General features: G+C 44.5%; 113 protein-coding genes, 3 tRNA genes, 1 other RNA gene and 1 pseudogene (1 of these 118 cut by a window edge). 55 read left to right on the forward strand and 63 right to left on the reverse strand.

Translation table 11 applies throughout. The annotated features are described in order from the left end of the window. From ACQY3H_RS01420 to ACQY3H_RS01435, 4 genes are all read right to left on the reverse strand, one after another. On the reverse strand, nt 1–147 hold a 147-nt coding region (locus ACQY3H_RS01420), incomplete at its 3' end, for a prepilin-type N-terminal cleavage/methylation domain-containing protein (RefSeq protein WP_428074809.1). A 202-nt stretch (nt 148–349) separates the two neighbouring features. After that, nucleotides 350–850 carry a type IV pilin protein gene (locus ACQY3H_RS01425; protein ID WP_428074110.1) on the reverse strand — a complete coding sequence of 167 codons (501 nt, stop codon included), beginning with the start codon at nt 848–850 and terminating at the stop codon, nt 350–352. 10 nt (nt 851–860) lie between these two features. Then, nucleotides 861–1,394 carry a type IV pilin protein gene (locus ACQY3H_RS01430; protein WP_428074112.1) on the reverse strand — a complete coding sequence of 178 codons (534 nt, stop codon included), beginning with the start codon at nt 1,392–1,394 and terminating at the stop codon, nt 861–863. Nucleotides 1,395–1,403: 9 nt separating this feature from the next. After that, the gene (locus ACQY3H_RS01435) at nt 1,404–1,892 is read right to left on the reverse strand and encodes a type IV pilin protein (RefSeq protein WP_428074114.1); all 489 of its coding nucleotides are present in this window, start codon (nt 1,890–1,892) and stop codon (nt 1,404–1,406) included. Nucleotides 1,893–2,056: 164 nt separating this feature from the next. Here ACQY3H_RS01435 and ACQY3H_RS01440 point away from each other — a divergent pair, with 164 nt between their 5' ends. Further along, a complete protein-coding gene (locus ACQY3H_RS01440) occupies nt 2,057–2,473 on the forward strand; it encodes an FKBP-type peptidyl-prolyl cis-trans isomerase (RefSeq protein ID WP_428074116.1) in 417 nt (138 codons plus the stop codon). 45 nt (nt 2,474–2,518) lie between these two features. Here the strand turns inward: ACQY3H_RS01440 and ACQY3H_RS01445 are convergent, their stop codons facing one another. Both ACQY3H_RS01445 and ACQY3H_RS01450 read right to left on the reverse strand, forming a co-directional pair. After that, entirely contained in the window at nt 2,519–3,718 is a 1,200-nt protein-coding gene (locus ACQY3H_RS01445; protein ID WP_428074118.1) for a glycosyltransferase family 9 protein, read from the reverse strand. Nucleotides 3,719–3,761: 43 nt separating this feature from the next. Next, the gene (locus ACQY3H_RS01450) at nt 3,762–4,265 is read right to left on the reverse strand and encodes a type IV pilin protein (RefSeq protein ID WP_428074120.1); all 504 of its coding nucleotides are present in this window, start codon (nt 4,263–4,265) and stop codon (nt 3,762–3,764) included. A gap of 213 nt (nt 4,266–4,478) precedes the next feature. On the opposite strand from ACQY3H_RS01450, the gene nifJ reads away from it, so the two are divergent. Further along, the gene (nifJ, locus tag ACQY3H_RS01455; protein ID WP_428074122.1) at nt 4,479–8,051 is read left to right on the forward strand and encodes a pyruvate:ferredoxin (flavodoxin) oxidoreductase; all 3,573 of its coding nucleotides are present in this window, start codon (nt 4,479–4,481) and stop codon (nt 8,049–8,051) included. A gap of 67 nt (nt 8,052–8,118) precedes the next feature. On the opposite strand, the gene ACQY3H_RS01460 is transcribed toward nifJ, so the two are convergent. Beyond that, the gene (locus tag ACQY3H_RS01460) at nt 8,119–8,766 is read right to left on the reverse strand and encodes a hypothetical protein (RefSeq protein ID WP_428074124.1); all 648 of its coding nucleotides are present in this window, start codon (nt 8,764–8,766) and stop codon (nt 8,119–8,121) included. A 75-nt stretch (nt 8,767–8,841) separates the two neighbouring features. Here ACQY3H_RS01460 and ACQY3H_RS01465 point away from each other — a divergent pair, with 75 nt between their 5' ends. Continuing rightward, the gene (locus ACQY3H_RS01465; protein WP_428074126.1) at nt 8,842–9,558 is read left to right on the forward strand and encodes an ankyrin repeat domain-containing protein; all 717 of its coding nucleotides are present in this window, start codon (nt 8,842–8,844) and stop codon (nt 9,556–9,558) included. A 47-nt stretch (nt 9,559–9,605) separates the two neighbouring features. Here ACQY3H_RS01465 and ACQY3H_RS01470 read toward each other — a convergent pair whose 3' ends face one another. Continuing rightward, nucleotides 9,606–10,406, reverse strand: a complete 801-nt coding sequence (locus tag ACQY3H_RS01470) for a hypothetical protein (RefSeq protein WP_428074128.1) — start codon at nt 10,404–10,406, stop codon at nt 9,606–9,608. A 93-nt stretch (nt 10,407–10,499) separates the two neighbouring features. Then, nucleotides 10,500–15,203 carry a PAS domain S-box protein gene (locus ACQY3H_RS01475; RefSeq protein ID WP_428074130.1) on the reverse strand — a complete coding sequence of 1,568 codons (4,704 nt, stop codon included), beginning with the start codon at nt 15,201–15,203 and terminating at the stop codon, nt 10,500–10,502. 171 nt (nt 15,204–15,374) lie between these two features. On the opposite strand from ACQY3H_RS01475, the gene ACQY3H_RS01480 reads away from it, so the two are divergent. The 11 genes from ACQY3H_RS01480 (at nt 15,375) to ACQY3H_RS01530 (ending at nt 23,517) form a co-directional block, all read left to right on the forward strand. Next, complete coding sequence (locus tag ACQY3H_RS01480) at nt 15,375–15,941, forward strand: hypothetical protein (protein WP_428074132.1); 567 nt, start codon at nt 15,375–15,377, stop codon at nt 15,939–15,941. Nucleotides 15,942–15,970: 29 nt separating this feature from the next. Further along, the gene (locus tag ACQY3H_RS01485; RefSeq protein WP_428074133.1) at nt 15,971–16,720 is read left to right on the forward strand and encodes a DUF1189 family protein; all 750 of its coding nucleotides are present in this window, start codon (nt 15,971–15,973) and stop codon (nt 16,718–16,720) included. Continuing rightward, entirely contained in the window at nt 16,711–17,055 is a 345-nt protein-coding gene (locus ACQY3H_RS01490; RefSeq protein ID WP_428074135.1) for a 6-pyruvoyl trahydropterin synthase family protein, read from the forward strand. The genes ACQY3H_RS01485 and ACQY3H_RS01490 overlap by 10 nt, the downstream gene beginning before the upstream one ends. Beyond that, nucleotides 17,030–17,623, forward strand: coding sequence for a 7-carboxy-7-deazaguanine synthase QueE (locus tag ACQY3H_RS01495; protein ID WP_428074137.1), 594 nt, complete (start codon nt 17,030–17,032; stop codon nt 17,621–17,623). Before ACQY3H_RS01490 ends, ACQY3H_RS01495 begins: the two co-directional genes overlap by 26 nt. Before the next feature lie 11 nt (nt 17,624–17,634). Next, nucleotides 17,635–18,168, forward strand: coding sequence for a GTP cyclohydrolase I FolE (gene folE, locus ACQY3H_RS01500; RefSeq protein WP_428074811.1), 534 nt, complete (start codon nt 17,635–17,637; stop codon nt 18,166–18,168). A 9-nt stretch (nt 18,169–18,177) separates the two neighbouring features. After that, nucleotides 18,178–19,104: a hypothetical protein gene (locus ACQY3H_RS01505; RefSeq protein WP_428074139.1), complete on the forward strand. Its 927-nt coding sequence runs from the start codon at nt 18,178–18,180 to the stop codon at nt 19,102–19,104. 1 nt (nt 19,105) lies between these two features. Continuing rightward, entirely contained in the window at nt 19,106–19,897 is a 792-nt protein-coding gene (folP, locus tag ACQY3H_RS01510; RefSeq protein ID WP_428074141.1) for a dihydropteroate synthase, read from the forward strand. Continuing rightward, a complete protein-coding gene (gene folK, locus ACQY3H_RS01515) occupies nt 19,894–20,829 on the forward strand; it encodes a 2-amino-4-hydroxy-6-hydroxymethyldihydropteridine diphosphokinase (RefSeq protein WP_428074143.1) in 936 nt (311 codons plus the stop codon). The genes folP and folK overlap by 4 nt, the downstream gene beginning before the upstream one ends. 42 nt (nt 20,830–20,871) lie before the next feature. After that, nucleotides 20,872–21,510 (forward strand): OmpA family protein, encoded by a 639-nt coding sequence (locus ACQY3H_RS01520; RefSeq protein WP_428074145.1) that lies wholly within the window; start codon nt 20,872–20,874, stop codon nt 21,508–21,510. A 418-nt stretch (nt 21,511–21,928) separates the two neighbouring features. Next, nucleotides 21,929–22,561, forward strand: coding sequence for an OmpA family protein (locus ACQY3H_RS01525; RefSeq protein ID WP_428074147.1), 633 nt, complete (start codon nt 21,929–21,931; stop codon nt 22,559–22,561). Between the two features lie 119 nt (nt 22,562–22,680). Then, nucleotides 22,681–23,517 (forward strand): transglutaminase family protein, encoded by an 837-nt coding sequence (locus ACQY3H_RS01530; protein WP_428074149.1) that lies wholly within the window; start codon nt 22,681–22,683, stop codon nt 23,515–23,517. Between the two features lie 48 nt (nt 23,518–23,565). On the opposite strand, the gene ACQY3H_RS01535 is transcribed toward ACQY3H_RS01530, so the two are convergent. Further along, the gene (locus ACQY3H_RS01535; protein WP_428074151.1) at nt 23,566–24,015 is read right to left on the reverse strand and encodes a C-GCAxxG-C-C family protein; all 450 of its coding nucleotides are present in this window, start codon (nt 24,013–24,015) and stop codon (nt 23,566–23,568) included. Nucleotides 24,016–24,159: 144 nt separating this feature from the next. Here ACQY3H_RS01535 and ACQY3H_RS01540 point away from each other — a divergent pair, with 144 nt between their 5' ends. Genes ACQY3H_RS01540 through ACQY3H_RS01600 form a run of 13 tightly spaced genes read left to right on the forward strand, consistent with a single transcriptional unit; the run spans nt 24,160 to nt 36,746 of the window. Further along, nucleotides 24,160–25,143: an AAA family ATPase gene (locus ACQY3H_RS01540; protein WP_428074153.1), complete on the forward strand. Its 984-nt coding sequence runs from the start codon at nt 24,160–24,162 to the stop codon at nt 25,141–25,143. A gap of 21 nt (nt 25,144–25,164) precedes the next feature. After that, nucleotides 25,165–26,055 carry a DUF58 domain-containing protein gene (locus tag ACQY3H_RS01545; protein ID WP_428074155.1) on the forward strand — a complete coding sequence of 297 codons (891 nt, stop codon included), beginning with the start codon at nt 25,165–25,167 and terminating at the stop codon, nt 26,053–26,055. Between the two features lie 2 nt (nt 26,056–26,057). Continuing rightward, nucleotides 26,058–26,966: a hypothetical protein gene (locus tag ACQY3H_RS01550; protein WP_428074157.1), complete on the forward strand. Its 909-nt coding sequence runs from the start codon at nt 26,058–26,060 to the stop codon at nt 26,964–26,966. Further along, nucleotides 26,963–28,090 (forward strand): VWA domain-containing protein, encoded by a 1,128-nt coding sequence (locus tag ACQY3H_RS01555; RefSeq protein ID WP_428074159.1) that lies wholly within the window; start codon nt 26,963–26,965, stop codon nt 28,088–28,090. Before ACQY3H_RS01550 ends, ACQY3H_RS01555 begins: the two co-directional genes overlap by 4 nt. A gap of 1 nt (nt 28,091) precedes the next feature. Next, a complete protein-coding gene (locus tag ACQY3H_RS01560; protein ID WP_428074161.1) occupies nt 28,092–29,117 on the forward strand; it encodes a vWA domain-containing protein in 1,026 nt (341 codons plus the stop codon). A gap of 9 nt (nt 29,118–29,126) precedes the next feature. Next, nucleotides 29,127–29,780: a tetratricopeptide repeat protein gene (locus tag ACQY3H_RS01565; RefSeq protein WP_428074163.1), complete on the forward strand. Its 654-nt coding sequence runs from the start codon at nt 29,127–29,129 to the stop codon at nt 29,778–29,780. Between the two features lies 1 nt (nt 29,781). Next, a complete protein-coding gene (locus tag ACQY3H_RS01570) occupies nt 29,782–31,554 on the forward strand; it encodes a BatD family protein (protein ID WP_428074165.1) in 1,773 nt (590 codons plus the stop codon). Beyond that, a complete protein-coding gene (locus ACQY3H_RS01575) occupies nt 31,551–32,270 on the forward strand; it encodes a tetratricopeptide repeat protein (RefSeq protein ID WP_428074167.1) in 720 nt (239 codons plus the stop codon). The genes ACQY3H_RS01570 and ACQY3H_RS01575 overlap by 4 nt, the downstream gene beginning before the upstream one ends. Before the next feature lie 12 nt (nt 32,271–32,282). After that, the gene (locus tag ACQY3H_RS01580) at nt 32,283–32,840 is read left to right on the forward strand and encodes a D-sedoheptulose 7-phosphate isomerase (protein ID WP_428074169.1); all 558 of its coding nucleotides are present in this window, start codon (nt 32,283–32,285) and stop codon (nt 32,838–32,840) included. After that, nucleotides 32,840–33,292 carry a ribose 5-phosphate isomerase B gene (rpiB, locus tag ACQY3H_RS01585; protein ID WP_428074171.1) on the forward strand — a complete coding sequence of 151 codons (453 nt, stop codon included), beginning with the start codon at nt 32,840–32,842 and terminating at the stop codon, nt 33,290–33,292. The genes ACQY3H_RS01580 and rpiB overlap by 1 nt, the downstream gene beginning before the upstream one ends. A gap of 38 nt (nt 33,293–33,330) precedes the next feature. Beyond that, nucleotides 33,331–34,995 carry a glucose-6-phosphate isomerase gene (locus tag ACQY3H_RS01590; protein ID WP_428074173.1) on the forward strand — a complete coding sequence of 555 codons (1,665 nt, stop codon included), beginning with the start codon at nt 33,331–33,333 and terminating at the stop codon, nt 34,993–34,995. Nucleotides 34,996–35,046: 51 nt separating this feature from the next. Further along, complete coding sequence (gene miaB, locus ACQY3H_RS01595) at nt 35,047–36,276, forward strand: tRNA (N6-isopentenyl adenosine(37)-C2)-methylthiotransferase MiaB (protein WP_428074175.1); 1,230 nt, start codon at nt 35,047–35,049, stop codon at nt 36,274–36,276. A 5-nt stretch (nt 36,277–36,281) separates the two neighbouring features. Further along, on the forward strand, nt 36,282–36,746 hold the full coding sequence (locus ACQY3H_RS01600; protein ID WP_428074177.1) for a PilZ domain-containing protein: 465 nt from the start codon (nt 36,282–36,284) through the stop codon (nt 36,744–36,746). A 58-nt stretch (nt 36,747–36,804) separates the two neighbouring features. Here the strand turns inward: ACQY3H_RS01600 and ACQY3H_RS01605 are convergent, their stop codons facing one another. Continuing rightward, the gene (locus tag ACQY3H_RS01605; RefSeq protein WP_428074179.1) at nt 36,805–37,368 is read right to left on the reverse strand and encodes a type IV pilin protein; all 564 of its coding nucleotides are present in this window, start codon (nt 37,366–37,368) and stop codon (nt 36,805–36,807) included. Between the two features lie 108 nt (nt 37,369–37,476). On the opposite strand from ACQY3H_RS01605, the gene miaA reads away from it, so the two are divergent. Then, nucleotides 37,477–38,421, forward strand: a complete 945-nt coding sequence (gene miaA, locus ACQY3H_RS01610) for a tRNA (adenosine(37)-N6)-dimethylallyltransferase MiaA (RefSeq protein WP_428074181.1) — start codon at nt 37,477–37,479, stop codon at nt 38,419–38,421. Nucleotides 38,422–38,457: 36 nt separating this feature from the next. On the opposite strand, the gene ACQY3H_RS01615 is transcribed toward miaA, so the two are convergent. After that, a complete protein-coding gene (locus ACQY3H_RS01615; protein WP_428074183.1) occupies nt 38,458–39,453 on the reverse strand; it encodes a trypsin-like serine protease in 996 nt (331 codons plus the stop codon). 80 nt (nt 39,454–39,533) lie between these two features. Between ACQY3H_RS01615 and plsY the strand changes: the two genes are divergently transcribed. Genes plsY through ACQY3H_RS01630 form a run of 3 tightly spaced genes read left to right on the forward strand, consistent with a single transcriptional unit; the run spans nt 39,534 to nt 41,477 of the window. After that, nucleotides 39,534–40,148: a glycerol-3-phosphate 1-O-acyltransferase PlsY gene (plsY, locus tag ACQY3H_RS01620; RefSeq protein ID WP_428074185.1), complete on the forward strand. Its 615-nt coding sequence runs from the start codon at nt 39,534–39,536 to the stop codon at nt 40,146–40,148. 3 nt (nt 40,149–40,151) lie between these two features. Then, on the forward strand, nt 40,152–41,156 hold the full coding sequence (locus ACQY3H_RS01625) for an NAD(P)H-dependent glycerol-3-phosphate dehydrogenase (protein WP_428074187.1): 1,005 nt from the start codon (nt 40,152–40,154) through the stop codon (nt 41,154–41,156). Nucleotides 41,157–41,213: 57 nt separating this feature from the next. Then, entirely contained in the window at nt 41,214–41,477 is a 264-nt protein-coding gene (locus tag ACQY3H_RS01630) for an HU family DNA-binding protein (protein ID WP_428074189.1), read from the forward strand. Between the two features lie 48 nt (nt 41,478–41,525). Here ACQY3H_RS01630 and ACQY3H_RS01635 read toward each other — a convergent pair whose 3' ends face one another. The 7 genes from ACQY3H_RS01635 to ACQY3H_RS01665 form a co-directional block, all read right to left on the reverse strand. Next, a complete protein-coding gene (locus ACQY3H_RS01635) occupies nt 41,526–42,260 on the reverse strand; it encodes a hypothetical protein (RefSeq protein WP_428074191.1) in 735 nt (244 codons plus the stop codon). After that, nucleotides 42,257–42,664 (reverse strand): preQ(1) synthase, encoded by a 408-nt coding sequence (gene queF, locus ACQY3H_RS01640; RefSeq protein ID WP_428074193.1) that lies wholly within the window; start codon nt 42,662–42,664, stop codon nt 42,257–42,259. The genes ACQY3H_RS01635 and queF overlap by 4 nt, the downstream gene beginning before the upstream one ends. Then, nucleotides 42,661–44,613 (reverse strand): heavy metal translocating P-type ATPase, encoded by a 1,953-nt coding sequence (locus ACQY3H_RS01645; protein WP_428074195.1) that lies wholly within the window; start codon nt 44,611–44,613, stop codon nt 42,661–42,663. The genes queF and ACQY3H_RS01645 overlap by 4 nt, the downstream gene beginning before the upstream one ends. A 6-nt stretch (nt 44,614–44,619) precedes the next feature. After that, nucleotides 44,620–45,606 (reverse strand): tetratricopeptide repeat protein, encoded by a 987-nt coding sequence (locus ACQY3H_RS01650; RefSeq protein ID WP_428074197.1) that lies wholly within the window; start codon nt 45,604–45,606, stop codon nt 44,620–44,622. Continuing rightward, nucleotides 45,603–46,106, reverse strand: a complete 504-nt coding sequence (gene lspA, locus ACQY3H_RS01655; RefSeq protein ID WP_428074199.1) for a signal peptidase II — start codon at nt 46,104–46,106, stop codon at nt 45,603–45,605. Before lspA ends, ACQY3H_RS01650 begins: the two co-directional genes overlap by 4 nt. After that, nucleotides 46,087–48,903, reverse strand: coding sequence for an isoleucine--tRNA ligase (gene ileS / locus ACQY3H_RS01660; RefSeq protein WP_428074201.1), 2,817 nt, complete (start codon nt 48,901–48,903; stop codon nt 46,087–46,089). The genes lspA and ileS overlap by 20 nt, the downstream gene beginning before the upstream one ends. 80 nt (nt 48,904–48,983) lie before the next feature. Beyond that, on the reverse strand, nt 48,984–49,361 hold the full coding sequence (locus ACQY3H_RS01665) for a metal-dependent transcriptional regulator (RefSeq protein WP_428074203.1): 378 nt from the start codon (nt 49,359–49,361) through the stop codon (nt 48,984–48,986). A gap of 111 nt (nt 49,362–49,472) precedes the next feature. On the opposite strand from ACQY3H_RS01665, the gene gdhA reads away from it, so the two are divergent. The 3 genes from gdhA (at nt 49,473) to rnpB (ending at nt 51,846) form a co-directional block, all read left to right on the forward strand. Beyond that, nucleotides 49,473–50,822: an NADP-specific glutamate dehydrogenase gene (gdhA, locus tag ACQY3H_RS01670; RefSeq protein ID WP_428074205.1), complete on the forward strand. Its 1,350-nt coding sequence runs from the start codon at nt 49,473–49,475 to the stop codon at nt 50,820–50,822. Nucleotides 50,823–50,925: 103 nt separating this feature from the next. Continuing rightward, complete coding sequence (locus ACQY3H_RS01675) at nt 50,926–51,492, forward strand: ribonuclease HI family protein (RefSeq protein WP_428074207.1); 567 nt, start codon at nt 50,926–50,928, stop codon at nt 51,490–51,492. Between the two features lie 16 nt (nt 51,493–51,508). Further along, an RNA gene (gene rnpB, locus ACQY3H_RS01680) (RNase P RNA component class A) lies at nt 51,509–51,846 on the forward strand. A 54-nt stretch (nt 51,847–51,900) separates the two neighbouring features. Here rnpB and ACQY3H_RS01685 read toward each other — a convergent pair. Genes ACQY3H_RS01685 through rsmI form a run of 3 tightly spaced genes read right to left on the reverse strand, consistent with a single transcriptional unit; the run spans nt 51,901 to nt 54,236 of the window. After that, nucleotides 51,901–52,905: a sensor histidine kinase gene (locus ACQY3H_RS01685; RefSeq protein WP_428074209.1), complete on the reverse strand. Its 1,005-nt coding sequence runs from the start codon at nt 52,903–52,905 to the stop codon at nt 51,901–51,903. A gap of 10 nt (nt 52,906–52,915) precedes the next feature. Further along, nucleotides 52,916–53,548, reverse strand: coding sequence for an L-threonylcarbamoyladenylate synthase (locus ACQY3H_RS01690; protein ID WP_428074211.1), 633 nt, complete (start codon nt 53,546–53,548; stop codon nt 52,916–52,918). Then, nucleotides 53,529–54,236, reverse strand: a complete 708-nt coding sequence (rsmI, locus tag ACQY3H_RS01695) for a 16S rRNA (cytidine(1402)-2'-O)-methyltransferase (protein ID WP_428074213.1) — start codon at nt 54,234–54,236, stop codon at nt 53,529–53,531. The genes ACQY3H_RS01690 and rsmI overlap by 20 nt, the downstream gene beginning before the upstream one ends. Nucleotides 54,237–54,338: 102 nt before the next feature. On the opposite strand from rsmI, the gene ACQY3H_RS01700 reads away from it, so the two are divergent. From ACQY3H_RS01700 to ACQY3H_RS01720, 5 genes are all read left to right on the forward strand, one after another. Continuing rightward, nucleotides 54,339–55,808 carry a YfcC family protein gene (locus tag ACQY3H_RS01700; protein WP_428074215.1) on the forward strand — a complete coding sequence of 490 codons (1,470 nt, stop codon included), beginning with the start codon at nt 54,339–54,341 and terminating at the stop codon, nt 55,806–55,808. Nucleotides 55,809–55,875: 67 nt separating this feature from the next. Further along, the gene (locus tag ACQY3H_RS01705; protein ID WP_428074217.1) at nt 55,876–57,306 is read left to right on the forward strand and encodes a sodium:solute symporter family protein; all 1,431 of its coding nucleotides are present in this window, start codon (nt 55,876–55,878) and stop codon (nt 57,304–57,306) included. Next, nucleotides 57,269–57,910 carry a thiamine diphosphokinase gene (locus ACQY3H_RS01710; RefSeq protein ID WP_428074219.1) on the forward strand — a complete coding sequence of 214 codons (642 nt, stop codon included), beginning with the start codon at nt 57,269–57,271 and terminating at the stop codon, nt 57,908–57,910. Before ACQY3H_RS01705 ends, ACQY3H_RS01710 begins: the two co-directional genes overlap by 38 nt. A 93-nt stretch (nt 57,911–58,003) precedes the next feature. Further along, on the forward strand, nt 58,004–59,035 hold the full coding sequence (locus ACQY3H_RS01715) for a hypothetical protein (RefSeq protein WP_428074221.1): 1,032 nt from the start codon (nt 58,004–58,006) through the stop codon (nt 59,033–59,035). A 346-nt stretch (nt 59,036–59,381) separates the two neighbouring features. Then, complete coding sequence (locus tag ACQY3H_RS01720; protein WP_428074223.1) at nt 59,382–60,779, forward strand: hypothetical protein; 1,398 nt, start codon at nt 59,382–59,384, stop codon at nt 60,777–60,779. Nucleotides 60,780–60,847: 68 nt separating this feature from the next. Here the strand turns inward: ACQY3H_RS01720 and ACQY3H_RS01725 are convergent, their stop codons facing one another. Genes ACQY3H_RS01725 through ACQY3H_RS01750 form a run of 6 tightly spaced genes read right to left on the reverse strand, consistent with a single transcriptional unit; the run spans nt 60,848 to nt 65,056 of the window. Next, nucleotides 60,848–62,389: a tetratricopeptide repeat protein gene (locus ACQY3H_RS01725; RefSeq protein WP_428074225.1), complete on the reverse strand. Its 1,542-nt coding sequence runs from the start codon at nt 62,387–62,389 to the stop codon at nt 60,848–60,850. Next, nucleotides 62,386–62,817, reverse strand: coding sequence for a ribosomal protein S18-alanine N-acetyltransferase (gene rimI, locus ACQY3H_RS01730; RefSeq protein ID WP_428074227.1), 432 nt, complete (start codon nt 62,815–62,817; stop codon nt 62,386–62,388). Before rimI ends, ACQY3H_RS01725 begins: the two co-directional genes overlap by 4 nt. After that, nucleotides 62,814–63,509 (reverse strand): tRNA (adenosine(37)-N6)-threonylcarbamoyltransferase complex dimerization subunit type 1 TsaB, encoded by a 696-nt coding sequence (tsaB, locus tag ACQY3H_RS01735; protein WP_428074229.1) that lies wholly within the window; start codon nt 63,507–63,509, stop codon nt 62,814–62,816. Before tsaB ends, rimI begins: the two co-directional genes overlap by 4 nt. Next, nucleotides 63,482–63,964 (reverse strand): tRNA (adenosine(37)-N6)-threonylcarbamoyltransferase complex ATPase subunit type 1 TsaE, encoded by a 483-nt coding sequence (tsaE, locus tag ACQY3H_RS01740; RefSeq protein WP_428074231.1) that lies wholly within the window; start codon nt 63,962–63,964, stop codon nt 63,482–63,484. Before tsaE ends, tsaB begins: the two co-directional genes overlap by 28 nt. Then, complete coding sequence (locus ACQY3H_RS01745) at nt 63,964–64,416, reverse strand: glycogen-binding domain-containing protein (protein WP_428074233.1); 453 nt, start codon at nt 64,414–64,416, stop codon at nt 63,964–63,966. Before ACQY3H_RS01745 ends, tsaE begins: the two co-directional genes overlap by 1 nt. Continuing rightward, nucleotides 64,403–65,056: a TatD family nuclease-associated radical SAM protein gene (locus ACQY3H_RS01750; protein WP_428074235.1), complete on the reverse strand. Its 654-nt coding sequence runs from the start codon at nt 65,054–65,056 to the stop codon at nt 64,403–64,405. The genes ACQY3H_RS01745 and ACQY3H_RS01750 overlap by 14 nt, the downstream gene beginning before the upstream one ends. A gap of 95 nt (nt 65,057–65,151) precedes the next feature. On the opposite strand from ACQY3H_RS01750, the gene ACQY3H_RS01755 reads away from it, so the two are divergent. Beyond that, nucleotides 65,152–65,238, forward strand: a tRNA-Ser gene (locus ACQY3H_RS01755). Between the two features lie 256 nt (nt 65,239–65,494). Here ACQY3H_RS01755 and ACQY3H_RS01760 read toward each other — a convergent pair. The 3 genes from ACQY3H_RS01760 to ACQY3H_RS01770 form a co-directional block, all read right to left on the reverse strand. Beyond that, entirely contained in the window at nt 65,495–67,492 is a 1,998-nt protein-coding gene (locus tag ACQY3H_RS01760; protein ID WP_428074237.1) for an AAA family ATPase, read from the reverse strand. Between the two features lie 188 nt (nt 67,493–67,680). Further along, nucleotides 67,681–68,676 carry a hypothetical protein gene (locus ACQY3H_RS01765; RefSeq protein ID WP_428074239.1) on the reverse strand — a complete coding sequence of 332 codons (996 nt, stop codon included), beginning with the start codon at nt 68,674–68,676 and terminating at the stop codon, nt 67,681–67,683. A 104-nt stretch (nt 68,677–68,780) separates the two neighbouring features. Beyond that, nucleotides 68,781–69,035 (reverse strand): TIGR03905 family TSCPD domain-containing protein, encoded by a 255-nt coding sequence (locus ACQY3H_RS01770; protein WP_428074241.1) that lies wholly within the window; start codon nt 69,033–69,035, stop codon nt 68,781–68,783. 84 nt (nt 69,036–69,119) lie between these two features. On the opposite strand from ACQY3H_RS01770, the gene ACQY3H_RS01775 reads away from it, so the two are divergent. Continuing rightward, nucleotides 69,120–69,659 (forward strand): nucleoside deaminase, encoded by a 540-nt coding sequence (locus ACQY3H_RS01775; RefSeq protein WP_428074243.1) that lies wholly within the window; start codon nt 69,120–69,122, stop codon nt 69,657–69,659. 52 nt (nt 69,660–69,711) lie between these two features. Further along, the gene (locus ACQY3H_RS01780) at nt 69,712–70,173 is read left to right on the forward strand and encodes a hypothetical protein (RefSeq protein WP_428074245.1); all 462 of its coding nucleotides are present in this window, start codon (nt 69,712–69,714) and stop codon (nt 70,171–70,173) included. A 52-nt stretch (nt 70,174–70,225) separates the two neighbouring features. Here the strand turns inward: ACQY3H_RS01780 and malQ are convergent, their stop codons facing one another. Both malQ and ACQY3H_RS01790 read right to left on the reverse strand, forming a co-directional pair. Further along, nucleotides 70,226–71,800, reverse strand: coding sequence for a 4-alpha-glucanotransferase (gene malQ / locus ACQY3H_RS01785; RefSeq protein ID WP_428074247.1), 1,575 nt, complete (start codon nt 71,798–71,800; stop codon nt 70,226–70,228). Next, complete coding sequence (locus ACQY3H_RS01790; protein ID WP_428074249.1) at nt 71,801–72,175, reverse strand: RidA family protein; 375 nt, start codon at nt 72,173–72,175, stop codon at nt 71,801–71,803. Nucleotides 72,176–72,437: 262 nt separating this feature from the next. On the opposite strand from ACQY3H_RS01790, the gene ACQY3H_RS01795 reads away from it, so the two are divergent. Further along, nucleotides 72,438–72,512 (forward strand) — tRNA-Lys (locus ACQY3H_RS01795). A 5-nt stretch (nt 72,513–72,517) separates the two neighbouring features. Then, nucleotides 72,518–72,589: transfer RNA gene (locus ACQY3H_RS01800), tRNA-Glu, on the forward strand. Nucleotides 72,590–73,001: 412 nt separating this feature from the next. Here the strand turns inward: ACQY3H_RS01800 and ACQY3H_RS01805 are convergent. The 6 genes from ACQY3H_RS01805 to ACQY3H_RS01830 all read right to left on the reverse strand — a co-directional run bounded on the left by ACQY3H_RS01805 (nt 73,002) and on the right by ACQY3H_RS01830 (nt 78,475). Continuing rightward, nucleotides 73,002–73,553, reverse strand: a complete 552-nt coding sequence (locus tag ACQY3H_RS01805; RefSeq protein ID WP_428074251.1) for a type IV pilin protein — start codon at nt 73,551–73,553, stop codon at nt 73,002–73,004. A gap of 101 nt (nt 73,554–73,654) precedes the next feature. Continuing rightward, nucleotides 73,655–74,602 (reverse strand): glycosyltransferase family 2 protein, encoded by a 948-nt coding sequence (locus ACQY3H_RS01810; RefSeq protein ID WP_428074254.1) that lies wholly within the window; start codon nt 74,600–74,602, stop codon nt 73,655–73,657. After that, the gene (locus tag ACQY3H_RS01815) at nt 74,599–76,125 is read right to left on the reverse strand and encodes a hypothetical protein (RefSeq protein ID WP_428074256.1); all 1,527 of its coding nucleotides are present in this window, start codon (nt 76,123–76,125) and stop codon (nt 74,599–74,601) included. Before ACQY3H_RS01815 ends, ACQY3H_RS01810 begins: the two co-directional genes overlap by 4 nt. Before the next feature lie 6 nt (nt 76,126–76,131). Next, nucleotides 76,132–76,713: a prepilin-type N-terminal cleavage/methylation domain-containing protein gene (locus tag ACQY3H_RS01820; RefSeq protein WP_428074258.1), complete on the reverse strand. Its 582-nt coding sequence runs from the start codon at nt 76,711–76,713 to the stop codon at nt 76,132–76,134. An 8-nt stretch (nt 76,714–76,721) separates the two neighbouring features. Continuing rightward, nucleotides 76,722–77,888, reverse strand: coding sequence for a cytochrome c biogenesis protein (locus ACQY3H_RS01825; RefSeq protein ID WP_428074260.1), 1,167 nt, complete (start codon nt 77,886–77,888; stop codon nt 76,722–76,724). Nucleotides 77,889–77,890: 2 nt separating this feature from the next. Beyond that, nucleotides 77,891–78,475 (reverse strand): MarC family protein, encoded by a 585-nt coding sequence (locus ACQY3H_RS01830; RefSeq protein ID WP_428074262.1) that lies wholly within the window; start codon nt 78,473–78,475, stop codon nt 77,891–77,893. 156 nt (nt 78,476–78,631) lie between these two features. Between ACQY3H_RS01830 and ACQY3H_RS01835 the strand changes: the two genes are divergently transcribed. Beyond that, a complete protein-coding gene (locus ACQY3H_RS01835; RefSeq protein WP_428074264.1) occupies nt 78,632–80,005 on the forward strand; it encodes a chloride channel protein in 1,374 nt (457 codons plus the stop codon). Between the two features lie 84 nt (nt 80,006–80,089). After that, nucleotides 80,090–80,581: a type IV pilin protein gene (locus tag ACQY3H_RS01840; protein WP_428074266.1), complete on the forward strand. Its 492-nt coding sequence runs from the start codon at nt 80,090–80,092 to the stop codon at nt 80,579–80,581. A 76-nt stretch (nt 80,582–80,657) separates the two neighbouring features. Here ACQY3H_RS01840 and cysS read toward each other — a convergent pair whose 3' ends face one another. The 5 genes from cysS to ACQY3H_RS01865 form a co-directional block, all read right to left on the reverse strand. Continuing rightward, the gene (cysS, locus tag ACQY3H_RS01845; RefSeq protein ID WP_428074268.1) at nt 80,658–82,058 is read right to left on the reverse strand and encodes a cysteine--tRNA ligase; all 1,401 of its coding nucleotides are present in this window, start codon (nt 82,056–82,058) and stop codon (nt 80,658–80,660) included. After that, the gene (locus ACQY3H_RS01850) at nt 82,058–82,663 is read right to left on the reverse strand and encodes a hypothetical protein (protein ID WP_428074270.1); all 606 of its coding nucleotides are present in this window, start codon (nt 82,661–82,663) and stop codon (nt 82,058–82,060) included. The genes cysS and ACQY3H_RS01850 overlap by 1 nt, the downstream gene beginning before the upstream one ends. A 2-nt stretch (nt 82,664–82,665) precedes the next feature. Further along, the gene (gene ispD / locus ACQY3H_RS01855; protein WP_428074272.1) at nt 82,666–83,820 is read right to left on the reverse strand and encodes a 2-C-methyl-D-erythritol 4-phosphate cytidylyltransferase; all 1,155 of its coding nucleotides are present in this window, start codon (nt 83,818–83,820) and stop codon (nt 82,666–82,668) included. 6 nt (nt 83,821–83,826) lie between these two features. Beyond that, complete coding sequence (locus tag ACQY3H_RS01860) at nt 83,827–84,774, reverse strand: PIN/TRAM domain-containing protein (RefSeq protein WP_428074274.1); 948 nt, start codon at nt 84,772–84,774, stop codon at nt 83,827–83,829. 100 nt (nt 84,775–84,874) lie between these two features. Further along, the gene (locus tag ACQY3H_RS01865; RefSeq protein WP_428074276.1) at nt 84,875–85,102 is read right to left on the reverse strand and encodes a DUF167 domain-containing protein; all 228 of its coding nucleotides are present in this window, start codon (nt 85,100–85,102) and stop codon (nt 84,875–84,877) included. Between the two features lie 154 nt (nt 85,103–85,256). Here ACQY3H_RS01865 and ACQY3H_RS01870 point away from each other — a divergent pair, with 154 nt between their 5' ends. Further along, nucleotides 85,257–85,814, forward strand: a complete 558-nt coding sequence (locus ACQY3H_RS01870; RefSeq protein WP_428074278.1) for a type IV pilin protein — start codon at nt 85,257–85,259, stop codon at nt 85,812–85,814. Nucleotides 85,815–85,871: 57 nt separating this feature from the next. On the opposite strand, the gene gpmI is transcribed toward ACQY3H_RS01870, so the two are convergent. From gpmI to ACQY3H_RS01890, 4 genes are read right to left on the reverse strand one after another with little or no spacing between them, the layout of a single operon-like run. Beyond that, nucleotides 85,872–87,425, reverse strand: coding sequence for a 2,3-bisphosphoglycerate-independent phosphoglycerate mutase (gene gpmI, locus ACQY3H_RS01875; protein WP_428074281.1), 1,554 nt, complete (start codon nt 87,423–87,425; stop codon nt 85,872–85,874). 9 nt (nt 87,426–87,434) lie between these two features. Next, nucleotides 87,435–88,028, reverse strand: a complete 594-nt coding sequence (locus tag ACQY3H_RS01880; protein ID WP_428074283.1) for a 3'-5' exonuclease — start codon at nt 88,026–88,028, stop codon at nt 87,435–87,437. Between the two features lies 1 nt (nt 88,029). Further along, a complete protein-coding gene (locus ACQY3H_RS01885; RefSeq protein WP_428074285.1) occupies nt 88,030–88,740 on the reverse strand; it encodes a hypothetical protein in 711 nt (236 codons plus the stop codon). Then, nucleotides 88,737–90,383, reverse strand: coding sequence for an ATP-binding protein (locus tag ACQY3H_RS01890; protein ID WP_428074287.1), 1,647 nt, complete (start codon nt 90,381–90,383; stop codon nt 88,737–88,739). Before ACQY3H_RS01890 ends, ACQY3H_RS01885 begins: the two co-directional genes overlap by 4 nt. Nucleotides 90,384–90,594: 211 nt before the next feature. On the opposite strand from ACQY3H_RS01890, the gene ACQY3H_RS01895 reads away from it, so the two are divergent. Next, on the forward strand, nt 90,595–91,095 hold the full coding sequence (locus ACQY3H_RS01895) for a type IV pilin protein (protein WP_428074289.1): 501 nt from the start codon (nt 90,595–90,597) through the stop codon (nt 91,093–91,095). Nucleotides 91,096–91,365: 270 nt separating this feature from the next. Here the strand turns inward: ACQY3H_RS01895 and ACQY3H_RS01900 are convergent, their stop codons facing one another. The 4 genes from ACQY3H_RS01900 to ACQY3H_RS01915 all read right to left on the reverse strand — a co-directional run bounded on the left by ACQY3H_RS01900 (nt 91,366) and on the right by ACQY3H_RS01915 (nt 95,608). After that, nucleotides 91,366–92,550, reverse strand: coding sequence for an FAD-binding protein (locus tag ACQY3H_RS01900; RefSeq protein WP_428074291.1), 1,185 nt, complete (start codon nt 92,548–92,550; stop codon nt 91,366–91,368). Continuing rightward, a complete protein-coding gene (locus ACQY3H_RS01905) occupies nt 92,547–93,335 on the reverse strand; it encodes an electron transfer flavoprotein subunit beta/FixA family protein (protein WP_428074293.1) in 789 nt (262 codons plus the stop codon). Before ACQY3H_RS01905 ends, ACQY3H_RS01900 begins: the two co-directional genes overlap by 4 nt. A gap of 8 nt (nt 93,336–93,343) precedes the next feature. Further along, nucleotides 93,344–94,987, reverse strand: coding sequence for an acyl-CoA dehydrogenase family protein (locus ACQY3H_RS01910; RefSeq protein ID WP_428074295.1), 1,644 nt, complete (start codon nt 94,985–94,987; stop codon nt 93,344–93,346). Between the two features lie 75 nt (nt 94,988–95,062). Continuing rightward, entirely contained in the window at nt 95,063–95,608 is a 546-nt protein-coding gene (locus ACQY3H_RS01915) for a type IV pilin protein (protein ID WP_428074297.1), read from the reverse strand. Between the two features lie 212 nt (nt 95,609–95,820). On the opposite strand from ACQY3H_RS01915, the gene ACQY3H_RS01920 reads away from it, so the two are divergent. Next, nucleotides 95,821–97,134 (forward strand): peptide MFS transporter, encoded by a 1,314-nt coding sequence (locus ACQY3H_RS01920; protein WP_428074300.1) that lies wholly within the window; start codon nt 95,821–95,823, stop codon nt 97,132–97,134. A gap of 62 nt (nt 97,135–97,196) precedes the next feature. Here the strand turns inward: ACQY3H_RS01920 and ACQY3H_RS01925 are convergent, their stop codons facing one another. From ACQY3H_RS01925 to ACQY3H_RS01935, 3 genes are read right to left on the reverse strand one after another with little or no spacing between them, the layout of a single operon-like run. After that, the gene (locus ACQY3H_RS01925; RefSeq protein WP_428074302.1) at nt 97,197–97,772 is read right to left on the reverse strand and encodes a hypothetical protein; all 576 of its coding nucleotides are present in this window, start codon (nt 97,770–97,772) and stop codon (nt 97,197–97,199) included. A 58-nt stretch (nt 97,773–97,830) separates the two neighbouring features. After that, entirely contained in the window at nt 97,831–99,066 is a 1,236-nt protein-coding gene (locus tag ACQY3H_RS01930; RefSeq protein WP_428074304.1) for a competence/damage-inducible protein A, read from the reverse strand. Nucleotides 99,067–99,118: 52 nt separating this feature from the next. Further along, a complete protein-coding gene (locus tag ACQY3H_RS01935) occupies nt 99,119–99,664 on the reverse strand; it encodes a type IV pilin protein (RefSeq protein ID WP_428074306.1) in 546 nt (181 codons plus the stop codon). Between the two features lie 130 nt (nt 99,665–99,794). Here ACQY3H_RS01935 and ACQY3H_RS01940 point away from each other — a divergent pair, with 130 nt between their 5' ends. After that, nucleotides 99,795–101,102: an ATP-dependent DNA helicase gene (locus tag ACQY3H_RS01940; RefSeq protein ID WP_428074308.1), complete on the forward strand. Its 1,308-nt coding sequence runs from the start codon at nt 99,795–99,797 to the stop codon at nt 101,100–101,102. A gap of 9 nt (nt 101,103–101,111) precedes the next feature. Here the strand turns inward: ACQY3H_RS01940 and ACQY3H_RS01945 are convergent, their stop codons facing one another. Then, entirely contained in the window at nt 101,112–101,651 is a 540-nt protein-coding gene (locus ACQY3H_RS01945; RefSeq protein ID WP_428074310.1) for a type IV pilin protein, read from the reverse strand. Nucleotides 101,652–101,777: 126 nt separating this feature from the next. Here ACQY3H_RS01945 and ACQY3H_RS01950 point away from each other — a divergent pair, with 126 nt between their 5' ends. Further along, a complete protein-coding gene (locus tag ACQY3H_RS01950) occupies nt 101,778–103,565 on the forward strand; it encodes a sulfatase-like hydrolase/transferase (RefSeq protein WP_428074312.1) in 1,788 nt (595 codons plus the stop codon). A 4-nt stretch (nt 103,566–103,569) separates the two neighbouring features. Here the strand turns inward: ACQY3H_RS01950 and ACQY3H_RS01955 are convergent, their stop codons facing one another. Continuing rightward, a complete protein-coding gene (locus tag ACQY3H_RS01955) occupies nt 103,570–104,904 on the reverse strand; it encodes a rhamnan synthesis F family protein (protein ID WP_428074314.1) in 1,335 nt (444 codons plus the stop codon). A 327-nt stretch (nt 104,905–105,231) separates the two neighbouring features. Between ACQY3H_RS01955 and ACQY3H_RS01960 the strand changes: the two genes are divergently transcribed. The 4 genes and pseudogenes from ACQY3H_RS01960 to ACQY3H_RS01975 form a co-directional block, all read left to right on the forward strand. Beyond that, the gene (locus ACQY3H_RS01960; protein ID WP_428074316.1) at nt 105,232–105,567 is read left to right on the forward strand and encodes a histidine triad nucleotide-binding protein; all 336 of its coding nucleotides are present in this window, start codon (nt 105,232–105,234) and stop codon (nt 105,565–105,567) included. A gap of 66 nt (nt 105,568–105,633) precedes the next feature. Further along, complete coding sequence (gene rpsU, locus ACQY3H_RS01965; protein WP_428050770.1) at nt 105,634–105,828, forward strand: 30S ribosomal protein S21; 195 nt, start codon at nt 105,634–105,636, stop codon at nt 105,826–105,828. Between the two features lie 104 nt (nt 105,829–105,932). Continuing rightward, a complete protein-coding gene (gene dnaG / locus ACQY3H_RS01970) occupies nt 105,933–107,672 on the forward strand; it encodes a DNA primase (protein WP_428074319.1) in 1,740 nt (579 codons plus the stop codon). Nucleotides 107,673–107,711: 39 nt separating this feature from the next. Beyond that, nucleotides 107,712–109,394: pseudogene (locus tag ACQY3H_RS01975) on the forward strand (sigma-70 family RNA polymerase sigma factor); the annotation flags it as partial. A 58-nt stretch (nt 109,395–109,452) separates the two neighbouring features. On the opposite strand, the gene ACQY3H_RS01980 reads toward ACQY3H_RS01975, so the two are convergent. The 6 genes from ACQY3H_RS01980 to ACQY3H_RS02005 form a co-directional block, all read right to left on the reverse strand. After that, nucleotides 109,453–110,013 carry a type IV pilin protein gene (locus tag ACQY3H_RS01980; protein WP_428074320.1) on the reverse strand — a complete coding sequence of 187 codons (561 nt, stop codon included), beginning with the start codon at nt 110,011–110,013 and terminating at the stop codon, nt 109,453–109,455. Between the two features lie 143 nt (nt 110,014–110,156). After that, the gene (locus tag ACQY3H_RS01985; protein ID WP_428074323.1) at nt 110,157–110,675 is read right to left on the reverse strand and encodes a type IV pilin protein; all 519 of its coding nucleotides are present in this window, start codon (nt 110,673–110,675) and stop codon (nt 110,157–110,159) included. A 109-nt stretch (nt 110,676–110,784) separates the two neighbouring features. Then, nucleotides 110,785–111,360 (reverse strand): hypothetical protein, encoded by a 576-nt coding sequence (locus tag ACQY3H_RS01990; protein ID WP_428074325.1) that lies wholly within the window; start codon nt 111,358–111,360, stop codon nt 110,785–110,787. Between the two features lie 34 nt (nt 111,361–111,394). Beyond that, nucleotides 111,395–112,054, reverse strand: a complete 660-nt coding sequence (locus ACQY3H_RS01995) for a hypothetical protein (RefSeq protein WP_428074327.1) — start codon at nt 112,052–112,054, stop codon at nt 111,395–111,397. Next, a complete protein-coding gene (locus ACQY3H_RS02000) occupies nt 112,054–112,731 on the reverse strand; it encodes an FKBP-type peptidyl-prolyl cis-trans isomerase (RefSeq protein WP_428074329.1) in 678 nt (225 codons plus the stop codon). Before ACQY3H_RS02000 ends, ACQY3H_RS01995 begins: the two co-directional genes overlap by 1 nt. 12 nt (nt 112,732–112,743) lie before the next feature. After that, nucleotides 112,744–113,317: the 3' portion of a hypothetical protein gene (locus ACQY3H_RS02005; RefSeq protein ID WP_428074331.1), read on the reverse strand. It continues 365 nt past the right edge of the window; only the last 574 of its 939 coding nucleotides appear in the window; its start codon lies beyond the right edge, outside the window — the gene reads right to left on this strand; the stop codon is at nt 112,744–112,746.

Here is a 113,317-nt window from a genome sequence, read left to right on the forward strand (position 1 = left end):
TGCCATCATTTCTTCCGCTTCCGTTGTTTTGCGGGTTTCTATAATTTTATTAAACTTCGGTAAAACTACCGCCGACAAAACCCCAATTACAATTACTACTACCAGTAGTTCTGTCAGCGTAAAAGCACGTTTCTTTTTACTTTTCATTTTTGCCTCCTCCTACTATAATACAAAAACAACCACGAGCCCCTAATAGTTTGCTCGTGTCAATCTATTCATATAGGATAACAAATAAAATTTAACAAAAAAAGAAAAAACAATGTCAAGTAAAATTTTATTAGAAAATTTGTATATACTGACAAAAAATATCCCCGGGCAAAACCCGGGGATACATAAGAATTATAACAAACTATTTACACCACGCTTCGGAACCCACCGATTCCATGCCAAAAACGTCACAGGCTCCGTCATTTCCATTATCATAACAGAGCAATTCTACGGTACCGGGCGCCCCGGATCTTTCCCCAAATAAGAAATTGACACCTTTATAATCTCCGCTAAGGCGCATGGCACATACTTTGTTTTGGTTACCTGTTCCGCTTGGCAATAGAGAATAACCAAAATCTTTACTTTTGCAACCAATCATATGGCCATCTGTTTCTTCTCCCAACGAACAATCAAACGAAAAATCTAAATTTTCAAAACCGAATAACTTGGCGACATATTTCGTTTTTTCCATATCATCTAACAAGCGCATTTTAGCATCGTAAATACGCCGCAAATTTGCACGAACTTCGGCAATGCGGGATTTTTCAATCGTTTTTTCGTACATGGGAACAGCCATTGTTACCAATATTCCCATGATAAGTACTGCAATCAAAATTTCTACTAATGTAAAACCTCTATTCATAATTTTCCCCCTAATTCGCCACCTGCGGAGTATCTTCTCCGCTTGCAGAAAAACTCACATTAGAAGTTGTATTTCTATCCAACCCATATACATCGCAAGCCGCAGCTGTGCCTTGACAAGATATTTGCAAACTATTGCGATCAAGTAAAATATAAGTACCGGCGTAAGGATTTTTCAATTTTTTAGCCGCCACATATCCATTCGTTGCAATTTTGTACGCAAAACGCCGGCAATTTAATATTTCAAAATCTTCTATGAAACATTGCGCCGGTAAGCGATCGGCATCAAACATATCCAACCGAGCAAAAGAATGGGTTTTTTTATCTTTATAATTCAGCAATTGAACATACGAACGATAACCATATTCACCGGCCAGACGTTCACTGCTGTCATAAATAGTGCGCAACATGGCTTGTGCTTCCGTGGCACGGGAACTATCCACCACCCGCTTATACTGCGGGACAGCCACGGCCGTTAAAATACCGATAATCACCAAAACGACTAATATTTCTGATAAGGTAAAACCTTTTTGAAAATTTTTCATGGTATTCTCCTAACGCAAATCGCAATCGTCTATATTAAAAATTTCACAACCGTTATTTTTAGGATCAGAACCGGTATATTTACACATCAAACACCGGCCGTCAAAAAAAATTTTTGTACCGGGATAACGCGTAATAGGCTCGGCCGACACCAAATTCGGGTCATCATCATCAAATAAGAAATAAAAAAAGTTACTTGTCATCCAAAGGGTAGGTTCGGAAGGATCTTTGAGTTGCCCCCTAATTTCAATATCCAACCGGGAAAAAGGAGCCTCTTTTTTGCGATATTCTGGGTCGTTACGCAAGGCTTCCCAATCCAAATCCCGCTCGGTAATTAACCGCTCACGCGCATCAAAAATAGCCGGCAACATTTGGCTGGGCTCCGCCGCGCGCGAACGCTCCAAACTGCGCCGGTATTGCGGCACGGCCATAGCAGTAAGCACCCCCATAATAAGGACGACTGCTAACAATTCAATCAATGTAAAACCTTTGCGTTTCATAAACACTCCCTGAATGATTAAAATTACGATGAATTACTTTTATTATAACTAAAAAAGCCCGGGAATAAAAGGGGGAATCTGTCTTTTATATAAATTTTTTCCCTAAAAAAATCAAAAACTGTTACAATATAGCATTGTCCCGCATACGGGCCAAGGAGAAAATTATGATTAAAGAAGGTGCTAAAGTAAAATTTGATTACACCCTGACGGTTGACGGTAAAGTAGCCGATACTTCCGCCGGGCGCGGCCCGCTTGAATATACGCACGGAGCCGGGCATATTATTCCCGGGCTTGAAAAAGAACTGACCGGAATGAAAGTGGGCGATAAAAAAACCGTTAAAGTCGCGCCCGAAGAAGGTTACGGCAAAGTGTTAGACGAAGCCATCCGTCGCGTACCGAAAAGCGCTGTGGGCGGGGCTGAAAACTTAAAAGTAGGCGACATGGTAGGTGCCAGCAATGCCGGGCACACATTCCGCGCCATCGTTAAAGAAATTACCGATACGGAAGTGGTGTTAGATTTCAATCACCCTTTAGCCGGCAAAGAATTAACCTTTGACGTAGAAATTAAAGAAATCAATTAGTTCATATCTTATTTGCAAAAACTCCCGCCGTTTGGCGGGAGTTTTTTATTTACCGAATTTTTGCAAGAACCATTTGAGTACCCAATCGGGTTTATAATCAATAATTTTGCGGTTATGCGGCGTGTAACTTTCCGGCGGAGCCATCAGTTGTTTTTCACGCGGCAAGAACGGATAAAAATAATTTGTAACCACTTCTATATTCGGATACCACAAATTGTGTACCTTTTTATCTATCCAATGCTGCAAACCTAAATTTGGTAAATCAAGCCCGGCACTGGCCGCCCAAAAAACGGAATTCACCGCAATCACATAGAGTGCAAATTCTTGTTTCAGTAACGACAACAAATGCCACGTTTGGTTAATGGTAAATTTTTTAATATCAATTTCCATATAATCGGCATTTTCCGTCGGGCCGCCTTTGGTTACACTTAACACCACATACCCTTGTTCCATCAGCCCTTGCGCCAGTTTTTTCATGTGCGGATACACATAATTAGACCCGCGCGAATCTAACTGCAAAAATACCAATCCTTTTTTGCCGTTCATTTTAGCGCGTACGGTTTGCAACGTTTGCGTTACGACTTCAGCCGGTTCTTTCGGGAAATACATCACAGGCGCCGGCGCTTCAGCAGGAAGCGGCAAATCAAACGTGTCAAACAAACTCACCACCCGATGCGTTACTTTTTTACTGTAATCGTAATAAACGGGAACGGCTAAAAATCCGTCGGGGATATTTTTGAAAGCGTCCTCGTAATCGTAATTTTTCCAAATAAGCGGATGGCGCGTACCGTTAAAATAAAATACTTTTTCAAAGTTGGGGTTTTCGGCCAGTAATTTACCGACAATCGGCGAATTATTCCTATCAAACTGCGCCCCGACATACGCATAAAACGGCACGTTGGGATACTTCTTTTTAAGTTCCCCCCACACCGGCGTAGTATATAAGTAGTCGCCGATCCCCATAAAGAAAATAAACGCAAATCCCTTGACCGCACCCGTTTGCAAGGCATTGTCAAAGTTATAATGCACATGTTCATGGCGGTAAAGCGGACGGGAAATGCGGTAAAATGACGGATCGGACGGCGCTATTTTATCCGTCTGAAACGGTTTATTGTCAAACCGGTACCACGGGGCCGTTTTCTCAGGCAAGAAACCGGTTAATTGATGATATAACCACCGGCCCATTTCGTAACACACGCAAGGCAAACGGCGGGAACAAATTTTACGATACAAAAAGTTATTCATATATAAAAAATCCCCGCGTTAAACGCGGGGATAAAAAGCCTTATTATCTACAATATTTCATTATGCCGTCATCGGTAACTTCACTGTTGATAGCCTTGCAAAAGTCCCATAAGTTACAATTATCCCCATTATCATCATGACAAGTCCAATAGGTTTGCCCAACCGACAAATTACCGGGCACACCGGTTTTTCCGGCTTTACCTATATAGCCGCGGCTTAGTACTGCACCCGTTTCTTTATTAATGACCGGTATTATGCAGTTGCGGTCCGTCGGGTCGCCAATATATTCCAATTTAAAATCCCAATATTTACCCTCGGGAGATATTTTAATATCCAAATCTTCAAAGGCAACCGGGCATCCTTCAAAGCGGTGTTCCGTAGCGTACATAATTGCAGCTTCCAATAAAGCTTTGCTGGTTACGCTAGCCTCTACGGTTTTGGCCTTTTCAATAGATTTGCGGTAATTAGGTAACGCTACCGCCGATAAAATACCGACAATCAACACTACAATCAACAACTCAATCATGGTGAAACCTTTTTTGTTCATAGTTATTCTCCTTAATAAATCTATTTATAGTATAACAAAAAAACAGGAAAAAAACTGCCCCCTTTTTGATATTGGCTAATATCCTATATTAACTTGCAATTTAATTTGCGCGGGCTCTTGCAAAATTCTATAATAGAAATAAGGTTTCGTTTGGCCTTACGTTATATGCCGAACACAAAACCGTTTTTAATTCAAACAAGGAGACTTTCTAGTATGGCTAAATTAGTTGCTATGGACGGTAACGGAGCAGTATCCCACGTCGCCCATGCTACCAACGAAGTAATCGCGATTTACCCGATTACCCCGTCTTCCACGATGGGTGAAATCTGTGACGCTAAAAGCGCCAAAGGCGAAACGAACATTTGGGGCAACGTTCCCTCGGTGAGCGAATTGCAATCCGAAGGCGGTGCTTCCGGCGCCGTACACGGCTCGCTAGTAGCCGGTGCGCTTACCACCACCTTTACCGCTTCGCAAGGTTTACTTTTGATGATTCCGAACATGTATAAAATCGCCGGCGAATTAACCCCGACGGTTTTCCACGTTTCGGCCCGCGCGATTGCTACCACCGCTTTGTCTATTTTCGGTGATCATTCCGACGTAATGGCTGTCCGCCAAACCGGCTGGGCCATGTTGTGCTCGGACAATCCGCAAGAAGCCATGGATATGGCCCTAGTCGCCCAAGCGTCCACCTTGCGTGCCCGCGTACCGTTTGTACACTTCTTTGATGGTTTCCGCACCAGCCACGAACTTAACATGGTGGAACCCTTGACCAAAGAACAAATGAAAGAAATGATTAACGATGACCTCGTAGCCGCCCACAAATCCCGCGGTTTGAACCCGGAACACCCGACCGTACGCGGTACGGCTGCCAACCCGGACGTCTATTTCCAAGAACGCGAAGCCGTTAACAAATTCTATAATGCCGTACCCGGTATTGTGAAAGAAGAAATGGCGAAACTCGCCAAAATGACGGGCCGCAATTACGATTTATTCCAATACTTCGGCGATAAAGATGCCGAACGCTTAATCGTTATTATGGGTTCCGGCGCTGACGTAGCCCAAAATGCGGTAGAAGTGATGAAAGGCGAAAAAGTGGGCGTACTTAAAGTTAAATTATTCCGCCCGTTCTCCATTGCCGACTTCATCCGTGTCATTCCCAACACCATTAAGAAAGTAGCCGTTATGGACCGCACCAAAGAACCCGGTTCGTTGGGCGAGCCGCTCTTCCAAGATGTCTGCGCGGCCTTCTTAACCGAAGAAGCCAAAGCCAAATTCGCCACGACTCCTTTAATTATCGGCGGCCGCTACGGTATCGGTTCCAAAGACTTTACCCCCAGCGACATCAAAGCCGTATTTGACAATTTAGCCGCTAAAAACCCGATTAAAGATTTTGTAGTCGGTATTAACGACGATTTGACCCACAAATCGCTCCCCACTACCAAATTGGAAAGCAAAGCCGGCAATGATATTTTCGCCGCTTTGTTCTACGGTTTAGGTTCTGACGGTACCGTCGGTGCGAATAAAAACACGATGAAAATCATTTCCGCCAACGGTTTCTTTGCGCAAGGGTACTTCGTCTATGACTCTAAAAAATCGGGCTCTATGACGACTTCCCACATCCGCTTCGGTAAAAACTATATCCGCGCTCCGTATCTCATCCAAGCCGCTGATTTTATCGGCGTACATATGTTTGACTTCTTGGATAAATACGACGTACTCGGCAAAGCCAAAAAAGGCGCCACGGTCTTAATCAATGCGCCGTACTCGGCCGAAGAAGTGTGGAACCACTTAACCGCGGAAGTACAACAAATCATTATTGACCGCCAACTCAAAGTCTATGTGATTGATGCTTCCGAAATTGCACTCAAAACCGGTATGGGCAGCCGCACCAACACGATTATGCAAACGGCGTTCTTCGGTATTGCGGGTGTAATTCCTTCGGAAAAAGCCATTGCGGATATTAAACACGCTATTGAAAAAACCTATTCTAAAAAAGGTGAAGAAGTCGTACAGAAGAACTACAAAGCCGTAGATGCGGCTTTAGCCGGTCTGCATGAAGTAAAATATCCGTCTAAAGTTTCTTCCAAACTTCACACCAAAGCCCCCGTTCCGGCCGATGCCCCGGCGTTTGTTAAAGACGTTTTGGGCGAAATGATTGCCGGACGCGGCGACAACTTGCCGACCTCGGCTATGCCCGAAGGCGGTGTATATCCGACCGGTACCACCCAATACGAAAAACGCAACATTGCGATTATGGTTCCGGCATGGGATCCGGACACCTGCATTCAATGCGGTTTCTGCTCTATGGTCTGCCCGCATGCGGCTATCCGTATTAAAGCATACGACGCTGATGCGCTCAAAAATGCACCGAAAACTTTCAAATCTGCCGACGGCAAAGCCGATTTGGCCGGTAAAAAATTCACCGTACAAGTAGCGGTGGAAGACTGCACCGGCTGCGGCGCGTGTGTATTTAACTGCCCGGCGAAAAACAAAGAAAATCCGGAAAAGAAAGCCATTAACATGGTGCACCAACTTTCCGTGCGCGAAAACGAAATTGACAACTACGCTTTCTTCTTGGGCTTGAAACAAGCCGATGTAAAAACGAAGAAAGAATCTGTCAAAGGTTCTCAAATGAGAAAACCCTTGTTTGAGTTCTCCGGCGCGTGCGCGGGCTGCGGTGAAACCCCGTATGTAAAACTCTTAACGCAATTGTTTGGGGATCGCTTGGCCGTTGCCAACGCGACGGGCTGCTCGTCCATTTACGGCGGCAACTTGCCCACCACTCCGTATTGCCAACGCGAAGACGGCAAAGGACCGGCTTGGGCCAACTCCTTATTTGAAGACAACGCCGAATTTGGTCTCGGTATGCGCTTAGCGTTTGACCAACTTAACCATGATGCCAAAGCACTCTTGGAACAAGCCAAACAAGACGAAAACTTCAAAGCCCACACCGCTTTGATTGACGCCATTTTGAACGCCGATCAAACGACCGACGCGGGCGTAGAAGAACAACGCAAACGTGTGGCCGAACTCAAAGGTATTTTAGAAGGCGGCGCGAAAAAAGGTTGCGAAACCTGCAAACGTCTGTTAAGTTTGACCGACTACCTAATCCGCAAATCGGTGTGGATCTTGGGCGGTGACGGTTGGGCCTACGATATCGGCTACGGCGGTTTAGACCACGTACTCGCCAGCGGCAAGAACATCAAAATCTTGGTGCTGGATACGGAAGTCTATTCCAACACCGGCGGTCAAATGTCCAAAGCCACCCCGTTAGGTGCTAAAGCCTTATTCGCCGCTGGCGGTAAAACGATGCCGAAGAAGGACCTCGGTATGATTGCCATGACCTACGGTAACATCTACGTCGCGCAAATCGCGATGGGAGCCAACATGAACCAAGCCATCCAAGCGATTGCCGAAGCCGATGCTTACGACGGTCCGGCCTTGGTCATTGCGTACTCTCACTGTATTGCTCACGGGATTGATATGTCCAAAGGTATGGGCGAAGCCAAACGTGCCGTACAAGCCGGCCGCTGGATCCTCTACCGCTTCAACCCCGAAGCCCGCTACGAAGGCAAGAACCCCTTGCATGTAGACAGCCCGCTCGGCGCGCCGACGTTGCCGTTGGCTGACTATATGAGTGGCGAAAACCGCTTCAAAGGGCTTATGCGCGATAATCCGGAACTGGCGAAGAAACTCATTAAACAAGCCGAGTCCGAATATGCGTGGAGACGCGATTTGTATAAACAACTCGCGGCTATCACGCCTGCTGAAAAACTTGAAAAATAAGTTTGCTGGCTAACCAAAACCCCCTAGCCGAAATCGGCTAGGGGGTTTTTACGAATAAAAATTTTAATTAAAAACCGCTGTTGTTAAAATATTGTTCGTTGTGCGTCCAATAATAATACAAACTATACACCGCAAGCACTAAACAAATAATACCTATATAAATAAGCGTGCGACCAATCACAATATCATAATTCAGTAATCCCAACGGTTGTAAAATATAGTGCCAATCTCCTTTCACTTCTCCCGGAGCATAATTCGTCATCATATCCGAGGAGCTCAACTTCAAAGCACACGCCCGCGCATCGGCGGCGTAAATTCCGGCACCGTAAAAAGTGCTTGCCAACCAATACCAAAGCCCCGGTAGAAAAAACCGTCCCCCCGCTATACGCAAACAGGCCAGTAAGAGCAACAGCGGAACTAATGTTTCCATACCGTTACCCATAGCAGCGGCCCACCACTCGCCAAAGGCAGGGCAAGAAGAATAGCAAATACGCCAACCCAAATTGCCCACTAAATTGTGCCCAATCATCTCATGGATAAGATAATTAGGGAAATATACAAAGATATTGTCCAGCGCGGTTTTAATAAAAGGACTTTCCCAATGGGTTATCCCCCAATAACACGCGCCGCCTACAAATAAAATACTCCAAAACCCCCACTTAAAATATAATGGGCTTTGATGGTAAGGATCTATATGTTGCAGTAAGTTTTTCATAGAAGTATTATACTACTTTATGAAAAACCCTCTGTTCACACGCCGGCATCGTAAGCAATTTGCTACAATAACTCTATGCTTAAAAAATTTATTATCTTATGTATTTTAATCGGAGTCAGTGCATTAGGGATTAGTTATCATACCGCCCTTATACAAGAGCGTGGCGAAAATCTAGTTACCGATGCCTATTATGGTGATTTGGAAAGTGTAAAAGATGATGTGGATGACGGTGCCCCGCTTGATTTTATGTTTTATTTCCACGACGATGAACGCGAATATTCTGCCGTTTCATTTAATGCATTACACGCGGCCGCTTCAAGCGGAAATGAAGATGTAATCAACTTTTTATTAAACCATGGCTTTGACATCAATGCACAAACGCCCGATGGCTGGACTCCTTTATTCATTGCTGCGCGCGATGGAAACACAGAAGCCGCCAAGTTATTCGTTTTCCGTAAAGCCGATTTGAATATACAAACAAATTTAGGGGCCACCGCACTACTGATGGCTGTTACGCAACCGTATCCTACGGAAGAAGAACGCGCCCAATTGGTGACTTATATGCTAAAACGCGGAGCAGATCCTGATCTAGCCGGCGAAAATAGTTTTCCCCCGTTGTACTTTGCTGCTCTTATGAAGAAATTGCCTATTGTTAAAATTCTGTTAGACAATAATGCTACCGTTACCCCGGAATTATATGAAAATATTTCACAGTATTTTCAAAAAGAAAAGACGGCCGATGGCAAACAAATTTTAACGCTTCTTAAAAAGAAATTACCCAAACAAAAATAAAAAATCCCCGGATGCTAATCCGGGGATTTCCTTATATCAAATAAATACTACGGCTTCAACCCGACGTCAGCATGTTGAGAAAATTCTTTGTCCAAATGCTCTGCCCCTTCGGGATCTAATCTCACCCAGTCCTGATACCCGCCTAAATTCGGGTTAATAATGCGCCGGGCACCTTGACGGAGCAAGAATTGTCTTTGATAATTACTACCATCCGCAGGCGCTTCCCCTATCCAGGTTCCGTCACTCTTTTTGGTATAATCATTTTGATATTCGTTCGTCCAGATTGATTTTTGAGAACTTCCGGAAGACGTAGTCAAATAACTGCAATTGGCCGGAGAAGCCGCTTCACAATCGCCCAAATATAACTTGGTAGTTTTGAGCCCTTCCAAATCCATCGTACCGCCAACGTACATTTCCGTAGCCTTTAATTTATTCTGCGTAATCGAAAGCGGAAGCCCAGGCAAACTATAAGCACCGGAACCTCTGTTGGTATTGTTGGTGGCCACATTGGCAAAAATTGCTTTCCCTACCATTTTTCCTTCTTTGCGCAGAGAGACTGAACTAACCAGCAATTCCGCAATAGAAGCACTGGCAAGTTTAGCCTCGTTATCGAGTACGACGTTCCCTAAAGAAGGAGCCTTCGAACCGGCCAACAAAATAGTACCGCCGGAGGCCTTACTGTTACAAAAATTTACGCGTCCGCTTTGTGCTATTTCATTAGGGTTGGCCGTTTCCAAGGTTGTAAACGTACCTACAGGAGAAGATAATACTGTAGCAAAATTAATCTCTTCTGCATAACATAAAATGCCCACAAGCATCAAGCCGATAATTCCCATTATCTTTTTCATAATACACTCCTTTCCTAAAAACAGAAAAAAATACAACAACTTATATTATAAGTGTAACATACGTTACACAAAATTTCAATAGCAAATTAGGCTTTATTTGCCACCGCGCACAAGAAACGTATAACCTTCTATTTGGCCTTCTGTATTCCTGGCAGGAATTACTTCCCATTCTACCGATTGATAAATTCCGCTGGGCAACAATATTTCTAAAGTTACCTGACAAGGATTATTCCCCGCAGCCTCTAATTTCTGCCGGACCATTCGTCTGGAACTTTCTTCATCGCGAATCAGTTCGGTAAAAAATTCACGTCCGATAAATTTTTTAGGTTCTTGTTGCAACCACTCAGCCAAAGGACCGTTGACATAAGAGATGTAAAAATCTTCACTGACCCGCAAGGCCGGAGTCTGCAACGCATCTAATGTACGGGCAAAAGTTTCCCCGACAATAGCAAACGATTTATCAACTTGATGCAATTCTATACGCAAACTCAATAAACGAGCCATTAAACCTAAAAATTCTTCCGCACCCGGTTGGAAACAACGGCGCGAATCTGACGAAGCGAAACATAAAGCCCCTTCCACTTGTCCATTGACCACCAAAGGCGCGGCTAATAAGGCACCGAATTTCTTGGATTGATGGATACAACGAGAACAGTTTAACCCATCCAAATCGGGCTGTAACACCACAGCGCCATCAGTCACATCCTGCAAACATTCTTCCACGGCAAATTCCATACCGCGCTCAATACTCTTGGCATTTTTAGATGCGTAAAGCACCACGCTCGCGGTATGGTCTTTACGAGACTCAAAACGTAATACCAAGCCCGTATCGGTTTGGAAAATTTGATTGCCTAACGCTAAAATTTGCTCTACTTGTTCGGTTAAACTCAAATCTGTTTTTTGCGATAACAGATACAAGGCATGCAATTGGCGGTCATATACTTGTTTTTCCGAAGCATCTTTCACCCATAAAATGGCTTCCTTGCCGGATGCTAACGGTGAAACATCCACCTCGTAATAGCGCGTATTTCCTTGGCGTTCCCATTCAAATTCAAAATGGGTGCTTACATGCACAGATAAAGCCTCTTTAATAGAGAACAGCGCACGGGAAGCCGCCTCTTCCGGCCAAAATTCCATCGGAGTTTTAGACAAGAAAATGGTTTGGGCTTGCGCATTATTTATATCCGGCAAATTAGAAGAGGTCTCCATGACTTTCCCTTCTGCATCCACGCGCAAGTATAACCCGGGTAAAGTTTGACGCAAACTGGTTAATTCTTGCGCTTCGTGCGATTCTTCCCCCCATTTTTGTTGTTGGGCGGTTAAATTGCTAATCACCACTAACGCTTCATTACGTTTAGGTATATCAATTAAACTCAACACTACTTGCGCTACAAACGAACTGCCATCTTTTCGCCGTAGCGGCAAACGGAATTCGGCTTGCCCGCGGCGGGCCAGTTGGGTCTGTACTTTGCTTAATTCAAAAGAGGCCGATTCATCTTCTTGCGACGGGTCAAAGAACAAATCTGCAAATTTCATCTGCGACAGTTCTTTATGGGAATATTGGGTTTGACGTGCCAGCCAATTATTGAGTTGTTCTATGGCGCCCAATTTGCGGTTATTAAAATCTACCCGCAAAACAGCACCATCCGTTGCACTGCGCAAAGCACTTAATTGGGCGGAACGTTCCTCTAAAATCTTCATAATTTGCAAGTGGAACGCCAAACTGTGCAAGACAAAAAGCAATTGGCCGCTTTCTTCCCGCACCGCCATCAGCCGCACTTTGCAAGTCTCCAAACTGCTGCCTAACAAAATCGTATATTCCCGGTTAGACAGTTTCCCTTCTTTGCGCAACAACTTGAAATCTTGCTCAATAAGGGGTTCATCATCCGGGTGGAATAAACGGCGGATATCACTGCCTTTCAGTTCATCCATGTGCAGTTGGCATAAGGAACAGAACAACTGGTTACATTCCGTAATAATAAAATCGTCATTACATAACGCATACGGTTCGCTGTTAGGGAGCACCAACCGATTTTCAGTTTTTCCCTGATGTTGCGGAGTTAAAAACGGCGGAAGCGGCGGTAACGAAGGAGGAACTTCTTCCGCTTCAGTTGATTCGGCAGGGGCAGCAGGGGCTTTAGACGCCTGCCGCTGCTCTATACACACTAAATACTCGGCCTCCACAGAACCATCTTTTGCATCCCGTTTGGCAATCGGCTCAAAAGACACCCATAAATTCATCTGCCCGGTTTTATGGATATGCTCCGGAAATTGACGGGCGGCTTTATCAAAATCAAACACATAATCTGTCCGCACCGCCATACCTTCTTTCATGGCCTTACGGGCGGCCAAGGGAATCCCCGGACGGATATAGACGTTACAATAGAACTTTTTGTCGTCGTCCGTAAACCCGAACAATTGACGGGCCGCGGAATTCATCCGGGAAATATAACCTTTGGAAGACAAGATAAATGCCGGGAATATGCTTTTTTCAAAGGCTTGGCGGAAATTATTACGTTCCTGTTTTAAGGCTCGTACTAATTTATTTTCCGCAGTAATATCATTCAAGAAGCCCAACACCACACGCCGACCCAAATATTTAGCGAGCATAGCGGTAAATTTAGCCTCTAATTTTTGGCCGTCTTTACGGACGAAATGAGCCTCCAAAGAGGTACTGCCGTCATCGGAACCGGTCCGTACCGCCTCGTATTTTTCTTTTAAGAATACGCGGTGGTTTTCGGTAGAAAAATCTAATATTTTTTGGCCTTTCAGTTCGTCTAATCCGTCAAAACCTAACATGGTGCAGAAAGCCTGGTTAGCATACAAAATCTTTCCGTCTTCTATTAACACAACTCCTTCGCGGGCATTTTCCACGAGTAAGGTGTTTTTATCGTTGGCTTCACGGATTTGCTTTTCCATTTTTGTTTTAGCGGTAATATCTTCCGAAACGACCAACAGACAATGGGGCGTACCGTCTTCATTAAACACCGGTGTTTTAACGGTATGCATAATTTTAATACCTTCGTTGGCCGACGACACCAATTCTTGCGGAATATTTTGTTCTTTCTTGCTTTCAAATACGCGCAAATCGGTTTCCCGCACAAATTCCAACTGCTCTTTGTTCAGGTCAGCGCGGTAAGCACTTTTTCCGATAACTTCTTGAGCCGAAACGCCGAAAAGTTCTTCACTTTTCTTGTTCCATAAAATATATTCACCTTCGTAATTTTTAACCGATAAAGATACCGGCAACTGGTTAATAACGGTTTGTAAGAAGTTTTTAGATTCTACCAAGGCACGTTCTTGTGCTTTTTTCACAGAAATATCTTCCACCAAGGTAATCACACAATTTCCTTCTTTAACCGGGGCTTTAACGATATGCAATAATTTCTTTTCTCCGCTGGGAGTAATATATTCTTCTTCGGGAATATCCACCGTTTTCCCCTGCTTCAAAATTTCGCGTTCGCGGTTGATGTAATTGGTTACCTGTTCGTCGGTTTCATGGGCAAGGCCGCCTCTGTCATCAAAATCGCTATCTTCAATTTGTCCGAATAATTCGGTACATTGTTTATTACGCAGCAACATATGGCCGTCTGAAGCGCGGGCATATAGAGCGATAGGGGCATTTTGTACCACCGCCGAGAAGAAACTGTTGATCCGTTGAATTTCCTGCTCTTGGGCAAGACGTTTGGTAATATCTTCAATAATTGTTAAAACAAGCGGTTTGGGGCCGGCATCAAAAAGCGGCACTTTGATAATATGCACCGTACGTTCTTTACCGGAAGAATCTACATACACCTCTCCCGGATATTCATAGGTTTTTCCTTCACGTAAAATCTGCCGTTCACGATCATTGTAACTATCCGATTCTTCTTGGGTTTGGCAATCGTGTTTTTCTTCCAACGAATCCGGTGTTTCATTTAAGATAGATAAGCCTTGTTTGTTAATGAATGTAACTTTTTTATCGCAGTCGCGCGTGTAGAGACCCAGCGGAATATTTTCCAAAATAGCCTGTAATAGTTTTTGACTTCGTTCCAAATCTTGCTGATGCGCCAACCGGTCGGTAACATCTTCATACCGCGTTACTAACAAGCGCAAAGACGATCCTACCCACGATTTGGTAATGGCTAAACAAATCTCTTTTCCGTCTTCTTTGGCGGGCAACGTAAAATTGGCGGGTTCTTGGCGGGTTTTTCCGGCTTTAAGTTCTTCATCGAGCCCATACACAAAGGCCGACAAGGTTTTAGGAAGCAGTTGATAAATAACTTTCCCTTGCGCATCTTTCGCCTGTAAACCAAACAGTTTTTCGGCAGATTCACTCCAAAAAACACATTTCCCTTGTTCATCCTGTACGGTTAATGCCCCGGATAAACCGTCTAAAATCTCTTGCAATTTGGTTTTTTGAGATTGCAAATCTTCCAATTCCGGCATTGCGTTTAATGTAACAACAATTAAAGATGTTTCGCCCATTTTTTTGGCTTCGGCTTGCAAAACAACCATTTTCCCGTCCGGAGTTTTCAGACGCAATAAATTCTTGCTGCTTTGGGTGTACCACCGGGAAAATTCATCTGCAGATATGCCCAATACTTCTTCAACCGTTTTACCCGGTAACTGCGCCGCATTCCACCCCAATAAATTGGCGGCTGCCGTATTTGTTTGCCCGATTTTGCCGTTTTCTTCCACTAACAATACGGCCGTAGGTAATTGTTCCACAAACGAAAGCATATCGGCATTAACGGTTTTTAATACTGCGGTTGAAGGTTTTTGTTTTGAAAAAAACGAAAAGATATTTTTGGGCATATTTTTTCTCCCGGGATAGTGAGATACGATTACGCTTATATATTACATAAATTCAGCCCTACACGCAACCTAACTTCCGTACGCGCGCATAATTCTTATTAAATGGGACTAACCCTATTTTGTTACGTAAGAGTTATACCGCACCTACGTAAAATTTGCTAGCATAAAAAAATGAAAAAGTATTTTATCCTATTAGCCTCTTTAGCCGTATTTACAGCGGCCGCACCTTATAAACCCGTTACGGTGCGCCAAAATGCCCAATATTTATCAACGGAAATCCCCACCGTAGCCGATACTTGCCCGGGGAATGATATTTTTACTCCTTTTACCTGCACCAAACAACAAGCCCCCGGCTATTCGTGTTTTGATATTGTGCAACTTCAAGGGGATCCCATTGATAAAGAACGCTACACTTTATTAGACCAAACCATTACCACCGAGCCGGTTTCGGCGGAACCGCTTTGTCCGATGTCGGATTTAACGTGTGATAATTTTTTAGTTGCCTTAAAATATAATTTAGATTTTTCATGGTTTATTGCCAATTTTCCATCTTCTTCGTTTCCCGAGTGCGGTAAAACTTACTCCTGCACGCGTATTGCCTGTTTTATAGCCCAACCGTCCACTTCGCCGGACAACCCTGTCTCTAAAAAACTCTCTTGCGTGTTCAAAAAGAACCAAACGTTTTTTGTCGGGGCGGAAGTAACCTGTCAAGACAAACATCAACAAGCCGCCAAATAGGCGCCTTTCTAAATTGATATAATACCTATATGGTGTGGATTCATCTAAAGACGCTGTTTTCATTTCATTTTTACCACCGGCTTATTTTGACTACGCGGTGGCAAGTAGTAGGTTTTGTGGTCTATTTGTGGCTGTTATCCGTACTTGTATTTTATGGATTTGCCAATGGCCTTGTAAAAAAGAATCTATCTGCTTTTTTGAAGAATTTTCCGGAAGTAACTTTTGAAAAAGGAGTATTAACCGCACCGAAAAACACCGTTTTTGTTCCGTTGCCGGGGAGCGATTTCAAAATTGCTTTTGATGCAACGCGCCAAACGCCCCCCAGCAGCGAGGAATTGATACGAGAAAATATATTGGCACTGGTGTCATCAAACACCGTATATATGCCCGGTTCCGGCCACGCGCAACAACGGACACTCCCCCCTACATTGACAGTCACAACCACGCAAGAATTTTTAAACACGCACACTGATTTTTTGGTGGCCAGCCTTACGGCTACCATCTTAATGGCGGCTTGTTTTTTAATTCCGTTTGTTATGCTGTTTGATTTTTTTCTCGCGCTATCTGTTATTACGTTTTTCTCTCTTTGGACGCGCCGTCTTTTACCGCGGCATATTACCTTGCGTTGGGCAGTATTTTTACAAGGGCCGCTGGCCATATTATGGTACGCACGGTTGTGGTATGATATTCCGCTTTTTATGTGGGCACAAGTATTTTTATGTATTATTTATGTTCAGCAGATTTTTAATCTTATCCCGGAGAATAACAAATGCGCATAAAACTGATTCGTTCCTTTAGTGCGGCCCACCGTTTACCGAATTATCAAGGCCCTTGTCACGATTTACACGGTCATACATGGAAAGCCGTTTTTGTATTGGAAGGGCCTGTAAAAGAAGACGGCATGGTGTGCGATTTTAAGGTCGTTAAAAAACTACTGGACGGCTTTTTGCCCGACCACCAATTTCTAAACGATATCGTGCCGAACCCGACGGCTGAAAATTTAGCGCAATTTTTATTTGACACAATCAGCGCGGAACTTAAGAAACAAAATTTAACCTTAAAAACCGTTGAAATCTGGGAGAGCGACAATGCCGCAGCCATCGTGGAAGGTTAACGAAATTTTTTATTCTATCCAAGGTGAAGGCCGCCATAGCGGTATGCCGGCGGTATTTTTGCGTTTGGCGGGGTGCAGTATGGGGTGCGCATGGTGCGATACCAAGTATGCTTTTTCCGCCGGGCAAGAAATGAACAATTTACAAGTGCTCGTAGAATTAGCGAAATTCCCGTGTAAGACGGTGATAATTACCGGCGGGGAACCGGCCGAGCAAGATTTACCCGCGTTAATTGCATTATTAAAATCGGCGGGGCATATAGTACATATTGAAACAAACGGCGCGCACGATTGTGATATCAGCCGCGCCGATTTTGTATGCGTTTCGCCCAAAAAATACGTCAGCGAAAACATGCTTAAAAAAGCCGATGTAATCAAACTCGTCGTTAATGAACAAACCGACTTAGAAGATTTGCAAAAATACTATAATTACGAAAACGAAAAAACAACCGTTTATTTACAACCCGAAAGCAATAAAGAGGAGAACATCAATCTATGCGTAAAACTGGTAAAAGAACATCCGTCCGCTCGACTAAGCGTGCAACTGCACAAACTTATCCACATAAAGTAAGCGAAGAAAAAATGTTGCAAAATTTACGTGAAATGCTCGCCTATATCGGCGATGATCCCGCACGGGAAGGATTGCAAGAAACCCCCAAACGCATTGTAAAAAGTTGGAAAAAATTATTCGGCGGCTACCAACAAAAACCGCAAGATGTGTTAAAAACCTTCGTGGAAGGCTCTTGCGAAGAAATGGTGGTACTCAAAGATATTGAGTTTTACTCCACGTGCGAACACCACTTACAACCCTTCTTCGGAACAATCAGCATTGGGTATTTGCCCAACGGACGCGTACTCGGGATTTCCAAATTAGCCCGGTTGGTGGAAGTGTTTGCACGGCGGCTGCAAATTCAGGAAAAACTCGTTGCACAAATTGCCGATAGTTTAATGGAAACTTTACACCCGCACGGCGTAATGGTCGTATGCAAAGCCAAGCACATGTGTATCAGTTCGCGCGGCATTGAAAAGCACAACGCTGTTATGGTAACGAGTGCGATTCGCGGAGCATTTAACAAATTAGAAGTACGCAGTGAGTTTTTAGAAATGATTAAATAGGAGTTGCGCATGAAAAAAACGCTATTGGCCCTATTTCTTGGTTTAGTATGCGGCAGCGCGTTCGCGCAAACTTTTACCGCGGATACTTCTTTGGTTTTTAGTCCTACTCAAAAACAAAAAGAAAATTTTTATACCAAACTGCCGCCCCCCGTATTAGCCGTTTATCAAAAAGACGGGAAAACACTTGTGTTGTTAGCCGCCTCTCACGGGCCAAAGTCTATCCCGGCCGTACAATATGCGTTTGATATGTATTACCCGCAAATAGCATTGATTGAACGGGAACCGGGCCAACCGTTAGGTAATTGTTCGATGATGGAAGACGGTTATACAGCCGCTTTGAGTGCCCAGCATCATATTCCGCTTGTACGTAACGATGCCGATTTGGAACATCAATGGAAACATGTGCAGCAACAGGGGTTTTCATACGAAGATTTCCAAATGCTTTGGATACTTCGCAGTGCTTATGCGCTGGCTACCCAAGAAGGGAAATCAACCAATGCTGCCCAAGAAATCAAAGATTACAAACGCACGATTCATAATCCTGCATGGGGCGAATTATTTACCGAAGAGCGCTTACTTGCCTATTTTCAACAACATTATAATAAGGACTTTAACACTACCGATTTTGTGCAGTTGTACCAAGATTTAATGAACCGATTTCCCCAAAAATGGGTCAAGCAAACACCTTTCTACCAAATCCATGCACAAGACCGTGTATATCGTAGTGTGTTTATGTTGGAAAACATAGCCGCCGCACTTAACGAGTATCAAGTGGTATTTAGCGAAATGGGCGCCGGACATTTTATAGAAATTTCCAAAGCCCTTAAAAAAATGTTAGGGAAACCGCACTATATTACAGCAGACCACATTCCCCCGCAAACCTTGTGGGAAGAGTGCAATTTAGAGGGCTTGCAAGAAAAAACACTCATACAATAATATGCCGCAAATCTGGGGAATTATTAACGCTACGCCGGACTCATTTTACGACGGAAATCCGCAAAACACGCCGGATACGCTAATCACGCGCGCGCAAGCGTTTGTGCAAGCGGGCGCAGATGCGTTAGATATCGGCGGAGAGTCCACCCGCCCCAATGCCACCCCCATTAACGAACAGGAAGAACTTGCCCGCGTGATACCTTTATTAAACGCGTTGCGCGCGCACTATAAAGGACTTCCGCTTTCATTAGATACGCGCCACGAATCTGTGGCCGCAAAAGGGCTTGCAAACGGTGCTACCATTATCAACGATGTCAGCGGCAACCCGACAAGCGAATTATTTTCACTTGTAAAAAAGTACGACGCGCAACTTGTTTTAATGCACACGCGCGGCACGCCGCAAACCATGCAAACGCAAACCGATTATAAAGATTTGCTCGGCGAAGTAAAAGATTTTTTAGCCGAAAAAATTTCGCAGGCACAGGCGGCCGGGTTGGTTAAAGAACAACTGATTATTGATGTAGGTTTTGGCTTTGCCAAAACACGCGCACAAAATTATGACTTGCTAAAACACTTAAAATTTTTTAAGAATTTAGGAGTACGGTTGTTAGTGGCGCTTTCGCGTAAAAGTTTTTTAAGCCAACCGGAAGACTCACCACAAGACCGCTTGCCGCAAACACTCGCGGCGCATTTTATTGCGCTGGAGCAAGGGGCAGATATATTACGCGTGCATGATGTTAAAGAAACACGTCAACTGATTACGTTTTATAACGAATGGGAGAACATAAAATGAAAAAAGTTCACTTAACCCAATGCGGCAACTTTACCGCACGCCATAGCCACGATGGCATTTTAAATGAGCCATCGCACGCACATCAATTTTCATATCAAGTTACATTTTACGGACCGCTTAATGATGAAGGGTTCTTGATTGATTTTCGTGAAGTGCAACAATTTTTACAAACGCATATCAACGATTACTTAAACCACGCCGATTTGAATGCACTTTTTCCTTATCCGACGACGGAACACCTGGCCATTTGGATCTTTGATGCGGTGCATGCCAAATTTCCGCAACTGGTCCGTGTGCGCGTAGCCGAAGCCCCCGATCGTTGGGTAGACTATGAAGAAAATTCATTTCAAAACAATGACGAGCCCACGTTGGCCCCGTATGAACCGATACCCACTATTGATTTAGCCTTGCCCACGCCGGAAGACACCGTAGAACCCACGCAAGTGCTTATCGGTATAGGCAGCAATATTGCTCCTGCTAAAGAGCATGTGGATCAAGCCATTGCCGCGCTGTCGCAAGTAGGGGAAGTGAAACAAATATCCCCTTATATTGTTTCCGAGCCGGAAGGATTTGCCGACCAACCGGACTTCATCAATGCGGTTGTCTTGCTGGAAACTACCTTTGCTCCGTTGGCCTTACTAAAAAAATTAAAAGCGTTAGAAACGCAACTCGGGCGCACCAAAACATTTCCTAACGGGCCGCGTGTCATTGATTTAGACATCTTATTATATGGGGACAAAGTACTCTTTGAAGATGATGATGAATTTCCGCTTTTTATTCCGCATCCGCGTTTAGCCGAACGGGAATTTGTATTAAAACCGCTTTCTTATATAGTGCCGGAATGGGAGCATCCGCAACTAAAAAAACCCATTTATCGTCTATATCGCGAACTTATGAAAAAAAAGGGTACACCAACTTGCAAGATATTGTAGAATATAAAAGTCAAGCCGTATATTTTATACAAGGAGAAATCAATGAAGAAAGTATTGACTATTTTGGCAGTCGCCTTGTTTTTAGGAGCCTGCCACTGCACGAAGTGCACCACCACGCCGTATCGCTCTAACACCTGCAATACGGTTGCTTGCCAAAAGCACCACCATCCGAAAGGATGCCATTGCAAAAAATGCAAACAAGAAGGTTGCTTTAAACCGGTAGCCAAACCGGCCCCGGCCCCGAAACCGGCCCCTGCTCCGAAACCGGTAGCCAAAGTAGCCGATGATGCCGCGTTAGCCGAAGTCGCTCACGTAGCCAAAAAAGCCGATAACAGCGCTGTATTATCTTTCAAAGAACCGATTAACTTCGGCCACAACAGCGATGTTATTCAAGATGATTCTCTCAGTCAAATCCGCAAAACCGCTAACGTACTCAAAAAATATCCGAATGCTCATGTACGTGTAGCAGGTCACTCCGATTCTCTCGGTGATCCGGATTACAACGTTGACTTGTCTCAACGCCGCGCCAAAGCCGTTGCCGACGAACTCATCAACAACGGTGTTGCTGCGGAAAATGTATCTTTCATCGGATACGGTGCTGCTCGCCCGGTTGCCACGAACAAAACGAAAGCCGGTCGTGCTCAAAACCGCCGCGTAGAATTGGAAGTAACGAACAAATAAGTGAGTTACTGACAATCTGTTTTAAAGAGTCCCCCAAACGGGGGGCTCTTTTTTGCTTATAAGCGGCGGTTTCAAAATTTCCCGTAGGGAAGTTTTGTTAAACAACAAACTAGAATTGGAAGTAACGAACAAATAAGTGAGTTACTGACAATCTGTTTTAAAGAGTCCCCTATGGGGGCTCTTTTTTGCTTATAAGTGGCGGTTTCAAAATTTCCCGTAGGGAAGTTTTGTTAAACAACAAACTAGAATTGGAAGTAACGAACAAATAAGCGAGTTACTGACAATTTGTTTTGAAGAGTCCCCCAAAAAACGGGGGCTCTTTTTTTGTCACAAAAATGAAACAAAAAAATTCTATCCATAACCCACAGAAAAAAGTACAATATAGATACCTTATTTTAAAAAGGAGATTACTGAACACATGAAAAAACTAGTTCTGTTTGTTGCGGCAGTTTCTATGCTCGCCGCTTGTACTACCCCCGGTAAACGTACCGCTTGGGGTGCCGCCGGTGGTGCCGCGGTAGGCGCCGTAGCCGGAGCCGTCATCTCGCACAACACGGGTGGCAAAAGTGAAACGGGTGCCATTATCGGTGCTCTTTCCGGTGCTGCCGCCGGTGGTTTGCTTGGCAACTACTACGATAAACAAGCCAAAGAACTCGCCGCTATCGCCGATGTGGTTAAAGGCCCCAACGGAATTCAAGTTTATTTGAAAAACGATATTTTGTTCTCTACCGGAAGTTCGGAACTTTCTGCAGATTCTTTGCAAACGCTTTCCGATTTAAACCGCGTACTTAAAAAATATCCGAAAAACCGCATCGTGGTACAAGGTTACACCGATTCCACCGGTGGTGATGCTATCAACCAAAAATTGTCCACCGCCCGTGCTAAAGCCGTATATGATTACTTGCTCGGCAGCGGTTTGAAAACGTTGAGCATTAAATACGTCGGTTTTGGTGCTTCCAACCCGGTAGCGTCTAACGATACCGCCGAAGGCCGCGCCGCTAACCGCCGCGTAGTCTTGGCCATTACCGCCAACGAAAAAGACTTACAATAGTTTTTAATAAAACTATTTTGCCGGAGTGTTAGAAAACACTCCGGCTTTTTTATTTTCCGACGGCAGATAACCCTAAAAAAAGAGTGGAAAAACATCGTTCAATTTGGTATGTTATATATATGGAAAATACGCGGCTAAAAGCATTACTCAAACTCCTTTCTAACGAAACAGACGCCCACAGCCGACTGGTTCGTAAAGAAATCGCCGACGCGTTAGAACAAGATCCCGTCGGAGTAAAGACCGCTTTGGCTGAAGAATTTTCCACGGATGCCCCCTTGCATGTTGTTCATGCGTTAGAAGAAATTTACTGGGATGAACTCGCCCGCTCACTGGCGTGTTTTTCAGCCAAAATCAATCCCGATTTAGAAGAAGGTTTGAAATTATTATCCCAATTTACCGAGCCCGGCTCATCCAACGAACACATTTCTCAATCTATTGACGGTGTAGCCCGCGCCTTGCGACCAGCCTTATTAAACGCTACCGGATATACGGAAATTGCACTTATTTTAGGGCACTACTTTTTTGACACACTTGGTTTCAAACCATTGCCTACTTTACTGAATGTAAAAGATATTTCGTTTGCACGTTTTTTACGTACACGCAGAGGTTCCGGTTTGTGTGCGGCCTGTTTATATTCCGTCGTAGGGGCCCGCTACGGATTAGATATTAGTATCGTTGATTTAGCCGGCCGCGTTTTGGTACATTTGCAAGATTTTCAGCAAGATCAATCCTTTTTTATTGACCCGCTAGACAACGGGAAACTGCTTACGCAAGAAGATTGCCGTTCTTATTTAGAATCGCGCCAACTGGCTTGGAATGATGAATTTACAGTGCCGCTTTCGTCCCGTCAAATCGTGCGGCGGTTTATTGCCAATATGATTTTCGTACTTAACAAAGTACACGATACTAGACGGCTTACTTACTTGCGCAATTATTTAGAAATTATTAAGAATTAAAAATATCCCGCCGAAAAGCGGGATATTTTTTTCTTGACGCAACATTTCTTATTTTTGTTCTGCCAAATATTTCTCTAAAATTTCCGCTGCGCATTTTACTTTATCCGCACACGTACGATGTTGGTAATACGCGTCCGTACGTTTTTCGGGCGTGGGGACAGACGGTCCGGCGGGCAACCCTAACAGTTCGCGACAGATAATTGAACCGTTTTCTTCTTTGAATTGCAAGCACACCTCTTGCACACGTTTATAAAATTGTGCTTTAGCGAGTTGATCGGTCGGATCTTTAGGAGCATACTTTACGGATAGTGCCATACACATTCCGCTGACAGCCCCGCAGACTTCGCGTTGCCGTCCAAGTCCGCCACCGAAACAGGCTGAAAGGGACAGAGCCGTTTTTTGGTCTATCCCAAGTTCGTCCGCAAACGCACAAAATACGGCTTGTGCGCAGTTGTAACCGTCTAAAAATAGTTGTTTGGCTTGTTCTGCTTTAGTCATATAGGTATGATAGCATAAATTAATCAACAGCACCGTTTCTCTTTATTGACGCCATAATCCAAAAAACCTCTTTCAAACTTTTTCCTCGTTTTCTATAATATAGGTAAATACTCGGCGCAGGCCAAATTTATACAGGGGGAAATTATGGATATCACCACCTTAAACAAACAAGTACAACAAGAAAGTTTATTTCTGCAAGATCTTAAACACGAAGTCGGCAAGGTTATCGTCGGACAAGAAGACCTGGTGGAAAAAATGCTCGTGGCCCTACTGGCAGACGGACACATTTTAATTGAAGGTGTCCCCGGGTTAGCCAAAACGCTCGCCGTAAAAACATTATCGCAAGCCATTCATGCCCAATTCCAACGCATCCAATTTACCCCTGATTTGCTGCCCGCCGATATTACGGGAACGCTGATTTTTAACCCCAAAGACGGGCTCTTCTACCCTAAACGCGGACCGGTATTTTCTAACTTTGTTCTCGCCGACGAAATTAACCGCTCTCCTGCTAAAGTGCAAAGTGCTTTGTTAGAAGCCATGCAAGAGCGCCAAGTAACCATCGGCGAAAAAACTTACCCACTCCCCAAACCGTTTATGGTGCTGGCTACCCAAAACCCGGTAGAGCAAGAAGGGACGTATCCGCTTCCGGAAGCGCAAGTGGATCGCTTTATGCTTAAAGTCGTAATTTCCTATCCGACTAAAGAAGAAGAAAAGATGATTTTAGAGCGCATGGCCAGTCACCAACCCATCGCGCTTAACACGCAAGTTACGCCGGAAATGATTATAAAGGCACGCAGCGTGGTAGATACTATTTATGTTGATGAAAAAATCAAAAATTATATCGTAGATCTCGTGTTCGCCACGCGCGACCCGAAAGCCGCTGGACTTGAAAAATTAAAATCGTTTATTGCCTACGGGGCCAGCCCGCGTGCCACCATTTTCTTAACACAAGCCGCCAAAGCCTATGCGTTCTTGAACGGACGCGGCTATGTAACGCCGGAAGATATCAAGGCTATCGGAGTGGATGTTTTGCGCCACCGCGTGTTGTTGTCGTACGAAGCCGAGGCCGAAAACGTATCATCCGAACAAATCGTCAAACATATTTTTGATGCGGTAGATGTACCGTAGTAACTCGCCGGGGGTAACAGCGTGGACAACGCGGAAATTCTAAAAAAAGTCCGTCAAATAGAAATCAAAACGGGCAAATTAGTATCCGAAACGTTCGCCGGAGAATATTTAAGCACGTTCAAAGGGCAAGGTATTGAATTTGCCGAAGTGCGCGAATATATCCCGGGCGACGATGTACGCGCTATTGATTGGAACGTAACCGCCCGCGCCGGAACTCCCTTCGTTAAAAAATATAATGAAGAACGCGAATTAACCTTAATTATCGCGTGTGATGTTTCCGGCTCACAACATTTCGGTTCGTCAGACAAACTCAAACAGGAAGCCGCCGCCGAACTTACCGCTCTATTTGCATTAAGTGCTTTACAAAACAACGATAAAGTCGGGCTATTGTTATTTTCCGACCAAGTGGAACTGTATGTTCCCCCCCGCAAAGGGAAAAAACACATTTTGCGCTTAATTCGCGAAGTGGTAGCGTTTGAGCCTAAACACACCGGTACCGATATCGGTATGAGTTTGGAAACGCTTAATAAAGTTATCAAACGTCAGGGAATTTTAATTTTAATTTCCGATTTTATCGCGCCGCTAGCGTCGTTTGCTAAACCGTTTCGGCTGGCCGCGAAAAAATTTGATTTAATTCCGGTAATTTTACAGGATAAATTAGAACGGCATTTGCCGTCGTTAGGGGTTTGTATAGATGTAACCGACCCCGAAACCGGCGAAAGCGATTTTTTAAGTTTATCTTCCGGCGACTTAAACGCCGCTTTGGATAATTACCACCAAGAACACGACAATCAATTGCGACACCTGTTCAACCCGTACAAAATTGAACCTATCGTCGTAGATACAGCACAGGACACCGCGGATCCGGTGATTGCATTCTTCAAGCAGCGGGCCAAAAAATTGCGGAGATAATAATGAAAAAAATAGGGGCATTACTCATTTTTATTACAACGTTTACGTTAGGCAACGCACAGGAAATTGCGGTACAGCAAGTACAAGCCCCCGCCCAAATTCCGTTTGCCCAACCGTTTGATTTGTCTTATCGGCTGTCTTATACTCCTGATTATGAAATTTCGCTGGATAAAGATACACTCCCCGAAGATTTTGAAATTACCCAATCTGCCTTTACTCCTAACGGTTCAGGCAGCGGTGTCTATACGATATCGGCTATTCCGTTTGCACTTAATCAATCTACGTTTACAGTCACTTTTTTACTTACCAAAAACGGCAAAACCGCAGCAAAAACCACTCACGATCAACCCATTACCGTTACGCCCGTTAAAATTTTTAACGATAAAAAATTACGCGAAATCCGCGCTGCTTATATCCCAATCGGGTGGTTAGCGTGGCTGATTGCTTTTCTGGTTACGGTAGCCATTATATACGCGTTGTATTGCTGGGCCAACAGCCGCAAACAAAACAGGCTAAAAGTGGCCGCGCAAGAAGACACGCGCCCTTGCGATGAAATTGCACTTTCTAAAATTGACGCGTTGTTAAACAGCGGACTATGGGAACGCAAAGCCTACAAATTATTCTACATTTCGCTAAGTGATATTTTACGCGAGTATTTATGGCGGCAATTACATATAGACACGTCGGCCGACACCTCCGCCGAATTGCTTTTGCGCGCTAAAAAATCCCCGGCCTTGCAGCCGTTACTCCCCCCTTTAAAAGATTTTTTGGCGTCCGGTGATTTAGTCAAATTTGCCAAAGCCGAACCGGAAGAAACTACCCGTAATAAAGACGTACAGATTTTACGGGAAATTATACAGCAAACTACTCCCAAACCCGAAGAAATATCCATTAAGGAGACATCCAAATGACCGCTTTATTTTTACTATCCTTCTGTTTATTTCTTGTTTCTCTTGCTTGTCTGCGCTTACTACCCAAGCAAGCCCGGTGGGCATGGGGCGGAATTTTGCTCGGCGTGACCGGCATGCTGGTAGGAATTTGCGGTATATTGCTTCTCCGTTTTGGAAACGGACAAGTAGAATTTTTACATCCCTGGGCCTTTATTCTTCTGGTATTTCCGGTGGCCGTTTTTTGGGCTTATAGTGCCGGAAGAAATCTGTTTGCCCGTACGGTTAATTATCCGCTAACCCATTTACAAGTAGCGCAAAATTCCTTGCGCGTATTGTTAACGCGTTGGCTACCGGCTACACTCTATACGCTGGCGTTACTGTTTATGACGGCTGCTTTGGCACACCCGGTACGCGTGGATCGCACCGTTCTTCCCCCGACTGAAGGGATTGATATTATGCTACTGATGGACGTATCGGCCTCTATGCAAAAGCAAGATTTTTATCCCAATCGTTTTACAGCCGCCCAAAACACAGCATTGCGGTTTATTTCCAAGCGGTTAAATGACCGTATCGGCATTGTGGCCTTTGCTAAAGTAGCCATGTTGCAAGCCCCGCTTACCTTAGATCACGAAGCCTTAAATGAATATGTATCTTCTTTGTATTTAGGAATTGTAGATCCGAATTATACGGCTATTGGGGACGGCCTTGCCGTGGCGGCCAATCACTTAAAAGACAGTAAAGCCAAAAGTAAAATCATTATCTTACTGACAGACGGAGATTCCAACGCCGGCACCATTGAGCCCGTCATGGCGGCTAAAGCGGCTAAAACATACGGCATCCGCGTCTATACCATTGGAACAGCCGCCACCCCGAAAGAAGATGCCTATTCCAGTGCAGAAGACGAAATCAATGAACCGTTACTAATGGAAATTGCCACGTTAACCGGTGGGAAATTCTACCGTGCGAAAAACGAAAAAGAACTCGTCCAAATTTACGATACAATTAATGAATTAGAAAAAACGGCATTTGCCGCCACCACCGATATTCACCGTACAGACGAATACCAACCGCTATTGTGGTTAGCCTTATGTTTCTTATCGGTGGGGTTAATCCTAGAAAAATTATTCTTAATTAAGGTGCCTTAATATGGAATTATTCGCACGTCCGTTATTTTTACTTTATGCCTTACCGGCGATTGCCGGAGCATTGGTATTGTTTTGGTTGGGTGGGAAACTTAAACGTAGAGCCGAGCGCATTTTATTTAGTTCACAAGCCTATGCAAAGTTGACTGCCGATTTACGCCCGCAAACCAAGTGGCGAACCGCGCTGATGGTGTTGGCGGTATTTTTCTTATTTGTCGCTTTAGCCGGGCCCCAATGGGGAACGGAAATCATTGAAGTACAAGGATCATTTGCGCAAACGGTTATTGCGGTGGATGTGTCGGCTTCGATGCGCGCGCAAGACGTTAAACCGGACCGCTTAGATAGTGCCAAAACAATGCTCCGGATGCTTATTAGCAACTTAAAAGACGAACGTATCGGGTTAATTGCATTTACCTCAAAAGCATTCATTCAATGTCCTATTACCACTGACGAAGATGCCTTACGCTATTTTATTACTTCGTTGCACCCGAACATGTTGCCGGTACCGGGAACCTCGCTAGCCGAACCGGTTAAACTGGCCGCCCATATGTTGGCCAAGTATCCCGGACAAAAAGCCTTAATTTTATTAACCGACGGAGAAGACCATTCCCCCGAAGAAATCGCCGCGGCTAAAGAAGCCGCCCAAAAAAGCGGAATCCGGATTATTGCTATCGGTATCGGCACAAAAGAGGGCACACTCATTCCCGATAAAATGGATGCTGCCGGGAATGTTTTAGAATATAAAAAAGACAAACAAGGCAACACCGTCGTTTCTAAATTAGATGAAGATGCCTTGCTGGCTTTAGCCCAAGCCACCGGCGGTGCGTATATTCCCTACACCTCGCCGGCCCAAGTATCGGCCAAAGTAGAAGATTCTTTACGAGATTTAGATAAAACCCATTCAGCCTTATCTAAACATGCCGCCTATAAAACCCGTTACCAATGGCCTTTGGTAATAGCGTTATTATGTTTGAGCGGCTATTTATTATGGCCGCGCGGTAAACGGACACGCAAAGAACAAAAAAGGTAAAATAAAAATATGCGCAAATGTATGATTTTCTGCTTATTACTCACCACGTTGCCGATTCAAGCAGCAACCCGTTCCGATTTGCGTACGGGCGGCAAGTTATATAAGCAAGAAAAATACGGACAAGCGCAAGCGGTTTACAATGCTATCTTGCAAGCAGATCCCCATAACCAAGAAGCCGCTATCGGAGCAGGGGCATCTGCTTATTACTTAAAAGACTATGCCGCTGCCGAATCGGCCTTCAAACAAGCCGCCGAACCGGATTCCCTGCGAACAAACGACGCCTTGTTTAATTTAGGAAATGCTTATTATCGCGACAAAAAAATGACCGAAGCCAAACAGGCCTATCGTCAAGTAATTTTGAAAAACCCGAAAGATAAAGAAGCGTTACATAACCTACAATTGATTTTGGAACAGGAACAATCGCCCCAAAACAACAAAGATAAACCGAAAGACCAACAACAAAATCAAGGAAACGGACAGGGGCAAAACCAACAAAATGACAATAATTCCCAAGGTGGGGCAGATAACGATAAGCAACAAACGTCGCAAGATCAAAAAGATGCGGCCGCCAGCGTTATGCAAATGGCAAAAGACCAAGAGCATAAATCATACAATCGGCAACCAGGCAATATGGCCGACGATTTTATAGAAAAAGATTGGTAATATGTATCAAAAATTACGTTTATTTTTCATCTTGCTGTTAGTAACGTGCAGCGTTCACGCACAAGTGAATTTATCGGCACATGTAGATAAAAACGCGCTGGCGTTAGATGATGAACTTACTTTTACAGTTAAAGTAACCGGCGTATCCGGCAACGTGGTTATGCCCCGCTTGCCCAGTTTGCCGGCCTTTAATGTTTATTCCCGCGAAGTGGAACAAAATACCATTAACGGGGAAACCTCGTTGTTATTTCGTTATATAATGTTGCCGCGTTTTGTAGGAAATGCAACCATCGGCCCGGTCACTTTTACATACAAAGGCGAAACCTACCAAACCGAACCCGTAACCGTACGAATCTATCGCAATTCCACCAATCAGGCAACAACCTCTGCGGGAAATATTCAAACGAATATACAAATTGATCCGAATTTACCCCCCTTGCAAGCCGAGTTAACCAAACAGGCCTATGCCCATTCAGGGGAGCCGTTTTTCCTAATTTCAGCAGTAAGCGATAAAACCCCATATGTCAATGAACCTATTTCGTTAGGAGTTCGTTTTTATTATTCCCGCGCATTTCACGATGCTCCTTATCAAAAGCCGAATGTATCTAATTTGTTTATGGAAGATGAAGGATCCAGCGAAGGCTCTCAGGCTATCAACGGTACCACGTACCGCTATAATGAACAACGTTATCAAGTGACGGCCGCTTCCCCGGGAGAGGCTACCATTGGACCGGCAGGAGTACGATATCATATAGGTAATTCAGCCTTGTCTGCTTTTGACCGAATTTTCGGCGGTTCTACTGCCGGACCGGAAAAAACGGCCCTTTCTTCTCCTATTACGTTGCGCGTTCGCCCCTTGCCCGCCGAAGGAAGACCCAACTCCTTTTACGGAGCCGTAGGGAATAATTTTATGATACATGCCAAAGCCGAGCCTACCCATGTCCGGGCCGGAGAAGCCATTAACGTTTCCGTCATGGTCAAAGGGCCGGGAAACTTAAAAGCCACCCAAAATTTGGAATTTCCGGCTTTAGACGGATTCAAAATTTATCCCGCTGCCGCCACATCCGGAACGGCTAACGGATCCGATGGTCAAATACAAGGTTACAAGATATTTAAGGCTGTTTTTGTACCGGTTACGTCCGGTATTTACACATTACCGCGATTCAAATGGTCTTATTTTGATCCTACTGCCAAAGCGTACCGCACGTTGCAAACTTCGCCCATTCAAATTACGGTGGATCCTGCCGCCAAAACCGATGGCGGGTTCAATTTTGCATCCGCCAATCCTTTAGGCAATGGGGTACAAACGTTAACCCAAGATATTGCTTACTTAAAAACCGCTAAAGCCCCGCAAGACAATGCATTGGCTAAATTAAGTCGGGTACCCATCATCAACTGGATTTGTTTAATTATCATGGCGTTAACGGCTCTGTTTGTAGCACTTGGCCGGGCTCCGTTAGCCAAAAAGAAAGCCTTTCTTACAGCCAAGGCCCAACTTAAAAAAGCCACTTCTTGCCAAGCGGTGGCAGATATTATCAGCGAATATTTACAACGTAAACTTCGCCGTCCTACGGGGAGTTTATCCTTAAAAGAACTAAATATCCTCTTGCGAAAGAGTGGAGTGACTCCCGCTACCGTAGAATCGTTCGCTCTCTTGTGGCAACAATTAGAAGCAGAGCGGTTTGCTCCGGTAACGGACGGCACCGCCAGCGCGGTAGATTTACCGTCGCAAGCGTTAGATATTTTAAAACTAATTGAGGAAGAAATGAAATGAAACGTCTTATCTTAACCATTTGTATCTGTTTCATGGTCTGTTTGGCTCATGGGCAAAATACGTTTCAATCTGCCGAAGAATTATACCGGCAAGGTAAGTTCTCTGCCGCCTTGCAAGAATATGAAACAGCCCTAAAAGACTACCCAAACGACCCTTTTCTTTACTACAATATAGGGAACTGCTATTTTAAGATGGGTAGCCGGGGGTTGGCTGTTGCCAATTATTACCGGGCTTTTCGATTGGCCCCGCGGGATAAAGACATCCGCCACAATTTAGCCTTAACGTTAGAAGCAAGTGGCGAGAAATTAGTTCCCGCCGGAGTACCGGTCATTTTACATAAGGCTTTCTTTTCGTTATCAAGTGCAGAATTGAAAGGCTTAGTATATGTATTGTTTTGGGCAGTTTGTATTTGTGTAATTATTTGTTTATTGCGACGTAAATGGTCTGTGGCATTCACCGTTGTATGTGTGATTTGGTTGATGAGCGCCGGATGGTTGTATTTTCGCCTGCAACAGGATAATGAAAACCGCGCCGTAATTGCCGTACCGGTAGCCGAAATCCGTAGCGGCCCGGGAACAAATTTTCCGGCCAGTGCCAATATCGGGCAAGGCCATTTAGTTACTATTTTAGATGATAAAGATTCTTGGTATGAAGTAGTTGTATCTTCCCAAGGGTTAAAAGGGTGGATAGACAAAAACGCTCTGGAAAAAATTTAACAAGGAGTAACCATGTTTGTACAAACACAAGCCGATGAACTGATTAGCGCATTAACCTATGTCAAAGAGAATTTAGCCGGCAAAGTAGAAACGTTAGCCGCTGAAATTGTCAAAGCATTTCAAAACGGTCATAAAGTAATTTTGATGGGGAACGGCGGCAGTGCTTCCGATGCCCAACATTTAGCCGCTGAATTTGTAGGCCGTTTCAAAAAAGAACGTCCGTCTTTACCTGCGCTAGCGCTGAACACCAATTCATCCACACTTACGGCTATCGGCAATGATTATTCCTATGATGTCGTTTTCTCCCGTCAAATTGACGGATTTGCCCAAAAAGGGGATGTCGTCATCGGCATTTCCACTTCCGGCAACAGCAAAAATGTATATTTAGCGTTGGCGTTGGCCAAACAAAAAGGTTGTTTTACCGCGGCCTTTTTGGGTAAAGACGGCGGCACTATTAAAACCATTTGTGATTTACCGTTAATTGTCCCCGTAAATAACACGCCCCATGTGCAAGCGTGTCATATTTTTATGGGACATTGTATGTGTGAACTTGTAGATGAGGCTTATTAATGAAAGTAGCATTAGGTTGTGACCACGCCGGATTTGCCTTAAAAGACACCGTAGCCGAACAAATAAAACGTTTAGGCCACGAAGTATTAGATTGCGGCACTTTTTCTGCCCAAAGCACCGATTATCCGGACTATGCCGAAAAAGTCGCCAAGGCCATTGCCAACAAACAAGCCCAACGGGGTATTTTGATTTGCGGCAGCGGGGTAGGTGTTTGTATTGCCGCCAATAAAGTTAAAGGCGTTCGGGCCAGTATTTGCCACGATGCTTATTCTGCCCAGCAAGCGGTAGAACACGATGGCTTAAATGTACTGTGTTTAGGAGCCCGCATTATCGGGCCGGCCACCGCTGAAGAATTGGTGACGCGGTTTTTAAGTGCTACATTTTCTAATGGAGAACGTCATTTACGCCGCTTAAATAAAGTATTGACGTTAGAAAAAAACAATTTTAAATAAGACCGGTTTTGGTCTTTATAAAGAGGATGGAAAAAGTTATGAATACACATGAAAACCCCTTGGCTCAAGGTATTGTACGCGAAGGACTAATCAGACTTGAAAATTTGTCGTTCAATACAAAGTTCTGGGCCAAAGACGCTTCTTTGTGGAAGCAAGATAAACCAAGTCAAGATTTCATTGTCCAATTTTTAGGTTGGCAAAAAGTCTATGAATTTACCTTGGAACATTTAGAAGAAATTACTACTTTTGCCCAAGACGTCAAAGAACATTTTAAATATTGTATTGTGATGGGAATGGGGGGTTCTTCGCTCGCGCCGGAAGTTTTCCGCACGGTATTTGGCAAACAAAATAACTGGCCCGAACTTATCGTGTTAGACACAACTAACCCCGATTGGATAGACGCCGTACGTGCCCGCATTAACCCGGCAGAAACGCTTTTCATTTTTGCCAGCAAATCGGGCGGAACGGTGGAACCGTCTTCTCAATTTGCTTACTTTTTTGACGAAGTTAAAAAAGCCGGTATTGAACAACCGGGCGAAAATTTTGCCGCTATTACAGACCATGGTACCGGGTTGGAAAAATTGGCCAAGAGACATCATTTCCGCCACATCTTTTTGAACCCTGCCGATATCGGCGGCCGTTTCTCCGCTTTATCTTTCTTTGGGATTGTTCCGGCGGCATTGATGGGAGTGGATGTAAACAAATTACTTTTGCTGGCTCAAGAAGAAGCCAAATCGTTTGGCCCGCAAACTCCGGTCAAAGAGAATGCGGCGCTTAAATTAGGGGCTTTTATGGGGGCGTGCAACGTCAACCACAGCCGCGACAAATTAACCTTGCTTACGCCCAAAGATTTGGCCACTTTTGGCTTGTGGGTGGAACAATTAGTCGCCGAATCTACCGGCAAAGAAGGAAAAGGGATTGTGCCGGTTGCCGGCGAACATATCCGCACTAATTTTGACTATCGCGAAGACCGTTTCTTTGTTCATTTATCCACCGGCAGCGAAGACGATAAACACCTCCGCTCTTTTGCGGCCAAATTAGATGAACATGAAACCCCGCTTATGACGATTGACGTACCTACTCCGTATCATTTAGGTGCATTATTCTTATTGTGGGAAATTGCCACAGCGGCGGCGGGAGCGATTTTAGCCATCAATCCTTTTGACCAACCCAATGTGCAAGAATCTAAAACCATGACCAAAGACGTGCTTGCCAAACTGGCCGACGGAGATATCCCGGCGGAGATTCAGGCTCCGATTTTGGTTTCCGAAGATATTGCGGACGAAGTCAAATTAGAGACGCTCGCGCAAGACGTATATTCTATTTTGGAAAGCAACGATTATGTAGCGTTACTACCGTATGTATATCCGTCTGCCGATGTGGCGCAAGCATTAGACGAATTACGCGATAAAATTCGCCAACGCACCAAACGCGCCGTTTTGTTTGGGTACGGGCCGCGCTATTTGCACTCTACCGGGCAGTTGTATAAAGGGGATGGCAATAACGGAGTATTCATTATTTTCTCCGCCGATGCCGAACATGACATTCAAATCCCCGGGCAAAAGTACACGTTCGGGCAACTGTGCAATGCCCAAGCGCTGGGAGACTTCCAAGCGTTAGAGTCTAAAGGACGCCGCGTCATTAAAGTTCATTTGGCTCAACCGCTTGTTGAAAGCATCCGCAAAATCAGCAGTTTATTCTAATCTAACAAGAAGGCGGGCTAAAAACCGCCTTCTTTTTTCTGATAAAAACGTATGAAAAAAGTGTTTATTCAAACGTACGGTTGCCAAATGAACATTGCCGATTCCGAAGAAATGTTCGCTCATTTATCGGCACGCGGATATTTACGTACCGATAATTTGGAAGAGGCCGATGCCGTTTTGATTAACACCTGTACCGTACGTGACCATGCCGAACATAAAGCCGTATCTTTTTTGGGCCGTCTTAATTCATGGAAAAAAGAACGTGCCGGCCGGCGTATTATTTTTGCCGGATGCGCCGCACAACGGTTAGGGAAAACCCTACAAAAAAAATATCCGTTTTTAGATATTTTATCCGGAGCCAAAGGCATTGAACATTTTTCGGATATGTTAGATGAAAGCGGACTTTTCGGCCCGCAAACCTCGCAAGGCGAAACGTTACCGCCCGGTTTAACAGGATATGTTACCATTATGCGCGGGTGCAATTTCGCCTGTACTTACTGCATTGTGCCCAGCGTACGCGGCCCGATTAAATGTTTACCGCATGAAGAAATTTTACAAAACGTCCGTAACAAAGTGGCCGCCGGCGCCAAAGAAATTATGCTCCTTGGTCAGACGGTCAATGCCTATCAAGACGGGGCTGTTTCCTTTGCCGATTTGCTCAACAAAACAAGTGAAATCCCCGGGGTGGTGCGCGTAGGTTTTACCAGTCCGCATCCTATTTATTTTACGCCGCAATTTTTAGCCGCCGTGAAGGATAACCCCAAAATCGCGCGCCATTTACACTTGCCCGCCCAAAGCGGTTCTACCAAAGTATTACAAGAAATGAAACGCGGTTACACGCGCGAAATTTTACTGGAAAAAATTAAAGCACTGCAAGCAGCGGGATTTGTAATTTCTACCGATTTAATTGTCGGATTTCCGACGGAAACGGAAGAAGATTTCAAACAAACGCTTTCACTCGTAGACGAAGCGGGATTTATTACGGCTTATTGCTATAAATACTCCCCCCGCCAAGGCACCGTAGCCGCACAAATGAAATTACTTTCGCAAGAAATACTGGAACAACGGCTTGAAAATTTGTTAAATAAAGTAAGAGATTTGGCCCAGAACGCTTACCGGGCACAAGTAGGCACAACGCAAGAAGTGCTTTTTGAAACACCGGACAAGGGCCGCTCGTCGGGTAGTTTTTGGGTAAAAGCCGAAGGTGGCAAGTATCCCATAGGAAGTGTAGCCAAACTGACGGTGGAAAAAGCCGTCGGAACATTACTGATTGCGAGGTAAAAACTATGACTAAAAAAAATGTAGGATCCGAAAGACGCCGTCACCCGCGTATGCCGGTGATTAGCAATTTAATTGAACCCGTCAATTTACACTATAAAACCCCGGACGGAAAAGAAGTGTCGCTCGTGGCCATTTTAGCCGACTTGTCCGCCTCCGGCATGCGTATGATTAGTTTTTTAGGCGCGCCGCTGGCCGATCATTTCTCTATCAGTTTACAACTGCCCGGCACCGAAAAAATGGAAGTGGAAGCACGACTTGCGTGGGTAAAAGAACGCGAAAACGTCTATACCATTGGTATTGAATTTTTGAAACTTGCCGCCAAACACGCTAAAGTCATCAGCGAAATGGCCGACGATTTTAACGATTGCGATACACGCATCTTGTTAAAACTGCCCGAACCGTGCGTTAAGACGTGCAAGTGCAACAAAATCTGCAACAAAATTCAAAAAGACGAAAGTTTATTTGAATAGTTGTACTTGATTTACCTTCGCAAAAAAAGCCCCCGGTATTAAAACCGGGGGTTAGTTGTTAAAACGGAATGGTAAACATCGGGGAATTAGCGGCAATTTGTGTTCCGTGCAAAATCTTTTGGCAGTAATCGCCTCTGCTTTTTGTAAATACGACACCACTATCAAAGCGCTCATAACATACAATTTGCTCCAACGGATAAATTCCGTGAGCATTATCCCCCAGAAAAAACCACATGAACGAGGCACCTTTATAGGGTCCTGTCAGGCGCGTTACATAAATAGCGTGTTGGACAGGCAGATTATACAATTGTACAGACCAATCATTATTAGATACCACATCCGTCCCGGCAGCATCGGTCATTCCTTTGGTTGTTCCTGTCCAGGGGATTTCCACATCCAATTCATCAAATTTAGTAGCATACGTCCCATTTGCCATATAATAAGTTTCCGCAGATTGCGCGATTGCTTTCAGTAACGTTAACGCTTGTGTAGCCCGTGATTTTTCCACCGCTTTTTGATATTGCGGCAACGCCACACTTGCTAAAATACCGATAATCAAAACAACCACTAATAATTCTATGAGCGTAAAACCGCCCAGTCTGTTTAGTTTTGTATTTTGCATAAAATTTCCTTTTTTACAGTACATTTCTTTAATAAAATATAGCAAAAAAATGATATCAAGTAAAATTTGCACGCGCCGAAATCTCTGCCAAAAAAGTACAATATATCTATGAAACCCATTATTTTGTGCGGTCCGACGGCCAGCGGAAAAACCGAACTTGCCCTTGCTCTTGCCAAGCAACTGGGCGGCGAAATTATTTCGGCTGATTCGCGCCAAGTGTATAAGCGGCTGACTATCGGCACCGCCAAACCGCAAGGCACGTGGCAAAACGGCGTCTATCGGGTGGATGGTATCGCCTATCATTTGGTTGATTTTTTAGATGTAACCGATACATTTAACGCAGGATCATTCTGTACAAAAGCAAAAAAAATTGCCACCGGCGCCCCCCACACTCCGCTTATTTTTGCGGGCGGGACGGGTATGTATTTACATGCATATTTTGTAGGCATGGACGACTTGCCCGCTTCTACGCCAACGTCGCGCGCCGCGGTAGAAACTATCCTCGCCGAAAAAGGCAAAGAAGGGTTGCATGCCCGTTTGCAAGAAATAGACCCTGTTAGTGCGGCGAACATTCCGGTAGGAAACGTCCAACGTACCATGCGCGCGGTAGAATTATTTTTACTTACAGGCAAACCCGCCAGCACCTTAAAAAGCGGAAAATTTTTCCAACTTCCCGAGCAAGAAAAAGGTCTTTTTGTCTATTTAGATTGGCAAAAAGATGCCTTACAACAACGTATAGAAAAGCGCACCGCACAAATTTTTGATGGTATGGTACAAGAGACACGGGAATTACTTGCGGCCAATTACGCGCCGGACATCCCCGCGTTAAAAAGTTTAGGATATCCGCAAGCCGTTGCATTTGTGCAAGGCGAACTTTCCCGCCAAGAAGCCCTTACGCAAATTATCACACTCACGCGCCAATACGCCAAACGCCAACGAACGTGGTTTAACCGCTATACGCAGGCGTTGCACTTGCCGCTTGAACGTCCGGAAGATTTTGATGTATCCCAACTAACCACCCGTATTATTAACACATACAAAAACCCGGCTTGAGCCAAACTCAAACCGGGTTTTTAATAACTATCAATATTATATAGCAAACGAACTTTGATTAACGCTTTTGATAATTGTTTTGAAATCTTTATCGGTTGGCTCAATAAAACCGTTTTCCGCACCGATCACCCGCAAATTCGGCACCCAACTACGGATAAAATTTAAGGTAGAACCGTTAAACCCGGTAAATAAAAAGTAGTCGCGGGCATTTTGCAACGTAACTAACGTTTGTCCGTCGTCGTTTTTAAAAGAAACACTTCCGTCAGGCGTATATAACAGAGACGACACCACCCCCGCCAAATCGCCCGACGGTGTAAATATTCCTCCGCCGCTATTACCGGGGCGCACTCCAAAATCAGGCGAAACGAAATGTTGAAGTTCTTTCACAAAAAACACATCCCCCGCCGATGACAAATAGGATAACGTTCCATCGGTCATTTTCGGCACTATAACTTGCGGCAGAAAACGGGCGCTTGGCAAATTAGCCGCCCCGATTAGCCGCGCGCCCATCGCATTTAATTGGGCTTTTGTCTCCGGACTTTCGGACAATTTCTTTTCAAATTCTGCACGGGACATAGCCAACCATTGTTGTGTTTCGCTATCCCAAAAATCATAAAAATATTCTGCACCGCTTAATTTAATTAACGCCACATCCGTACTGCTAATGCGGTTTTGCCCCGGGAAAAACCCGGAATAAATAAATACCGTTTTAGCGGTTGTAGTATGATTTATCCGCGCCATTTGACGCATTTCACCTTCGGCAAGCGTAATTTGTACGGTACAAGGCAACCCATCCCTGCAGGAATTATACACACAGTGTGCCGCCGTCAAGAACCACTCGCGTGACAAACGAACGGCTTGGCAATTATATACGGCTACCCGGGAATTGTTCGCTTTATCGGTACGCCACGTGGAAATTTCCTTTTGAATTAAAAATGCATCTTCGTTCACTTTGGGCGCGGCAAAATCTTCTTGCGCCACAAGCGGCAAGAAGGCAAATGTGCTTAATACGCAAAAAATCAGTTTCTTCATACTTTAAGTGTATATAAAAAAGACAAAAAAAACCACTTTTTTCATAAAAAATACGCCCCAAATATAATATAATGATATATATGATGATTACAATAACCCTGCTCATTTTATTTAGTTATCTTTTAGGTTCTATTCCCACCGGATATCTCATCTCCAAACGGGTGATGCATATTGATATCCGCCAACACGGCTCGGGCAATCCGGGCGCGGCCAACGTGTACCGTATCGTCGGTAAATGGGCCGGCATTTCTACTTTTTTGATTGATGCGCTAAAAGGGTTCATCCCGGTGTGTATGGCCCGCCACTTCTGCCCGGACTATTACTGGGTGGCTATTGCGTGCGGTGTAATTGCTATTTTGGGCCATATGTGGACGATTTATCTCAAATTCCGCGGGGGCAAAGGCGTTGCAACGTCTGCCGGTGTATTTGCCGCATTACTGCCTTGGCCCACGGCCATTGCATTTGCTTCCTTTGTAGTGTGCGTAGCGTTATGGGGCCGTATTTCTATCGGTTCTATTTGTGCGTGTATCGTGCTTCCGCTATGCAGTTTCTTTATTGGAAATCATCCTATGTCTGTCAATTTGATGGTAACGGCTATCGGGGCGCTTGTAATTTATAAACACGTACCGAACATTAAACGCTTGCTGGCGCAAAAAGAACTCAAATTTGAAGACGGCGCCAAAAAGAGAAAATAATTTATGAACATCCGTAATATTACCGTCTTTGGGGCGGGTATTTGGGGCAGTGTAATTGCCCAACATTTGGCGAAAAAAGGCTTTTCCGTTACGTTATGGGAATATAACGAAACGCTACTTAATGCCCTGAAAACCATGGGCCGCCACCCTAATATTCCTAATTTCAAGATTCACGATAATATCCGCCTAACGGGCAACGTTGCCGAAGCGATGGAAAATACCGATTTAATTGTATTTGTCATTTCATCTAAAGCCATTCGCTTATTTTGCCGCGAGCAGTTAAAACCGCTCTTAAACGGTCGTGTGGTACCGGTAGTCAGCGCGTCCAAAGGCATTGAAGACAAATCATTCAAAACCATTTGTGAAATTGTAGAAGAAGAACTTCCGCAACTTAAAGATAAAGTGCTCGCTTTCTCCGGGCCGAGTTTTGCTTTGGAAGTAGCGCAAAATGTCCCTACCAAAATTATGCTTGCGGGGGCCGATGATAAATTAGTCGCACAAATAGGCGAAGTATTTAACGGCGGGCCGATTATTGTAGTACCGGCCAAAGACCGCCGCGGCGTAGAATATGGCGGCGGCATTAAAAACGTGATGGCTATCGGCTGCGGGGTAATTGACGGTATCGGCGACGGTGCTAATACCAAAGCCGCGCTTATTACGCAAGCCTTGCACGAGATGAACGATATTTTAGTCAGCCAAGGCGGACAGGCGGGAACCGTTTACAGTTTAGCCGGGTTTGGCGATGCCATTTTGACAGGCATGTCTGCCATTTCGCGCAACCGCCGCTTAGGTGAAAAATTAGGTATCGGGCTGACGTTAGAAGAAGCACAAAAAGAAGTCGGCACTATTGCGGAAGGTGTCAACTCCGTACAAAGCGTGTACGATATTGCCCGCAAAAACAATTTACATACCCCGATCATTGACGCTATTTGGCAGATTGTTTGCCAAGGCAAAAAACCGTGTGTGTTGTTGCACGCGATGGGTTTTACCAACCGGGGAAATAAATAGATATAAGCCTGCGCCCAACCGACGCAGGCAGTTTTATCGGTAAATAAGGAAATTAAAATGAATAAAGATGATGTGATCCGGCACTTAACCCGGAAAGTAATTGACAAAAAACTCGCCAAAACGGCAGTGGATAGTGTATTTGATATTATTAAACACGGCTTAAAACGAGACGGGAAAGTAGTGATTAGTAATTTCGGCTCGTTCCAACTTAAAACGGCCCGCCCCGTTACACGCCACAACCCCAAAACACGCGAAAAAGTACAAGTTCCCGCTAAGCAAAAAGTACGCTTTAAGCCGTCTGAAAATATCTTAAAGAAATAATAAAACCCCCGGCAATTAAACCGGGGGTTTTATAAAAGAAAATAACGTCTACAAGACTTGTTTTAATTCCAAAGGTAAGTCTTTTTTATCCACGATTACAACGCTATGGGTATTGATTTTTTTATCCAGCCCAAACACACTTACCCGGTACGAAACAACACGTTTTCCATCCACCTCTTGCACGGTAGTTACATCAAATACTTTATCCGGCAAGTTGCTTTCTGATTCCAAAACGAGCAACTGTTCTTTGGCAAAATTGACTTCGGGATAATTCCCGCGGGCACGCCGCTTAAATTGGCGATAATCGTCTAACGATTTAATCAATGTCGCTTTGACAGGGGCTTCTATCATAGAAATTTTGGTATCCGCAGAAGTGGTTTGTTGGGCCGGTTTTGTAGGCACTTGCAACGTTACTTGCGCCGATTCATCCAAGGTAACAACCGAATGTGGCTCGTCATCATTTTTATCATTAGCCGCTTGCGTTTCGTCACCATGTTTAGGCAACACTTCTTCCACGTCCTGAATATCTATTTTAGACAATTGGGACGGTACTGTTACGCGCTGTACTTCCGCCGCGGGAGCATCCGCATCCGTCATGTCCGGGGCGATGGATGCATCTTTCATATCTGACACCCACACCGAGGCTCGCGTTTCCCCCACTTCAGACAGTAACGCATCATCTTGCCGCGTTTGATGCGAGTGCCATACTTGCATAGCCGCCGCGCCTGCTACAAAGCAAATCGCGCCGACCATCACTTGCATTCCAATCTTTGATAGGTTCATTTTGTTTTCTCGTATTTAGCCGTAATGACCGAACGCAACCCGCCGCGCGGCGTAAACACTCCGGTTACGGTAGCGCATTTAGGTTTGCAGGCTTTTACGACATCATCTAAAATTTTGTTGGCGATATTTTCCATAAAAATACCCATATCGCGGTACTCTAATAAATAGTATTTAAGCGATTTGAGTTCCAAACACAATTCGTCCGGAATATATTCTATGGTAATCGTGCCAAAATCCGGTAGGCCCGTTTTCGGGCAAACGGACGTAAATTCCGGAAGTTCAATTTTAATATCATAGTCCCGTTTATATTGGTTGGGCCAGCATTGAATTTCCGGCAAAACCGCATCGGCATTTTTGCGGGCGTGGTCTGAAGTATAACCGAAGTCAATATCTTTATTTGTCATTTGATTCTTAATAACCTCATTGAATTTAAAAATATAATTCCTATAATTGCCAAACTCCCCCCGACGGGCCAACGCCAATCGGGTTGGTGCGGCGCACTATAAAACAAAAATTCTACCCATATTAGTCCCAGTACAACGGATAATACGGCATTGGTCAAACTGGTTTGGCGAATTTTACGGTTGATAGTTAACAGTAACGTAAGCGGATACAAATCAGACCGAGAAATCACTACATCTACCCAGTTGGCATATACATTTTGTCCCGTTTCGTACGCAATAGACATATCGGCTTTTAACAAAGCCACAATGTCGTTAAAACCATCGCCCACCATTACTACTTTTTTGCCAAGGGCCCGTAAATTACCCACAATTTCCGCTTTCGTTTTGGGGAGCACATTGGCATTGTATTTTTGAATATTCACTTCCCCCGCCACAGCGGCAACGGCCGGTTCGTTATCCCCGGAAATAAGCAAAATTTCTTTCTTTTTCTTTTTCAAATAATCAATCGTTTCCCGGGCACCTGTACGCAAATTATCCACCAACACCAAATATCCTAAATAGACGTTATCTTTCACCACCGCGACCACAGTATGCGGAGTTTGGTAAATTTCTTTAGGTAGCGTAACGCCTTGTTCTTCCATCCAAGGAATGCGTCCGGCAAGTATCGTATGCTTTCCGTAATGTACCCGCGCACCCATACCGGGGAACAATTCCAGCGAATCGTTTTTCGGTGCTACAATTTTTTGGGCTTGGGCATAGGTTAAAATGGCTGAAGCAAACGGGCCTTCGGCTTGTTGTTCGGCACAGGCAGCGGCTTCTAACAATTCCCTTTCTTTGAGATTAGAAACCGGGCAGACTTGTTTGACCGTTAATTTTCCATACGTCAATGTACCGGTTTTATCAAAGAACACCATATCGGCCAATGCTAATTGGGCTAAGGCATGCTCATTGTGAATCACGATTCCGTTTTTGCGGGCAAAGCACCGTGCAAAAAATACCGGAAAAATATCCGCAAACAACAGTGCCAACGGCGCGCCCAATGCAAATACTACCAATAATATTCCACTATTATACAACCACGACGAAATCCCTTGTTGCGACAATACCAACCCGTATTTAAGCCCCGCTACCAAGACTAAAATAACCAATAGAATTGCCGAATAAGTTTCCAACGGGGACGAAAAATTACTGCGGCGCAGTTCGCTATTTTTAACGGCCTCTATCACACTCATCAGGGCGCAGACCGGCAGGGGTTTTTCCACCCGTACATAAATGGTAGATGACTTATTAATCGTTCCCGCATATACCGTATTACCGACTTGCTTATACGCCGGAACATGGCTACCGGTCATCAATTGTTCATCTACGGAAGTATGCCCTTTACAAATAACTCCGTCACAAGGCAACCGCTCACCGGGTTGGACACAAACTTCATCACCGGGTTTTAATTCAACAGCGAATACGCGTTGTTCTTTACCGTTCTTAAGTATCCGGCCGGATTTGGGCAAAAAATCATCTATTTTCTTAATATAAACTTTCGCCCCTTCGCGCGCACGCGTGCGCCGAATTTGCACCCAAAGAGCCATCGTTAAAAAGAACGAGACATATAAGTACAATTCCGCCACCGGGCCGATAACAGGCACCCGTAAAAACGTATGGCATGCCGAATATAAAAATCCGGCATATACAACTACACTTACTAATAACGAAAAACCGATATGTCCGTTGCTCAAATCTTTAAACGCACTGCGCACAAAAATCGTAGCGCAAAATAACGTATTAATAAGCACTAAAATAAAGAAACTAATTTCGGAATATCGGACCGCCAATAAACATAACATCAGGCCCAAGAGTACCATAGACAGATAAAAACGGTACACAAATACTCCGGACGGCAACTGCAAAGATGCCGGCACGAAAGGAGCACGGGCCGCTTTTGGCTGAGTCATAAGCGTTTAACGTGGGAAGAAACGGTTGGCCTGCACACGGGCACGGCCTTCTTCGTTTTTCATCAAACGAATTTTGGCTTCGTAACGGCGGGCATGGGCCGGGTCTAATTTCAAGGCAACCATATAGTTAGCCGTTGCAGAGACCGGGTCTTCCACCGCAAGCATATCACCCATCAATTCGTAAGTGGGGACGTACTGATTGGCCAGTTCTTTGGAACGGGCCAACATACCTAACGCCGCATCCGTTTCCCCTTTGCGGAAAAGCAGATCGCCCATGTAATAATAGGGCAGAGCATACGAAGGTTTCAACGTAACGGCTTGTTCCAAATCGGCATACGCCTCGGCGGGATATCCCATTTTGATAAATGCACGGGCGCGTTCCAAATAGGCGCGGGCATCCGCCGGATTAAGTGAAATTAGATACGTCAAATCTTCTACGGCATTTTCATATTGCCCCATATCATAGAAGGCAAGTGCGCGGTTAAGTAAAAGCAATTGATTACGCGGACGCAAACGGGCGGCTTTATTAAAATCATCCAACGCTTCTATGGTACGGCCCAACCGGTAAAAAGCGATAGCACGGTTCATACGGGCCGTAAAATAACGGGGTTCTAACATAAGTGCGCTGGATAACATATCCACCGCATCCAAATTGCGGCCCATATCAATATATAAGGCACCCAAGTTATTATAGGCTTCGGCGTTATTCCCATTGATTTCCATTACTTGCAAATAATCTTGCTCGGCACGTTGGCGGTTTTTCTTACGTTCTTTGGCATCTTTCACCGGCAAGCGTTCCCAAAGTACCCCACGGTTCAAATAAGCGGCAAAATTATCGGGGTTTTGTTTGATAGCACGTGTGTAAAGTTCCACGGCTTGGTTCAGTTCGCCTTTAGACGTAGCAAACCGCGCCTCTTTGAATAATTCTTTATCGGAACTACCGCACGCTGCCGCGCACACACAAGCAATTACACCTAAAAATAGTTTTTTCATTTTTCCTCCCGTTTTGGTTTTTTATGAAAAATCAAAGAAATCACAAATAACGCACCACCGATGGTAATGGCACTATCGGCCACATTAAAAACCGGCCAAACTAAAAAATCTAAGAAGTCCACTACATACCCTAATGTTATTCTATCATAAAGATTGCCAAATGCACCTGCTAAAATCAATACACTTCCCCATTTGACAAGGTTTCCTTGCGCGCAAAGATCTTTCCAACTGTGTATAATGTAACCGATAATCACCAGCATGACCACAATCAAAAGGCCGTTTGCCCCTTGGAACGAGCCAAATGCCGCGCCCGTATTTTCCACATACCGCAAGTGAAAAAACGGAAACACAACGATAGGATTTTCCGTTAAAAATACTTGGGCTAGCACCTTGCTGATGCGATCAGCCGCCAACACAAAAGCCACTACCCACAATACCGGGGTATTTTCGGCTGTCCACTTTTTTAATGTTTGCCAACTTTTACGCACCAACGGGTTCACTCTCCTCAACCGATAATCCTTCGCGGGTTAAGACTTCTTCGCAACGTCCGCAAATATCCTGGTGTGCATGTGTGCCGACGTCCTCTTTCCATTGCCAGCAACGAGCACATTTCGTACCTTTAGCGTGGACAACTTCCACCGACAGTTCTTCCCCACCGTCTGCAATTTCTACCGCAGACACAATGGCAATTTCCGGCCATAACGCTTGGGTATCTTGTAAAAATTTACGTATTTCTTCATTAGATGTTTTGAACACTACGCACGCTTCTAATGAGGAGCCGATTACGCCTTTTTGCCGCGCTTCTTCCAAGGTTTTTTGGATGATTTCGCGCACTTGGCGGATACGGTTCCATTTTTCTTCCAATTTCACATCCGGCACGAGGGAAGCGTTTGCCGGCATATTGGACAAGAATATGCTTTGCGGCAAGGTGCGCCCGAGCGCGGTTTTGCGTATTTCCTGCCACGCTTCTTCCGCGGTAAAAGAAAGTACCGGCGCCATTAACTGCAGCAACGTAACCGCAATTTCGGCCAACACCGTTTGGGCACTGCGCCGCGCCGGAGCGTTAACGCCTTGTGTATAAAGACGATCTTTAGACGCGTCCAACATAAACGACGACAAATCTAAAATACAAAAATCGGTAATGGCGCGCATAGCCCGGCGGAAATTAAATTCCGCATATCCGTTATGAACTTCTTCAATCAGCGTATTTAACCGCCCAAGCATATATTTATCCATTTCGGTTAATTCTTTGGCATTTACGCGGTGGATATCCGGATCGTAATCGGATAAATTCCCCAGTGCATAGCGTACCGTATTGCGGATTTTGCGGTAAGTATCAATCGGTCCGCCCAAGATTTCTTCGCTAATGCGTACGTCGCCTTGGTAATCGGAGAACGATACCCACAAGCGCAAGATATCGGCGCCGTATTTGTTGATAACATCTTCCGGATCTACGGCATTGCCGGCCGATTTGTGCATCGGGCGGCCATCACCGTCTAGCACCATACCGTGCGTCAAAATTGTTTTGAACGGCGCGGTCCCTTCTAACGTATAAGACGGAATATAAGAACTTTGGAACCAACCGCGGTGTTGGTCGGAACCTTCGGAATAGACGTCGGCCGGAAAATCTAAGCCGCGGTCTTTTAATACCGCCGCCCACGACACACCGGAATCAAGCCATACGTCTAAAATATCGGTTTCTTTTCTAAATTCGCGGCTACCGCATTCACAGGTATAATTTTCCGGCACGAGTTTTTCCACCGGATCAATAAACCAAAAATCGGAGCCTTCCTTCATCGCGCGGGCTTTGATAAATTCAAACAAGTCGTGATTTACTTGCGGTTTGCCGCATTTTTTGCAGTACACCACCGCAACCGGGGTTCCCCAAAACCGCTGACGCGATAAACACCAATCGGGGCGCAACCCAATCATGGCGCGCATACGTTCTTGTCCGCCGGCGGGATAAAATTTGACATTTTGTAAATTGTCCATTAATTTTTGGCGAAGTCCGTCTTTATCAATAGACATAAACCACTGTTCCGTAGCCCGGAAAATAATGGGATTATGACACCGCCAACAATGTGGATAACTGTGTACGATTTCCTGTTCTTTGATAAGTGCACCGAGTTCGTCCAATTTCTTAACCATTAAGGGGTTCGCGTCAAACACGTGCATCCCTTCAAAAACGCCCGCATCTTTGGTATAGCACCCTTTTTCATCTACCGGGCAAACCGTTTCTAATTTCCATTGTTTGCCGGCTTGGGCGTCTTCTTCCCCGTGACCGGGAGCAATATGAACCACCCCCACCCCGGCATCCATAGTTACAAAATCCGTCCAAATGACCGGATTTTCTTTGTGCGTTAAAGGGTGGTAGTATTTCATACCGACGAGTTTTTCACCGGGCACACAACCCACCTGCGTACAATCAAGTTCGGTGTTTTTCAAAAATTCTTCGGCCAGTTTTTCCGCCGCAATATAATATTCGCCTGTATGGTTATCTTTCAAAATAGCGTAATCTTCCGTATTGGATACGGCAGCGGCAACGTTAGCGGGAATCGTCCACGGGGTGGTCGTCCAGACCGCTAAATTAACGGGTTTTGTGTAGTCCAAATCGCCCAAAATTTCTTTACTGGGATTTACCAACTTAAAGCGCAAGTAAATAGACGGCGACGAAATATCTTGATATTCCGTTTCCGCATCGGCCAAAGCCGTTTCACAATGGGCACACCACGTAATGGTTTTTTGCCCTTTATAGACGTATCCTTTTTCAATAAGGTCCAAGAAAGCCCCCACGGTAATGCCTTCATACCGCGGCGACATCGTCAAATAAGGGTTATCCCAATCGGCTTGAACGCCTAAACGTTTGAATCCTTGGCGTTGCAAGTCAATAAATTTAGCGGCAAATTCGCGCGCCCGTTTGCGAAAAGCGGGGATATCGGTAATGTGTTTTTTATCTTGTTTAAGTTCTTTTAAGAGCGCCTGTTCAATGGGCAAACCATGGCAGTCCCACCCCGGCACATAAGGCGTATAGTGCCCGGTCATCGCGCGTGATTTTAAGATGATATCTTTAATGGTTTTATCTAAAGCGTGTCCGATATGAATTTTGCCGTTAGCGTAGGGCGGCCCGTCGTGCAAGACAAAGTGTTTGCCTTGCTCGTTTTTCTTGAGCATGGCTTCGTAAAGGTTAATAGATTTCCAAAAATCTAAAATTTTCGGTTCTTTTTGCGCCAAACCCGCGCGCATCGGAAAATCGGTTTTGGGCAACAAAACCGTATGGGAATATTTATTTTTTGCCATGGTATAAAACTCCAATAAAGAATATTTCTTATATTATAGAAAATTTTACGCGCGTGTACGAGAAGAAATAAGCCGGGAAGTTATTCCCCGGCTATTTTGTGCAAATAGGCGTGGAGTTTTTCTAACGTTTCTTTGCTAACGGCGTGTTCCATTTTACACGCGTCCATATCGGCGGTTTTAGGGGTAACGCCCAATACTTGCGTCAAAAAGCGGCTCAAAATAGCGTGGCGTTTTTTAACATCTTGCGCCGCGCGGCGACCTTTGGGGGTCAGTTTAATTCCGCCGTAAGGCTGGTGAGTTACGTAGCCGTTTTCGGCCAGCAGTTTCATAGCGCCCGTTACGCTGGGCGTTTTAACCCCCAGCAAATCGCGAATATCACTTACGCGGGCAATGCCTTGGTCGTTGGCGCAGAACAAAACGGCTTCTACGTAATCTTCCATATTAGCAGATAATTTCATATTAAGTAGTGTAACATATTTTTTACCGCTTGAAATAATTTTGCAGGCTACCTTTTCCTAACATTAAATAGTATAATAAACATAGTTGTTATTATAACCAGAGGAGTGTGTATGGATATTCATGCCTATACAGCGGACTTCTTAGAAGCCCAAGAAAAGAAAGATCCCGGCCAAAAAGTATTTCTTCAGGCCGTTAAAGAAGTAGTCAGCACGTTGCACCCGGTGTTGGAGCAAAACCCGGTCTATATTAAAGAAAAGATTTTGGAACGTTTGGTAGAACCGGAACGCATCATCAGTTTCCGCGTACCGTGGCAAGACGATAAAGGCGAAATTCACGTCAACCGCGGCTACCGCGTTCAATTCAACAGTGCTATTGGGCCGTACAAAGGCGGTATCCGCTTTCATACGTCCGTTACGCAAGACTCATTGAAATTTTTAGCGTTTGAACAAACCTTCAAAAACAGTTTAACCACGTTGCCCTTAGGCGGCGGTAAAGGCGGAAGCGACTTTGATGCCCGCGGCAAATCCGACGGCGAAGTGATGCGCTTTTGCCACTCATTTATGAACGAACTCTATCGCCACATCGGTTATCACACGGACGTGCCCGCCGGAGATTTAGGTTGCGGTGCGCGCGAAATCGGTTATATGTACGGTCAATACAAAAAACTGACCGACGTTTTTACGGGTACTTTTACCGGTAAAAAACCGAATTGGGGCGGCAGCCTTTTACGTCCGGAAGCCACCGGCTACGGTGTAGCGTACTTCACGCAAAACATGCTTGCTACCAAAAATGACAGCGTCAAAGGTAAAACCTGCATTGTTTCCGGTACCGGCAACGTAGGTATTCACGCTATTGAAAAATTAACCGAACTGGGCGGTAAAGTCGTTGGGTTTATGGACTATGACGGCAGCGTCTATGACAAAGACGGCGTAGATGCCGAAAAACTCGCGTTCTTAAAAGAACTCGTATTTGTCCGCCGCGGCAGTTTGAAGGAATATGTCAAAAAATTCCCGAAAGCCGAATTTAGACCCGGCAAAAAAACGTGGGATATCCCGTGCGATATCGCCTGCCCGACCGCTTGCGAAAACGAACTGCACGGCGACGACGCCAAAACCTTACTTAAAAACGGTTGCAAATGCGTATGCGAAGGCTCTAACATGCCTTGCACGCCCGAAGCCATTGAAGCGTTCCAAGCCGCCGGAATTTTGTACTCCCCCGGCAAAGCCTCTAACGCGGGCGGGGTAGCCGTTTCCGGGTTGGAAATGACGCAAAACTCCATGCGCCTGTATTGGACGCGCGAAGAAGTGGACCAATACTTGCACCGCATTATGAACAGCATTCACAACAGTTGTTTGGAAGCCGCCGAAATGTACGGCATGAAAGGCAACTATATGGCCGGCGCGAACATCGCGGGCTTCAAAAAAGTCGCCGATTCTATGCTGGACCAAGGGTTGGTATAAGCAATAAATGCTAAAAGATTAGATGTAAAAACTCCCGCTCGTTTGAGCGGGAGTTTTTAGTGTTCTATTGCCCGTCCGGCAAGGACTTTGCTACAATAAATTTATGCAAGTAAAAATAAATATAGACGGCGGTTCGCGCGGCAATCCCGGTCCGGGGGCGTCGGCGTATGTGATTTGCGATCTAAACGGTAAAATTTTGGCGCAAGAAGGGCATTTCATGGCTCACTGTACCAACAATCAGGCCGAATATACCGCCTTAAAGTTGGCACTTATCAAATCAAAAGAACTAGGTGCCACAGAATTATTTATTGAATCAGATTCTTTGTTACTTGTTAAACAATTTGTAGGGGAATATAAGATAAAAAACCCCGATTTGGCCGCGCGCATGGTGGTTATTCGCCGGTTAGCCGAATCGTTTTCCATCCACATTAAACACGTCTTGCGCGAGTTCAACAAAGCCCCGGACGCACTTGCTAACAAAGCCATGGACGCCAAACAATCCTTAGGCTTTAATCCCATCAAACACTTGCCCGAAGACGCTGAAATTTTAGCCGTACCGCAAACCGGCAATACGGTTAACGGGGTAGAAGTAAAACCGGTAGTACGCAAGCCGGCTCAATCTGCCAAAAAACAACACCCCGAGCCACCCAGTTTATTCGGCGATTTCTAATTTGATACAATATATATAGGACGGTCAGATAACCGCTCCTGTTTATAAAAACAGGGGAGGAACTTCCGGACTCCACAGGGTAATGCGCCGCTTGAAAAGGCGGGCGGGTAAGTGTCAAAACTTATCCGATGGAAAGTGCCGCAGAAAATATACCGCCCGTAAGGGTAAGGGTGAAAAGGTGCGGTAAGAGCGCACCGCACGGTTGGCAACAAACGTGGCAAGGTAAACCCCGCAAGGAGCAAGGCCAAGCCGGTTCATACGTGACCCGCGTTCGTAACCAAGTAGGCCGCCTAGAGTAATGGTTATCCGGCCCGCAAGGGCTGACAGAATCTGGGGTATAGACCGTCCGTCAATTAAAATACTCCCGCATTTTAAGCGCGGGAGTATTTTATGCCTAAAAACAGTAAATCAAACGGCAGATTTGGCTTTCGTTTTTGCCGATTTAGTAGGCGTTGACGTCGGAACAAATTCTTTAGGCACTCTAAACCAGAACAACGCCCCTTGCCCCAGGCCCGCACTTTCTACACTGATATCTCCGCCATGTGCATGGACGATTTCTTGCGCGATAGATAACCCCAAACCCCAGCCTTGTTTTTTGAGATTACGGTCGTTATCGGACTGGTGGAATTTTTGAAAGATTTTTTCTTTTTCCGTATGCAAAATACCGGGGCCGTTATCAGATACTTGGCAATACACATCTTTATTATCGTCGTAAAAATTAACTTCTATCCGCCCCCCTTGCGGTGCAAATTTAATTGCATTGCCGATTAAATTATTAAGTACTTGCGACATTCGGAAACGATCTGCCGTAATCGTAATTTCGGTAGGATATTCATAGAGTTGCAAGTTTATTTCTTTCTTTTGGGCATTAACGGCTTGCAAGGTAACCACATCACTTACCAAGGCATTAAAATTAAAGGGCTGCACGTCCATTTTGAAACGGCCCGATTCCATCATAGAAATATCCATTAAATCGGTCATCAACATATTCATATTATCGGTGGCTTTCAAAATGTTGTTTAACGCAATTTGGTCATCATTGGTTTTACCACCTTGCGGTGTGTCCATTTTCAACACCGAGGCAAACCCTTGAATAGACGAAAGCGGTTGGCGCAAATCATGTGCCACAATAGACATAAATTTAGCGCGAATTTCGTTAAGCCGCGTAAGTTCCTGGTTAGACAACCGCAATTTATTGACCATTCCTTCCAATACAGATACTTTACCCGATAATTGCATTTGCAAAGACGCAATTTGTTGTTGATAATTGTGCTCGGCCGTCATAATCGTGCGGTTCATTTTACGCAAAATAAATTTTTTCGTTACCCAATACGTTATTAACGACAAGGACGACGCAATAATTACTACATATGCTACCACCATTTGCCAAGGTGTACCTACAATAGTTACCATATTTTCTCCTTTACTCTTCTAATGGTGCGCCTAATACACGCACCAATTCATGGCGCGTAATACTTCCTTCGCGCAAAATTCGCGGGCTTTGTGTCATATCCACCACGCTGGATGCGGTGGGGCTTAACGTACCCGCCTGAAAAATCAAATCTACTTTTCCGTCAAACGTTTCCACAAGCGTTTGTTCATCCGTAATAACCGGCTGGTTGTGCAAATTAGCACTTGTGCACGCCATGGGCATACTCATTTGCCCCAGTAACGCCGTCAAAAATGCGTAATCGGGCACGCGAAACCCAAGCCCCGCAAACCCACGTGTTAAAGCCTTCGCTTGCGGTTTAGGTGGCAAAATAAGTGTAAGCCCGCCGGGCCAAAACGCAGTAGCCAATTTGGCTGCATCCGCCGACACTTCGGCACAAGTCCGCACCGTCTCTATATGCGGGGCCAGCAGTTGCAAGGGGCTCGTTGCCGGACGGTTTTTGATCTGATAAATCGTTTGGATACTTGCTTCGGCAAATGCACCCGTACCGATACCATATACCGTATCGGTGGGCAAAACCGCCAAGGCGCCTTGTTCTATTTCCCGGGCCAACGTCTTGATTTCTTGCGACGTTAAATCAGTCGTCTTAAAAATACGGGTTTTCATCAGTTTCCTCTTTTTCTTCGGCGGCAGGTCTATCTATAATCAGTACAAATTCGCCCTGCACTTTGGGACGTTTGGAAAAATTTTCAATTAGTTCTCGTACCGTTCCGCGCGTCCATTCTTCATATACTTTAGACAGTTCGCGCGCCACAATCATCGGGGTTTGTTCGCCCAATGTTTTAGCAATTAGTTCTAACATCTTAATAACGCGGTAAGGTGACTCATACAACACCACTGGGACATTCAACCCATACGCATTGGCAATTAGTTTAGCGGCTTTACCCGGCTTGCGCGGCAAAAATCCTAAAAACGTGAACGCGCCCCCCGTAATACCGGCTCCCGCCAACGCACACGCTACGGCACTCGGCCCGGGTAATGACGACACTTTTATATTGGCGTTTAAGGCTTCTTTAACCAATTTCCACCCCGGATCGGAAATACACGGAGTACCGCAATCGGACACAAGCGCGGCGGTTTTTCCGCTTTGCAACACTTCCACACAACGCGAGATAGAACGCTCGTCATTTTCGTTATAGCGCATCGTCGGTTTGGAAATCGCGAAATGGGAAAGCAAAATTTGTGTACGGCGGGTATCTTCGCACAAGATAACATCCGCGTTTTTAAGCACGTCTAACGCGCGCAAGGTGATATCTTGTAAATTACCTATCGGGGTAGGAACGATGTAAAGCATAGATAAAGTATATAAAATAATCACGCAAAACGGAGTGCATTTAGTACAATATATATTCGTTGTTATTATTATTAAAAAGTAAGAGAGGAATCCCAAAAGAAAATGTCTAAAGTACTGTCTAAAATCAAGTTAAATACCTTCGCTATTATTTTATCGGTATTAGCGATAGTAACCGCGCTGACGTGGATTGTCCCGTCCGGAGCGTATGACCGCGTGGAAAACGCCGATGGGCGGCTGGTGGCTGTTGCAGGCACGTATCACCGTGTAGCGGCTAGCCCGCAAGGGTTGTTTGATTTATTACAAGCCCCAATTCAAGGATTTTCCAAAACGTCGGAAGTTATTGTATTTTTACTTGTAATTGGCGGAGTACTGGGCATTATTGAAAAGACGGGAGCCATCGCCGCGGGCATTCAAGCGGCAAGCGGTTTTTTCAAACGAAACCCCAAATTGCGCTTCCTGTTTATTCCGCTGGGTGTGATTGTATTTTCGCTGTGCGGGGCGACCTTCGGTATGTGCGAAGAAGCCTTGATTTTCGTACCGATTTTTATTCCCCTTGCTTTGTCGTTGGGATATGACTCGGCCTTGGGAACGGCTATCCCGTTTGTGGGAGCCGGTGTTGGGTTTGCCGCCGCATTTACCAACCCGTTCACCGTCGGTATCGCACAGGGGATCGCGCAAGTACCGCTTTATTCCGGTTTAGGATACCGCTTAATTATTTGGGTAATTTGTACTTCGGTAATTATTGCGTGGTTAAGCGTGTATGCGCACAAAATCAGCAAAGATCCGACCAAAAGTTTAACCTATGAATTTGACCAAGAAAAGCGCAAAGAATTAAAACTTAATAAAACGGAATATCATATCACCCGCCGGCAAAAAGCCGTTTTGATTGCCTTTGGTTTAGGCATGGCCGGAATGATTATCGGCGTACTCAAACCGCAAGTCTGTGCGTTTATTAACGGAACGTTCGGTATTGATTTAATCAAGTGGCTCAACTGGGAAAATTCCGGTTGGTACATTACCGAAATTGCCGCTTGGTTTTTGGGACTTGGTTTTGTGTGCGGTATTTTGGGCAAAATGAAAATGCAAGATTTTAGCGATACATTTTTTAACGGTGTACGCGGTATGGCCGAAATTGCTATGCTCTTGTGTTTCGCGCAAGCCATTGTAATTATTGCCAACAACGGCCATATCTTAGATACCTTGCTTAACACGATGTCGGGGCTGATCAAACATTTACACCCCATTTGTGCTTCGTGGGCGGCCATGATGTTGCAAACGGTCATTGACTTCTTTATTCCGTCCGGCTCGAGCAAAGCCGTTTTGACCATGCCGATTTTAGCCCCCCTGGCCGACTTAATCGGCATTACACGCCAAACGATGGTCTTGGCGTTCCAATTAGGCGGAAGTTGGATGAATATGGTAATTCCCACCGATCCGGTTACCATCGCGGCCATCGGGTTTGCGCGTATTGCTTATCCTAAATGGCTCAAGTGGATGTTGCCGCTGTTAATAACCATGTATTTATTGTCTTTCCTGTTACTGATTCCGCCGTATTTTATGAAATGGCAATAATACAGCCGCTTGATTATTTAGTAAAATAAAAGAAGCCCCAAAACAAATCCGGGGCTTCTTTTGATATATGTTAAACGAATTAAAAACCGTATCGTATTTACATATTGCCGATTGGATTGTATTGCTACTGGTATTGGTGGCTACGGCTTGCGCCGCGGCGTACGGTCATTTCCGTCTTAAAATCTCACAACCCAAAGATAAACTCTCCGCGTTAGATTATCTGCTCATGGGCCGCCAACTTACTTTGCCGCTTTTTGTAGCGACGTTAGTGGCCACTTGGTACGGGGGCATCTTCGGTATTAGTGAAATTACATTTAATTACGGTATTTATAATTTCGTCACCCAAGGCTTGTTTTGGTATGTAGCGTATCTGATCTTTGCCTTTTTTATTGCCGACAAAATTGCCCGTTATAATTCCATGACTTTACCTGATTTAACCGGACAAATGTTTGGCCCAAAATCCGCCAAAATATCAGCCATTTTCACTTTTTTCTATATCACACCCGTTGCCTATGTATTAAGTTTAGGCATGTTTTTACACATGGTTTTTGGCATCAGCGTCTTGACGGGGATGATTCTGGGGACCTTATTTACGTGCTTATATACGGCATGGGGTGGGTTCCGTTCGGTAGTATTTTCCGATTTAGTACAGTTTTTTGTCATGTGTAGTGCGGTACTGTTAGTGGCTGTATTTTCAGTATCTGTATTTGGCGGGATAGATTTCTTAAAAGCCAATTTGCCCGCTTCGCATTTTACACTTACCGGCGGCAACTCGTGGATGAGTACGTTTGTATGGGGCTTTATTGCGCTGGCCACTCTTATTGACCCGAGTTTTTATCAACGCTGTTTTGCCGCTAAAAGCCCCCTCGTTGTTAAACGCGGGGTCCTCATTTCCACAGGCATTTGGTTTGTGTTTGACTTATGTACCACTTTAGGCGCGCTATACGCACGTGCCGTATTGCCGCAAGCGCAACCGGGGCAAGCATACTTTTTTTATGCTATACAATTATTACCGTCCGGATTGCGCGGTTTATTTGTAGCCGGTATTTTATCTATTATTCTCTCTACCCTTAATTCGTTTTTATTTATTGCGTCTAACACATTAAGTTTTGATTTGTTGCGTAAACATTTTCAAAATGTCATTTTATCAAACCGTATTATGATTTTTGCGGTAGGCACGATCTCCATTATGTTAGCGCAATTATTTCACGGCAGTTTCAAAGAAATTTGGCTGGTATTGGGGTCCTATTTTTCGGCCTGTTTACTGATCCCTATTTTGATGGGTTATATTTATCCGGGACGCATTAGTGATAAATTATTTGTATGTTCTTCCCTAATCAGTGCGGTAGGAATGACTGTTTGGTATTTAGCCGTACCGGACGAATGGCTCGATAAAATAGCCCCGTTTTATATTGGGGTAAGTATCAGTTTAATTATTATTCTGCTTTACAGGAGCCGTCATGGAAGGATTGAATCACGTATTATTGATAGGCAATAGCCCGCACTGTTCTCTATCCCTTATCAAAAAACTAGCCACAACCGCTGATTTTATTTTAGCGACCGACGGCGGCGCCAACAATGCTCGCAAAGCCGGAATTCGCCCCCATGCCGTTATCGGCGATTTGGATTCCGTTTCCCGTACCACCCGCCACCAATGGCCTGATATTTCTTGGATTTTCGTAGATAACCAAAACAATACCGATTTACAAAAAGCATTGGATTATTTAGTAGCACACAAATGCAAAAAATGCACACTCATCGGATTTTATGGCGGACGGACCGATTTTTCCATCGGCAATTTACTCGCCTTATATTCGTATGCTAAAAAAATAGATCTTTGTGTCATGGAAGACGGGTGGAAAATTTATCCACTTTGCTCCGAAAAAACCTTTTCTGCTCCCATAGGCACGCGTGTCAGTTTGCTACCGCTTACTACCTGCTATCAAGTGACTCTTGCCGGGTTTAAATATCCTCTTAAAGAAGCGCGCTTGACGCTGGGCACTACACGCACGTTAAGCAACCTGACCGCAGCCAACCGTTTTTCGGTTTCGCTTACACGCGGGACCTTATTAGTATACATAGAACATAAGTCCCAACGTTAATTGGGTCTTTTGACCCTTGTTCATATATGACATGTTTTTTTAAACTATAATTACATACTAAATAGTTGGTATCTAAAGGAGAATTAGTAAAAAATGAATGTATCCACCCAAACAAAACTATTGTTATTAACAGTTGCCCTACTGTTAGCCGCCGGAAGCGCACAGGCCCAACCGGGACCAGAAATAGCCAAGGAAGTCGTTCGCACGTTTCGCGAAGCAGATATGCTTTTTGCACAACAGCAAGAAACTCTGTTCAAAGCCATCTTTGCTCCCGATCCGAATTTGTATGCGAATTTTTATATCGGCGGAAACCAATATTTTGACCCCATGGCCAAATCTATTCAACGTGCCAAAGAACTGGGGCGAACCGATTTATTGCCTTATTTAATAAATCCCCAAAAATTAGAGACCTTAGAACCCAATCGGGCCGATCCGGCTGCAGATGGAGTTTCCTATGATATGGTCACAAAATTTGTACAAAACACAACGGCAGAGATGTTAAGCGGTAAATATGCAGATATTCCGACTGTTAACGCCAACTATCATTCCTCGCAATATCAACAAGCCCTTGAGCGCCACATGAAGTGGCTAGAAAACAATCCCTTGGTAGACCAAACCAAAGCGACACCTTTCCAAAACGCCAACAGACTAACGCCGGCAGACAAGGACCAACTTGCTTACAAATTGGAAGAAATATACGAACGCGTTACCGATGAAACAGATTGTTTCTTTTTTAAGAAAATCGTATTTAAGGGAATGGAAATTTCCCCTTGGAAACAAGCGTTTTACCGCGCTAAAGAAGAAGGCAATACTTTATTTGTTTCATTTCTGAGTAGCAAATCATTAATGACGGAACTGAGAACGGCTTTCCAAGAAGGAGATTATATGCCCATGTACCAAAAGCACCAAGCACTTTTTGACAAATTGGAATTATGCCCCGAAGCATCCGAAGACTTTGAACTGACGATGAACGACGTTTGGCTGAACATTTATGACTTTGTCCAAAACACCACCAAACAAATGATCAGAGACGGGAAATCATGGGATGGAAACTCGTTAGAACAGATTGGAAGTATTGACAACGAATATTTCTCCTCTGACTTTTTGAGAAGAATTTCAGAATAACTTATACGACGATTACTCGTATTTTTGCAAAGCTTGCCCCCGCTAGTTCAAACGGGGGCAAGCATATTTTTCAGGCTATACAAGTATGACCGATTACAAAAAGCATTAGATTATTTAGTAACGCACCTATGCAAAAAATGCACGCCTGCCACTGGGCACTACACGCACGTTAAGCAATCTGACAGCCACCAACCGTTTTTCGGTTTCGCTTACACGCGGGACCTTGTTAATATATATAGAGCAAAAGGCCTAGTACTCTTTAGGCCCTTTGACCCTTGTTCATTAAGAGTATTTATTTTATTCTATCATTAGATACAAAAAATATTTGTACTCAAGGGGAATGAACATGACATTACGTGCCAAAACGAACCTAAGTTTACTAACCGTTGCGTTACTATTAGCAGTAATCGGCAACGTACAAGCGCAACCAGTCGGATCCGAAGTTGTAAAAGCAGCCGAAAGTGTCGGTAAAGCCATAGAAGAAACCGTCAGAGCCACCGGACAAGCGATAAGAGCCACCGAACAAACGACAAGAGGCACCGAACAAGCCATAAGAGCCACAGAAGAAGCTACACGGGCTGCAGAAGAAGCGGCAGGAGCCGCTGCCCGAATGAGAAACGGGACCGTCACCGCAGAAACAGGGAGAGTACTTAATACTGAATTAGGTACGGGCACAACGGGCCAAGCTTCAAACATAGATAAAGCATTAGACAACGCATTTATCTCCGCCCAAAGGCGCGAAGCACATAATGTATCAAGCGAAGCCGTCATGTCAGAAGAGGAGATGATTGCTTATGCAGAACAACAAGATCTTTTCCTACAGAAAATATTTGTTCCCTTACCCAATCTTTATGCTAAACATTTTCCCTTCCCCGATCTTTATGCTAAATATTATTTAGGTAAGGGAGTATGGTTTAATCCAATGCAACAGTCTATCTTACGCGCCCAAGAAACCGGACGGACAGAGTTACTTCCTTATTTGACAGATTCTAAAAAACTAAAGTCTTTACAGAAAGATTACAGAAATGCAAACGAAGATGGTGTTACCTATGACATCATTGTTGCATATGTACAACAGACAACTGCTTTGATGTTAACCGGTAAATATTGGGGACATATTCCATTGAATGTACCACAAATTCCGGCGAAATATCATACTCAGTTCTACCATGAAATGGTAGAAGATGCTGTAAAAAATGCTCTAGAAGAGGCTCTCTCATATCCGGAATCTACAATGGCTGATCCCAATACGGAGAGATTCACGCCTACCAAAAAACGCAAAATTGCAAAACTGCAGGAACAAATGTATGAATATATTGCCCTGGACCATAACTTGGCTATCAAATTCACTGTCGGGGAAACTGAAATTGCTCCTTTACGCCAGGCCTATGCACGTGCAGTACAGGAAGGGAAAACAAATTTCATTCCTTTCTTAAAAGATCCCAAACTACTTAAAGAATTAGAAAAAGCTTACAAAGATGATGATCCCACCACATTGTTTGTGGAAAATGAAAAACTGCTTAAAAAAATCGGCATTCATCCGGATTGCGTTCCTGATTTTGAATTAGCCCTGAACGATTTGTGGCTTGATATCTGCGATTATGTAGAAGATACCATGTGGCAAATGTTCTTAAAAGGCAAATCGTGGGACAAGACTTCGTTACAAGACTTTGTCTTTGACAGTGACTACTATGGGCTAGAATTCCGAGAAGCCAGGTCTAATTATTGGGAAAAAATCAAATAAAAAGGTATTATAGTTAAACAAAAGCCTCCACGAAAGTGGGGGCTTTTTATTATATAACAATAATTTCTTTATTTTTGACGAAATATTTTTTGATATATTTTTTGCGCGGCCGGCCACTTAGGGGTTGCCTTTTCCAAATATCTCAACGATTCTTCTTGCCGGCCTTGTTTCTCACGCAACACACCGATATGATAGGCTATTTCCGGGTTAGCATTTACAGCATCCTCAGGCAGAGAAGAAAAAACAGCATCGGCTTTTTCCAATTCGCCTTGCTTAATATACACCCACCCGAGCGTATCTATAAATGCTACTTCTTTGGGCGAAATAGCCACGGCACGGACAATAAGTTCTTTGGCTTCATCTAGCCGTTCACCGCGTTCGGCTAAACTATAGGCTAATAAGTTAAGCGCGGAAGCATTATTGGGTTGTTTTTCTAAAAGAATTTGAAGTTGTTCTTCCATATGCTTATATTTTTTCAAACTCTCTAAAGAGTAGGCATAATGCAAACGTGCTTCCATATACTCCGGACGTGATTTCAACAATTTTTCAAATACACGGGCGGCTTGCTTATAGTTTCGTCGGTCATTGAGCATCAATCCATAGAAAAAAGCGATTTCCACATTATCACCAAACTGTTTGTATGCTTTTTCCAATGTTTGCAAACTTTGTTCATTCTGTCCGGCCTTTTGTTGTAAAAAACTGACTTGCAACGGACGGGTAGCATTCGTGGAATAATCGTTGGAGGCTTGTAAATAATTGATAGCCCCTTGGAAATCGCCTCGTTGTTCCGCAAATAAAGACAAAAAATAATTAGCGGCTGTATGGTGAGGATCTTGCCCAACGGCTTTTAGAAAATAGGCTTCCGCCTTAGGAAAATCCCGCACCGCCGTAAATATAGCAGCCATACGCACATATACTTCCGCATCGGCATATCCCATTTTTTCCACTTCTTCCAATTCATGCAACATCAAAAAAAATTGCGACGTTTTTTCGTACACTTCGGCCTTTATTAAATGCGGTTGCGGATTATACGGATCAGCTTGAATTGATTTATCAAAATAGAGCAAGGCTTGTTCTATTTGATTACGGCGCAAATATAAAAGCCCAATTTGGTGATAGGCCAGCGAAGTCCAAGCCGGTTGTTCGTTGGCTGTTTTTTCCAACACCGCTATTGTTTTATCCAAATCTACCGTTGAAAGAAGCAGCAAATACTGTTGAAGCAATATGCTATCATCCGGGCGTAAAGCAAGGGCTTTTTCGTAAGCATCAAGGGCTTGGGCGGAATTTTGCTTCTTAAGGTTATACGAAGCATACGCCAAATAGTCTTCTGCTGTATTTTCGCCCATCGTAATATAATCTATATACGGCTCAGCCTGCTCCGGAGTGGGGGCCGCCGCCACCAATAATTGACGCAAGTATTTAGAATCGGGATCCAGTGCTAGTGTTTTCTTTAAGGCCTCAAAATAGGCTTGCGGATTATTTCGATGCACATAAACAGCCTCTAAAAAGGAATTAAATAACGCGGCTTCTTGTTTCCCTTCTGGGCTAATTTCCAACCCCCAAGCCGGGCACGCATAGCATATGGCTAAAACAATGATCCATTTTTTCATAATTTAATTCCCATAATTAATGCATCTTGTCCGTCAGCATAAAATTTTTTTCGCCGACCTATCGGCAAAAATCCTGCTTTTTCATACAACCGTATCGCGGCTGCATTATCGGCCGCCACTTCTAACGAAATTTCTTCTCCGCCGTTTTCGCGGGCCCACGTCAGGGCGTGGAAAAGTAAAGCCGTTCCTATTGCGCGGCGCGTAAAATCTGGCGATATACCCACGTTTAAAATTTCACCTACGCCCGCCGCTAAGCGCAACGCCACAAATCCGACAACGGCTTGTTCGTGCGCACAAAAAACGTGTGCAGATTTCTCTGCCAATTCCGTTTTCCACCCATTTTCCCCCCATTGAGCACAACGCGGTTGCTGCTTTTCTATAACCGCTAATGCGGGGATATCTTGAGAGTTGGCTAAACGTATGTTCATTTAGGAGTAATAAGTTCAAAGCGCGCCGGTTTTAAGTAAAGCGGTTCTAACGCATCTTGTTTAAGCGTATCATCTTGCGCCATGGCAAGTAACGTCTGCGGACGCACCCGAGAGTCACGCGGCGCAGCAAGTGGATATTTATTACCCAACAAGCCGTCCAAATCCGCATTATTTTTATCCGTTCCCGCCAGCATAATAGGATGCGTGTACGCGGCTAACCGCGCCAGTAATTCTTCGCGCGATAACCACATGGGCGCCCCATTTTTTCCGTCAAAAATCTGTAAAAAATACTCCTCGCGAAATGCGTGCAACACTACACCCAATGCTCCGTCAGGATATTGTTTTTGAAAACGTTTGAACGTGGCCGAAACCACTACTTGCCGACGGATAATTTCAAAAAGGGTTGCGCCATAGACTTCGGCCTGATTTAAGTATTTCATCATAGAAGCAAACGTCAGCCCGATACGGATACCCGTAAACCGCCCCGGCCCACGCACAATACACACTTTTTTAACATCTTGCAATGTACTCTCACAGGCCGTTAAAGCACGCGACATAACCGGAAAAAGCAAGCGTTCCTGTTTGATGCCTTTTTGACGGCGTGCGGCTGTTTTTTCTCCGGCTTGCACCGCTACCAAAAGAGGCGAAGCCGATGTATCCAATCCTACAATGACGTTTTTGCCTGTTTGCATAAATCCTCTAACAATATATCTGAAATGCGGCCGAAGGACGACAGTTTAATTTCCCGTTCGTCCCCTTGGCGCAAGATAAAATCCATTTCTAGCCTATCGGAGGGCAACATATGTGCAATCGGATCAGGCCACTCAGCTAAAATGATAGCCTCTTCATCTTCCAACATTTCTTCAAAACCCAGATTAAACACTTCCCCCGCAGATAACCGGAATAAATCAATATGAAACAAACGGTGTTTCTTATTGTGATATTTTTTCATCAAACTAAAACTGGCACTGGTAGGGGAACTTTTTAGCCCGAGCGCAGCGGCAATTCCTTTCACAAACACCGTTTTCCCGGCACCGATCGGCCCGCGTAAAAAGATAATCTCCCCGCCGTGCAACGCATGAGCAAACCGCGTTGCCAAAGCAAGCGTTTCTTCGCGCGAAGAAGTATAAATGGTACCTTGTTTCATTATTTTACCGTCTTAATACACACCCGCCGTCCATCAATAATTTGGCGGTCTTCGTTCATCGGATCTAAAACGTCGTCCCCGTCCACCACAAACACATACTTATATTCTCCCGCCGTCAATGCAACCGACGTTTCAAAATATCCTTTGCGGTAGGCTTTAAGTTCAATAGGGTCCTTGCCCCAGCGGTTAAAATCCGCCGCGAGTTCTACTTTTTGTGCGCCGGGAACCGTGATATAAAATTTGCGGTATTTCACTTCGGTATCATATGACACGGTCGGACGCGGCGTTTGTAAACTTTCTTTATTTAAGGGCGCCACCGAAGCGGCATTTTCTATCGTGCCTGCCGCATAGGAATAATAATCGGACGCCAAGGCAAAAAAACCCGTTAGTCCGATGGCCAGTAAAAATAAAATCAACGCAAAAAATGTACCGGGCCGGCTAATTTTGGGCATCTAAAAAACTCCTCAAATAGAATTGCGCGCCACATTCGTGGGCAATTTTTTCTACGGCTTTCTCATCAGCGCCGGTGTTTTCTACACAACTGACCACTACACGTTTTATTCCGGCGTCCACACACAAGCGGATAAATTCCACTACGCTTTCATAGCCGTCTTGATAAGGTTCTTGCGGGCGAACTAATTTACGCCATGTTTCTTCGTCTTGGGCATTAAGACTGACATTGATTGCATCCAACACCGCCGCCAATGACGGCACAATGTTTTTATGATGAATTAAATTGCCCAAGCCGTTTGTATTAAGCCGAATCGTAAAGGGCGGATATCTAAATTGTGCTTTCCAACCTTTGAGCGTTTGCGCGATAAATAAGAGTTGGTCTAATCGCATCGTCGGCTCGCCGTATCCGCAAAATACAACTTCCTTAAAGGGGGCTTTAGCAAGTTCTTTTTCAAGAGCAAGGAGCACTTCATTAGCAGACGGCTCTCCCGCCGCTAAATTCAAATTATTCCCATGGAAATCCATGTTCCATTTGGTTTTGATACAAAACGTGCATAAATTAGGGCAACGGTTTGTCAAATTGATATAAACCCCTGTCCCAAAACGATAAACAACTGCCGGCTCAGTTTTCTCTTCCATAAAACCCTCTTTATAGTATTATAGCAATTTCCATATATCCGGCCGGGCGATTTTAACTAGGCAAGCACCCGAAAAAAATAATAGAATAAAAGAAGGGAAGGGTGGCCGAGTGGTTTAAGGCGTCAGTCTTGAAAACTGATGTAGGGGCAACTCTACCGAGGGTTCGAATCCCTCCCCTTCCGGAAATTAAAAATCCTGCGAAAGCAGGATTTTTTAATTTTCGAAAGGTGGAGTGACACCAACTGCTTGGTGTCACGTCGGGATTCGAAAGGCGCAGCGTTGTACGAGTTTTGCCATTAGGCAAAGGCGAGTACCGCGAGCCCGGCCTGCAGAAAAATTCCGTCAGGAATTTTATCGGAAGGCGAATCACCAACTGCTTTACGTTGCGTCGGGATTCGAAAGGTGCAGCGGCAAATAACGTCGCCCAATACCTTTTGCTTATACGGTAAAACCGATACTGTGCCCTACGGCATGTTGTTTTAATTTCTGTTCAGTTGCAAGCATATCCTTCAGCACCTCCACCTGTGAACTTTTACCCAAGATTTCTGCCTTATTTTTAACTAACGTAAAATCACCGGGAGTTAATTTGTCTAAACCGATAAGGTTCTTTTTTCCTACATCTAATCCGAAGAAAAACGAAAATGCTTCCTGCACTTGTTCCAACGTCAAGAAATCATATTTGACCTTAAAACTAAACCGACGCAAACTTGCCGGGTCTAACGTATCCATCAAGTTGGTGGTACAAACAAACGGATAGGGGTGCGATTCCATCCACGTCAGCATTTCGTTCACGCTGGAAATCTCCCATGAACGCGCGGCTAAAGAACGGTCCCGTAAAAAACTGTCCGCCTCGTCAAAAATCAATAACGATTTATTGTCTTTAGCCTGTGCAAATGCTTTGGCAATGTTTTGCTCGGTTTCCCCCACATACGGGCTAATCAAATCAGATGCTCGGCGCTGGAACACATCCAAGCCCAATTCTTCCGCTAAATAACGCGCATAAGCCGATTTACCTGTACCGCTTGCCCCATACAAACAAAGGGAAAAATTGAGCCGTCTCAAGTCTTTTAATTGTGCGGTCAGTGCGCTTAAATCCATATCGGCGTGCACCAAAGCCTGACAAAATTTTTGTTCCGTTTTGGGATCTTCCGGTTTTTCGTAGCCGCCGTTTAAGGCTTGTGTCATAAAAGACAGATGATCTTTAACGGTGTCCAAATTTCCTTTAGCCATACGGGCCGCCCGTGCCGCATTGACAATCATAGAAGGCGGAACTTCGTACTTTTTGGCAAGCACAAGTGTATCGCTTACATCACACACAATTTTATTTTCCGTTAAATATTTTTTCCAAATTTTTTGGCGCACTTCCACAGGAGGTTTAGTAAAACATATCGCCAAGGTAAAACGACGAATAAAAGCCGGATCCATCCGATGAATTTTATTAGTCGTCCAAATGACAGGCACTTCGTTATTTTCCAACAAATTATTTATTTCCATTTTGCTGATGCGCGTTTCCGTACTGGAAAACACATCTTCGCCCTCATCAAAAAGGATACATGTGTTTTTAATATTCTTAAGTAAATATTGCTTGCGGTATAATTGTTGCAAACGATAATTACGTTTATCGTCTCCGTCATTGCATATACCGGCCGGATATAAGTTTAGTTTGGCCGATTGGGCCAGCACGTTGGCAAAACTGGTTTTGCCCGTACCGGGCACTCCATACAAAAGGATATTAAACCCCTTGGTATGTTGGGCCCTTTTCATCAGCCGCCATGCCAAATCGGCGGCCTTCACATGTGCAAAATCACGCTTAGTTAAAACATTCTCACCGATGATAGGCTCACCCAGCAATGCTTTATAGCGAGCCGCATCATCTTTGTATATCGTATGAATAAACCCCTGTACCCATTTGGTCAAAACAAGCGAAGATCGGTAATGATGCTCCCGTAATATCCCCAATCGTCTTAACGGAGCATTTTCATTCAAAACCGAAAAGCCCATCCCGCGCGTGATTCCGGAAACTTGCGTTAAGATATCTTCATCGTCCTCAATATCTCCTTTGAATTCACGCAAGCATGACCTTAACAGTTCATTATCCGTCATGGTACTTAAAAACCGCACAACGGCTTCTTCGGAAGCGGTCAAATGAAACTCGCGCACCAAGTATGAAATGTTATGTTGTTGATTAGATGGTGACAGGCTCGGATAAAATTCTCCGTATTTAGCAAAAGCCTTTTCTATTTGCAACAATCCGTTCGCTTGCTTGGCGGATGGATCTGAGAAAGCATCCATTTTCTTAAGTCCGGGGAATAATTTCCCATCTATTTTTCGGGCCGACAAGATTAAATCCCGCGCAAAACTTTTAAAATTTTTCAGTTCGGGCAGCAATTTATTCAGATAGTACATTGCTTCGTATTGTTCGTAAGTATATTTCATCGTTTTGTTCTCCTTTTTAGTAGATAAAGATAGAATAACAAAGCCGCCCGACAACGCTATGTCGTTATCTAAAAAAAGAACGATTTGTATAGAGAAAAAAGATTAGATGTTTGTGAAAAAATTTAATTTTGCCAGAACAAAAAACTCCCCGGGTTATAGGCCGGGGAGTTCAAAAACGAGGAAACTGTTTATCTAATTCCGGTTACGATACCGTGATCCAGCGTATAAATAGTAGTTGTAGCGCCGACAGACATATCGGTGAACGAAAGTTCTTCCGTATCAGCGTTAGGCTGATATTGCCAAGTCGGGCGGCCTTTACGCTCAAGGAGTTCGGCACGTGTAAGCCCATAGCCTTTGGGCGTAGGCGGACAATAGGCTTTATAAAAATCTACCATTTTCCAATACATATTGGTTGTTTTGGCTACCAATTTTTTATCTAAAATCAGGCCTTGCACCACCGCACAATTTTGCGCAACGGTCATATTGCCCAACAAAAAAGAACGTACGGTTTGAAATTCATTCAAATCATTCGTGTTTTGCGCCACCCAAACCACCTCATCCGCCGTTGCGCTTTTTTTGGCGAGCAAATGATTATACCGGCAACGGTAACTGGTACATTGCCATTTAGCATACGACAGGTGCGGCTGATAAACAACCAAAGCGGCTTCTTTAATAAAAGTTTCGGCAAGCAGCCGTTGGGCATCCGGAGAAACAGGGTTGCCGTTCTCGTCCATAAACGGTTCAGACAAATTTTTAACAGACGGAAACATCCACCACGCCACCCAAACAGCGTTGTTGGCTTTTTTAGCCGGGGCTAATTCGGCAACTTCACCGGTGCTCATATTCCACAATTCGGCTGACGCCGTCCAATGTCCGCTGGCCGATTGGAAGGGCACGGTAAATAAAGTTAAGGCGGAAGCCACCCCCCAAATTTTATTGGCTAAAGGTTTAGATAATTCAAAAGTATAATGCATTTTCAACTTATAATTACTTGCCCGTTGCGCCGCGGTAAAATAAGGCATAACCGAGGCACCGGCACAATTTTCGCACGATAAACTGAATTTACGGGCGGAAATATCCGGCGACGGGACTTCATACGGATTATCTAATTTAGGAGCCGTTACACACCCCGCAAGCGCTAAAACCACTAAACAAATTATCCCTACACCAAATGTTTTTTTCATCGTTTCTCCTTACAACTGCTATTATTATACATTAAAATTTATTCACAAAAAACTCTCCGGTGTAGCGAAGAGTTTTTAATGGAAAAACTTCAAATCAAACCATTTTATTTTTTAATGGCTTCTTCCAACGCGCGGGCGAGTTGATCGGCGCACGAAGTGCCTTTTCCGGCACAATCGTTGCCCTTTAATAAAGTAGCAATTTGTCGGGCATCGGCCCCTTCTACCAATTTACCGATAGCCGTTAAATTTCCCGGGCAACCGCCGATAAATTGCACATTATGTACACGTCCTTGCGCGTCCACGTCAAATAAAATTTCTTGCGAGCAGACCCCTTGCGGGCGAAATGAAAATGAGGCCATAAAAACTCCTTATTGTAAGATACTATATTATACCAAGTTCGTTTGAAAAGCCGTTTTTTGTATAATAAAAACGGGAGAAAATTTATGACTAATTCCGACATTATATCCAACGCACCTATTTCATCAGAAGAATTACAACAAGCCGCACAAATCATTACGGCTTTGCAAGAAGAACTTAAAACATATATTGCACAAGGTTCCGGCCCGTTCCTAGCCGCTATTTACGACGATAAAGGGACTCTCATTGCCAAAGCTGCCAATTCGGTAGTAAAAGGAAAATGCAGCCACAAACATGCCGAAATGAATGCCATTAAACAAGCGGAAGAAAAATTAAACACCTTTGATTTGGCCCCGTATAATTTACGCTTATATGTTACCGCCGAACCCTGTTTAATGTGTTTGGGCGGGATTATGTGGTCGGGTATTAAAACGGTATATTTCGGTGTGCCATCCAAACGCGTGGAAGAAATTACCGGATTTGATGAAGGATTCAAACCCAGCTGGTTAGAAGAGTTTAACAAACGCGGGATCCGCGTATATGGGAATTTGGCACCGCAAATCGGAGAAGACATATTGACGTTTTACGTCAAAAACGGACATCCTATATACAAACCCTCGCGTTGATATTTGGTAAAATAAAAGTAAATTTATGCGTTACGTTTTATATTTATTTACAATGGCTTTGTTGTTTGTTGGCGGGATGCTTGTAGGCAATAATTTCTTGCCCCAACGGGACATGTCGCTTGCTTCCGCTGTGTCTGTCCCGCCGCTAAATGTGGATAATCCCGCTTTGCAAAGTGTGACGCGCGAACAAGCCCAACAAGATTTGGCCATGCTTACGCAGTTGTTGCAAGAGGGCGAAGGGGCTCAAAACGAAGAGAGAACCCGTTTGTTAAATCGTATTTCTTTACGTTTGGCGATGGAAAATTTTGAGTTCAAGAAAACGAAATTAGAATTGGAAATTGCTAAAAACAATAAAGAGAACCGACCTACCGCCCAACTGACACAAGCCATGAACGAATATAATCAAGCGCGTGAACAGGTAGAAAAATTATTAGATTCGCTTTTCCCGGTACCAACGCAAGAAGAAGAAATGATTGAAAACGAAACACCCCCCGCAGAATCTGAAAAAAAGTAATACCAAAAATCCCCGGTAAAAAACCGGGGATTTTTACACTCCAAAAAACATTTTATTTTCGGTTTGTTTCGGCAAGCAGGTTGCGTAACATTTCCCATTCCGCCGCATATTTTTCAGCGGTTTCTTGCGGGGTATAACCGGAGCGGTACGTCCAGTTTTCTTCGCCTACTGTTCCGGGAGTATTAACGCGGTCAGTTGTGCCGATAATATCTTGGAACGAAAATAATGCAATAGCCGATGATGAACCTAATACGCGACGTAAAATCGCACGTTGTGTGTCTAAATTCCACGGCACGTTTCCGTCGGTTTTTTGTGCGGAAATCATTTCCCAAATATTGGCACGCTCATATGGATTCATTGTTTCCCACCAACCGCGTACCGTTTCGGTATCGTGGGTGGACGTCGTCGCCAACGACACAACGGGATAATTGCGCGGTTCGCGGTAATAACCGTTATCTTCGCGTTCCCAACGAAGCACCTTATAACCGGGAATACGCAAATCTACAAGCATTCGGCGCACATAGTTGGGAATAACGCCTAAATCTTCACCGACAGCCAATTTACCATGGGCTTCATCTAACACCATGCGCAAAAACGCATAACCGCGGTCAATTTGGTTTTGTTCACCTTCCACATCAAATTGACCAACTTGGTCGCCGGGGGCAAAAATATAAGTCCGGAAAAATCCTACTAAATGATCTAAACGGAAAATATCATACAGTTCCGTTACACGGCGGATTTTACGCCGCCACAAATCTAAATTATTTTCATGTTGATACTTCCAATCATACGCCGGAAGTCCCCAGCGTTGGCCGCCTTTTGAAAATTGATCGGCCGGAGCGCCGGTTTCCCAACCGAGCCGGTAATTGCGCCGCTCGGCCCATACTTCGGCACTATCTAAATTAGTGCCAAACGGGATATCGCCGAAAATCAACAGTCCTCTTTTGGTAGCAAAGGATTTAGCGGCGCGAAGTTGCCCATCCAATATCCATTGGATATAGGCAAAAAATTGGATATATTCACGGTATTTGGCTTCAAAAATTTCCACGGCCGTTTCATTGCATTGGCGCAAAGTTTGCGGCCATGAGAGCCACGTTTGCCACCGGTAAAATTCTTTTAATGCGCGAAACAAAGCATAACTTTTCAACCACCCGGCTTGTGCTTGTTGGTAGGCTTCAAAAGCAAAAAAACGCGGCGTACGCGCGCTTTGGTCTTTCGCCAAGAAGTGTTGATATCCCAACCACAAAACTTTTAATTTCGCCGATTTTACTGCTCCAAACGGGGCTTTCTGCGCATGGTGCCACGTTTCAATTTGCGGTTTTAATTCGTTAATACATTGTTGCGCTTCTGCACTTTGCGCAATATCTTCTACCGCCGAAATATCGGTATAAACAGGGTCAATGGCAAACGACGTCATCGCCGAGTACGGACACGTAACCCCGGGCGCGGTTTCCTGCAACGGTAAAATTTGCAAAATTTTAATACCTTGTCCGGCAAAAAACTCCGTCCATTGTTGCAAGGAGCCGAAATCGCCCACGCCCCAATCGGTTTGGGTTTTCATCGCAGAAAGCGGCAATAAAATACCGCATGAGCGCGAGGATAGAAGTTGGTCTTGTATCGTCATCATTTATTTCTTGGCTATGGCTTCAATTTCTACCGCACTGCCTTTGGCAAGTGCCGCCACCTGAACTGTCGTACGGGCAGGCGGATTATCTTTAAAAAACGTACTATACACCGCATTCATCTCGGCAAATTGCGTCAAATCCGTCATAAATACTGTTGTTTTGAGCACGTTTTTAAGCGAACAGCCAGCTTGTTTCAAAACGGCTTCCAAATTGGTTAAAATAAGTTCGGTTTGAACACGCACATCTCCGTTAAAGATTTCCCCCGTTACCGGGTCTATGGGTACGATACCCGTAGTAAAAATAAAACCGCCGTCTTCTACCGCTTGCGAATAACAACCGATAGGTTTGGTGGTACTGATGTTAATTACTTTTTTCATAAATCACCTATATAAAAACGGAATACGGCACAAAGCCCTTTTTTATATGGTAGCAAGGCAAGAGCCTGATGTCAAACGGTTTATTCGGCGGGAAAAGAAAATTTTTTGACGGGTCTGTGTAAAATTGCTATAATAAATTATCGCTTAAAAATACAAGCAGCACAATCTAAAAAAACAGTTGTGTAACTTCTTTGAATTTTGATATAATAATTAGGTCGGGTTTAACCGATGCTAGATTAAACCCCCTAAAAGTTATTTTTTTGCGCTCGTAGCTCAGTGGTAGAGCATCCGCCTTTTAAGCGGGGGGCCGTGAGTTCAAGTCTCACCGGGCGCACCATTTAAGCCTTCTTCGTCTATCGGTTAGGACGTCGGATTTTCAATCCGAAAAGAGGAGTTCGATTCTCCTAGAAGGCGTTTTTTTATGCCCTGCGTATGCGGGGCATTTTGACTTCTAGGCCTGAATCGAACTCCCGCCCCTTTAGGGGCAGCCGAAGCATTTAGCGTAGGCGGGGATACTATAAGAGCAAAATCTAAGTTGTTTGGCACATCGTGCGTTTAGATTTTGCCGGTATTTCCGGAGGAAATAACGATTCTCCTAGAAGGCGTTTTTTTATGCCCTGCGTACGCGGGGCATTTTGACTTCTAGGCCTGAATCGAACTCCCGCTTGTTCACCGGAACAAATTTTTACAAAGCAAACTTTTATTTAATGAAAAAGCAACTCTCTTTTTGCAGTGTTGCTTTTTGTAAAAACATTTTTATTGAAGATGTTAGAACATAAAAAAACCCCGCCGAAGCGGGGTTTATTCTCGTTAAGAGAAAAGAATACTAATCGTTTTGTACCGGTTGAGAGCAGCCACCGGAAGAACGACCATCGCTACAGCAAGAAGAGCGAGGCATATCAATACCGCAGAAGTCGGCGCACAAGGCTTGACCGTTTTCATCGGAACCATCGCATTGCGTATCATTGCTGGCATACCAGCGGCTGAGCGTATATTTGTATTGCAAGTTGGTGCTGGCGCTACCATTGGCTTCGCGGACAGCGGTTACTTTACCACCGGTGAAAGCAGTACCGGACAAAGAAACGGCGAAACCGTTACCGTTAGCACCAGTAGAGACGTTACCTTTGGTGTAGTAGATAGAACCGTTGGCACCTTTGGGGGCGACGTCTAACGCTCTATAGTTCGTGGTATACTTGTTGATTTGCAAGTATTTGCGTTGTTGAGCTTGAGCAATATTTCCAAGCAAGGTTACAGCTTCCGTCATGCGGGAGCGTTCCACTGCTTTGAAGTATTGCGGCATGGCCATAGCGGCCAAAATCCCGATGATGAGTACCACCACCAAGAGTTCGATAAGGGTAAACCCTTTATTAGTATTCATAAAACCTCCTACAGTTTTATACATAGATTTCTGTAACCCACAAGGGGCTACAAATTAAGTGTAGCAGTAAAAGAGAAAAAAATCAAGCGTTTTTTGAAAAATTATTTATCAAAGTTAATTCGCTCTTTCTCAATTACTAACGGGCGGTGTAATACTTGCGTCAATATCGCTCCGACGTATTCTCCTAAAATTCCCAAGAATATTAACTGTACGGAAGCGAAAAATAATACGGCTAATAATATGGGGGCCGTCCCCATGGGGAAATTATCCCAAAAACATAATTTAAGAATTAAATAGATACAAGCCAAACTAAAACTGATAATACCTAACACAAATCCTCCCAACGCCGCTAAACGAAGCGGCACTTTGGAGTGATTGGTAAAACCGATCATGGCATTATCATATAAGGTGTAAAAATTATTTTTGGTAATTCCTGTTTTGCGGGCAGGCTGTTCAAACGGCACGAGTGCTTTGGCATATCCCAACTCACACACCAGTCCGCGCATGTACGGGTAAGGGTCATCCAACCGACGGATTTCATCCATCACTTGTTTATCAAAAAGTCCGAACCCGGTACAATTCGGTACCAGTTCAGCGCCGGAATCGTTGACTAAATTTAAGAGCCAATAATAAAATGTTCGCACAAAAGCAAATAATTTATTTTCTACGGTTTGCTTTTTTTGGCCCAGCACAATGGGTGTACCTTTTTCCCACTCGGTAATAAAAGCATTGATTAAAGCGGGCGGGTCTTGCAAATCGGAAGCCATATAGATAACCGCATCGCCGGTGGCTTGTAACATACCGTAATGTGGGCTTCGGATATGCCCGAAATTACGCGCATTGACAATCACTTTAATATGCTCATCCTGCGCAGCCAAGCGGCGAAGTTCTGCCAATGTGTTATCCGTAGAACCATTATCTAAAATAATTTGTTCGTAATCGTATTTATCCGTCCATTTAGCCATTTCTTCTTTAACGGCTTTACATAATGGCCCGACGTTATCTTGTTCGTTAAAAGCGCTGGAGACGATAGAGATTTTTTTTCTCATAAATTACTTACTCCCGCCGGATGCACCGTAAAAATACAAGCATCGCGGCCAAAGACCATTGGCTCGCCATCTTCTTCGGTACGGGTTTCCATACTCACTTGCATAAAATGAATTTGCGAACAAAGCGGTAAGAAAATATACGTCTTTGGATTAGTTTCCCAAGATAAAGATACATTTTCCGGCGTGAGCGGAATAAGTTCCAAGTTCTTATCTTTCGGGATATAAAGCCCAAACATATAAGGAAGGGCGGCTTCCGGATATCCGGTTTTTGTCATATCTACTAAAATTTTATCTACTTGTTCATCCTTAGCCAAATGGGAAAATAACGCTTGTAACCCGGTATATTCTTGCCAATGCAAATGTTCCAATTGCCAATAAAAACTAACCCAACCCCATAGCAAAGCCGGCCATAAAATCAACAAAACCAAATGACGTTTTTGCAAATGATCCAAACACTCAGTGAAAAGCAAAATGAACGCAGGCATTGCGGGCAGGAAATAACGGTCTAACCATAAATTGACACGGCAAGACACTAAAGCCACCACTCCCAAAAGCAGTACGATTTGGGCGATGGGCAATATAAAATCAGCGCGTTGAAGTATTTTGACTTTATAGGTAAAGACAAGAGATACAGCCGCTAATATCACCCCATATAAGATAGCGGAGAATAAGAACCGCGGGCCGAATAAGAAAATTAAAATATCATAGGTGGCTTTGGCAAGCGGCGTTTTGAACCACCATGTAGATTGCAACCCGCCCGTAAAAGTCAGTACATGATACAACCACACACTCCACAGGGCAAATACAACGGCTGTCCCCCAGAAAGCCCATTTACGTCCGATTTTATAATAACATGCATATAAAAACACAATTAATGCCGTAATAAAAAATTCTGCCGTACAGAAGAAATGGCTATATGCCCCCAAGAACCCGGCTATATAAAAGGCCAACCATAACCGCCGAGAAGGTTCTTTACCTTGGCTAAAATCATAAATAAACCGCAAGCCCAATAATGAAAAAATAGTAGAAAGCAAAATAGATAAAGAATAGGTACGCACGATATGTCCGTAAGCAACCAAGATAAAAGAACAAGCCATCAAAGATACAAAGATATATTTTTTAAGCGGTTGCCAATACTTTGGGGCGAGCAACCAGGCCATAACCACAGCCAACAGACCTAACAACGCACTAAACAAATGTAACCATACATACGAGAACGGGAATATACGGTTCCATACAAACAGCAAGATATTAAAAAGAGGCAAGTTAATATCTTGCAAGAGCATATTTTTCCAGATAAATGAAAAAGAAAGTTGAGGAAAAGCCGTAATGGCGGAATATAATTCATCATATTGCAAGCCATTGCCCAAGTGGGCAAAACGCATGACAGACATATAGAGAGAAAGAACCACCGCACAAATAATACAAACCGTCGTAAAAATGCGTGCCAATGCCGCTAAACAGGTGACTCTTTTCCCGGAAGAAACGTCTATCTTTTTTACATCAACTTGCAAATTATCCATAACCCGTTACTCTCCCTCAGCGGTAGATATACGGGCTTCAATGCGCGGATCCGGGGGCAAAGCAGACATATCGTCCACCCCCATCATATCCATACAAAGCGTTTCGTTTTTCTGGAAATGTCCGGTAGGAACACAAAATACTTGCAGGCTATTAAACGGACGCACCAAGGTATAACTATATTTCTCGCTTCCTACGCGGTCAGCCGTCATAAACCATTGACCGTTGATTTCTTCAAAATACACTTGGAAACCCGATTTCGGGGTGCCGTCATCGTATTTACCGCGGGTGAAATAAACCGTATTTTCTATGCCATTGGAATACAGGTTATCCGCCGACGGCCGGCGCAACGGCACAGGGGCTACATCCAGATAATGCCACAATTTCGTATAACGATGTTTCATGACACGATAACGGTCTTGCGAAGAGATAACCGTCCCCATCAAAGACAACACATCTGCCCGGCGGACATTTTCAATAGCATGTTCATAAAAAGAAGTGGCGATAGCGGCCAAAATGGCAACTATTATTACTACTACAATAATTTCCAACAAGGTATATCCTTTTTGGTTTTTTAACATAGTTTTCATATTTTCTCCTAAATGTTACCTAATAACAAAATAAACAATCCCAAAAACACCAGGCATAAACAAATTTTTGTAAGCCCCAAATGTCTTTTGAGAAAATCGTTAAATGTTTTAGACTCGTAACCGAGTAATGCCAATACAAATACCAGCACTAACGGTACAATAAACATTAAATTATATAACACTAAATAGAAAACGGCCTCGGCGCGAAATGCCGGATTCTGCATAATCAACACACACGTCGGTACATACACTTGCCCCGTGCAAACGGCTTCAATAAGCGACACGACAAACCCGACGGCTAAAGCAGCCAATGTCAAACGAAATATATTTTTGTTTTTATCGCGTAAGAAAAACCCCATAATCTTATGGATACGCGTTTTATTTCCTAAAGAAAGTTGCAAAAGCATACCGTCTGATTTTTTCGTTTTCGTATAAATCCAAAAGTCATATACGCTAAGAGCAAAGAACACCAAACAAAGGCCCGCCGTTATAATATAAAACGCCTTTATCACATAACCAAATCCTCGCATGGCATATAGAAACTTAAACACACCCATTCCCAACAACAAATAGGCCAAAAACACCGCCACACAATACGAAATACCCACCACGATAATTTCCCGTCGGGTATACTTATATACGGTTAAGAAAGAAATAAAGAACACAATAACGGCAAATGCACAGGGGTTAATTCCGTCCACAAGTCCCGCCCCGACAATCGCCCAAAAGGTAATTTGCGAGAAAGCCTGTTCGGCATTTTCTTTTCCCCCTGCTTGCGTTTGGACATTCGTTTTCTCATGAAGGAGTTGGGCTTTTTCAATCGCGGTATCGGCATAGGTAGCGATTTCGGTAGGATACCCCATCAAAAACGTACTTCCTACGGCGGCCGCCGGATAACCGAGTTTATTTTCCGGCACGCCGTACACCTTAGCGGTTTGCATAAAAATCAAGTGATTACCGTCTTTAGAAATATCATATTCCGTAAAATGGACAGTATCTTTATATTTTTCTTTCAGTTTGCCCAAATACTCTTTTTTCAGTTTATTACAATGCACACACGTCGGACTTAAGAACAAAGCAAATTCTACTTTTTCCGATGAAGATTGGGCAAAAGACGGCATTTGCCCCCACAAAAAAATGCTTAATAAACTTAATGCAACTAAAACTTTCTTCATACTTATAATTTCATAAAGGCAGAAATTCCGCCCATCACCATATCTACCGACATTAAAATTAAGATCATACCCGTTAACCGTTCAATAGCGGCAAGCCCGCGTTTTCCCAATACATTACTCAACGGGAACGAGAGCATTAAAATAATGGAATTGATAACGGATGCCACAATCACCGCTCCCAACGTCAACAGTTTGGGGTGTTGAGCCGCCGAAATCATCACAATAGACAACGCCGCCGGACCGGCCACAAGCGGAATAGCCAACGGCACAATAAACGGCTCATCTTCTTTGGGATCGTTTTTAGGTTCGCTTTCGTTGCTAAACACTAATTTGACGGAAATGATAAATAAAATAATCCCCCCCGCAATATTCAGTGAATATTCGTGAATGCCAAAGGCTTGCAAAAACCATTTGCCCATAAACAAAAAGCCCACCATAATAAGAAGGGCAATCACCAACTCGCGTATCAATACGGTTTTACGACGTTCCGGAGCGACTTTTTTTAATGCAGCAATAAAAAGCGGGATATTGCCAAATCCGTCCATCACTAACGCAATAGTAACTACTGTAGAAATAAATGTATTCATAAAATTCCCCAAAACAAAATAATACCTAGCCGATTCATCCGGTGGTACTTTTTTATAGTATAGCAAAAAATACACCTGTTTGACTTATCCGCATCGCCGAATATAATCTAAAACCCGTTCTATACAGACCGCCTGTTTTTTAGTAAGATATGTACTATGAAATTATTAGATAATTCCACACGAAACGTTATCCACATTATCAAATGGTTTATATTATCCACTTGTATTGGGGTAATTATAGGCGTGTTAGATGCGGTATTTCTCAAAACGCTGGACTTTTCTATTGAGTGGCGAAATCAAATTCCGCATTTCTATATATGGTTGCCTTTAGCATTATATGTAGTAGCCGTGTTATCCCGCCGGGCCGCCCCCAAAGACAAAGATTATTCTACCGATGCGGTCCTTAAAAAAATTAACGAATATAAGCCCATTTCGTTTATTTCCATTTTGAAGGGATTTGTACTCTCTATTGTTACCATGGCCACCGGCGGTTCGGCCGGGAAGGAAGCCCCCTGTGCCGATGTCGGCGCGGGGATTTCGTCGCTGTTATCGCGGTTATTTCGCATGAGTTTGGAAGATCAACGCAAAATGATGATCTGCGGCGTAAGTGCCGGTTTTGCGGGTGTGTTCGGTGTGCCGATATCGGGGGCCTTATTCGGGCTGGAAGTATTGTGGGTAGGGCATATATTTTACGAAGTAATGTTTCCGGCGCTCGTGGCGGGGATTACGGCATTTCAGGTAACGTCTTATTTAGGAGTCAATTATATTTATCATCCGATTCATTTTGTCCCCGTTTTTTCAGAACAGTTTTTCTTAAAAATGATTATTGCCGGTATGGCTTTCGGGCTGGTATCGTTACTGTTTATTGAAATTTCCAAATTTACAAAAGTCGTATTTCGCTATTTAGCAAGACGCAGTAATTTATTCGTTACGTGTGTATTGGGCGGTGTTCTGTTAATGGCAGTCGGCCACTTTATTTCGCCGCTTTATTTGGGGCTCGGCACCGCAGGTATTGACGGACCTCTTAGCGGGGGCACCGTATCGCCTTTTGGTTTTTTATATAAGATTATAACTACTTCTATTACATTTGCCGCAGGCGGAATCGGCGGCATTGTTACCCCGATATTTTTCGTGGGATCCCAAGCCGGCGCCATGTTATCCGATTTTCTAAAAGTAGATTCAGCCACGTTAGCCGCGTTGGGATTGGTATCGGTTTTGGCCGGAGCGGCCAACACCCCATTAGCCGCCAGTATTATGGCGATAGAATTATTCGGCCCGGCCATTGCCCCCTACGCAGCCGTTTCATGCGTAATCAGTTTTTTAATTACCGGGCAACAAAGCATGTACCCCAGCCAACGCATTTCATGGGATAGCGGCAAAATGTCCGGCGAGCCCCGTCAAGGTTCTGCCAAATTCGGACGCCGTGCTACCGACCAAGTACCGGTTCATGCGCGCAAAATGCTATCCAAACAAATGTGGCGGGAAATGACAAAACATCTCATCCCGCACAATAACGATAAAAAATCTTAGTAAATAGTCTCTGCTTGACAAAGCAAAAAAAAAAACGATAATATTTTTTGTGGTAGTAACACAAAAATAGTCAGGAGAATTCTTATGAATAAACATGCATTTACACTCATTGAATTATTAGTAGTCGTACTTATTATCGGCATTTTGGCAAGCGTGGCCTTGCCGCAATATAAAATGGCCGTAGAAAAGGCCCACATGACGGAAGCCATTACACAAGTAAAAGCACTGGCTCAAGCCGAAAAAATATATTTTATGGCCAACGGACAATATGCCCCGACTTTTGATTTATTAGACTTAGAATTTACCGGTACATTAGATACTGCCAAAACCACACAAAGCCAAACGCATTTCTATCTTTCTTTGATAGAACTCCCCCGCATTGTATATGCCGGACGTCAAGGAAACGGTATCGCGTGGGGTGACGGGAGATGGTATATTGTGTATGATTTGGCTTTAGAACGTTTAGCCTGCACGGCTAAAAAGACAGATACAAAATCCAATGCTTTGTGTAAGCGAGTAGGAACTTTGGGTACGTGCAATGTTGTTGAATCGGAAAATTGTTATTTAATCAACTAACTATCAAACAGGAACTCTTTTAACGTCAAAATACCCCTAGGAATCTAGGGGTATTTTGTGTTTTTTCAAAAGGCTGTTATTTACTAATTTGTTGGCCTTGAGGCGTATCTTTTACGGTATAGCCCGCTTTGGCAATTTCGTCACGCAAGCGATCCGACTCCGCCCAGTTTTTGGCCTTACGCGCCGCGGCACGGGCATCCGCCAACGCTTGTACTTCTGCCGGAAGTTCGGTAGGTTGTTCACTGTCCACCGGCACCAATAAATCAAGCGATAAAATACCGTCAGCCAATTGCAAATAGTCCCATTTTTCGCCGGCGGACAAATCACCCGCGCGGACGGCTTCCCAAGTAATAGCCAAGGCTTTGGGGGCATTTAAGTCATCTTCCATCGCGGCAATCAATTTATCTTTCCACGCGCGGCTCTTTTCGGTTTCCTGTGCGGTGCGGTTGGCCGCTACCCCAATTTGCGTGGCCAACGCACGCAAATTTTTCAAACTTTTGGCGGCGCTGTCCATGCTTTCGTACGAAAATTCCAACTGTGTACGGTAGTGTGCCCCTAAACAGAGATAACGGTATGCAAGCGGCTCGTATCCTTTTTCTTTGAGTACATCTAACGTTACAAAAGTGCCGCCCGATTTAGACATTTTGCCAGAGCGCAAAATTAAAAACTCGCCATGCACCCAATAATTGACATACTTTTGTCCGGTAGCGGCTTCGCTTTGGGCAATTTCGTTGGTATGGTGAATCGTTACGTGGTCAATGCCGCCGCAATGGATATCCAACGTCGCGCCTAAATATTTCATCGCCATGGCAGAGCACTCAATATGCCACCCCGGGAAACCGACTCCCCACGGGCTATCCCACTCCATTTGGCGTTTTTTATCTTTGGGAGAAAATTTCCATAAAGCAAAATCGGTTGGATTACGTTTTTCGTCACTCATTTCCACACGCGCTCCGCCTTGCAAGCCGGAAATATGTGCGTGCCCCACCAAGGCATCATAGCGGTCAAATTTGGAGGTATCGTAATAGATTCCGTCAGACGTACGGTATGTATATCCTTTTTCTTCCAACGTTTTGACCAGTTCAATCATCGGGCCGATATGTTCGGTGGCGCGGCTGATGATGGTAGGACGCGTGCAGTGCAACGCATCATAATCTTGCCAAAATTTTTGTTCGTAGAATTTAGCAATTTCCCACGCACTTTTTCCTTCGCGGGCAGCGCCGAGTTCCATTTTATCTTCGCCGTCATCGGCATCGGATACTAAATGTCCAACGTCGGTTACGTTCATCACATGTTTAAGCGGATAGTGCAAGCGAATGGTGCGTGACAATAAATCTTCAAAAATATACGTACGTAAATTACCGATATGTGCAAAATTATACACGGTCGGCCCACAGCAATACATGGTAACTTGTTTTGGATTCTGCGGGTTAAAATCTTCTTTGCGCCGAGAGGCAGTATTATATAATTTCATCATTATTTTCCCTCGTTCGCCGTATTGGCTTTGAGACGTAAGAAATTAACTTTAATTTGTTCAAAAAACACCTGACAGGCTTTTTGACCGTTGGCATTAGCCGAGCGTTCACTCATACGGCATTGAATTTGAACTACCGAAAGCGGATTGACCGCACCCACGCTACTCATCGTGTATGTAAAACCGGTGGGTTGATACATACGGAAAGACTTGGTGTACGAGGTTTCAATGGCTTTCATCAGCATGGACATATCTTTGCGCGTAGCCGACGAGCCAAGTTCAAATTTGCGCGAGGCTACCGTTACCACCACATCCCCGTAAGAGCGATAGGAACCGGCTAAATTTTCAGACACAAAATCTTCATCTTCGCCCAACAATTCTTCGGCCGTTTCGGTAGTTTCCGGATTGTTGGTTAACGTATCAGCGAAAGCATTTTCGCCCAAATCAGAAGGAACTGGGGAAGAAAATTCATAATACGATTCTTGTTTACCGTAACGGGAATAATCAATTCCTTGCGTCACTCTTTTACGCGAACTAAACGAAGAACCGGAAGCACACGCGCACAACAACGCCCCCGCTACTAAAATAATACTTAAACGAATTTTCATAGTTACTCCTTATTGGTAATTTTAATGGTGGCTACGGCGTGGCACATGGCCGCTTCGCCGCGCCCGATTTCGCCCACTTTTTCATGGCTTTTTGACTTAAAACTGACATTTTCCACCGGCATTTCAAATACGCGCGCCAAACTGTTACGCACCGTATTATAATGCGGTTTAATTTTCGGTTCTTCGGTAATTAACGTGGCATCAATATGTTCAATTTCACCACCGCGCGCGCGAACAATTTCCAACACTTTTTTAGCGATATCCACGCTGCAAATACCTTTAATTTTCGGATCAGTCGGCGGGAATAAAATACCGATCTCCCCTTCGCACAACGCACCTAATAACGCATCACAAATAGCGTGCAGCACGACATCGCCGTCGCTGTGTCCCAGAAATCCTTTGGTATGCGCAATTTCCGCGCCACCGATAAACAATTTGCGGCCCGGCTCTAACCGGTGCAAATCAAATCCAAAACCTGTTCGGTACATTTCTTTTGTGTTCACAAGGGCCTCTGCAAAAATCAAATCTTCCGGCGTAGTGATTTTATTATTTTTATAATCAGACATCACCAGCCGCACTTTAACACCTAATTTTTCTACCAGTTGTGATTCATCGGTAGCATCTGTTTGGTGGCCGAATTTTTCCAGGGCTTCTTGCAAAATTTCGCGCCGATAGGCTTGCGGCGTTTGCGCAGCCCACAAAGTAGCGCGCTCTAACGTGCGCCCGACAAATTCGCCATCACTTTCTTTAACGGTATCTTTAACAGGCACAGCCAGTACCGCGGCGCCGTATTTGTCAGCCGCTGCCAAACAATCTTGAATATATTGCGGGTTGACTAGTGGGCGTGCGCCGTCGTGCACGGCAACGGTGTTGGCATTTTTGTCCACGCACGCAAAACCGTTTTTAACAGATTCCAAACGAGTATCTCCGGGATCAACGAACGTCACGTCGGAAATATATTTTTCCACACCGGCGCGATTTTCCAACGGAGTAACTACCACAATTTGCCGCACTTGCGGCACTTGCTTAAATGCCAAAATAGTATGCACGAGTACAGGCTTATCGCCTAACGGAAGCATTTGTTTGGGGCGGCCCATACGTTTTCCGCTCCCCCCCGCCACAATAACTACCGACGAAAAACCTGTTTCGTTACTCATATCAAACTATTTAACTTTTGCAAAAATCATCCGGCCCGAAGAGGTCTGTAAAATAGAATAAACCGATACTTCAATGCGTTTACCGATAGATTTGCGGCCTTCTTCCACCACAACCATCGTTCCGTCGTCTAAATAACCGATGCCTTGTTCTTTTTCTTTGCCTTCTTTCATGACAAACAAAGACATCGTTTCGCCGGGCAATACTACCGGTTTAAGCGCGGTAGTTAAGTCGGCAATATTAAGCGCGGTAACATTGTATAGTAAGGCAGCCTTGCTAATATTAAAATCTAACGTCACCACTTGTGCATCTAAACTTTTGGCCAATTTCACAATACGTTCTTCGGGTGTAGCGGCTTTGACGTTTTTATTCGTAAGACGCACCGTAACACCTTTGAGTTCTTGTAAACGCGTGGAAATATCCAATCCGCGACGACCACGGGCACGTTCCAACGGATCGTTAGAGGCGGCCATTTTATTCAGTTCGTCTAACACAAAAACCGGCAACACCATAATACCGGGCAAGAAACCGATTTCACATAAATCAATCACACGTCCGTCCAACAAAGCAGATAAATCTACTACTTTTAAATGTTGCCCTTTATACGATAGCCCTTCCAAATCACGCGATTTCCAAATACTGGCAAGCACCCCAAAGACGAGTAAAACAATTTCCGCTTTGAAAGAATAGGTATTCCACCAATTGATAGCATCTTGGTGTTCCACCAAAATAACCACGTTGTTAATAAGCACAAAAAGCATATAGCCCATTAACAAGCCGGTACAGGCAATCATAATTTTAATTAGACGCAAACGTTTGAAAAGCACTTCACCAGCCACGACGATTGCGCCGCATAACAGACCCCCTAACAGAGTCATCCAATCTTGTTTGATAAATGTGTATGTAAGAAACGGAAATGCTACTAAAGTAGCGATACGGAAAATCCAAATCGGCATACAACCTCCTATAAAAATACGGGGAAAATCCCCCATTACAGACTCTTATATTTTAGCACTTTTTACGTGGAAGTGGAAACGGTATCTGTTCCCGATGAAGTTAATCGCGTTTGAGAAAAATTTTGGCGGGGCTGGTGGCACCTTTAATCAGGGAAAGTTTATTTTCCGCGATATTTAAGTGCGCGGCAAGCAAGGTGCGGACGGCTTCATTGGCGCGGCCTTGTTCGGCTGGGGCTTTGACCCAAATTTCAAAACTGTCTGCCGATTTTTCCGTCAGTTTATTTTTCTTTTCGCCGGCGTGTACTTTTACTTTTAAGTATTGCTCCATAAACATATTATAACTTTTTACTATACACCCTTTCCCATATCGTTTTTGGTATATAAGCAGGTACTAAAATCATCCGGCCGAAAAATTTTACTTGACAAATAAAAAAAAAAAACGATAATAAGGTGTTGGTAAAAATAGTAAGGAGAAAAACTCTATGAAAAATACAAAAGCATTTACGCTTATTGAGTTATTAGTAGTCGTTTTAATTATCGGTATTTTGGCAAGTGTGGCCTTGCCGCAATATCAAAAAGCCGTAGAAAAATCCAGAGCGACACAGGGCTTAACGGTACTGAAATCACTGGCGCAAGCGGCCAAAGCACATTATATGGCCAGCGGTTCATACGCTACGAGATTTGATGAATTAGACGTAGAAATGCCCTGGACGGGAACCACCAAAGGATATACCGGAGTGGAAAGTACCGATACGCGATCTTCGGATGATTGGTCGTTACAAATCTATACGGCTCATAACCAAAACAGTTTATTTATGTATCGCATACGCGGTCCGTATCAAGGGATTATGTTTGAATACCGATTATATACCGCCGACGCCGAATATAAATCGTACGAAGATAAACTTATCTGCTGGGAACAATTACAAGGCAGCAACTTACTATTTACCAAAAGTGCCGGCAGTTATTGTCAAAAAATAGTGCAAGGAACACCGAAAGATTCGTTTGCTTACGGTCGTTCGTACACACTTCCTTTCTAAATAAAAATATCCCCGATGTATTTCATCGGGGATATTTTTTGCTACAAACCAATCGTTTTAGTGTTTAATTAAACTCCGCGCGGTCATGTCAGCGGGTTTTTCAATACCCATGACGTCTAATACCGTGGCGGCCACATCACCGAGGTTCCCCGTCGGTTGCATTTGGGCAGATTTATTATCTTTATCCACATAAATAAAATCTACCAAATTGGTCGTGTGTGCGGTTTTGGGCATATTGATTTTCTCATCCCACATTTCTTCGGCGTTACCATGGTCGGCCGTAATAAGCACCACATAGTCTTTGGCAAGTGCGGCTTCGGTTACGGCACCGGTGCATTCGTCCACCACTTCTACCGCTTTGATAACGGACTTCAAATTGCCCGTATGCCCTACCATATCGCAGTTAGCAAAGTTAATAACGATAAAATCGTATTTGCCCGAATTGATTTGGTTAATGGCTTCGTCCTTGACGATATACGCTTCCATTTCCGGATGCTCGGCAAATGTAGCCGGATCAAAACGGCCTTTTTTCTCAATGCGGTCTTCTCCGGGGTACGGTTTTAACAGTTTCCCGTTAAAGAAAGACGTAACATGTTTGAATTTCTGCGTTTCGGCCAAGCGTAATTGTTTTAAGCCGGCCTTGGAAATGACTTCGCCCAACAGATTATTCATGCCACCGCCGTCAGTCATAGACGGCAAGGCATTATACGGGAACGAATCGTAGTATTTCGTCAGCCCGCAGAACACGCAAGGCACGCGCGCGCCGCGGTCTTTGCCCGGGTAATTATCGTCAATAAACGCGCGGGTTAGTTGGATGGCGCGGTCTTGGCGGAAGTTAAAGAAAATCACGCTGGAATTTTCTTCCATTCCTTTATAATCGCCCAGCACAGTCGGCGGGATATATTCATCTACCATGGGGCCGCCGTCCGGTGTTTTTAAGGTTTTGTAATCGGTGCTGACCACTTCTTCTGCGGTCGTGCCGTGCAACCCTTGCGCGCGGACAATTAAATTATAGGCTTTGTCGGTCAATGTCCAATCTTCGCCGCGGTCCATGGCGTAGTAGCGGCCTTGGATAGTGGCAATTTTGCCGGCGCCGGCTTCTTTCATTTTTTCTTCTAACGTGCGGATATAGCCGATAGCACTTTGCGGCGGCGTATCGCGTCCGTCAGAAAAAAAGTGAACATAAATTTCTTTGATACCTTTTTCGGCCGCATATTTGATAATGGCGTGCAAGTGGTCATGGTGTGCGTGGACGCCTTCGTCTTGCACAAGGCCCATGACATGTAACGGTTTATGATTTTTAATACAATTATCGATACACGCACTAAACGCAGCGGACTTAAAGAGCGAGCCGTCTTCAATCGTATCTTTCAAGCGTTTTAATTCTTGCACAACAATACGTCCGGCGCCCATATTTAAGTGTCCCACTTCGCTGGATCCCATATAACCGGCCGGCAAACCTACTTGCTCGCCGGATGCTTCAATTTGCGTATGCGGATAATTGGCTAAATACTTCGTAATGTTTGGAATTTTAGCCAAACTTACCGCGTTGTACGGCCCCGCTTTTGCGTTCCCCCAGCCGTCACGAATTAACAAGACTACTTTTTTCATAATCTTCTCCTATTTACAACTCACTAAATCAGCCCAGCGTTTACATTGAAAATCATCTAATTGTTCCAATGTATGTACTCCGCGTTGATTTAGGGTTGTAATGAAATAATATAAGATCTTTTCGGCCATTTTTGTATCGGCCATAGCCCGGTGCCACCCTTCGCAATTAAATCCGAGTTGGCGGGTTACATCCCCCAAACGATTACTGGCAAACATACCGCTTTTGCGTGCCAATTTTAAGGTATCAATTACCGGATAGGGTGGGAAATTAACCCCACACGCATTAAATTCCGCACGTATAAAAGGAATATCAAACCCGGCATTATGCGCTACTAATACGCATCCGTCCAACACACCCAGTAACTGCGGGATGATATCTTCAAATTTCGGGGAATCTTTCACCATTTCGTTAGTAATGCCGTGAATTGCAATTACCGCCGGGGAAATAGGGGTATCCGGATTGATAAGGGTAGAAAATTCTTCTAATACACGTCCGTTTTGGGAAACAGAAACGGCGATTTCGCAAATTTTACCGCCGCTATCAAAACTAAGGCCGGTTGTTTCCGTATCCAAGCAAGCAAATTTAACGTCAGACAGTTCCATATTATATTAGATAAAAGCGCAAGCGTACTAAAAACCCGATAAATGCCGCACCAAATGCTCCTACGTAAAATACAAAGTTAGACACGTCCATCAAGCGGATTCTACGTGCATACATACAAATAAATAACCATACAAAGAATAAAACTCTCCACCGCCAACCGGGCAGCAGCATAATCAAAAAGAAAATCGCGCGTACAATCATCAGCACCAGCCGCTCATCAAAGGAAATATACTTTACCCCGTGGCGGTCTTGCTCTACGGCAATAAGGCCCCACCCGATTACACGCGTAGCCACCACAAGCCCCGCGCAAAACACAATCCAGGGTTCTGCAAAAAAGTTACCCGTTTCATACAAGACTTTGAATGGTACACACAGAAATAAAAATAATAAATTAACGATATTTTTAAGAAAGAACGTCAATACAAACCCATGTTTGCACTTGCCGCCGAATTGAAAAAGGCCGTCCGTAGATACGTGAAATGCACAAAACAGCAAAATACATACCCAACCGGGTAAGTCAAACAATTCCAAAAACGGCCATTCCATCGTTAAATAATTTTTACACAATAAAAAACCCCAAAACAAAAATACGACACTGTGTAAAATGGCCCCTTTGACGGGTTTTTCTTCGCGCACTTGGTTAATTGTTTTGTGGAAGAACACGAAATCAGTTAAGAAATAGGCCAAAAACAAACGCCAAAATACAATCATTTTTCCTCCTTAGGTAACGTTATCGTAAAAACGCTGCCTTCACCGGGCCGGCTGGTAACGCTTAACGTGCCGCCATGAGATTCTACAATTTGACGGCTGATAAATAAGCCAAGCCCATAGCCGGGTTTATCCGCATGAATTTGGTGGTACTTTTGGAACAGACCCTTAATTTCCTGCTCACTCATACCGATACCACTATCCTCTACAGTAATAAAGTAGCATTTTTCATCTTGTTTTGCACGCAAACGGACATATCCTTTTTCGGTAAATTTAATAGCATTAGATACTAAATTGGTTAACACGCGGCGAAGAAGTTTTTCATCAGCGGGCACTTGCCATGCGGGGACAACGGCATTTAAGTCAATTTTTTTCTCGGCGGCGGTGGGGGCTAATGTATCCACTACTTCTTGCACCAGTTTGGCCATATCAACCGGTCCCTTTTGCGGAGCAAGCATCCCCGCTTCCACGCGCGATACTTCCAACACATCTTCCAACAAGGCCGATAAGTTACGTGCGGCTTGGCTCATCAATTCCAAATACTGTTTCTTTTCTTCTTCGCTGGCTTTACCGCTTTGCAAAATATATAAGTATCCTTGCAAACCCAGTAACGGGGCGCGCAAATCGTGTGCAACGGCGCGGAACACGTGTTCTTTAAGTTGGCTGGCTTGCGCTTGGAGTTGCAAGACTTGATAATCTTGTAAATCAGCCGTCATCTTATTAAACGCGGCAATAAGTTGCTTAAATTCCCCCCATCCGATATCTTCATCAATTTTTTGGTCCAGATGTCCGGCGGAAACTTCGCGTGCGGCATTAGACAATGCGCCGATCGGTTCGCCCAATCTTTCGGCAAACGTCAATGCCCCGAAATAGGATAACGTCATAATGGTCAGCAAGAAAAGTGCCAAAATAATGTTGGTGTAATAGATACTGCGGTAGGCTTCACTTTTAAGTTGTAAAACCGCCACATACGCGCCTAAAATCGGAGTGGGGGCATATGCGCCGACATATGTCTCGCGCGATGTTTTCAAATTTTTAATGAGCGGATTTTTGGCGGAAAACGCACGCGACAAAACGGCGGCATCGAAATCGGGGCTATACTGATACGGCGTGGTATAGATTTGTCCGGCCTGATCGGCAATATAAATGTGTCCGGTATTACCGATACGTTGCTCTTGCAAGCGTGTTAAGAAACTAAAGAAACTCATAACACCATACAAAAAATCTCCGTTAGGCAGCGGATAAATAAACTCGCTAATCGGGCGACCGGATACCACGTCAAAACTACTGATAAAAAGTTGTTTCTTTTCAGCCAATTCGGCTAATTCTTCCTTATTGCTTAAATCAAGCGGCGGCAATTGGTTTAATACTTGTTTTTCTCCCGCGCGGTAAAGTTCTTTACCTTTAGATGACAAAACGGCCAGCATCACAAAATCAGGATTAGCGGCCAACGCTTCCTGCAAAAGGGGTTGCGGGTTTTTCTTTTGTTGTAAATAAGAGGATACATTTTGCGTAAACGCAAGCCGCCAATTTAAATCCTCAATGTGTTGATTTAAGGAGGACGCCACCATCTGCGCCAAATTGGCATGGGTTTCCAAAATGTTATCTTTCAAATGAACCTGATAAAACACCAGTAATAATATCATTGGTATTACCGGCATTAGTACCACACCCACAAATAACTTAAACAGTTTAGAGAATAAAGACATACTTATAGATATTATATCAATTAAACACCCTTGCCTTGCCTTTTTTAGTTGACTTACCTACCCGACCATTTTGCCGGGCTGTCAAATCCGGCATTGACAAAAAAAAACCATGCTATAATATATTGGTATTTCTACAAGGACATTTTTTATGAAAAACATACAAGCATTTACGCTTATTGAATTATTAGTCGTCGTACTCATCATCGGCATTTTAGCCGCCGTGGCGTTGCCGCAATATCAAAAAACGGTACATAAAGCACGTTTTACGCAAGGAATCACCGCGCTGAAATCGCTGGTTGATGCCGAACAAATATATTTTTTGGCAAACGGGGAATATACCCAAGATTTATCTCTTTTAGATTTAGATTTTCCGAATAATCAAATCCCTTACTTTACCAATTTATCCGTACATAACCCGGGCTCATCAATCACGCCGCATATTCAAATCTTATACTACCAGCGAATTGACGGAACCCAAATTTGGTTGGCGGCCTATTTAGAGGATCAAGACCGCCCAAACATTGTCTGTGGAGTACCGTCTTCCACGGCGGCTAATTCCGAAGCCCGCAAATTATGTCAAACAACCATGGGGACATCTACTTCTTACAACGGCGAACCCGGTTGGGATGATTACCCGCTAAGTCTATAAAATGACAATTTGTTTATTGGAAATAGAACACAAGGGCGCAACTAATATTGCGCCCTTGTGCTTGCTTACGAAACTTACGAACAGCCGTTCGTTACGGGCTAACATTATAGGAGTTTGCCTGATTTGTCAGATTTGAGATAGATTTGCGCCGCTAGTTGCCCGTATAGGCGTGGTGGTAATCACGTCAAGGGCAAGGCGGCGCAAAGATACTCAAATGTGGCAAATTATTGCCGCTTTCCTGCGAATTACGAAACATAACGAGGCCGTTAATTATTTCTTCAACTGTTCTAATACTTTGGGTAGAATTTGGGTAGCATCCCCCACCAGCCCGTATTTGCATACGTTAAATATGGGAGCATTGGCGTCTTTGTTAATACCCACAATCACATCACTGTGTTCAATACCGCACACGTGTTGTACCGCGCCGGAAATACCGCATGCCACGTAAAATTTGGCGGCAATCGTTACACCGCTTTGACCGATTTGTTTGTCTTTTTCTTTTAAGCCCAAATCAATCGCCGCGCGGCTGGCGCCTACCGTTCCGCCTAACTTGGCTGCCAAATTTTCAAGCAGGTCAAACCCGGCTTTATTCTTCATACCGCGTCCGCCGGCAATAACCACTTCGGCTTCGTCCAATTTGACGCCGCTAGCGGGCGGATCAAAGTGCGTACTAATCACGCGTACTTTGGCCGCTTCGGCAGGCAGCGGTATCATTTCGGACACCACTTGTGCCATTTTGCCGGGGGCGGATACCACTTTCTTAAATACGTTGGGCCGTACCGTTGCCATTTGCGGGCGGTAGTCCGGACATTTAATATCGGCCATAATGTTACCGCCAAAAGCGGGACGGGTTTGAATCAAATTACCGTCTTTAATGGCGAGTCCGGTACAATCGGCCGTAAGTCCTACAAATAATTCCGCCGCGAGCCGCGGGGACAAATCACGCCCGATAAATGTGGACGGGAAAAGGACTACGCTGGGGTTGTACTTTTTAATAAGCGTTCCTAAGGCGTTTGCATACGCAGCCGTATTATATTGTGCATACGCGGGCGAATCTACGGCGTAAATTTTATCCGCGCCGTATTGGGACATTTCCGCAAAGAATGGCGAAACGTTACTGCCGATAATGACCGCGCAGAGTTCTTCGCCCACTTGGTTAGCCAGTTCGCGTCCTTTGGAAAGCAACTCATAACCGACGGAACGTACGTGTTGGGTTTGTCCGTTATTACCCACTTCTACAAATACCCACACACCCTTATAGGCAGATAAATCTTTTTTAACCGCGGTAGTAGCGGGCAAAGAAAGCGCACCCACCGGGCATTGACTCACACAAGCACCGCACATTGTGCAAGCGGCAGAAGCCACCGCTTTGCGGTTAACTAAAGAGAGCGCCCCAAACGGGCAAGCGGCCGTACATTTACCGCATCCAACACATTTTTGAGAAATCTGAATCATTTGACGACACGCTCCTTTTTCAAAATTTCTACGAATTTATTGGCTAGTTCCATATCAGAGCCGGAGAACATTTCTCCTTTGGTTCTGGCAGGCGGCGGAAAGATTCTATCCACACGGGTAGGAGAACCTTCTAACCCTAATTTATGCGGGTCAGCGCCGATATCGGCGTCCGTCCAGGTGCGAATCAGTTTATCTTGCGCTTTATGAGCCGCCATAAATGACGGATATTTCGCCACATAATCAGCCGGCATTGTCATGGTAACAAGCAGCGGCAAATCGGCTTGCAAGATTTGGTGTCCGCCTTCTATGAGTTTTTTAACAACAACGGTGTTACCGTTAGCGTCAATACTTTCGCAAAACGTGATTTGCGGGATATTCAAGTGGTAAGCCATTTCCGGCCCGGTTTGTGCCGTGTCGCCGTCAATAGCCATTTGACCGCATAACACCAAATCAAATTGCCCTATTTTTTTAACCGCCATAGCCAGCGCATACGCCGTTGCCCACGTATCCGATCCGGCAAAGGCACGCGCAGAAAGCAAGACACCTTCGTCCGCGCCTAATGCAAGAGCCAAGCGTAAAACAGCGGTGGCCTGTTGCGGCCCCATAGACAAAACGGTTACTTTCGCCCCTGTTTTAGCCTTGATAGCCAATGCTTTTTCCAACGCAAAATGGTCGTACGGGTTCAAAATGCTGGGCACGCCCGCACGGATGAGCGTACCGGTTTTGGGATCTACTTTTACTTGGGTAGAATCGGGAACTTGTTTAATACAAACGATAATATGCATACGTTATCCTATTTCTTGAAAATCTCACGCAATTTAGCCGATACGGTGTCCATATCGTCAATGAGCCCGCGCATTTTGTCTTCAATGCCAACGAGATTGACCGCTTGGCTGACTTCGGCCGTATTGATAGCCGGGCAAGTGCCCAAAATCAGACGTAAACCTTCGCCGGCCGTCTTAAACGCACTTTGGCGAGCATTGACGCGCGCCATCGTGCACAAAGTAGCCAAATCAAAGCGGCTGCCTTCCGTTACGATTTTGTTAGCGCATTGGCGCGTAAATACGGCGGCGACTTCCATTTCGCTGATTAAATCACCCAACATAAACGTAACATATTGGTGGCGAGTGAGTTTATTGACGCGGCAATCTTCCAAAATACGGGCAAGCGCTCTAAACCCTAACGCAATACTGTCTGCACCGACTTGCGGGTTTTGTGCATGCAAGGCATCAAATTCGGCGGCTTGGTTTAAGTAGTATTGGCCGCGCGATTTTAAGTGTTCTTGCCAGCGTCCGCGGAAAATCGTCATTTCCAACACTTCGCTTGTTCCTTCGTAAATGCAAGTGATTTTGACGTCGCGTTTAATTTTCTCTACGGCAAATTCTTTCGTGTAACCGAAACCACCCATGGCTTGAATAGCGTCTTCGGCGGCTTTGTTGCCCGATTCGGTAGCATAGAGTTTGGCGATAGCACCCTCGGTAGCAAGTCCATGGTTATTGACTTCTAACTGTTTAGCCGTCCAGTCAATATACGCGCGCGCCGCTTCAAAGCGGATATAGTGCGGCGTAATGAGTTTTAACATAAACCCTTGTTTTTGCGAAAGCGGCCCGCCGGCTTGGATACGTTGTCCGGCATATTCCAAAGCGGTTTCTACGGCTTCTTCGCCGCCGCCAAGTCCAAACGCAGCCACCATTAAGCGCGTATAACCGAAAACGGCTTGCGCTTGTAAAAAGCCTTGCCCTTCTTTTAGGCCGATTAAATTTTCCGCCGGAACATATACTTCATCAAACGCAAGCCCCGCCGTATTGGACAGCCGAATACCGTGTTTATCTTCGTGCACGTCTTGCGTAAAACCGGGCGTGCCTTTTTCTACAATAAACCAACTCGGCCCACCGGGAGCAAGCGCCAGAACGGTGTAAATATCGGCAACTCCGCCATTGGAAATCCACATTTTGCTACCCGTAATTTTATAGCCGACTACTTTGCCGTTTTGAATAACGTGTTCGGCGCGGGTGCGTAAGGAAACCAAATCGGAACCGGCATCGGCTTCGGTAGCGCCGTAAGCGACGAGTTTATTTTCATGAGCGATTTTTTTGAACCATTTGGCTTTTTGTTCGGGAGTACCGCCCACGTTAAGCGGGTCGCTTCCTAAAAAGGTAGCAAAAACGCCCGTGGCGATACCGAGATCAATGCGTGCCAGTTGCTCGCACACGCGGTAGATTTCGGTCGTTTGACCGCCGAGTCCGCCATATTCTTCCGGAATAAGCAAAAGATGTACGCCCAAAATATCATGGTCGTACATTTCTTTCAAAATGTCTAAAGGAATTTCGTTCTTGGCGTCATATTCGCGCAAGAGATTAAAGGAAATACGGTTCTTTGCGTACTGCTTAAGACTATCCAACATGAGGTTGCGGGTAGTCAAATCATTTTTAGCCATGTTTTGGTCTCCCAAAATAGAATATAGTATATTGTACTATTTTTGGGGGAATAAAACGAAATTAAACTATATTTTTTAAGGTTGATAAGGATAAGAACGTCCATTCCAATTACTAAACGGAGTACCGGAACAACGCATAATTTTTACGCAGTAGTCCCCCTCATTGCCGTCAAACGTAACGCCATCGGCAATTCTTTCCTTACAATACCACGTTCCATCTTCCGAGACAGAGAAACCAGCCCCCTTATATTTTCCGCTAATGCGACCCATAATTACCGACCAACCATACCCTGTTTCTTGATAGATTTGTAATGACCATAAATCATTGGAACGGGTATCTCTCATCACAGAGGAATTACGCCATTTTACGTTTCCCGTCCACGGGATTTCTACGGCAAGTTCGTCAAATTTAGCGGGCCACTCGCCATTGGCCATGTAGTAGGCCTGTGCGGCCTGATAAACCGATTTTAGTATTGGTAACGCCTCGCTTGCGCGTGATTTTTCTACCGCTTTTTGGTATTGCGGCAAGGCTACCGCGGCCAAAATACCGATAATCAAAACTACCACCAATAATTCTATTAACGTAAAACCACCCAAACAGTTCAACCTATTGCTTTTCATAATGACGCTCCTTTATATGATTTTGCTTAAATAATAATTTAACAAAAAAAAACGATGTCAAGCAATTTCAAATAAAACAAATAATTTTTACGCCAAGCAATCCGGGGAGACAAGAAGAAATGTTTTTCGCTGAAAGACCGCTCTTGCTTTTTCTCAAAGAAATAATGTTATAATGGGAAAATAAGGACATTTTCCCTATTCAAGGAGTTTTTATGCCAAACACAACCGCTGTTAAACAGAAACAACCGGCCGGACTGTACCTTTTATTTGCGACCGAAATGTGGGAACGATTCAGTTTCTATTCGTTAAAAGCCCTGTTTATTTTGTATCTCACCAAAGAGTTATTACTCTCTACCGAAACAGCCAGCGGATATTTCGGCAATTTAATGAGTTTAATTTTTCTCTCCCCGCTTTTCGGCGGTTACATTGCCGACCGGTGGCTCGGCAAACGCGCCTGTATTATTATCGGCGGTATTTGTATTGCATTAGGGCAACTGTGCATGGGGCAAGGGTCTCTGCCGGCCGTGTGGGTAGCCATGGGGCTTATTATTATCGGTAACGGTTTTTTCAAGCCGAACATTTCCAGCATCGTCGGTGATTTGTATGAAAAGAACGATGCCCGCCGCGACGGTGGCTTTACCATTTTCTACATGGGCATTAACCTGGGCTCATTCTTAGCCGGAATTATCGCCGGGACTCTGGCACACAAATTCGGCTGGGCTTACGGTTTCGGTTCAGCCGCCGTAGGAATGATTTTCGGACTGGCTTTATTCATTTGGGGGAAAGACAAATACTTGCAAGGCAAAGGTAAGGCCCCCAAAGAATATATAAAGGAAACCGCTAAAAAAGAAGTTTCCAACGCCCCGCTAACAAAAGAAGAATGGCAACGTATTGCCGTCATTTGTATTATGGCGTTCTTTACGATTTTCTTCTGGGCGATTTTTGAACAAAAAGGCGCCGCGCTTAACTTAATTGCCGACCAGCACGTAGACCGTATTATTCATTTCTTTGGAAAATCGTTTGAAATTCCGACGGCATGGTTCCAATCTATCAACCCCTTGTTTATTATGTTGTTTGCCCCGGTGCTATCCAAATTATGGGTCAATTTAGGCAAAAAAGGGAAAGATTTAAGTGTACCCGCCAAATTTATGGTAGCGTTTTGGCTGATTGCTTCGGGATATATCATTTTGTTACTTTCCACCATTGTTTGCGGCGATAACAAAATGGGTATTATGTGGATCGTCGGTGCGTATTTTATGTTCACCATGGGCGAGTTGTGTTTGAGCCCGGTGGGACTTTCTATGGTGACGAAATTATCCCCCACCAAGTTTATTTCGCTGTTTATGGGTATTTGGTTCTTGGCGACGTCTGTTGCCGGGAAATTAGCCGGTCTTTACTCCGGCCAACTCAGCAAAATGACGTTGCAGCAATTCTTTACATGGCCGGTCATTGTACCGATCTGTGCCTCCCTGGTGCTACTGGTACTCATTAAACCGATTAAGAAGTGGATGAACGGTATTCAATAATTTATTCGTATGCAAAAGAACCCCCGCTTTTGGCGGGGGTTCTTTTATAATAACCGGTAAAGTTATTTTTTGTTCATTTCTGCCGATACGGTACCTGTTTTTGCTTGGCCCGAAACAGCGGGAACTTTTGTTTGTTCCGGATTTTCTACATTCTCCGATGCGGTTCCTTGCGGGGTTTCTTCCGCAGCAGCAGTAGGTTGTTCGTCCGTATTAGTATCTTTTTCTTCTTTCTCTTTTTTAGCGGACTTATCTGAAGGAGCGTGATATTCCCGATAATTGAACTCACCGAGGCCCCTTCTCATTTGTTGCATATAACGCTCCGATGATTGTACGGTATGAACGGCATAGCGCCCTTCGGAGTGGGTAGAATAATAATCATCGGTTGCATTACGCGGAATCATCCGCTCTAACTGGGACGTCATCTGATTAATAGTCCGTTCTGCCTGTGCAGTTTCTCTGACAGCGGCTTGCGTTGACATTTCTGCAGTCGCCACAGCACGAGACAACGCAAATTGGATTTCGGCCACTATGTTGCTACCAACTTCAAGCCCGGCTTTGGCGCCCTTAACAACTTGTGCGCTCGCCGGGGTGATCATTCCCAAAAAAATAACAACACTAAGTAAATGAGATGTTTTCATAACATAATTATGTGTTTTTATGACAAAAACCCACAAGGGCCAAAAGACCTAGATGGATCTAGGCCCTGTCCTTTTGGATAGTTTGTACGAGCAATCGCAACGCGTTGATTGAGGCCTTGCCGATGTTGCGCTCGCGCGTATGGGAAAACAAAAATTTTTTTGCTTTTGCACCGTTAGGCCCGGCTACGGCTATCCATACGGTACCGACTGGCTTTTGCGGCGTACCGCCATCCGGCCCGGCTATACCAGTAGTAGAAACGGCATACTCGGCCCCCGTTACACGGCGCGCACCCGTTGCCATTTGCAAAGCGACCTGTTCGCTAACCGCGCCGAAAGTGGCCAAATCGGTTTTATTCACGCCGAGCACATTGACTTTGACATCGTTAGCGTAGGAAACAATGCCCCCTAAAAAATAAGACGACGCCCCGGGAACGGACGTAATTAAATGCGCGATATTACCCCCCGTACAACTTTCCGCACAAGCCACCGTACGGCCCAGTTGTTTGAGTTGTTTAGCACAAAAATCTTCCGGTTTTTCTTCGCCGGACGTAAAAGGCAGCCCGGCTAAATTGGTGCGTAGTTTTTCCGTCATTTCATTTAATTTTTCTACCACCGGGCCGATAGCCGTTAAGCGCAACCGCACAAATCCCGCCGACGGTAAATAGGCCAATTTCATCCCCACGGGCAACGCACGCTCAAAGGCATCTAACCGCATCGCAAGATCGGACTCCGGAATATCATACACCGTTACTACCTGATAGGAAAGTTGCAATTGCGGAAATTTTTGTTTGAGCCGCGGTAATACTTCGGCCGGAATAAGATATTCGGTTTCAAACGGCACGCCGGGCAGTGAAATGACGATCTTGCCGTTTTCTTCAAACCACATACCGCACGCCGTGCCTTTCGCGTTATGCAAAGGCGTGCACGAGGCCGGTAAAAACGCCTGCGTTTTATTATACGCATTCATACGCGCAGGATTAGCCGCAAATAATTCATCTAACCACGCTTGTGCTTGCGCGTTAAATTCAAGAGTTGTGTGGAAAAAATCCGCCAAGGCATTTTTGGTAATATCGTCTTTAGTCGGGCCAAGTCCGCCGGTAATGATAACGGTATCGGCCATTTTAAGGGTGCTTTCCAAAGCGCTTAAAATTTCATCGCGGGTATCTCCCACGGAGCGCATTTCTACGGTTTGTGCGCCCAGTTTGGTCAGTTCCCGCGCGATAAATTGGGAGTTGGTATCTAAAATTTGGCCGAGTAAAATCTCGTCGCCAATGGTAATAATGGCTGCTTTCATACTGCTATTGTAGCAATTTTGATGAATTCCGGTGTTTTACCGGACGTGTCGGTTATGACTTGTAAGGATACGCGCGAATGTTCCAATCGGTATAGGATGCCGGAGCGCTACGCATAATTTTAATACAGTAATCACCTTCATTCCCTTCAAAGACAAATCCGTCAGCCACGCGTTCCGCACAAGCGAGATCGCCTTGCTCCCCTATCATAAATCCGGCACCTTTATATTTGCCGCTGATACGCCCCAACATTAATGTCCAACCGTATCCGGTTTCTTCATAAATTTGCAAAGACCACAAATTGTTGGAGCGGGTATCGCGCATAACACTGCTGTTACGCCATTTTACATTTCCGGTCCAAGGGATTTCTACGGCGAGTTCGTCAAAATTGCGCGGCCATGTTCCGTTAGACATTTGATACGCCGCCGCCGCTTGATAAACCGATTTTAAGATAGGAAGCGCTTCGCTGGCGCGGGCTTTTTCCACGGCTTTATCATATTGCGGCAAGGCCACCGCCGCTAAAATACCGATAATTAATACTACCACTAAAAGTTCTATTAACGTAAAACCATTCAAACGATTTGACAAGATGTTTTTCATAAAGACTCCTTTCCGAGTATTTTACACGAACAAGTAAATTTAACAAAAAAAACACTGTCAAGTAAATTCTTTTTGTTGAACAAAACCGAAAAAAATACTAGATTGAACGCACAAAAAGTTATAATAAAGTATGTCTGCTGTGCAAAACCCCATTATTTTAACCGACGAATTTAAGGACGCCTTGGCTCTATTGGAAGCCACGCCCGCTATCACGCCGCTTATCTTTATTACAGGCCGCGCCGGAACGGGAAAAACAACGCTCCTTCGGTATTTTGCCGAACATTCCGCACAAAACACCGTTGTATTGGCTACCACGGGGTTAGCGGCCATCCACGTTCACGGGCAGACGGTACACTCGTTTTTCCGCCTTAAGCCGGGTAATTTATTTGATACGGCCAATTTACACCGCTTGCCGCGCAAAACAGTAGATGCCATAGATACTATTATTATTGATGAAGCGTCTATGTTACGCGCCGATTTATTAGATGCTATGGACTATATTTTGCAACTTTCCACCCATAGCGATTTACCGTTTGGCGGCAAAAAAATAGTGCTGTTTGGCGATTTATTCCAACTTCCGCCGGTGGAAGAAAAACAAACCAGCGGACTTTTTGATGTATTTGCACAAGAATATCAAAGCCCATATTTTTTTGAAGCGCACGTGCTAAAGCGCTTACCGCTGGAAGTGTTTGAACTCAAACGCATTTTCCGTCAGAAAGCCGATCCCGATTTTGCCCATTTACTGAATTTAATTCGCGAGGGGCAAATTTCGCAACCGCAACTGGACAGTATTTTGAACACGCACAAGACATTTGAACTGCCCGAACAATTTGATAATTGCATTATTTTATCCCCCACCAACCGCGAAGCCGCCGCACGCAACCTACATTATTTATCACGGTTGCCTGGGCCGGAATTTACGTATCAAGCCTATCGGGATGAAGGATTTAACCCCAAAATCACACCGGCGGAAAGCGAACTGAAACTAAAAAAAGGCGCTAAAATTATGATGCTGACCAACACCGATAATTGGGTCAACGGTGATATTGGCACGATTTACGATTTAGACGAAAACTCCATTAAAATTGAACTCAAAGGAGCCGTCTATGAAGTAGAGCCGCATGTGTGGGAAGATGTGCGCTATGAATTTAATGCACTTACTCAAAAATTAGAACCGAAAGTAAAAGGATTTTTCAAACAATTTCCGCTAAAACTCGCTTGGGCCATTACGATACATAAATCGCAAGGGCTGACATTTGATAACATTTATTTGGATATCGGGCGCGGGGCGTTTGCACCGGGGCAAACGTATGTGGCGCTTAGCCGTTGCCGCAGTTTGGGCGGAGTACACCTCAAAAAAGACATTTCCGTACGTGATATTTTATGCGACAACCGTGTTAAACAATTCTTTGATTACGTCCGCGGCTCTGCGCAATAAAATACAAATTTAAGGAAGTTGATATCCTCTTGCAGTAGGACGACCGACTTGGTCTCTATCTACTCCGCCCATTGCTTTACACGCTTGTTGATAGGCCGCATTTTCTCCGAAACACCAACGCCCGCTAGCCCAGTGGGTGTATCCGGCATGATCAAGATAAAAAAGGCTACCATGCAATAAACTGCTGGGAATATATACCGTCACTCTATTATTCCCACCGCCATAACCGTTAAGTGCAATTTCCAACAGATAGTGATTAGCCAACTCCACTTTTATATAATTCGGCACATCGGCTACTGGTGTATAACTTCCCGCATCTATACTTAATGCTTCTAAATCGGTAGTATATTCTCCATTGGCTACATAATATGCTTCTTCGGCATCTTTGAAAGATTTGGCTAACGTAAAAGCTTGCACCAACCGACTTTTAGCAACAGCCGCCTGATACTGCGGGAGCGCCACCGAGGCGAGTATGCCAATAATCAAAACTACCACCAACAATTCTATCAAGGTAAAACCATTTAAATGACCTACCATCGTGTTTTTCATACATTTACTCCTTTTTAATCCTTGCATCTTTTTATAAAATCTAGCAAAAAAAAAAACGATGTCAAGTATTATTTTACCCCGCAGAACAACTCACTAGTGACGAGTACAAAATGCTACAATAAAAATATGAATCCCCTCTTCCCCTTTTGTGTATTACAAGCAATAGTATGGTGTGCCGCAGCGACAGGTTATTTTTATACGAACGGTTTTTTTACCGATCCGGTAGGTCTTATCTTTAGTTTCTTTTTTACGGTAGCCCATTTCTTTTGTTTTGCGTGGTTGCTCGGTTTAGTTTGCGCACCTTTTAGTAAAATCGGGCCGCGCGCATTAGCGGGGGCGTGTATTACAGGCGGAACGCTCGTTTCGTTTTTTTTAGCGGCAGATATCGTCGTATTTGCCCAGTACCGTTTTCATATCGGGTTATCTATTTTGGAACTATTCTTCGGCTCGGCCGGACGGGAAATCTTTGTTTTTTCCGCCGGGATGTGGGCACTTGTGCTGTTAATTGCCGCACTGATTATTGCGCTGGAGTGGGGGCTGTGGCAAGGGGCCAAACATAGCCGTTTTTCTACGCGCCAAATCATTACTATTTTTATTGTATGGATTCTTTGCTTTGGCATTTACAACGGTCTGTATGCGTGGGGAAAATTCAAAATGGTACCGTCCATTGTTTCTCAACCGAAAATTTTGCCGCTTGCTTATCCGTTATCGGCCAACCGGCGGCTTGAAAAATGGGGTTTCTCCCCCCACCAAGACCCGTACTTTTTACCTAAAAAAGGTACCCTTAATTATCCGCTTTCGCCACTTACTTGCACCTCTCCCGAAAAACAAAAAAACATATTGATTATTGTAGTGGATGCGTTGCGCGCAGATATGTTAAATAAACAAGTAATGCCGCAAGTGTCGTCGTGGCTTACACGTCCGGGCGTGCACAATTTTACAAACCATTTATCGGGCGGGAATGCCACTATCGGCGGCATATTTTCACTTTTTTACGCCATGCCCCACTCGTATTGGGACGATTTTACCGGGCAACATGTACCGCCGCTCGTGCTGGCCCGCGCCTTATCGCAAGGATACATACCGGGAATTTTTGCAAGCAGTCAAATTACAAGCCCGGCTTTTCACCGCAATATATTCTCCGCTATAAAACCTTTGCGCATCGGCTCCGACGGGAACACCCCTTGGGAACGCGACCAAGACGCCGTAACCGATTGGACACACTTTTTGGACACGCACGCTAAAGACAAACCGTTTTTCGGATTTATCTTTTTAGATGCACCGCACGGGTACAGTTACCCGGACAGCGCGCAAGTTTTCTCGCCGTCTAAACCGATGAACTATTTACTGTTAAATAATGACACAGATGCCACCCCTTATTTGAACCAATATAAAAACGCCGTCCACTTTGACGACGCACTTATCGGGCAGGTATTAACCGATTTGAAAAAACGCAATTTGCTTAAAGATACCTTTATTTTAATTACAGGCGACCATGGGCAAGAATTAAACGATTCTCACCAAAATTTCTGGGGACACAACAGCAACTTTACCGACTACCAAACCCATGTACCGCTGGTGGTATTTGACTCCTCGCGCCCTACCCCGACCACCAACGATTACAGCACTTCGCACTACGATGTTGCCCCCACTATTTTGCAAGGCGTTTACGGGTGCACCAGCGCCGCGGAAACCTATGCACTGGGAAAAAATTTATTTGATAACACCCCGCGACCGTTTACCGTTTTTGCGGGACAAACCGCCAAAGCCGTGCGCGTGGGAGATGCCGTTACGGTGTTCCACGAGTTCGGCACCCTGGAGCAATATGATAAGCACTTACATCCGCTTGAAAAAGCACCCGCTCCGGCATTACTGAAAGAAGGCCTTAAATCGTTCCGCCGGTTTTATAAATAAAATCTCATATGTTGATTTTGTTAAATTTCATTTTCCACCGTTGCCATGTTTTTTTGAGATATCTTTTTATTCTTCTATCCCAACGCAACGCGGAAATATCCGTAATGCACAATACAGGTATTTTATAATCGGGCCCGTACTTTTTGAGTAACCAACAACACCGATGTTGTCCGTCTTGCAACACATAATCTTCCCCCCTGACAACGGGCATATATGTTTCATCATATCCGTTTTGCAAGGAATGAATTAACTTCTTAAAACGTGTTTCAGACATACAAATCCCCGATATTCTTTCATTTTCCGCACAATATTCATTATAGACGGTGCTATTTCCTTCCAGGTATTGATAGGCGTGCGTATCTTGCAAATGTAATATTTGCCCTTGCCACTCCCGCTTGATTTCCCGTAATGCCAGATGTTTAATTTCATACACAATCCGTCCACCTTCCAACCATTTATAAAAAAATTCATAATCTATATGCACACGCGGATCATCCAACAAACGTAACGCCGTGTATTTTTGATACCGTTTTAATTGACGTGAATATAAAGGGTGCGGTGTGGGTTGCCCATAGAGAGAATATCCCAGCGGCTCTATAAAAGCGCATATCATACGCTCCAAAGCATGCGCCAACGAAAACCCTTCCCCGCGCTTAGTAGGGGTAAAATCGGTCATATGCACAGGCCAAGTCTTTACTTGTTCCAGCAAAGCGGCTTTCATAGCAAAACAAGTACCCGCTACAAAATGATAGTTCTGCGTTATAGGGATATGCAACCGTTGTGCATAAGCTGCGGTAAAAGTTTGTTTATGCTTAGGATCTTGGATAATTAAATTTTTGGCCGCCACCAGCCCCGTAGTAGGATGCGTACAAAGTCGGTTAATAGTCCGGTGAACAGAAAAACCGCCTAAAATACCGTCATAAAGATTGGTAAACCAATCTTTTTTCTTGAAAATTTGATTATATATATAGATAAATTTACGCGTCGTCCCTTTGGTATGCAGTTTATACACAATATCATACCGTAACAAATCTTGTTTAGAAATAACTTCTAAAAAAGGCGCAATATCCCACCCTTTATTTGCGCAAGCGAAAAACTGCGTATCTGGTTTGAATTGCTTGATTTGAGCCAAAATTTTTTCATTAGATTGTTGGGGAATATAAGTAATAATTAAATCATACTTATAAGGGCGAAGATTTCGTAAATACTTTTGAATAGTTGGCCAACTATCCATATAATACAAATGCAGTACAACTAAAATTTTACAAGAATAGTTTTTTGCAATTTCCTTTCTGTAATACCATCGTCCGGCGAGATACTCCCAATAATTATTAGACATAATAGACGCTCCTTATAATTCGCTGATAAGGATGTCTATTAAAAAACGGCTGCTATACATGAGCCAAGCGAACGGTTCTCAATGTATAACAGCCGTAGTCTGCCGTTTATATAAACGGCAGACATTCGGCATGGAAGACAGGCTCATGACTTCCTGTCTTTCATACCTTTGAATCGGCTGTTTTTTGGAGTTCGCTTGGCCTTTTAGTCCACCGGTAGGTTTTCTAAAAGCAACCCCGTATTCTACATACGGTTCCAAAAACAGTAAATTATGCGTATAGTATAGCAATTAACAGATTTTTTGCTCAAGAAAAGTTATAATACTTGTATGAACTGTATATTTTGCGGCATTGCCGACGGCTCTGTAAAAAGCCAACTGATTTACGAAGATGAGGACGTGGTGGCATTTAAGGACTTAAACCCGCAAGCCCCCACCCATCTTTTAATTATCCCGCGCAAGCATATTGCGCGCTTGTCGGAAGCGGACGAAAAAGACGTCCTTTTGCTAGGTAAAATCTTGCTCGTAGCGCAAAAATTAGCCCGAAAATTTGACTTAAAAGACTTCCGGCTGATTACCAATAACGGCAAAGGGGCCGGACAAAGTGTGGATCACTTACACTTTCATCTCATGGCCGGACGCCGTTTCTTGTGGCCGGCAGGCTAAAAATAATATATAATATAAAGAGAATTTATTTTGACCTACTAGCCGTAGAAGGTGGTGAATAACGTAATGGTTTTCGTGAAAGTAAGAGATGCCGAACACTTGGAAGAAGCCTTGAAACGCTTCAAACGCGAGTGCGAAAAAAACGGTATCTTGCGTGAAATCAAAAGACGCGAAACGTACATGCCTCCGAGCGTAAAACGCAAAATCAAATCGCAGGAAGCACAACGCCGCGCCAGACGTACCAAACGCAGACGTTTTTAAGTAATACTGCAAGCAGGCAATAGTCCCGTACATTATGTATCGGGCTATTGCCTTGTTTGCTCTAGTCAGCCGCATTTTTGATACCGAAAAAACGGATTTGTTGCGTGAATAATAACATCATAGAACAAATTAAAGACCGGTTGGACATTGTAGAATTTATCCGCCAATATGTACCTAGTCTGAAACGTGCGGGTAAAACCTACAAAGCCTGCTGTCCGTTTCATCAGGAAAAAACCCCTTCGTTCACGTGCAGTAGCGAAAAGGGGCTCTTTTACTGTTTCGGTTGTCAGGCCGGGGGCGATATTTTTGAGTTTTTAATGCGTATTGAAAATATCCCGTTTAACGAAGCGGCCGAAAAACTTGCCCAACTAGCCGGCGTAGAATATAAGCCCAAACGAGATACCTTCTCCGCAGAAGAACAACGACGGGCGAGTGCACATAAAGTATTAGATTTTGCCAAAACGTTCTATCATAAAAATTTATTAGCGGCCAATGGCGCATACGCGCGCGCGTATGTCAAAGAGCGCAATTTAACCAAAGAAACGTGTGTGAAATTTGAATTGGGATTAGCATTTCAAGATAACACACAACTGGCTCGGGCCGCCCAAAAAGCAGGATACAGTGCGGCCGACTTAAAAGAAGCGGGCCTTTGCATGCAAACCGATTACGGCTTGCGCGATTATTTTAGAAACCGCTTGATGTTTCCCATCATCAATCACCGCGGTGATACGGTGGGGTTTGGCGGACGTATTTTAGGCGAAGGCGAACCGAAATATCTTAATTCGCCCGAAACGATTTTATTTACAAAATCACACGTTTTGTACGGATTGAATTTTGCGGGGCCTGCCATTCGTCAAGCGGGCCGGGCGGTACTTTTAGAAGGCTATATGGACGTTATCGGCACGCACCAAGCAGGTGTCAATTATACCGTTGCCCCGCTGGGTACCAGTTTAACCGAAGAACATGCGCGTTTATTAAAACGCTATACGGAAAACGTTATTTTGCTCTTTGACCCGGATGCGGCCGGAATAAAAGCCGCCTTGCGCGGTTCGCTCGTACTTATCAGCCGCGGGCTATTTGTAAAAATTGCCACGTTGCCGGACGGGTTAGACCCCGATGAATATATCGCCGCCAACGGCAAAGAAGCGTTTGAACAGATTTTGGATAAAGCGGAAGATGTTATCGCGTTTTACACACGCGAATTAATGAAAAAATGTGCGATGCCGTTAAGTGCACAAGATAAAACGCATTTGGTAACGGAACTTGCCGAAGTTATCACCCAACAGCCAGATGCTATCGTCCGGCGCGAATGGGCCAAATATGTAGCCGAGCATATCGGCGTAGATGAAAACCTGGTTTTGGCGCGGTTGCAACGGCCGGGCGCATTAAAAACAAGGCAAGTGGGTACACCGGTAGTATCTCCCGTATCGGCCACCAACAGTGCCGAAGAAGAACTGCTGTCGTGGTTACTCCGTGCGCCGGAACAAATAGAATTATGTGCCGAACTTACGGCAGACGATTTTTCCACGCCGGGTAGTTTTCACCTGTTTCAAGCCGTACGTAAAGCGGCTCAAACAGGAGCAAACGAAAAGGAGTTAGTGGAACAAGTAAAAGCGGAAGTACCGTCGTTGGCGCAAGAAATTATCAAACTGGCGATGTTGCAAATTCCGCCGGATTTTCAGCCGCAACGCGATATTAAAACGTGTGTGGCCCGGGTAAAACAAAACGGCGTGCAAAAACGCCTAAAAGAAGTACAACAAAAGATGAAATCGCTGGGGGCAGGGAATGTGCCGCCGGAACTCATCCAAGAGTATATGTCGTTACAAACGAAATTAAAAAAGTAGTTGAGGGAAATTATGGCATCAGGAAATAAATCACTAAAAGATTTGTTACAAGAAGGAAAAGAAAGCGGCTTTGTAGCCTTAGAGGACCTAAACCGTTCTATTGAAGGCGCGGATATGAGTGCCGAAGACGTCAACGGTATCATGGACACGATTGACGATTTGGGCATACAACTGGTAGAACAAAAAAAATTAAAATCTAATTCCGCCCCGGAAAAAGAAACCCTCAGTGAAGATTGGTCATCCACGCCGGATATTTCTAACTCTATCCGGATGTACCTGTCGGAAATGGGCCGTGTACCCTTGCTTACCCGCGACGAAGAAATTACCTTAGCCCGCAACATCCGCGAGCGCGAAAAAGAATTGCGCAAACTCGTGTTAGAGTCCCCTATTACGATGCGCGAAATTTGCAACTGGGAAGAATTGGTGGACCAAGAGGAAATGACCACCAAAGAACTGATGCCCCGCGGAAAACGTACCACCCGCGAACTGACCAACATGCGCCGCAAACTCAAAGAAGCGGCCAACTTCATCGGCAAACGCGAGCAGGAAATTACCAAACTGATGCGGGAAATTCGCGAAGGGAATTTATCCGATAAGCGCCGCAACAATGCCATTGAAAAAATGGAAGCCAAACAAAAAGAAGTCGTGGCGTGTATTACCAAACTCAATTTGAATCAAAACAAAATCAAACGTTTAACTAATAAAATTAAGAATTTAGCCGACCGCTTGCGCGAAACGTCCAACGACATGCAACGCTTTGATGATTATTTCGGGCCGTATGCACAAGTCAAAAAATTAGTGAACGATTTGAAAAACAAAAAAATTACCGAGCGTGAATTCAAAAAGAAAACCAAATTCACCTTGCCGGAATTAGAACGGGCGCTTACAAATATTGACGACGTCCGCCGCCGCCATAACCAAATGGTGGATATGTTACCCATGTCGGAAAAAGAATTTTTGGCTTTTAATGACCGTATCATATTTTTTGAAGATATGATTTTACAAGACAAATTAAAACTCATTAAAGCCAACTTGCGTTTGGTGGTATCTATCGCTAAAAAGCACGTCAATTCCAATTTGGAACTATCAGACTTAATTCAAGAAGGTGGTCTTGGCCTTATGAAAGCGGTAGAAAAATTTGAATACAAACGCGGTTTTAAGTTTTCCACGTATGCCACTTGGTGGATTCGCCAAAGCATCAACCGCGCCATTGCCGATCAAGCCAACACCATTCGTATCCCGGTGCACATGAAAGAATTAGTTTCCAAACTGACTAAAGTAACTAACAAATTCCGGCAAGAGCACGGGCGCGAACCCACGTTGGAAGATTATTCAAAGGCGTTGCGCTTATCCATAGAAAAAGTGAAAAGCGTACTGAAAATCATGCAAGACCCGATTTCGCTTTCTACCCCTATCGGAGAAGACGAAGACTCCAACTTAGAGGACTTTATTGAAGATAAGAACGGGCCGGATCCGACAAACGCCGCAGCGGACTTTTTACGTAAACAAGAAGTCGCCGACGTATTGGCCACCTTATCGGAGCGGGAATCTAAAATCATCAGTTTGCGTTTTGGTATTGATTCCGGCTATCCGCGCACGTTAGAAGAAGTAGGAAAAATGTTTAACGTTACGCGCGAACGTGTGCGTCAGATTGAGGCCAAGGCCATTCGCAAACTGCGCCACCCCAGCCGCACCAAAATGCTCAAAGATTATAACGAGTAGTTGTTGAAGTTACTGACAACCCCCCGCTCTCGCCCGTGCGGCGAGCACCGGGGGTTTTTTATTGAAACCAATTGACGCCTGCGGTAATGGCTTCCGGCACCGATTGCATGTTCAAAACTTTTGTACAAAAATCTCCTTTGGGGCGAGACCAACGCCCGCTTCCGGTAATTTCTATACAATACTTTCCTGCATGTTCCGTTGTTTGTCTATCAGCCAATCCTACACACTGATATTCCCCTTCCGTTAACACGCCCAGAACCGAATTGGGCGATATGATCAGAGAGAATCCTTTTCCGCGGGCAACCGTTAAACCTGTTCCCGTAGAGATACCACAACTATTACTATCCGTCCTTGCTTCCACTGTCAAAGGGAAATCTATATCTAAATCTTCAAATGACTCCGGCCATGTGCCGTTAGCCATTTTGTAACTTGCCGCGGCTTGCCCCGCCGCAGACACAGCCGTATATAACTGAGTTACCCGAGCCTTAACTACTGCCTTTTTATATTGTGGCAAAGCCACCGCCGCCAATATGCCGATAATTAAAACCACTACTAATAATTCAATAAGCGTAAATGCTTTCGCATCTAAAATCCCCGACAAACTACTTTTATTTCTCATGCGTATCCCTCCACAGGATTTTAATATATGCCTATTAAAGCAAAAAAAAAAACAAAGTCAAGGGGTTTTATACTTTTCTATAAACACAAAAACCCCCGCTCTCGCCCGTGCGACGAGCACCGGGGGTTTTTTGATATGTTTAATTATTCATTATAGCCGTAAAGTCCGTATGCCGTCCAACCGTCCGAAGTCCATTGATACGTACCCATAGATTTGCACACTTGCCCGGCGGTAGCGGTAGAGGTTACACACTGGCCGCGCGCGCCCGTTCCCAATACGTGCCGAAATGTCAAAACAAGTGTTCCGCCGTCATAGAGATCCCCACGAACACTTTTTTCACTTCCGTCATTGACCGGATTATATAAGTCCACCCTTAAACTTCCTTTGGATGCTATTTCGCTATCCCCCGACCAAGAAACCGTCCAACCGGCCGGAGCATCTACGGACAATTCATCAAACCGGGTGGCATACTGTCCGTTAGCCATATAATAACTCTCTTGGGCTTTCATGATACCGTCCACTACGGGGCGCAACGTAGCAAATCTGCTTTTCAAAACAGCCACCTTGTACTGCGGCAATGCTACACTGGCCAATATACCGATAATTAAGACAACGACTAATAATTCAATCAGTGTAAAACCTTCCGACTTCTTATTTCTCATATCCTTATTCCTTTGTACCAAAATGTTCCGATAAACATAGTATAGCAAAAATCATAAAAACACCCCCACAAATATCGCGGGGGTGTTTTATGCAACCAAAAACTAACTTTTATTTTTCGGCGTTTTGTTTAGCGGAAAGGTCGGTACGGACTTTGTTAAACAAATTGCTGGCCGTAGCCCGTTCCAAAAACGCTTCCCATTCTTGTTGGGTGAGTTCAAAATCATCCATCACGATAGAAGATATTTCTTTGGCCGTATCTTTACCGGTTTTGTTGAGTTTGGCATATTCCTGTTCCAACTCTACATAGCGGCTGGCTACGGCATAATCAATATCGTCTTGAGAATAAGTGGGCATAGCCGGTTCTTTCATCGTGTTTGTATCGGTAATACCGACCACCGGCGCATTATCTTGCATAGGATAGGCTTGCGACTCGTCTGCAGAATACGGTTTTACACCTGCTGCCGTGGAGGACGATCCTTGATAGGGTTGCGCAAGGGGTTTGTCTCCCGAGGGAACAAACATTTTTTCATGTTCACCCGGTAACAATTCCTGTGTAGGTTGTGTATCCGTTACATTCGTCACGCGGCCCATCATAAAGTTAGAACAAGCCGACGGGTTAACGATAAAATAGATACTTAAAATAATAAAAACTAAAATAATAGTTTTGAGTAAAATTTTCACCACAAGATTGCCTCCTATATGTATAGGATACAATATTTTACTTATTTTGTTTTTGATTTTTTGCCGCTCCGGCGCTGTGTTTCTGTAACTGTTGTACACTTTCCACGAACTGCGGATTGGACAAAATTTGTTTCACGGTTTGGGCAAAATTCGGATCTTGCATGTGTTTAGATACCACTTCTTGAATTTGCGGATTGTCTTTTAATATTTTGCCCAAATCGCCCCCACCTAGGGCACTTAAATCAACGGCTTGCCCCTGGGTGGCTTTGGCAAGGTCTTGATTAAAGGCCTTGATTTCCGGCTCATCCTTAAAATCTCGCACGATAGAGCGTAACGTCTCTTGCGCTTGTTCTATGGCTTGTGTTTCGGGCAGCGGCGCATCTTCTAAAACAACTGATTGAGAGGTAGTTAACGAAACACTTTTTCCGGCAGCAGACTCATCGGCATTAAGCGGTAAAATAGCCATAGAAGTAATGTCTGCGGGAAGAATTTGCGGATTAGATACCGGCTCGGCTTGGGGAGCCGAAAGGGCTACCGGGGTTTGTCGTTGAAATGAGAATGCCGCGTCCGGACTATTGAGCCGTTCTTCTTCCCATTGGGCTACTTTTTTTTGGTAAAACTGATAACCGCGCACCGCGCCCATAAATAAGAGCGCGGTGATCATAATTGCAATTAAACAGTAACTTGTTTTAGACATTATTTCACAATATCCAAAAGTTCCACGTCAAACACGAGTACCGAGTTGGCGGGAATAGGCCCCACCGGGCGACTACCATACGCGGTTTGCGCCGGGCACACTACGGTAGCACGCGCCCCGGGTTTTAATTGTTGAAATGCTTTCGTCCAGCACGGGATAACATCGGTCAAGCGCGTTTGGAACGCTTCCCCGCGGTCACGCGAACTGTCAAATTTCGTACCATCAATAAGTGTACCGGTATAGTGTGCTTTTACCGTATCGTCGGCTTTAGGCGTCTTGCCTTTACCCGCGCGCGTTTGTTTGATAAGCACACCGTTATCTAATTTTTTGACCCCTTTTTCTTTTTGGAAATTTTCCAAATAGGCTTCTTGGGCCGCTTGATGTTTTTCTTGTAATAAGTGGGCATCTTCGCGGTATTTTTGGATAATTTGCGGTTTGTATTTTTCCAAGTCCGTTTGTGATTTTTTGCCGAGCAAACTATCGCGCATGCCTTGCGAAACGGCTTTAAAATCAGTATCGTTATCCAAAATCAGCTCGCGTTTGAGGTTATCCCCCAACAAAAAACCGAGCGAATAAAGCATTTGCGTGCGCTGAGCCGGATCTGCCGCCGAAGTGGCTTCTTGGGCAAATAGCGCTACCGGTAAAATAAACAAAACAGCCAATAGTAATTTTTTCATATATTCTCCTTATTATTTCGTTTTCAAATAGGCTTCTAAGCGAGCGGTAATTTGAGCGGCGGCTTGTTTACCGGCGGCTTCCATACTGCGGCGCATAGATTCTTCGGCACGCGAAGTACCGGCCCGTTCATACACATTAAAACGAGAAAATGTAACTCCGCGGGTAGCATCCACCAAACTAATAGCCGCATTGCTGGATGCCCACAATAAGCCATCTACTTTTTTAGAATCATAATTATCCACGTCGGTTAAGATTTCCACACTAAGCACTTTTTCCGGGTCGGAAATATCCACGACGCCAAGCCCCATTTTATTCAGGGCATCTACTACGTACGTAATCATGACTTTACTTTCGCGCCCTTGCACATCAACGCCCACCAGTACCGCGGCCATTTTTTCTTTCAATTTGTTTTTGTAAGGAAAGAATTGATCCGCATTGTAACTTTGGTGCGTTTTGGACAAGAATTGGTACGTATCATCTAACAACGTGCGGTGTTGGATAAGCGGTTGCATCCGGTAAGCGATACGCAAATCGGCAAGCGGCTCGGCGGGATTAGCAAATTGTGCATCCAAACCGGAGAGTTGG

The sequence above is a fragment of the Candidatus Avelusimicrobium luingense genome (assembly GCF_902757105.1).
Lineage (GTDB): Bacteria > Elusimicrobiota > Elusimicrobia > Elusimicrobiales > Elusimicrobiaceae > Avelusimicrobium > Avelusimicrobium luingense.

What these genes read in the sequence shown, in the direction of transcription:
- ACQY3H_RS01985 (WP_428074323.1), bottom strand. Translation starts at nt 110,675, where the DNA reads ATGAGAAATAAGAAGTCGGAAGGTTTTACACTGATTGAATTATTAGTC.
- ACQY3H_RS01780 (WP_428074245.1), top strand. Translation starts at nt 69,712, where the DNA reads ATGGCTTTGTTGTTTGTTGGCGGGATGCTTGTAGGCAATAATTTCTTG.
- malQ (WP_428074247.1), bottom strand. Translation starts at nt 71,800, where the DNA reads ATGATGACGATACAAGACCAACTTCTATCCTCGCGCTCATGCGGTATT.
- ACQY3H_RS01790 (WP_428074249.1), bottom strand. Translation starts at nt 72,175, where the DNA reads ATGAAAAAAGTAATTAACATCAGTACCACCAAACCTATCGGTTGTTAT.
- ACQY3H_RS01725 (WP_428074225.1), bottom strand. Translation starts at nt 62,389, where the DNA reads ATGAAAAAATGGATCATTGTTTTAGCCATATGCTATGCGTGCCCGGCT.
- ACQY3H_RS01900 (WP_428074291.1), bottom strand. Translation starts at nt 92,550, where the DNA reads ATGATTCAGATTTCTCAAAAATGTGTTGGATGCGGTAAATGTACGGCC.
- ACQY3H_RS01625 (WP_428074187.1), top strand. Translation starts at nt 40,152, where the DNA reads ATGAACATCCGTAATATTACCGTCTTTGGGGCGGGTATTTGGGGCAGT.
- folK (WP_428074143.1), top strand. Translation starts at nt 19,894, where the DNA reads ATGAAAAAAGTTCACTTAACCCAATGCGGCAACTTTACCGCACGCCAT.
- rpsU (WP_428050770.1), top strand. Translation starts at nt 105,634, where the DNA reads ATGGTTTTCGTGAAAGTAAGAGATGCCGAACACTTGGAAGAAGCCTTG.
- ACQY3H_RS01580 (WP_428074169.1), top strand. Translation starts at nt 32,283, where the DNA reads ATGTTTGTACAAACACAAGCCGATGAACTGATTAGCGCATTAACCTAT.
- miaB (WP_428074175.1), top strand. Translation starts at nt 35,047, where the DNA reads ATGAAAAAAGTGTTTATTCAAACGTACGGTTGCCAAATGAACATTGCC.
- ACQY3H_RS01430 (WP_428074112.1), bottom strand. Translation starts at nt 1,394, where the DNA reads ATGAAAAATTTTCAAAAAGGTTTTACCTTATCAGAAATATTAGTCGTT.
- ACQY3H_RS01445 (WP_428074118.1), bottom strand. Translation starts at nt 3,718, where the DNA reads ATGAATAACTTTTTGTATCGTAAAATTTGTTCCCGCCGTTTGCCTTGC.
- ACQY3H_RS01520 (WP_428074145.1), top strand. Translation starts at nt 20,872, where the DNA reads ATGAAGAAAGTATTGACTATTTTGGCAGTCGCCTTGTTTTTAGGAGCC.
- ACQY3H_RS01885 (WP_428074285.1), bottom strand. Translation starts at nt 88,740, where the DNA reads ATGATTGTATTTTGGCGTTTGTTTTTGGCCTATTTCTTAACTGATTTC.
- ACQY3H_RS01920 (WP_428074300.1), top strand. Translation starts at nt 95,821, where the DNA reads ATGCCAAACACAACCGCTGTTAAACAGAAACAACCGGCCGGACTGTAC.
- ACQY3H_RS01775 (WP_428074243.1), top strand. Translation starts at nt 69,120, where the DNA reads ATGACTAATTCCGACATTATATCCAACGCACCTATTTCATCAGAAGAA.
- ACQY3H_RS01910 (WP_428074295.1), bottom strand. Translation starts at nt 94,987, where the DNA reads ATGGCTAAAAATGATTTGACTACCCGCAACCTCATGTTGGATAGTCTT.
- ACQY3H_RS01895 (WP_428074289.1), top strand. Translation starts at nt 90,595, where the DNA reads ATGAAAAACATACAAGCATTTACGCTTATTGAATTATTAGTCGTCGTA.
- ACQY3H_RS01810 (WP_428074254.1), bottom strand. Translation starts at nt 74,602, where the DNA reads ATGAGAAAAAAAATCTCTATCGTCTCCAGCGCTTTTAACGAACAAGAT.
- folP (WP_428074141.1), top strand. Translation starts at nt 19,106, where the DNA reads ATGCCGCAAATCTGGGGAATTATTAACGCTACGCCGGACTCATTTTAC.
- ACQY3H_RS01760 (WP_428074237.1), bottom strand. Translation starts at nt 67,492, where the DNA reads ATGAAATATACTTACGAACAATACGAAGCAATGTACTATCTGAATAAA.
- ACQY3H_RS02000 (WP_428074329.1), bottom strand. Translation starts at nt 112,731, where the DNA reads ATGAAAAAATTACTATTGGCTGTTTTGTTTATTTTACCGGTAGCGCTA.
- ACQY3H_RS01860 (WP_428074274.1), bottom strand. Translation starts at nt 84,774, where the DNA reads ATGCCGATTTGGATTTTCCGTATCGCTACTTTAGTAGCATTTCCGTTT.
- ACQY3H_RS01830 (WP_428074262.1), bottom strand. Translation starts at nt 78,475, where the DNA reads ATGAATACATTTATTTCTACAGTAGTTACTATTGCGTTAGTGATGGAC.
- rsmI (WP_428074213.1), bottom strand. Translation starts at nt 54,236, where the DNA reads ATGCTTTACATCGTTCCTACCCCGATAGGTAATTTACAAGATATCACC.
- ACQY3H_RS01880 (WP_428074283.1), bottom strand. Translation starts at nt 88,028, where the DNA reads ATGGAACTGTCTGACGTTAAATTTGCTTGCTTGGATACGGAAACAACC.
- ACQY3H_RS01890 (WP_428074287.1), bottom strand. Translation starts at nt 90,383, where the DNA reads ATGATATTATTACTGGTGTTTTATCAGGTTCATTTGAAAGATAACATT.
- ACQY3H_RS01685 (WP_428074209.1), bottom strand. Translation starts at nt 52,905, where the DNA reads ATGGTAACTATTGTAGGTACACCTTGGCAAATGGTGGTAGCATATGTA.
- ACQY3H_RS01530 (WP_428074149.1), top strand. Translation starts at nt 22,681, where the DNA reads ATGGAAAATACGCGGCTAAAAGCATTACTCAAACTCCTTTCTAACGAA.
- ACQY3H_RS01450 (WP_428074120.1), bottom strand. Translation starts at nt 4,265, where the DNA reads ATGAACAAAAAAGGTTTCACCATGATTGAGTTGTTGATTGTAGTGTTG.
- ACQY3H_RS01750 (WP_428074235.1), bottom strand. Translation starts at nt 65,056, where the DNA reads ATGGAAGAGAAAACTGAGCCGGCAGTTGTTTATCGTTTTGGGACAGGG.
- ACQY3H_RS01835 (WP_428074264.1), top strand. Translation starts at nt 78,632, where the DNA reads ATGAAATTATTAGATAATTCCACACGAAACGTTATCCACATTATCAAA.
- ACQY3H_RS01840 (WP_428074266.1), top strand. Translation starts at nt 80,090, where the DNA reads ATGAATAAACATGCATTTACACTCATTGAATTATTAGTAGTCGTACTT.
- gdhA (WP_428074205.1), top strand. Translation starts at nt 49,473, where the DNA reads ATGGATATTCATGCCTATACAGCGGACTTCTTAGAAGCCCAAGAAAAG.
- ACQY3H_RS01600 (WP_428074177.1), top strand. Translation starts at nt 36,282, where the DNA reads ATGACTAAAAAAAATGTAGGATCCGAAAGACGCCGTCACCCGCGTATG.
- ACQY3H_RS01495 (WP_428074137.1), top strand. Translation starts at nt 17,030, where the DNA reads ATGCCGCAGCCATCGTGGAAGGTTAACGAAATTTTTTATTCTATCCAA.
- ACQY3H_RS01705 (WP_428074217.1), top strand. Translation starts at nt 55,876, where the DNA reads ATGTTAAACGAATTAAAAACCGTATCGTATTTACATATTGCCGATTGG.
- ACQY3H_RS01565 (WP_428074163.1), top strand. Translation starts at nt 29,127, where the DNA reads ATGCGCAAATGTATGATTTTCTGCTTATTACTCACCACGTTGCCGATT.
- miaA (WP_428074181.1), top strand. Translation starts at nt 37,477, where the DNA reads ATGAAACCCATTATTTTGTGCGGTCCGACGGCCAGCGGAAAAACCGAA.
- nifJ (WP_428074122.1), top strand. Translation starts at nt 4,479, where the DNA reads ATGGCTAAATTAGTTGCTATGGACGGTAACGGAGCAGTATCCCACGTC.
- ACQY3H_RS01955 (WP_428074314.1), bottom strand. Translation starts at nt 104,904, where the DNA reads ATGTCTAATAATTATTGGGAGTATCTCGCCGGACGATGGTATTACAGA.
- ACQY3H_RS01675 (WP_428074207.1), top strand. Translation starts at nt 50,926, where the DNA reads ATGCAAGTAAAAATAAATATAGACGGCGGTTCGCGCGGCAATCCCGGT.
- ACQY3H_RS01690 (WP_428074211.1), bottom strand. Translation starts at nt 53,548, where the DNA reads ATGAAAACCCGTATTTTTAAGACGACTGATTTAACGTCGCAAGAAATC.
- ACQY3H_RS01915 (WP_428074297.1), bottom strand. Translation starts at nt 95,608, where the DNA reads ATGAAAAGCAATAGGTTGAACTGTTTGGGTGGTTTTACGTTAATAGAA.
- ACQY3H_RS01550 (WP_428074157.1), top strand. Translation starts at nt 26,058, where the DNA reads ATGAAAAAAATAGGGGCATTACTCATTTTTATTACAACGTTTACGTTA.
- ACQY3H_RS01980 (WP_428074320.1), bottom strand. Translation starts at nt 110,013, where the DNA reads ATGAGAAATAAAAGTAGTTTGTCGGGGATTTTAGATGCGAAAGCATTT.
- cysS (WP_428074268.1), bottom strand. Translation starts at nt 82,058, where the DNA reads ATGATGAAATTATATAATACTGCCTCTCGGCGCAAAGAAGATTTTAAC.
- ACQY3H_RS01570 (WP_428074165.1), top strand. Translation starts at nt 29,782, where the DNA reads ATGTATCAAAAATTACGTTTATTTTTCATCTTGCTGTTAGTAACGTGC.
- ileS (WP_428074201.1), bottom strand. Translation starts at nt 48,903, where the DNA reads ATGGCAAAAAATAAATATTCCCATACGGTTTTGTTGCCCAAAACCGAT.
- gpmI (WP_428074281.1), bottom strand. Translation starts at nt 87,425, where the DNA reads ATGAAAAAAGTAGTCTTGTTAATTCGTGACGGCTGGGGGAACGCAAAA.
- ACQY3H_RS01940 (WP_428074308.1), top strand. Translation starts at nt 99,795, where the DNA reads ATGTCTGCTGTGCAAAACCCCATTATTTTAACCGACGAATTTAAGGAC.
- ispD (WP_428074272.1), bottom strand. Translation starts at nt 83,820, where the DNA reads ATGAGTAACGAAACAGGTTTTTCGTCGGTAGTTATTGTGGCGGGGGGG.
- ACQY3H_RS01460 (WP_428074124.1), bottom strand. Translation starts at nt 8,766, where the DNA reads ATGAAAAACTTACTGCAACATATAGATCCTTACCATCAAAGCCCATTA.
- ACQY3H_RS01635 (WP_428074191.1), bottom strand. Translation starts at nt 42,260, where the DNA reads ATGAACCTATCAAAGATTGGAATGCAAGTGATGGTCGGCGCGATTTGC.
- ACQY3H_RS01715 (WP_428074221.1), top strand. Translation starts at nt 58,004, where the DNA reads ATGAATGTATCCACCCAAACAAAACTATTGTTATTAACAGTTGCCCTA.
- ACQY3H_RS01485 (WP_428074133.1), top strand. Translation starts at nt 15,971, where the DNA reads ATGGTGTGGATTCATCTAAAGACGCTGTTTTCATTTCATTTTTACCAC.
- ACQY3H_RS01590 (WP_428074173.1), top strand. Translation starts at nt 33,331, where the DNA reads ATGAATACACATGAAAACCCCTTGGCTCAAGGTATTGTACGCGAAGGA.
- ACQY3H_RS01665 (WP_428074203.1), bottom strand. Translation starts at nt 49,361, where the DNA reads ATGAAATTATCTGCTAATATGGAAGATTACGTAGAAGCCGTTTTGTTC.
- ACQY3H_RS01935 (WP_428074306.1), bottom strand. Translation starts at nt 99,664, where the DNA reads ATGAAAAACATCTTGTCAAATCGTTTGAATGGTTTTACGTTAATAGAA.
- ACQY3H_RS01435 (WP_428074114.1), bottom strand. Translation starts at nt 1,892, where the DNA reads ATGAAACGCAAAGGTTTTACATTGATTGAATTGTTAGCAGTCGTCCTT.
- ACQY3H_RS01575 (WP_428074167.1), top strand. Translation starts at nt 31,551, where the DNA reads ATGAAACGTCTTATCTTAACCATTTGTATCTGTTTCATGGTCTGTTTG.
- tsaE (WP_428074231.1), bottom strand. Translation starts at nt 63,964, where the DNA reads ATGAAACAAGGTACCATTTATACTTCTTCGCGCGAAGAAACGCTTGCT.
- ACQY3H_RS01820 (WP_428074258.1), bottom strand. Translation starts at nt 76,713, where the DNA reads ATGAAAACTATGTTAAAAAACCAAAAAGGATATACCTTGTTGGAAATT.
- ACQY3H_RS01700 (WP_428074215.1), top strand. Translation starts at nt 54,339, where the DNA reads ATGTCTAAAGTACTGTCTAAAATCAAGTTAAATACCTTCGCTATTATT.
- tsaB (WP_428074229.1), bottom strand. Translation starts at nt 63,509, where the DNA reads ATGCAAACAGGCAAAAACGTCATTGTAGGATTGGATACATCGGCTTCG.
- ACQY3H_RS01650 (WP_428074197.1), bottom strand. Translation starts at nt 45,606, where the DNA reads ATGAAAAAACTATTTTTAGGTGTAATTGCTTGTGTGTGCGCGGCAGCG.
- ACQY3H_RS01950 (WP_428074312.1), top strand. Translation starts at nt 101,778, where the DNA reads ATGAATCCCCTCTTCCCCTTTTGTGTATTACAAGCAATAGTATGGTGT.
- ACQY3H_RS01555 (WP_428074159.1), top strand. Translation starts at nt 26,963, where the DNA reads ATGACCGCTTTATTTTTACTATCCTTCTGTTTATTTCTTGTTTCTCTT.
- ACQY3H_RS01930 (WP_428074304.1), bottom strand. Translation starts at nt 99,066, where the DNA reads ATGAAAGCAGCCATTATTACCATTGGCGACGAGATTTTACTCGGCCAA.
- ACQY3H_RS01535 (WP_428074151.1), bottom strand. Translation starts at nt 24,015, where the DNA reads ATGACTAAAGCAGAACAAGCCAAACAACTATTTTTAGACGGTTACAAC.
- ACQY3H_RS01630 (WP_428074189.1), top strand. Translation starts at nt 41,214, where the DNA reads ATGAATAAAGATGATGTGATCCGGCACTTAACCCGGAAAGTAATTGAC.
- ACQY3H_RS01525 (WP_428074147.1), top strand. Translation starts at nt 21,929, where the DNA reads ATGAAAAAACTAGTTCTGTTTGTTGCGGCAGTTTCTATGCTCGCCGCT.
- folE (WP_428074811.1), top strand. Translation starts at nt 17,635, where the DNA reads ATGTTGCAAAATTTACGTGAAATGCTCGCCTATATCGGCGATGATCCC.
- ACQY3H_RS01815 (WP_428074256.1), bottom strand. Translation starts at nt 76,125, where the DNA reads ATGGATAATTTGCAAGTTGATGTAAAAAAGATAGACGTTTCTTCCGGG.
- ACQY3H_RS01905 (WP_428074293.1), bottom strand. Translation starts at nt 93,335, where the DNA reads ATGCATATTATCGTTTGTATTAAACAAGTTCCCGATTCTACCCAAGTA.
- ACQY3H_RS01505 (WP_428074139.1), top strand. Translation starts at nt 18,178, where the DNA reads ATGAAAAAAACGCTATTGGCCCTATTTCTTGGTTTAGTATGCGGCAGC.
- ACQY3H_RS01560 (WP_428074161.1), top strand. Translation starts at nt 28,092, where the DNA reads ATGGAATTATTCGCACGTCCGTTATTTTTACTTTATGCCTTACCGGCG.
- ACQY3H_RS01825 (WP_428074260.1), bottom strand. Translation starts at nt 77,888, where the DNA reads ATGAAGAAAGTTTTAGTTGCATTAAGTTTATTAAGCATTTTTTTGTGG.
- ACQY3H_RS01995 (WP_428074327.1), bottom strand. Translation starts at nt 112,054, where the DNA reads ATGTCTAAAACAAGTTACTGTTTAATTGCAATTATGATCACCGCGCTC.
- ACQY3H_RS01710 (WP_428074219.1), top strand. Translation starts at nt 57,269, where the DNA reads ATGGAAGGATTGAATCACGTATTATTGATAGGCAATAGCCCGCACTGT.
- ACQY3H_RS01805 (WP_428074251.1), bottom strand. Translation starts at nt 73,553, where the DNA reads ATGAATACTAATAAAGGGTTTACCCTTATCGAACTCTTGGTGGTGGTA.
- ACQY3H_RS01960 (WP_428074316.1), top strand. Translation starts at nt 105,232, where the DNA reads ATGAACTGTATATTTTGCGGCATTGCCGACGGCTCTGTAAAAAGCCAA.
- ACQY3H_RS01475 (WP_428074130.1), bottom strand. Translation starts at nt 15,203, where the DNA reads ATGCCCAAAAATATCTTTTCGTTTTTTTCAAAACAAAAACCTTCAACC.
- ACQY3H_RS01440 (WP_428074116.1), top strand. Translation starts at nt 2,057, where the DNA reads ATGATTAAAGAAGGTGCTAAAGTAAAATTTGATTACACCCTGACGGTT.
- ACQY3H_RS01745 (WP_428074233.1), bottom strand. Translation starts at nt 64,416, where the DNA reads ATGCCCAAAATTAGCCGGCCCGGTACATTTTTTGCGTTGATTTTATTT.
- ACQY3H_RS01425 (WP_428074110.1), bottom strand. Translation starts at nt 850, where the DNA reads ATGAATAGAGGTTTTACATTAGTAGAAATTTTGATTGCAGTACTTATC.
- ACQY3H_RS01490 (WP_428074135.1), top strand. Translation starts at nt 16,711, where the DNA reads ATGCGCATAAAACTGATTCGTTCCTTTAGTGCGGCCCACCGTTTACCG.
- ACQY3H_RS01945 (WP_428074310.1), bottom strand. Translation starts at nt 101,651, where the DNA reads ATGAAAAACACGATGGTAGGTCATTTAAATGGTTTTACCTTGATAGAA.
- ACQY3H_RS01605 (WP_428074179.1), bottom strand. Translation starts at nt 37,368, where the DNA reads ATGCAAAATACAAAACTAAACAGACTGGGCGGTTTTACGCTCATAGAA.
- ACQY3H_RS01925 (WP_428074302.1), bottom strand. Translation starts at nt 97,772, where the DNA reads ATGAAAACATCTCATTTACTTAGTGTTGTTATTTTTTTGGGAATGATC.
- ACQY3H_RS01645 (WP_428074195.1), bottom strand. Translation starts at nt 44,613, where the DNA reads ATGACTCAGCCAAAAGCGGCCCGTGCTCCTTTCGTGCCGGCATCTTTG.
- ACQY3H_RS01615 (WP_428074183.1), bottom strand. Translation starts at nt 39,453, where the DNA reads ATGAAGAAACTGATTTTTTGCGTATTAAGCACATTTGCCTTCTTGCCG.
- ACQY3H_RS01850 (WP_428074270.1), bottom strand. Translation starts at nt 82,663, where the DNA reads ATGAAAATTCGTTTAAGTATTATTTTAGTAGCGGGGGCGTTGTTGTGC.
- queF (WP_428074193.1), bottom strand. Translation starts at nt 42,664, where the DNA reads ATGACAAATAAAGATATTGACTTCGGTTATACTTCAGACCACGCCCGC.
- rpiB (WP_428074171.1), top strand. Translation starts at nt 32,840, where the DNA reads ATGAAAGTAGCATTAGGTTGTGACCACGCCGGATTTGCCTTAAAAGAC.
- ACQY3H_RS01720 (WP_428074223.1), top strand. Translation starts at nt 59,382, where the DNA reads ATGACATTACGTGCCAAAACGAACCTAAGTTTACTAACCGTTGCGTTA.
- plsY (WP_428074185.1), top strand. Translation starts at nt 39,534, where the DNA reads ATGATGATTACAATAACCCTGCTCATTTTATTTAGTTATCTTTTAGGT.
- rimI (WP_428074227.1), bottom strand. Translation starts at nt 62,817, where the DNA reads ATGAACATACGTTTAGCCAACTCTCAAGATATCCCCGCATTAGCGGTT.
- ACQY3H_RS01770 (WP_428074241.1), bottom strand. Translation starts at nt 69,035, where the DNA reads ATGGCCTCATTTTCATTTCGCCCGCAAGGGGTCTGCTCGCAAGAAATT.
- ACQY3H_RS01765 (WP_428074239.1), bottom strand. Translation starts at nt 68,676, where the DNA reads ATGAAAAAAACATTTGGTGTAGGGATAATTTGTTTAGTGGTTTTAGCG.
- ACQY3H_RS01465 (WP_428074126.1), top strand. Translation starts at nt 8,842, where the DNA reads ATGCTTAAAAAATTTATTATCTTATGTATTTTAATCGGAGTCAGTGCA.
- ACQY3H_RS01865 (WP_428074276.1), bottom strand. Translation starts at nt 85,102, where the DNA reads ATGGAGCAATACTTAAAAGTAAAAGTACACGCCGGCGAAAAGAAAAAT.
- ACQY3H_RS01540 (WP_428074153.1), top strand. Translation starts at nt 24,160, where the DNA reads ATGGATATCACCACCTTAAACAAACAAGTACAACAAGAAAGTTTATTT.
- ACQY3H_RS01870 (WP_428074278.1), top strand. Translation starts at nt 85,257, where the DNA reads ATGAAAAATACAAAAGCATTTACGCTTATTGAGTTATTAGTAGTCGTT.
- ACQY3H_RS01480 (WP_428074132.1), top strand. Translation starts at nt 15,375, where the DNA reads ATGAAAAAGTATTTTATCCTATTAGCCTCTTTAGCCGTATTTACAGCG.
- ACQY3H_RS01470 (WP_428074128.1), bottom strand. Translation starts at nt 10,406, where the DNA reads ATGAAAAAGATAATGGGAATTATCGGCTTGATGCTTGTGGGCATTTTA.